Here is a 115,343-nt window from a genome sequence, read left to right as displayed (position 1 = left end):
GGAACGATCTTGTCGTTCAATCCGATCACATGTAAAACTGGCACTTTAAAAGAGGCCAGACCGGCCAGATCATTGAGCGGAATATCATCAAAGGTCTTTGCACTTTCGTCCGTAAGCTTATTTAATTCAAGCCAGCTTGTCCAGTCTTTTGGCGAACCTTGTCCTTTGCCTTTTCCTCCCGGCCAGCTTTTCGGATCACAAACCGGTGCTTCGGCATAGATACAGCTAACTTTATCAGGATTTCTTTTTGCCCAGCCATAGACATACAAACCTCCGCGACTAACGCCTTCCAACGCCACTTTTGGTGCAAATTGTTTTTCCTTCACCAGATAATCATAAAAAGCATCCCAAACCTGCATCGCTTTGGGATGTGCGAAAAGATCATTGGTATTAACATAGGCAACATGAAATCCCCTTGTCAGCAAAATACTGTCCATTTCTGTGTGCCAGGTTGGGAAATGTGCGCGCCAGACCCATGGATTTCCGGGTAATGCCTGCCTAGGTTTTACATACCAGGCTTTTGTATTTTGGAATGAAAATTCAATCTTTTCAAAACCTTTCCAAATGGACTTCTGCTCATCAGCTTGCGCCGATAAATTGCCGGAGAAGCTTAAAAGGATAACAATAAAAAGAACGCCGGAAAAATATTTTATCTGTTTCATAATGGTACAAAGACGGGAACGGCCTGTCTCTAACATATAAGCACACACCTTATTTAATTTTACAATCAACATTTATTATATTGTTCAATCATCTACCTAACTTCATTGTTGTCAATGTCCCGGACTTCTTCTATTCTCTATATCTTTCTATTGATTTTTCTCATTTCAAATACCACTTATTCCCAGTCTGTCCCGATAATTCTTACCGAAAGAGAACGCTCCATTGCCGTCGATGATATTCTGGAAGACAGGATTGAAAATTTGCTTCCAACATTAATGCGTCGTGAAGGAATTGATATGTGGGTCATTATTTCGAGAGAATACAATGAGGATCCGGTGATGAAAACGATGCTTCCGAGCACCTGGCTTTCGGCGCGGAGACGGACGGTTATGGTATTTTTCGATCCGGGAGCCGGGAAACCACTTGATAAACTGGCAATTGCCCGATATGATGTGGGAACATTATTGAAAGGAGAATGGGATATCAGTTCGAATCCGGATCAATGGGATGCGCTTGCAAAAGTGATTAAAGAAAAAAATCCGAAGAAAATCGGGCTCAATTTCTCCAAAAATTACGGACATGCGGATGGTCTGACTTATAACGAACACGAAGAATTCCTTCAAAAACTTCCAAAAGAATTTCAGTCAAAAATTGTTTCAGCAGAAAAATTGGCCGTTGGCTGGCTGGAAACCAGAACAGAGAAGGAAATGGTCATATACCCGATGATCTGCCGGATTTCTCATGAAATTATTGAAGAGGCATTTTCAGAAAAAGTGATTCAGCCTGGGATAACGACGATTGATGATGTTGTCTGGTTTTTGAGACAACGCGTTACAGACCTGGGATTGGAAACCTGGTTTCATCCGACCATCGATATTCAGCGCGCAGATGACCAGAAATTTGACCATTTAAGAACATTTTCAAAACGCCCGGGAAATCAGGTGATTTTGCCAGGAGATCTGCTGCACTGTGATTTTGGGATAACATACCTGCGCCTTAATACTGATCAGCAGCAACATGCTTATATCCTTAAACCAAACGAAACGACAGTTCCTGACTATTTAAGAAAGGCGTTTGCTACCGGAAATCGTCTTCAGGATATTCTGGTCTCACAGTTTAAATCCGGAAAAACGGGTAACCAGATTCTTCTGGATGCATTAACCCAGGCTGAAAAAGAAGGAATAAACGGATCCATTTATACACATCCCATAGGATCACACGGCCATGCTGCCGGACCGACGATCGGTTTGTGGGATCAGCAAAAAGGCGTGAAAGGTCCAGGTGACTATCCGTTATATGAGAACACTGCTTATTCAATTGAGTTAAATGCAGCAGTTAAAATTGACGAATGGAAAAAGTCCATACGCGTGATGCTTGAAGAAGATGGTTATTTTGATAAAACCGGTTTTAGATTTATCAATGGCAGGCAGAAAGAAATTTTTGTTATTCCAAGATTGACGACCAATGTGGGGAAATAACTATTTTCCCGATTTAGGTTTGGTACGATATTTTAACAATATCACTATCAAACAATAACTTGCGAATTATGGATAAGATTGAGAAGTATAAAGCAATGGAAAAAATTCTTCGCGAAATCGAAGATTTGAAAAATAGTGAAACGGCCGTTATCAAAAAAATTGGCCAGGTAGAAACCGAAAATATGAATGTCAACGCTGATGGCCTGGATGCCTCACTGACTGAAATTTATGACGGTGCCTACAAAAATCTGGAAAATATTGAAGCGTTACACGTTTCATTTACTGAGAAAGTTTCAGACTTTAAAGAAACTAATAAAATTACAGATGATATGCTTCTTGAAATCAGAGAACAATCATAGGTTAATTGAAGAAATAGCCGTTACGGCATAATGGTGAGGTCAGCTTTTAAATGAGCTGACCTCTCTTTTTGTCCTATAAAGTTATTTTTTTTAAACCTGAATAATCCCAACATTAAAAGTCTCTCTGATAGGCGCGTGATTGGCAGCTTCAATACCGATAGAAATTATTTTCCTGGTTTCGACCGGATCAATAATTCCATCAACCCAAAGTCTGGCTGCGGCGTAGTATGGCGATAATTCCTCATTATAACGATCCGTAATCTGACTCAATAATTCCTGTTCTGCTTCCGGTGTTATTTCTTTTCCTTGTGATTTTAAAGTTGCCGTTTGAATTTGAACCAGTGTTTTTGCAGCCGTAGCACCACTCATAACCGCCATTTGTGCCGTTGGCCATGAATAAATCAATCTTGGGTCATATGCTTTTCCACACATGGCATAATTGCCGGCTCCATACGAATTGCCGACGATAAATGTGAATTTTGGCACCACAGAATTCGCCACAGCATTGACCATTTTTGCCCCATCTTTAATTATTCCACCTTGTTCCGCCCGGCTTCCGACCATGAAACCGGTCACGTCATGAAAAAAAACCAATGGGATTTTTTTTTGATTACAATTCATAATAAATCTTGCAGCCTTATCCGCAGATTCTCCATAAATCACGCCGCCCATCTGCATTTCACCTTTTCCTGATTTCACCATTTTCCGCTGGTTTGCTACAATGCCAACGGCCCAACCTTCAATCCTAGCATAGGCGCAGATAATCGTTTTCCCATAATCAGGTTTATACTCGTCAAGCTCGGAAGCATCCACAATGCATTCTAGAATCTGTTTCATGTCATAAGGTTTGAGCCGGTCGACAGGGAGAATGTCATAAATGTCTTCGGGAGATCTGGCAGGTGAAATAGCCATTTTCTTGTCAAAACCTGCTATGGCTGACTGCCCGATTTTATCAATATGTCTTTTAATTGCGTCCAGGCAAGTTTTGTCATCCGGATATTTATTATCCGTAACACCCGAAATTTCACAATGCATAGCAGCTCCGCCCAAGGTTTCTGCATCCACATCTTCTCCAACAGATGATTTTACAAGATAAGGGCCGGCAAGAAATACGGATCCGGTTCCTTCCACAATCATAGCCTCGTCCGACATGATCGGCAAATAAGCCCCACCGGCAACACAACTCCCCATAATAGCGGAAATCTGCACAATTCCCATGGCGGACATTTTTGCATTATTTCTAAAAATACGGCCGAAATGTTCTTTGTCTGCAAATACTTCGGCTTGCATGGGAAGATATACGCCCGCACTGTCGACCAGATAAATAATCGGCAACAGATTTTCCATCGAGATTTCCTGTGCCCGTAAATTTTTCTTCGCCGTAATAGGAAACCAGGCTCCGGCTTTAACAGTGGCATCATTGGCCACAATCACACATTGTTTGCCAGCGACATATCCGATCCCGGCGACGACGCCACCTGATGGACAACCACCATCTTCTTCATACATTCCGTCACCTACAAAAGCACCGATTTCCAGAAAGTAAGAATCTTCATCAATTAAATAATCTATCCGCTCCCGCGCTGTCAGTTTTCCTTTTTTATGATGCGCCTCAATTTTTTTTAGTCCTCCGCCCAGTTTTACTTTTTCATACTGCTCATTAAGATTTTCGATAAGCTGTCGTGTGTTTTCCTGAATTGCCATAACCTGATGAAATGTATTTGAAACATCATTATTTCAATTTCAAGATAGAAATTTCTTGGAACCTTTGCTATCAAAAGCAAAAAAGTCGTCTGCTGACGCAAACGACTTTCTCTATATTTGAACCTTAACCTGTAACTTCTATTTAATTTTTGTTGTCGTGTCTAACAGCGATTCAGACGGACCCTTGTCTTTTTTACCAAAAACTGATAAATGGACGTAACGTTTTGGATGTTCGCGTAAATTAGTCATTAATTTATTCAGACTAACCATTGTACTGTTAAGATTATTATAAAGCGTTTCATCTTTGATAAGTTTCCCTGCGGTCCCTTTTCCAGATTCTACGCTGGCTAGCAGCTTGCGCAGTTCAGAGATAGTCCGATTTGCGTTTTGAACGGTTTCTCCCAGTCGTAATGCATTAAGTGAATCAGCAAGCGATCCGGTTTTGTCCAGAAGCGGTTTCAGACCTTTTTCTGTTTCAACCAAAGATGTTGATAATTTATTCAGATTGGAAGTTATCACCAAAAGATTTTTGCGGTTTTCAGTTACCAGTCCCTGAACTTCATTTCCTGTCTGATCATAATTACGTATCATCTGGTTAAGGATTTTTCCGGTTTCTTCAAAACCTTCGGCAACGGCTGAAAGATTCAGCACCAAGGAGTCCGCATGTGTAACAAGCGGCAAAGCTTTTTCTTGTAAAAGTGCAGAAATCCCAGCCTCACGTTTTCCGATCAGCGTATCATTATCTTGTAAATTAACGGAAGAACTGCCAATTGATAAGTGGATAACCTTGCCTCCCAATAACCCGCCATCAGCAAGCAGCGCAACAGTTCCTTTTGGAAGAACAATACCTTTTTGTACGTCGAGCGTTACCAACAAATAATTCTTCTGATCTTGTAATAATTTTATTTCCTGAACACGTCCTACGTTTAAACCATTCAATAAGACAGGGTTAGATGCCGTAAGTCCGTCGATATTATCATAAATCACGTAGTACTTATATGTTCTTGAAAATACGTCGGAGCCTTTTAGGATATGAAAACCAAAATATAACAACACCATTGCCAAAACAGCCATTAACCCGACTTTTGCTTCTTTAGATAGCTTCATGAAGTGAGTATTAAACAGCCCGCGACTTCCGTCCTAAGCTCAAAATAATATAAATGTTTACAAAAAATTGATTTTCAAAACGGTTATGAGACCGATGTCATAACGGATTTTAATTTTGAAATCTTAATTATCCATCTGTTTTTTATACACCTTAAATGCCTCCAGAATTGACTGCGCAACTTCATCCTGGCCCTCATCAGAATTCAAATACTCTTCTTCCTCCGGCGTTGATAAAAATCCTGTCTCTATCAGAACACTTGGCATTGTCGTTCTCCACAATACCAGAAATCCTGCCTGCTTTACCCCACGGCTGGAACGGTCGGAAACTGATTGAAACTTTCTTTCCACACTATCAGCAAAACGCAGACTGCTTGAAATAAATGCGCTCTGATAATTGGCAAGCATAATATGCGCCAACGGAGAGTCCGGATCAAAGCCTTTATATTTTTGCTTGTAATTCGTTTCCTTTAAAATTACTGAGTTCTCCCGTTTTGCAACTTCCAGGTTACCGTTTGTCTTGTGTAACCCCATCACGTACGTCTCAGTTCCTCTAACCGAGTGTGAATTTGGTGTAGAATTGCAATGGATTGAAATAAACAGGTCCGCATTATTCCTGTTTGCAAAAGCAGAACGCTCAGCTAATTCAATAAATTCGTCAGAATCCCGTGTGTAAAGAACCCTGACATCCGGTGTTTCCGCTTTTATTTTTTTTCCAAGCGCCAGGGCTATTCTTAATGCAACATTGGCTTCTTTCGCCTTCCGGCCGCGAGTTCCTATGTCGTGACCTCCGTGACCGGCATCAATGACGACTACATTAACCTTGCTTTGTACTTTGGCAGAAGCTGGTATTTCTTTAAAGGCAAAAGCGAGACTCAGGGTCATACAACTCGCTGCAATTAAGATTTTAAGAACTTTTAACATTATTTTTTAGTTACGGCGTTATTCTTTAGGAGTTTCTCTGCTAATTTTGACATTCGTTATGCAAAAATACTCTATTTGTTAGAACTGAAAAAAAAGGCGATTATTATATCGTTAGGACTTGTTGCGTTTTTAATATTTGGCACAATGGCATGTGTCCAGCAGCGCACAAAACGATCCGGTAAAGATCCTCTTAAGTCGAAAGCCAAATCTAAAAATTCTGCGCCTACGGCGGCAGAGAAACCTGCTTTGGTATTGAAGGCAGCCGGCGATATTGTTGCCGTAGCCGATACATTAATAAATAGCGATTCGACAGCCCTGGATTCACTAGGACTTAGAAACGGTATTGCCCTGGCTGATTCTGCCGCAACTGACACTACTTCTAATCCGGACGACCTTCAAAACGTTGTCAAATATACTGCCGAAGATTCTACAATCATGGATGTTGTGCTCAAACAGGTCCATCTTTATGGTAACGCGGAGGTAAATTATGGCACGATCAACCTAAAAGCAAATTATATCCGTCTGAATTGGGTAACAAATGAGGTGATGGCGCATGGAGATTACGATTCAACGAGCAAAAAAATGATCGGCGAACCTATTTTCCAGGACGGGCCAGAGATGTATAATACAAAGGAAATCCGCTACAATTTCAAATCTAAAAAAGCGATTATCCGTGGGATCGTCACGCAGCAGGGTGATGGAAATGTCAGGGGAGACCGTGTCAAAAAGGATACTGAAGGCAATTTTTACATTCAAAAATCTATTTACACAACTTGTAATCTTACACATCCGCACTTTTATATCAATGCACCAAAGATAAAAATGGTGGACAAAAAGTCGGTGGTTTCCGGGCCTTTCAATCTGGTTATAGCAGATGTGCCGCTTCCAATTGTCATACCTTTTGGTTTTTTCCCTTTTCCAAAAAAGAAAGAAGCAGGAACTTCGGGTATCATTTTCCCAACTTATGGACAAGAACCGAACGGCCGCGGATTTTATCTGCGTGACGGGGGATATTATTTTGCAATCAGTGAATATATAAACGCTGCGGTAACGGGTCAAATTTATTCAACAGGAAGTTGGGGATTGGGATTGGCTACTTCTTATTCAAGACGTTATCAGTATACAGGAAATTTTTCCTTCCGCTTCAACAAAAACAGATCAAGTGACGAAATTCAGAATCTTGTTGGTGTGGGGGGAACCAATGATTTTAGTTTGGTATGGTCACACGCGCCGAAGCCACGCGGCAACTCAACTTTTTCTGCAAACGTGAATGTTAGCAGCAATAGTTATAACCAGTTGCAGGAACAAAATACGTCCAGATATATTTCTAACGTCGCAAGTTCCTCGGTGCAATACAACAGAACTTTGGGACAATATATGCGTGCTGCTGCCAGTTTACGTGTGAATCAAAACTTCGGACAGATAAACCCCACAACGCAGCTGCGTGAAGGCGGAACTACCAATATTTCTTCCGATTTCAGTTTTGGGGTAAACCAGATTGCTCCTTTTGCATTAAACGGCGGTCGTGCCAGATGGTATGACAGTTTCCGTCTGGGGTTGGATTTTAGTGGAAACTATACATTAACAAACTCGCTTACTTCCATTGATACAACTTATTCGCGCCTCGGTTTCCGGGTGGGCAATCAGTTGAGAGCGACGATAGATACTGCCGGCAACGCATTGCCGACGGTGCTTCCTTTTAACCTGGACAATTTACCGCAGTTTGCAAAAGATGCTCAGTTCACAGGACGTTACAGTTTGCCGATCTCACTCCCAAACTTTAAAATATTAAATTTTATAAACCTTACACCAAGCTTATCACTAACTGGCCAGATCTATACCAAACAATACCAATATTCATATCGCGGAGGTAATACAGTTCGTATTGACACCATCAATAAAGTCGGCAATGAATATGCCTATTCCTTTGGTGCAGGCATGAATACGCGTTTTTATGGTACATTTTTTGTACGGGGAAAACGTCTTGAAGCAATTCGCCATACCGTAATCCCAACGCTTTCATATAGCTACACTCCCGATTTTACGGGCGACAACTACGGCTTTTATCAAACCGTGCAGATCAACGAACTTGGCGAAACCCAGAAATTATCCCGCTATCGTGGGGTTGGAAATGGTGTGAGCAATGGAAGAGCTTCCAGTGTCATTTCATTCAGTCTGAATAATTCTTTCGAGATGAAACTGAAATCAAAAAGTGATACGGCAGCGGCGCAGTTTGAGAAGGTTTCGCTATTGGATAACCTTAGTTTTGGCGGAAGTTATAACCTTTTGGCTGACTCTCTGAAACTTTCAAATATCACAGTCAACGCGAATGCAAGAATTGGTAAAAATCTAAATCTGAACTTTAACGCAAACCTGGACCCTTATGCTTATGTGCTGGATCCGACGGTACGATCGGCCAACCAAACAGGCTATAAAATAAATCAGTTTGCAATAACAAAAGGACAAGGACTGGCAAATCTTCAAAATTTAGGTTTTACGCTGGGGACGAGTTTTTCTCCAAAAGGCAAGGATAAGCAAAGAGTTACACCCGGACCAAATACTACGGCGACAGAAGATCAGAAGGAATTTATTCAGCGAAATGCTGACCTGTATGTTGATTTTAGCATTCCGTGGAATGTTTCTCTTAATTATAACTTTGGACTTACCAAACCTGGTTTGTCCAATGCACAGCTGATTCAGACTATTAACGCAACTGGTGATTTAAGTTTATCAACTAATTTTAAAATCAGTGTTACCACCGGTTTTGACTTCACAGCATTCAAACCTTCTATCACAACGCTGACACTTTACCGCGATTTACACTGCTGGGATATGAGCTTCAGCTGGACGCCTTTCGCCGGAAGCGCTTCACGTGTGAGCAATTACAACTTCCTGCTGAAAGTAAAATCAAGTATTCTTCAGGACTTGAAACTTACCAGAAGACGTTCATTCCAGGATCGCGCAGCATATTAATTGAGCTATTGGTGTTTAGCTGTTAGCTTTTAGCATAAGGTTGAAAATTGATCTCGGGCTTTTCGTTTTTTTAGTTTGAAAAAACAAAAAGCCGACCTTGCGGGCCGGCTTCATTATAATCTTTTAAAGAAATGTTACTTCGTTGAAGCTTTTGCGTCTTTGGCAACAACTTCTCCATTCAAATACAAAGTAATAGATCCGCCTTCTGTGTTACTGAAAACAGTTACAGGCTTGTTGAAAGAACCAGCAGCAGCAGCATTAAAAGTTGCTTTGATTATTCCAGTTTTCCCTGGCAATACAGGTGCTTTTGACCAAACCGGCGTAGTACATCCGCAAGATACCGTTACGTTAGAAATCACAACAGGATCAGTACCTGTATTTGTAAATACGAATTCGTTCGTTACAGGAACGCCTTGTGGTACTTTACCAAACTTGTGTGTTTCTTCTTTGAACTTCAAAACACCTTTCTGAGCAAAACTAACTGTGGTCAAACCAACAAGTAAAACCAGCGCTGAAAAGAATACTTTCATAGTTGTAGTGGTATTGTTAATTGTGTAAAATTAAATTAAATAACAAGATTAAATTATTAAAACGAAATTTAGTAAACATTAACCTATATTAACAATGCTTTCAAACTTATTATGATTCATTGTTATGATTATTATTTTCCTGCATAATTTTGGCGTGCATTATAAAAAAATGTAACTTAACTACGGTTTCAACCCGTAACGTTTGCTTATGCTTCTAAATGATAGTTTGACCGGTACCAGTGTTTTGAGTAAAGAAAATATAACAGACGACTACCGCCTGGCTTGTGAAAGTCGGCAGGTAAGCTTGTTGGGGAGAAAGGATACAATGGGTGGCCGGTCCAAATTCGGGATATTCGGAGATGGGAAAGAAGTGGCTCAGATTGCATTGGCAAGAGCTTTCAAATTAGGAGATTTTCGTTCAGGATATTATAGAGACCAGACCATTGAAGCCTATCTGGGAAATTTAACCTGGCGGCAGTTTTTTGCTCAAATGTATGCACATGCTGATTTGGAGCATGAACCGCATACGGGCGGCCGCTCGATGAACGGTCACTTTTCAACCCGCTGGCTGGATGAAAATGGCCATTGGCTTGACCAGACAAAACTTTTCAATTCTGTATGTGACATATCCCCGACGGCCGGGCAAATTCCTCGTGCATTAGGTTTGGCATATGCGTCGAAACTTTATCGTGCTAACAAAGACATTCAAAATTTAACAACATTTTCTAACAAAGGAAATGAGATCGTTTTTGCTACGATCGGTGACGCATCAACGTCTCAGGGTATGTTTTGGGAATCGATGAATGCGGCAGGAGTTTTACAAATTCCTTTGCTGATGTCTGTTTGGGATGATGGATATGGTATTTCTGTACCGATTGAATACCAAACTACAAAATCGAGCATTTCAAAAGCGTTGGGTGGTTTACAAAGAAATGAAGAGGAAGCCGGTCTTGAAATTATTACAGTGAAAGGCTGGGATTATCCGGTTTTAATTGAAACATATCAAAAGGCGGCGGAATTATGCAGAACGGAACAAGTGCCTGTTTTAATCCACGTGACCGAACTAACGCAGCCGCAAGGGCATTCTTCCTCCGGCTCGCATGAAAGATATAAATCCAAACAGCGACTCCACTGGGAAAATGAACGTGATTGCAACGCGCATTTCCGTAACTGGATTCTGAAGAATGGTTATGCAACGGACGAAGAGCTGGAACGCATTGAAAATGATGCGAAAGAAACAGCCAGAGAATCGCGCAACCTGGCCTGGAAAGCTTACCGGAAAGACCTCGACGCCGAACATCAGCAAACCATCGGACTCCTGGAAACTACGGCGAAAGAAAGTATTTTTTCAGAGGAATTATCCGGCATTGCTTCGGAATTAAGTAAGACATACTATCCGGTCCGCCGCGATAATGTTGTGAGTGTGAGAAAAGCACTTCGGACGGTTCGTAACGAAAATACGCCTTCCAGAGTTGTTTTACAGGAATGGCTTCAAAATGCACTTAAAGAAAATGCGCACCGATATAATTCGCAGCTATATAGCGAATCTGATTTATCTCCTCTGAATGTCCCTCCGGTCAATCCTGTTTTTTCAGACGAAAGTTTAACCGTTGACGGCCGTGAAGTGATCCGTTCTTATTTTAGTGCCTTATTTGCCCGCGACCCGCGCGTTCTCGCGATTGGAGAAGACGTCGGAATGATTGGTGACGTAAATCAGGGACTGGCAGGTTTACAGGAAAAATTCGGTGAATTGAGAATTACTGATACCGGAATTCGCGAAACAACGATTATTGGACAGGGAATTGGTATGGCCATGCGTGGTTTGCGCCCGATTGTTGAGATCCAGTATTTTGATTATATCTATTATGCTCTGGCAACGCTCACAGATGACCTTGCAAGTCTCCGTTATCGTACTGCGGGAGGGCAAAAAGCGCCCTTGATTATCCGAACAAGAGGTCATCGTCTGGAAGGAATCTGGCACTCGGGTTCTCCGATGGGCACGATGCTCAGCAGCGTTCGTGGTATGCACGTAATTGTCCCGAGAAACTTTACACAGGCAGCCGGATTTTACAATACTTTAATGAAAGGAGACGATCCGGCTTTGGTTGTTGAACCGCTTAACGCTTATCGTCAGAAGGAAATGCTGCCGGATAATATCGGGGAAATTTGTATTCCGCTTGGCGAGCCGGAGACTCTTCGCGAAGGAAAAGATGTTACTGTCGTTACTTATGGCTCCATGTGCCGTATAGTTATGGAGGCAGCAACGCAATTACATAATCTGGGAATTGAAATCGAAGTCATTGATGTGCAGACATTATTGCCATTCGATATTAACAGCCGGATTTTGGAATCGATTAAGAAAACAAACCGTGTTATTTTTGCCGATGAAGATGTTCCCGGAAGTGCTTCGGCGTATATGATGCAGCAAGTTTTGGAAAAGCAAAATGCTTACCGATGGCTTGATTCCGCTCCGGTTACGATTTCAGCAAAACCACACCGTCCTCCATATGGTTCGGATGGTGATTATTTCACAAAACCGAACATGGATGATATTGTTGAAGTAGCTTATGGCATGATGCACGAAACGGATCCATCCCATTTCCCGACTTTGTATTAATTGATTCATTGAAAATTGCTTGTCTGAAATTTATTAATTCATCTTAATAAATTCTGACATGTATAAAAATTTTGGTAAAAGGTTCATAGATGTGATTATGGCGGCGGCAGGACTAATCATCCTGTCTCCGCTTTTTCTTTTATTGATCCTGCTCATTTATCTTTTTAGTCAGACAAAACCTTTCTTTTGCCAATACAGGCCGGGCTTGAACGGAAAAATATTTCGAATCATCAAATTCCGAACGATGAGGGATTTGAATGACGAAAACCGTATCCCGCTCCCGGATTCGCAAAGATTAACCATACTTGGAAAATTTTTTCGTCAAACTTCTCTCGACGAGCTGCCGCAACTCTGGAATGTCCTGATTGGTGATATGAGTCTTGTTGGACCGCGGCCATTGCTTCCGGAATATTTACCCCTTTATACGAAAAATCAATCGCGAAGACATGCTGTAAAACCCGGAATCACAGGATGGGCACAGGTTAACGGAAGAAATTCAATCAGCTGGGATGAAAAATTTGCCTATGATTTGTGGTACGTGGAAAACATATCGCTAGGAACTGACCTGATTATTTTGTCTTTAACGATTCGAACAATTTTTTCTACGAGGCGGATTAATTCAAACGAAAATCAGGTATCTGGAAAATTCACCGGTTAAGCTGACAACCATAATCTTCTAATCTTTTTCAACAACTAAATTATGCTTGTATACGGCGCAGGTGGACATGCAAAAGTGATCATTTCGATTTTAAAAGCCTGTGGACACAAAATAGAGGCCATTTTTGATGATGATATTTTGAAAGATTATCTTTTTGAAACACCGGTAACAAACATATATAACCCAAATCTTTTCCGGGATGAAAAGCTAATAATTGCCATAGGTGATAATCTTAGCCGGAGGCGGTTAGCGACACAAATCCTGCATGAATTCGGGAAAATAATTCATCCATCTGCTGTTTTGGATGATACTGCGCAAATGGGAGCCGGCAGCTGCATGATGCAAAACTCCGTCGTGCAAGCAGATGCAGTGATTGGAAAACATGTTATTATTAACACATCTTCTTCTGTGGATCATGATTGCCATATCGGAGATTTCGTTCATATCGCCCCGGGTGTTGTGCTTGGTGGGAATGTTACTATTGGCGAAAATACATTGATCGGGATTGGAAGTATTGTAATTCCTGGTTTATCAATTGGGAAAAATTGCCTGATATCTGCCGGAAGTGTGGTTACCAAAAATATCGCGGACGGAACAATCGTACGCGGCAATCCGGCCAGAATTATTTCTTATACGTTATGAAGAAAATCTGGTTATCACCGCCACATCAAAGCGGGAATGAGTTAAAATACATCCAGGAAGCACTGGACAGCAACTATCTTGCTCCCGCCGGACCACATATTGATGCCTTTGAGCAATCTTTATGCGAATACGTGGGAATCGCGCATGCAGCCGCACTGTCGTCCGGTACAGCTGCCTTACATCTTGCTTTGAAAACTCTGGATGTTGGACCAGGTGACATTGTCATTTGCCCGACTTTTACATTCGCTGCGAGTGCAAACCCGATCATTTATTTGGGAGCAATACCAGTGTTTGTTGACAGTGAAATGTTAAGCTGGAATATGTGTCCGGACGTTTTGGAGAGCACCGTTAGACATTATATCCATCGTGGCAAAAAACCCAAAGCCATTATCGGCGTGCATATCTATGGTATGCCGGTTCAGCTGGATGAAATTTTATCGATCTGCCATAAATACGAAATCCCATTTGTTGAAGATGCCGCAGAAGCTTTGGGGGCAATGTACAAAGGCAGAAAATTAGGCTCATTTGGAACAATGAGCATTCTTTCGTTCAACGGAAACAAGATCATTACCACTTCCGGAGGCGGAGCGATTTTATCGGATAATAAATCCTTTATTTCAAAGGCAAAATTTCTTGCCACACAGGCGAAGGATGAAGCTCCGCATTACCAGCATTCAGAAATTGGATATAATTATCGGCTGAGCAATGTTTCTGCAGGAATAGGTAGGGCACAACTCGAAGTGATTGAGCAGAGAGTGAAACAACGCCGTTCGAATTTTGAATTTTATCAGCGGGAACTTAAAAACTTACCTGGAATATCTTTCCAAAATGAATCAAAGCACAGTTTCTCCAATCGATGGCTGAGCTGTATACTGATTGATCCTCAATTATCAAATGGTATGACCAGTGAAAGTGTTCGTTTGGCTTTATTAAAAGAAAATATTGAATCAAGGCCCTTATGGAAACCTCTTCATTTACAGCCTGTATTCAGAGGAGTACCTTATTTTGGAGGAAATATCTCCGAACGGCTTTTTGAGATGGGACTTTGTTTGCCTTCGGGGTCAGGTTTGAGCGACGAGGATTTGTCGAGAATACACAGATCTATAAATCCTAAAAATAAAAGTGCCTGGATTGAACACAATCCAGGCAACTGAAAACCCAATAGTATTACTGTACTTCAACATCAAACTGAAGAGGAGAATAAGGGTAAATGACGTAATTGCCATAACCATCTTTCGCCCCATTCTTTCCATAACCAAGAGTAGAAGGAAATATAATAGTGGCTTTCTCACCCTTTCTCATCTTGCGAATCGCTCTATCAAATCCAGGAATAACCTCATTTCTTCCGGTTGTAAAAGACAAAGGCTTTTCTCCTTTATCAAACACCTCGCCTGTTAAAAGTTTTCCTTTATAGGCAATTGAAACTACCTTTCCTGATCCAATTGTATCGCCTGTAACTGTATTTGTTCGAACTATAACCAAGTTATCAGTACTTCTTTCTGATACAGGAAATTGCTTTTGCTGAATAAAATCGTCAATCTGCTTTACTTCCGTGCGGCTACTTACGAACTCAACATTCATCTTAATTACCGAATAGGCAGGAATTTTATCATATGCAAACGATCCGAACGCCAGGTAAAATGGCATGTAAAAAGTTGCTGATTCTCCTGTCCGAATCAAGTTTAGACCTCGTTCAACGCCTCCCAAGAAAAAACCTAAACCATACGGCCTCATGAATGGATACTTATCTGCATTTTCTGACGACCATATTTTAGTCCCGTTCAATAGATAAGCATTGAAATTAATAGTAACGGCTTCTTGTGTTTTTGGTTTAGCACCCGTCGGATTTGACTTTTTTACCACGTAATACAAACCAGAGGAATCACGCGTTGCCGTAATTGAACTATCAGCTAAATATTTTTCAATTTGCTGCTCATTTTCAACGATTTTCGCTTCGTCATCATTTTCAACAGAATCATTACAGGACACCATACCCACGACCACAGCTGCCAACAGACCCAATTTTAGAAATGTACTCTTCATTTTGTTACCTGAGTTTTTAACGGTTATTCATCAATATTTTTCCAATCTATATGTAAAGACTTGGTAAGAGCGGAAAAGGTTGGAAGACTTCTTAAAAAAATTTAAATTTTCATTTTTTCAAAGTACAGACAAAAAGAAGTCAGAGGGCAAACATTACATTTTGGCGTTCGGGCAAGGCAAATATAACGGCCGTGTAAAATAAGCCAATGATGCGCTTTCGGCACCACATCTTTTGGGATATGGCGCATCAATCCTTTTTCGACTGCCAGGGGCGTTGTGGCGGTAGACGGCACTAATCCAAGACGACGCGACACACGATATACATGTGTGTCAACTGCCATCGCAGGCTGGTTGAAAATCACTGACGCAATTACATTGGCTGTCTTGCGGCCAACACCCGGCAGCTCCTGAAGCTCTGAAATTGAAGCAGGAATTTCCGAATTAAATTTCCCGGTCAGCAATCTTGCCATTCCGACCAGATGTTTGCTTTTGTTGTTAGGATAAGAAATTGACCTGATGTAAGTGAAAACTTCTTCTGCATTGGATGCGGCCAATGACTCCGGATCAGGAAAACGCTCGAATAATGCAGGCGTGACCATATTGATCCTTTTGTCCGTGCATTGTGCAGACAGTATCACTGCAACTAATAATTCGTAAGGATTAGTATAATGCAGCTCAGTTTCAGGTTCGGGAAAATTGGTTGTAAAATATTCTAAAAATAACCTGAAACGTTCTTTTCGGTTCATAAAATTAATGGAAGCTGGCAAACTGGACAATAAAGTATTCTGTGTCTTCAAAATTTTGAAGACACAGAATATCTGTTTCAGAAATGATCTGAAAGGACCGACTAAAAACGAAGAAACAATCTACCTAACGTTCCTAACAGGAAAGCGCAGTTGCAGATTGTTTCTGTGAATATTGTCGTGAAAAATGAAGTATTTTCTGGACAGAACGATCGGACGGAGTTCGTACAATCTTGTTCATCTGATCCTTGATTTCAAGGGAATCCAGATAAAAGTTCATTAAATCGTCATCGAGTGTCAGAGCCTCGGCGATGGAATCATTTTCATTTTGTGTAGTTTCGGCATACAGATACCTAACAACATCATCGTAAGTAAAAGTTTTTGTCATACTGCGGGGTACGTTGGCTGAATTGCTTGCGCAAATTTATCAACGCGTAACGCATACGACCCAATGCCGTATTAATACTCACACCTGTCGCATCAGCAATTTCCTGAAAACTCATGTCCTCATAATGGCGCATGATCAGAACCTGCTTCTGTACATCCGGTAGCCGTTGGATCATTTCCCTCAGCTGCTCGTGCGTCTCTTGCCGAATCTGGATTGACTCAACGGAATCCTCCGAGAAGTCCAGTGTATTGAATACACTGCTCCCATCTTCGAACACTACATTGGGGTAGCGTTTATCGCGTCTGAAATAATCAATGGCTAGGTTGTGTGCGATCCGTATAATCCAGGGCAAAAATTTACCTTCGTCGTTATATCTACCTGACTTTATAGTGTCAACTGCTTTAATGAATGTATCCTGCAACAAATCCTCGGCTACATATTGGTCCTTGACAATCAGATAAATAGTCGTGTAAATTCTTGACTTATGGCGCTGAACAAGCTTTTCAAAAGCCTTCTCATTACCACGAATATACAATGTTACCAACTCACTGTCGCTAACTTGGACTTTCTCCATTTTACTATTCGATTTAGTTAACGTAGAGCAGTTCGTCTATATTGTTTCTCCTTTCTGGTTAAGTGTGAAATAATGTGATTTAACAGTATTTTGAATTATATTAATCAAAGAAATGGATTTGACAATTGATTTGCAAATCTTTGCACTCCTTTTTTTTCTAATTTATTTCTAATTAACAACTGTTAACAAGTAATTGACAAAAAAGGGGATTTACAGATATGCCCTAAAAAGCCTAGACTTATTGATGCAAATAATTGAACTTATCAAATAATATACGATGACGTACATCCTTTCGGATCATTTAGTATAAAAATGAAATAAAAATTTTCAGAATAAATTTTGCGACTTTTGCAGGAGTAATGTGCGCATAAAATTTTATGAAATACAGACATCTTTTTTTTGATCTTGACCACACGCTTTGGGATTTTGAACGAAACAGTTCGGAATCTTTAACGGATATATTCCACAATTCCAATTTAACAAGTCACGGAATTACATCGCTTGACCATTTTGTTCAGTCTTTTTTAAGAATCAATACGGAACTTTGGGATAAATTTGATCGGGGCCTGATCCACCACACCTATATACGTGAGAATCGTTTTAAGATGGTTTTTGAAGAATTAGGTGTTTCATGCCCCAATAATCATGAAGAAATTGGTGAAGTCTATTTGCAAACACTTCCCCAGAAAAAGCATTTGCTGGAAGGCGCGCTGGAATTGCTTGATTATGTTTCCGGAAAAGGTTATAATCTTCATATCGTTACAAATGGCTTTAATGATATCCAGGCGAAGAAAATCGCAAGCTCCGGTATCAGCCATTTTTTCCAAAACATAGTAACTTTTGAAAACGCTAACGCCAAGAAGCCCGATCCTAAGATTTTTGCTTACGCGCTGGAAGTCTCAGGCGCAGTGCCGGAAGAAAGTATCATGATCGGCGATAACTGGATTGCGGATGTTCTGGGAGCAAAACAATTCGGTTTGGATACAGTTTATGTCAATCCCGCCGGACTTACATTCGAAGAAACTCCGACATACGATATCCGCCGATTGGAAGAATTGAAAGCAATTTTTTAATCACTTTCAAAATCCTGTTAGTAGGTAAAAAGTATAGGATTTAAAGGTCCGTCTGCCGGTCCGCCAACAGGTTGCGACGAAAGCCAGACTTCCCAGTCCGCCTGCTGATAGGTATTGCGCGGCTCTGTTATCTGCTGATCCTTATCCATATAAATCATCGTCATAACCTTTCGCGCCTTTCCGGAAGCATTCGCTCCGGCGCGGTGAAATAACCAGCCTGCATGAAAACTGACCTCACCCAGATCAAAAGGAGTTTCGTTCACAGCGAATTGCTTTAATTGTTCAGTCATTAACGCTTCGCTTTCATCACTGATTTCGAGATCGCGTCCAATTTCAACCGTATGGCTTTTTTCAGCGAATGCCAGCGGTCCCATTTCCATCAAAGTTTTTTGAAGCGGAATCCAGACAGTTACTGTTTTAGGTGACGATAATGGCCAGTAAAACTGATCAGCATGCCATGGCGTTATTCCTCCTGAAGATTCTTTGTAAAGTGCCTGGTCATGATAAAGCCTGACGCCTTGCACCTGCATTAAATCAGTGGCTATTTTTGCGAGGCGCTTCGAGAAAACAAATTCTTTAACTTCTTCATCTTCCCGCCACAAATTCATAATCTGTAAGAACGCACGTTCGTAGGTTGTCCTCTCTTCCATCGGCTTAGTAAGCTTGTTCAATTTAAAAACAAGGTCTGTAATGAGCTCGCTGTAATATTCCAGTGCTTCTGCGCTCAAAACATTTTTGAGTTTTACGTACCCAAATTCGTTATAAGACGCAATTGCGTTGACCGGTAACTCATATACCTCCGCGAGCTCCTTTCTGATATACTCTTTATCTAAAACCGCCATGTCTGATCGATGTTTTTTTTAAAAAGTACCCGACCATAAAAAACTACCGGTCAGTCAATTTCGTAAAAATCAATTTTCTTTTCCCGGAGATAACTTTTGATCACATCAACATGAACACATTGTCCGACATTCAAAAATGGATAATTCGAAACTCTTTTCCTATGTCCGTCTGTGATTACTTCGCGGTTAACCTGATCAAATCCAAGGTGAAGATGCCTGGTGGCACTTTGCAAGCCATAAATAATACCGTTGGTATCAAAAAGAGGTCCACCACTTTGTCCGCGAAGACCGGGTGTACTCATTTCAATTCCTGTCACACCATTATTTTCTCCTCCGATATGCCTCGTAATAATACCATCAATAGGAAAACTCGGTGTGTTTATACGTCCATCTTTTGTCCATTCAATATCATTGGTAGTTTTATTCAAATGATAATTGGTGAATTCCGGAAATGGATATCCCAGACGACATAAATACCGGCCTTGTTTCACGGCTCGTGTATCTTTCAAAAAATGTGCATAACCCTGATACAACTTAACGTCATAATCTTTAAACTGAATAATCGCAAGGTCCTGAGAGGGGTGAAGATGGATTGTCAGACTCTTATAAGCATCCACACAACTGATAAAATTGAAAAGGATACGGATCGGAGCGTCTCCGTTGATTTTATATTTTCCTTCCAGAAATTGTCGTTGCGTTTCATAGCTGGGGTCACGCTCGAAACGCCTTAATTCACTTTTAAATTTAAGGTAATTTTCGTAAATATGGTTGGCGTGCAGTATCTGTTGGGCGACATGTCTGCATGTGATTGCGTAACCGTTTTCATTTACAAAAAAGAGTGTTCCGGTGCCGGGGATAATATCACTGCCACCATAGTAACGGGCAATGAAATGAATAGGGCGGGTAAATTGATCTACCGCTTCAATAGCTTCAACAAACATAAAATTTAAACTAAGATTATTGAAGTTGGATTGGAATAATCGCTTCGGTCTGGTCCCAGCTTAGAATCATATTTACGCCATCGGGTTGTTCCTGAAAGTATATTCTGAAAAGTTCTTCAACCTTCCGGCTGACGCGAATTTTAACGTCGGCTTTAAGCAAATCCCGACCGTCATGATACTCTGTTCCCCACTGACCCGTCTCACTATTGAGAATAACCTTCCAGACCGATTGACCAGGGATTGTCCACAAAGAATACATTCCAGCTTTTACGACTTGTCCTGCAAATTTGACGTCCTTATCGAATTTAATAATCGTAGCCTCATTGGCACCCGTACGCCAGACTTTTCCATAAGGCACCAGCGCCTTATCTTCTTCTCTGCCAAAAATATATCTGCCTTTTTTTGCTGGCTGACTGTAATTTACTTCGACATCAATACCATCTTGGTGATACGCAGCAACCGAAGCAGGACTAAATGTTTTGGTGTATTTTTTAAGGATAAAAAAACCTGCAAGACCGGCTGTGATAACTAATAAAATGATCAGGAGAGTTTTCTTCATAGGAGTTAAGGGCAAACGATTCTGTAAAATGTGTAACTGATTGATAACCGAATATAGTAATAAGTATCCTTTCTGGAGGGATCGCCCTGATCGGTTGGAATAGTGGTTATCGGGTTTCCGCCCAGATCATCATAATAATCGCTGAATGTTTTACGCGTTCCATATTCCAGACCAATATTCCATGGTCTTTTAATCTGGTATTTTATCCCGACACCATAAGGAATAACGAGGCTGGTTGTTTTGTAATCAGCAGTTACCACGTCAGGCTTAAAATTTGAAATTCCCAAGCCACCAAAAACATAAGGAGTCCAGTTTACAGCAAATCTTTTTTCCTGATAGTCGAGAAAGTTATATTCCGCCACGGCACTGGCCTCGGTAATTCTGGTACGAAAAGATCTGTTACGCGCCAAGTGCACTGGATCTTCACTGTATTTATCATCGGCACCTATGAGGCCTGCAGCAACTTCTGCGCGAAGCGAAAGTGCCTGATTTGGATTGTACCTGAAAAATAAACTTCCTCCCGGTTTAAAAAAACGGAATTTGAATGATGGAGAAATATCACCCTTGTAATTAAAGACACCCAGGCCTCCGCCAACCTCTATTTTTTGAGCAAAAACCTTATCCGTTTGCCCACAAAAGCAAAGGATAAGCAGAATAAATAACCTGTAAAAAAACTTCGTTTGTATCTTTTTCAAAATATTTTCCTCAACAAAATTCAAATTATTTCAGCGGCGGGCATTTGATCTGAGACGGAATAATGTAGTGAACACTTATAGTTCCTGTCAGGTAATTATCATTTCCTTTTGCATTAAATCCACGTTCATTACCAACACTTCCATAATTTTGTGACTGCAGCGCCGCATACGGATCGTTTGTATCAATATTGTAGGCAGCTTTTACATATTCTATTAGGCCTGGTGTTCTATCCTTTCCTTTTCTGGTAGAAGTTGGCTCCAAAGATCTGTTTGAAAATTTCAGAGCGAGTGGATCAGCCGCAAAAATAGATGGATCCGCATAAGTACCAGCAACATCATCCAAATAATCTGTAAATGTAAATCTGAAACCTAGCTCTGCACCTATATCAAATCTGCTATTAATCTTATAACGCACGCCTATTCCAATTGGAATAGCCATCTGAATTAATGAGTATGCTTTTGCATATCCAGGCCTTCCTTGCCCTTCGGTGCCAAGAGCCTGTAACTTAACCCACTCGTCGGTTGTGTCATCCTTTGCCTTAGGATTATGTGCAACAGCTGCAATCCCGCCAAACAAATAGGCTCCGAACTGCGGACGACGGTCATAACTTCTGCTATCCGGGGTTAACTTATATATCCCGACAACAGCAAATTCTTTAAGATCATTTCTAAAACTCAAATTTCGTGGAAACCGAATATTCGTTGGATCTTTCTTGTTCATTTCATAATCATCCCCAACAATTCTTGCATAGGTAAAAGAAGCTCTTGCCGCCAGCCTTGGTGTGAAATGTCTGGTGTAATTTCCAGTTACACTCCAACGCATCATACCGAAAGTTGACCTTAAAGGTGTGGTATATGACGCCATATCACCATAATAACTTGAAGTTCCAATCCCGAATCCGGCAGAAGAATAAGGAATAAAAGTACCACGTCTTACCTGCGCCTCAGTCTTGTAATTTATCACCAATAACCCCAGTATTAAAAAAAATACAAGCTTTTTGCTTATCGGCCTCATTTGAAAATCTTTAATCATTTTGGATCAATTTTTTGCAAAAATAGAATAGTTGCTGGTTTTCTTCAGGATATATCTCCTTTTCAACGTATTTCTTCTTAATTTATTTGTGCAGCCTAATAATTTAAATCATCATATTTCTTGTTAGGTTATAATAATACTGGAAGCGCTGTAAAAAGTAACTTGTAGAAACCTTAAATAATATCTGCAATCCTTTTTAGCACGCAAAATTTAGTATTATTGTATAATAGAAAATCAGATCCCGGCATAATGATTACTACGAAAAACCTTCAATTTTCATATTCTCAGCAGAAGCAGTTTATTTTCCCTGATATAAATTGTGCGGATAAGGAAGCGCTTTTAATTCTTGGGCAATCTGGCCGGGGGAAGACCACATTCCTTCATTTACTAGCCTTGTTACTGAAACCTGATTCTGGAAATATTCATATTAACAGCAAAGAATTATCAGGTTTATCCCCGTCGGAACGCACTGATATCCGGGCAAAGAATTTGGGGATTATTTACCAACGCGCCCACTTTGTAGGGGCATTGTCTGTTTTGGATAACATTTTACTATCAAGCTATTTATCCGGAAACAAACAGGATAAAGAGAAGGCGACGTACCTGGCTGAACAATTGGGTTTTGCAGATCATTTACAAAAAAAAACAACACAATTAAGTCAGGGAGAGCAGCAGCGTGTGAGCATAGCCAGAGCGCTGATGAATAATCCAAACGTAATCCTGGCTGATGAGCCCACATCGAGTCTTGACGACAGCAACTGCCAAAAAGTTGTTGAACTTTTAAAAAATCAGGCATTCTCAATTGGAGCCAGCCTGGTGGTTGTCACGCACGACCAGCGTTTAAAAGATGAATTTCCGAATCAGGTCTTTTTGTAGTATCGTCTTTTATCCGGCTAAATTATTTCTACAAGGCAAGTCCAAATCCATACTTTTAAATTCTAATGAATCTTCTCAAAATCAGCTTAGCAAACCTAAAAGAGAAAAAGTTAAACAGCTTCCTCAGCGCGATGCTGCTGACGCTTGGCATCGGAATGATCTCTTTGTTGCTGCTTTTAAATAAACAGCTGGACGAACAATTCCGTAGGAATATTAGAGGCATTGATATGGTTGTGGGGGCGAAGGGAAGTCCGCTGCAGCTTATCCTTTCCAGCATTTATCAGATCGACGCACCCACAGGAAATGTTCCGCTTTCGGAAGTAAATTCTTTAAAACGGAATCCATTTGTTAAAACCGTTATCCCGCTTTCCATGGGTGATAATTATCATGGTTTCAGGATCGTAGGCACAACGCCGAAATATGTGGACCATTTTCAGGCCAAAATTGCTGAGGGCGCATTGTTCAGTCAGCCAATGGATGTGACGCTTGGGAGCAAAGTTGCCAAAAACTCAGGACTGAAAATAGGTGATACTTTTGCCAGTTCACATGGCCTTGGTTCGGATGGAGAAGCACATAATGATAAAAAATATAAAGTCGTAGGCATGTTTGAACCAACAGGTTCCGTCGTTGACCAGCTCGTGTTGACAAATCTTGAAAGTGTCTGGGAAATTCATGAACATTCGGAAGAAAAAGCTGCTGCTGCACCAGCTGACGATGTTAAAGAAAGCGATCCTGCACATGAAGAAGATATGGGCGAACAGCATCACGATGAAGAAAAACAAGTAACAAGCGCCCTAATTCAGTTCAGAAATCCGATGGGATTAATCACCATTCCCCGCCAGATTAATCAAAATACTTCTATGCAGGCCGCACTTCCGAGCATAGAAATTAATCGATTATTTTCACTTTTAGGCGTCGGAATCGATACCCTGCGCGCCTTGGCGCTTGTCATCATCATGATCGCCGGCGTAAGCGTTTTTATTTCACTTTATAATTCACTTAAAGAACGGAAGTACGAAATGGCGCTGATGCTCTCCATGGGCGCGACCAGAACGAAACTATTTTTAATGCTTCTTCTGGAAGGTTTAATTTTGGCAGTTACCGGATATCTATCGGGCGTACTATTAAGCCGTTTTGGATTATTTCTTTTCAGCCGGGCTGCTGAACAAGATTATAACTATTCAATTCGCGAATTCAGTTTGTTGCCGGAAGAAATTTTTCTATTGATCGGGGCATTGTTTCTCGGTTTGCTGGCGGCTGCATTGCCTTCGTTGGGCATTTACAGACTGAATATATCGCGAACACTGGCAGAGGAATGATATTAGTCGTATTTTTGTTTAACTACCTGAGTCCTTTTTGTATAAAAATATTTAAATAACATGAAATCCATACGTTTCATAGCGATCGCGCTGCTTTTCGCCACATTATTTTCTTTTACACCAAGTTCTGCTCCCATTAAATTAACCTGGGAAACTTTGCGTGATGTTACTTTTAAAAAGAAGTGGTATGCGGAAGAATCAATATATATGCTGCATCCGACTTTTGGACCAAGTATCCAGAAATTGAAAAACCAACCTGTAACAATTACAGGATACATACTGCCTGTCGACCTGGATGCCAATTTATATGTGTTATCGGCATTTCCATTCAGCGCATGCTTCTTCTGCGGCGGAGCTGGGCCGGAAACGGTCATGACTTTAAATTTCAAGAAAAACGGACGTAAATTTAAAACTGACGAACGCCTGACTTTTCAGGGAACTTTGAAGTTAAATGCTGACGACATTTATCAGATGAATTATATTCTGGATGGTGCAGAAATAGTTGACTAGTTATGGACACAAATACGCCATTGATACTCAATACTCGTTATAAGGCCTCCGATCTGCAAAAATTGCCGGACGGTCCTCCTTACTATGAACTTATCAGTGGAACTTTGTCTATGTCGCCTTCCCCAACTTATCAGCATCAGAGAATTCTGCGTGATTTATTTTTTTCGTTACACAGTTTTGTGAAACAAAATGATCTTGGCGAAGTTTTGTGCGCGCCTCTGGATGTCGAGTTCGATGAGACAAACGTATATCAACCTGACATTTTCTTCATTTCAAACACAAACGTTGCTGTCACCAAAGATCCAAAAATTATTGGGGCACCGGATTTGATAATAGAAATACTATCAGGGAACAAATACCATGATCTCAACACAAAAAAATATTTTTATGAAATATTTGGAGTTCGGGAGTTTTGGCTTGTAGATCCTAAAAAGAAATCAATTGAGGTTCTGGAAAGTAGTGATATGGAGTTCCTGAGATATTCTTACGCAAAACATCACGGCGAAGTTAAGTCAAAGATTTTAGACGGTTTTTCAATTAATTTATCCAATTTGATAGACTAAAATCAAATCCCCAGCAATCTCCAGACGCCGGAAACAAAAAATAAAACCAGTCCGACCGGAGTCAAAACTTTCCATCCGAGATACATCAGTTGGTCCACACGCAGACGTGGTAATGTCCAACGCGCCCACATTTGTATCAGAATACCCAGCATTGCTTTTCCCAGCAGCCAGAAGGCACCAGACAGGTAACCAAACCAGGTACCAGGCTCCCCGCTCGTCCAGTCAGCCAGACGCAGCGGACCGATATTTGGAAATGGCGTATTCCAGCTTCCCAAAAACAAAATTGCGCCCAGGAGTGACACAAGCAGCATCATGCCATATTCTGAAAGCATAAAAAGTGCCCACCGCATACCGGAATATTCTGTATGGAAACCAGCAACTAACTCCGATTCTCCTTCTGGTAAATCGAAAGGTGCCCGGTTACATTCAGCAAGTGATGCGATAAAATAAACAACGTAAGCGATGATCAGGAAGGGATTTCTGATAATATTCCAGGAAAGAAATCCTCCGACAGCCGTGACATCAATTCCAAACCTTCTCATACCAAAAAGATAAACGGTATCACCGGAATAAATTCCTTGCTGAAAACTGATCACCTGTAAATCAAGCGTTTGAGAAAGCATTACAACACAGAGAATGGATAATCCTAGCGGGACTTCGTAGGAAATAATCTGTGCTACGGCGCGCATGGCCCCATATAATGCAAATTTATTATTCGATCCCCAACCAGCCATTAACAAGCCGATCACGTCGACAGAAACAATTGTCATCAGAAAAAATACACCCACTGCGGCGCCGGAGCCGCCAAGATCAGGAGCCAGTGGAACGACTGCAAATCCGGTAAAAACAGAGGCAAAAATGACAATCGGAGCAATCAGGAAAAGCCTTCGGTCAGCCGCTTTTGGTACTATATCTTCCTTTTGAAGTAATTTCAGTAAATCCGCAAATAATTGCAACAAACCCCATTTCCCAACCTCCATAGGTCCCAGACGATCCTGAATAAAAGCCGATACTTTACGTTCAAGATAAACTCCGATCACAACGAAGCCAGGTACCAAAAGAAGGAAAATTATTAATGTTACAGGCATTATCTCAGTTTAAAACAGCCGCCGGGCGTCGTTAAATCATCTACTCTTGTGAGCTGTAAAATCTTGCTGACAAAATTTTACTCAATACGGACAAAAGTAAGCAAAAATCTACTCCTCATCATCCTTTTCGCCTTTGTAACCGGAAGCTTGCAAGATATTTCCGGCGTTATCATTTTTCATCAACTCGGGCAAAGTCACATTTTGATTTTCAGACATGAACTTACTGACAATTCGCCAGCCCAGCCATCGTCCGATTCCGCCAGGAACTTCATTTCCAATCTCAACCGTAAAAGGACGTTCACCAATAAATTTTTGCTTTTTTAGATCTGTCGTTTCATAAAGCAGTTTATTACTGACAAAAAATGCCCAGATATCGCCCTGGCTGTTGTAAGTTCTTCGCAAACTTTCTTCGGAATAACCTAAAATAAGACTGTCCGGCGTATTCGGCATAACTTGTTTTACAAATTCATAACCTTTTCCATAACCAATCATATCGGCCAGAAGTGTCCGGTCCGATGCGTTGACATGGTTATATTTGTTCGACATAAAAAAAATGATCGAAGGAACAATGTATTCTTTTTGGTAACGCTGCAACTGATAATCGTAAACATCAGGACGGTATTTTGCCTTCGGTCCACCAAAATAATCAAGGCCGATAACGATCAAAGTATCAGATATAAAAAGATCATTTCCTGTAAAACCAGTCACCATAAATTTAACCTGCGGTGCCTGAAACTCCGGATAGACTTTTGCAATACGTTGAAAAGATTCTTTCAAAGGATTGATAATTGCAATATTTCTGTCACCAATAATCGAGTCAAGCTGCGTTTTAAAAGATTGAAAATCCTTATTTTGTAAAATCTGGAAAAGATGTGCAGCTAACTGCGTTTTTTCGACGGGGGCATCTGTGAAATACCATTGGGATAAGTAGGAATGTTTATCCAAAAAACTTTGTACTTCCTCAACAGACTTGCAGGCAAAGAGCTGCTTGTCGAGATCTTCAACGGAAATATTTATCTGGATTGCTCCTGTGTCAGACTCTGCTTCCTGTTTGGAATCTGTTTTACAAGACAAAAATACCAAAGCAAGAATGCTGGCAAAAATAAAAGTGCGTATATAAAACATTCGGTAAAGACGAATAATCATGGTTGATAAAAATACAAAAATAGAAAAAAAAAGGATAAGCATTTTAGGCTGCGGATGGCTCGGCTTTCCGTTAGCTCAACGTTTGCTTGCAGACGATATTTCATCCGTTATCAAAGGCAGCACAACTTCCATCGACAAAATTGAGCAATTCAGACAAGCTGGCATCGAGCCATTTTTGTTCAATCTCGATCCTGAATTAAACGGTGAAGGATCTCAGATCAAATCATTTTTTGAAGCAGATACGCTAATAATTGCTATCCCGCCTAAACTGTCAAAAAACGAAGCAGACTTTCATCCCAGACAAATTAAGTCCGTTATCGAACAAATTGAGCGCTCGCCAATCACAGAAATTATTTATGTTAGTTCAACAAGCATTTATCCGGATTTAAATAGAATTGTGGTAGAAAATGATGTAACGAGCCCTGAGCAATCGGCTTCTCCTGCGTTGGTTGAAGCTGAAAGTTTACTACTGGCACTGCGTGGAGAGCGAAAAGTTTCAATACTGAGACATGGCGGATTGTTGGGCTACAACCGTATACCAGGAAAATATGTACGTGGACAAAAAGATATGACTACGGCTTCTATTCCGGTTAATTACATCCACCGGGACGATGCAGCTGGAATTATTTCAACCATTATCACAAAAGGAATTTTAAACGAAACGTTTAATATCGTCGCGGCTTTGCATCCGACACGAAGGGAAGTTTACGAAAAATCCTGCGCTCAATTTGGTTGGGAAGCACCAACATTTTCTGACCCGGAAATCAAGCCGGATTTCAAAATTATTTCTGCTGAAAAACTTACAAAATTCTATCCTTACACTTTTAAGTATCCGGATCCGCTCCTGTTTTATTACGAAGAGTAAGGGTTTGTAAATACAAAAACCGCGAGACTGATCCCGCGGCTTTTATATTTACAAACCAGTTCAATATTACGGTAAAAGCTCTGTCAATTTCGCTTCCAAAGCTGGCCCACGAAGATTTTTAGCGATTACTTTTCCTTCTTTATCCAGCAAATAAGTCTGCGGAATTGCACTTACTCCATAAGTCTGCGCTACAACAGAATTCCAGAATTTAAGATCGGATCCGTGAAGCCAGGTCAGATTATCTTTTTTAATGGCATTTTTCCAGGCATTTGCTTCTTTGTCCAAAGACACACCATATATATCAAAACCTTTGCTTTTAAACTTGTCGTACATGCGAACCACATTCGGGTTTTCCTGACGACAAGGGCCACACCACGAAGCCCAGAAATCAATTAAAACAAACTTTCCTCGCAATGACGAGAGTGTTATCGGCTTCCCATCAGGATCGTTCAAAGTAAAATCCGGCGCAACATCACCAATTGAAATTCCTTTGATGCGATTTACCTGACCAACAAATGCTTCTGCAAGTTTGGGCGTTGGTTTTACATTTTCAAATCTCTTTGCTACATCCTGCAAAAGCGCAAGGTCAGTATCAGGATTCAAAAAGTTATTTGCTGTAAAGATCGCAACCAGTGAAGTTCCCATTTCAGGGATCAGTGCTTTTATTTTGTCAAGATGTTCCTGTTCTGCCTTTTTATAAGCGACTTGAATTTCTCCAATTTTTTTAGAATCCTTCTTTGCCTCTGCAGTTGCATAAGCTTCATTCCAAACAGCGACTTTTGACGCCATATTCTGATTTAATTCAAGAAGTTTGGCATAATACTCCATGTTCTTGGAGCCGGTAATTTCCGCTTTGCCAGCATTTCCCTTGCTGTCTTTATCAAATCCATCGGCAACGATATTAAATGTCTCGCCGCCTTCCGAAAGTAGAACAAGTTTCTGCCTGTCAGCCAGGTTCAACATGTAAAAGCTACCGCCATCATTTTCTGTTGCCTTGATCGTAAAAGTTCCATCGGCCGCCAGTTTCGCGGAATCCAGTTTCAAAGCATTTCCAGTCATCAGCGATTGCGATAGTATTACTTTTTCGCCCGCGGAACCGTTTTTGACTTTACCATTAATGGTGAACGGTTTGGGAGAAATTTGTCCCTGAGCCATTACCGAAATTCCTGACAAGGCTAATCCTATAATCAAAAAGCCAGTTTTAATGCGTTTTTTCATAATTAACCTTCGCAATATCTTTTAGAATATTTTTCTTTACAATTTTTCCGCAAGAAGCTGGTTGACCATTTTTGGATCAGCGGCTCCGTTAGATTTTTTCATGATTTCACCCACGAATAATCCCAGCAAACCTTTTTTCCCTTTTCTGTAAGCAGCGACTTTATCAGGCATTGATGCAATAACCTCATCTACCAACGTTTCCAATTCGTTTGTATTGCTATTCTGAATCCAGTTATTTGTCGCGGCAATCTCTTTTGGAGAACGGCCTGGTTCATTGAGCAAAATCGGAAATATCTTTTGCGTTGCAACCGAATTACTGATCACATTTGTTTCTGTTAACTCAATCAGCTCAGCAAGTGTCTGCGCCGAAATCGGGAAAGATTCTATGTTACCGTCGTGCTCATTCACGTATGATTTTACTGACCCCATCAGCCAGTTGGAGGCAGATTTATAAGCCGAAGTTTTAGCACAAACATCCTCGAAATATTGAGCCATTTCTTTCGTGTCTGTCAAAACCAGCGCGTCATAAACAGGAATTCCATACTGTTTTGTAAACTTTTCCCGCAATGCCTGGGGTAAGGCTGGCATTGCCGCAGTAATTTCTCCAAGCCATTCTTCGGAAATCACGACCGGACTTAAATCAGGATCGGGAAAATAACGATAATCATTCATGGTTTCCTTCACACGCATGCCATAAGTTTGTCCGCTTTCGACGTCAAACATTCTGGTTTCCTGCTGAATTGTTTCACCCGATTCCAGCATCGCAATTTGACGACGCGTTTCAAACGTGATTGCCCGCATCATGTTACGGATGGAGTTCATGTTTTTCACTTCGACCTTCGTGCCCAGTTTGGTATCACCTTTTTTCCGAAGCGAAACGTTCACATCGCAGCGCAGCGATCCTTCTTCCATATTTCCATCGCTGATATCAAGATATCGAACCAAACGACGAATTTCAGTCACAAAAGCTCCTGTTTCCTCTGCCGATCTTAAATCAGGCTCCGATACCATTTCCACCAAAGGCGTTCCGGCACGGTTATAGTCCAGAAGCGTGTCAGTATCACTACCATCGTGAACCGATTTCCCTGCGTCTTCTTCTAAATGAATATGATGAAAACGAATAAACTTTTCATATAATTTCCCGTCGCTCCCTTTGACTGAAATCGTTATTCCACCGTTTTCACAGATCGGTTTTTTGTCCTGCGAAATCTGATAACCTTTCGGAAGATCCGGATAAAAATAATTTTTCCTGTCAAAAATTGTGCGTCGGCTTATTGAACAACCCAGGGCTAAACCCATTCGTACGGCATATTCAACAGCTTTTTTATTTAATTTCGGTAAAGTTCCGGGCAGCGCAAGTGTCAGCGGCCCTATGTTGGTATTAGGTTCTGCGCCGAAACGGTTCAGATCCTGAGCAAATAATTTAGACTCAGTTAATAATTGGCAATGTACTTCGAGGCCAATTACGGTTTCGTAAGAGGCAAGAAGTTCTTCACTCACTTCTGAGGGATTGATTATGCTTTCAGTCATATTGGTTACAAATTCTTTAGCAAAGATACAAAAACGGGCCGTCCAGCATATGAACGACCCGTTTTTTCTATGTTAAACTCCCTAATCTCAAACTTACAGCGTATTGATCCACGTCGCGATGATCGCAATATCTGCTTTTGGAACATGCGACATAGGTGCCATTGGCGGGTAACCAGGCCAGTGCTCAGGTTTTGGAGCATGAACCAGTTCTATAATCTGCTCCACTGAATAATTCTTTTTTGCTACCTCTGCATAAGCAGGTCCGATCACTTTATCATAAGGATTATGACAAGCTAAGCAGGCATGTTTATTAAGCAAAGCTGAAACCTCTGCTGGAACCGCTTTCCGTCCGGCAGGTTTTGCCGCCGCAACAGGGGCCGAAGATGCAGTATCCGCAGCAGGAGCAGCCTTTGAAGAGTCAGCGCTTGCAGCAGGTTTCGTTTCTTCGGTCGCCGGCTTTTCAAGAGCATTTTTTCTTTCAGCTTGAAGAGCGGTTAGAGCCGATTCTTCACGTGCTTTGCTACCTGAGCCATAAAAAGTATCATACTGGGCTTTATCTTCCTTCGAAGAACAGCCGATCCAAATTGATGTAGCTATGGCGATAACTGCCAGAGAAGTACATTTTTTAAGTGCCATTTTTTTAAACATATTTAAAGTAATTCCGCCCGATTATCGATTTTCACGCATAATCTCTACACGAAGAAAGCAAGTTTGCGGCAGATTTTCCTAGTTTATATTATAAATCGTGAAATGACCCAAATTTAATATACAATTCAACATTTTGTAAATCAACAAGTTAAATAATTTTCAAGATGAAGAAATTCTTTAAATTTATTATTTATCTAAATTTTATTTGAAATAAGTTTTTTAAATAATATGAAATCTTCTTACTTTTGCAGTCCTATTTGTAAAACGATGTAAAGTAATGGCTAAGAAAGGTAATAGAGTACAGGTTATATTGGAATGCACCGAGCAAAAGACTACGGGTGTACCAGGAATGTCACGTTACATAACGACAAAAAATCGGAAAAATACGCCTGGTCGTATGGAATTGAAAAAATTCAATTCTTTCCTAAGACGTTATACTCTTCATAAAGAGATTAAGTAATTACTTTATATTTTTGCTGGCTTAACGTTGGCAATATGTCGTAATTACAATAGCATTTAATATATACAATAACATATTAACTATATACAGACATGGCAAAGAAAGTAGTTGCTACCCTGAAAAAAGAAGGCGGTAAATCATTTGCCAAAGTGATTAAAGCCGTGAAGTCTCCAAAAACAGGAGCCTGGACCTTCAAAGAAGAAATGGTACCCGTAGAAGGTGTACAAGGTGCCCTTAAAAACTAAGGTTTCGTTCCTTATGTTTACGAAGGTTTTAATATAGATTGCCCGAAAAGTCCCACGAGGGACTTTTTTGTTTTATTTTTGGGTTCTAAAAACATTCATGCGGGAGTAATATGATACTTTTGGCATACTAAAAATATTAGATTTTAACCTATACATCTGATTATGAGTTTATTTGGGTTTTTTTCAAAAGAAAAAAAGGAGACGCTTGATAAGGGTCTTGAAAAAACCAAAGACAGTTTTTTCGGCAAACTTTCACGTGCAATCGTTGGAAAAACGACAATTGACGAAGATGTGCTTGATGAACTGGAAGATATTCTTGTAAGTTCTGATGTAGGTGTTGAAACGACAGTAAAAATTATCAAACGTATCGAGGAGCGCGTTGCGAGAGATAAGTATGCGACAACCGCTGAGCTGGATATTATTTTACGTGAAGAAATCGCTTCACTTCTGACAGAAAATAAATCGGTTGACGTAACTGATAGTTTTGAAACAGAACATTTGCCAAAACCTTATGTGATTATGGTGGTCGGTGTTAATGGCGTTGGAAAAACAACTACGATCGGAAAGCTGGCGCATCAGTTTCACTCGCGCGGGCATAAAGTTGTTTTGGGCGCTGCCGATACTTTTCGTGCTGCGGCTGTTGAACAATTAAAGCTTTGGGGTAAACGCGTTGACGTTCCGGTAATCGATCATGGAATGAATACGGATCCATCTGCTGTTGCATATGATGCACTGAAACGTGGTATGGAAATTAAGGCTGATGTTATTATTATTGACACAGCCGGAAGATTACACACGAAAGTCAATCTGATGAACGAGCTGTCGAAAATCAAGCGCGTGATGCAGAAAATTATTCCTGATTCTCCACATGAAGTTTTACTTGTATTGGATGGAAGTACAGGGCAAAATGCTGTAATTCAGGCTCGTGAGTTTACAAAAGTTGCTGAGATCTCTGCGCTGGCTATTACCAAACTAGATGGTACAGCGAAAGGTGGCGTAGTTATTGGAATTTCTGACGAATTCAAGATTCCAATCAAATATATCGGAGTTGGCGAAAAAATGGAAGATTTGCAGGTTTTTGACCGAAGTGAATTTGTTGATTCTTTGTTCAAGAAAATCTGATTTTAACCACCGATAGCGTTTAAAGTTACTCCATTCCTTTGAAGCTTTTTTCATAACAAGTAAAACGTTATTTTGGACGATCGTTCATCAGATAACGCTGTTGTTATGAACAAGACGGATTCATTGCTGCTTATCTCTATATTTTTCGGAATATTTGGCTGGGCGATCTGGCAACTTCTGAGATATTCCGAGAATACTGTTGGGAAATACTCCCCCTTAAAAATTTCCCGGTCTTACGAGATAAGTGCTTTTCAGTATTTTACCAAGTTTGACAATCTCTTTTTCTACTACATTGGTCTTGGAGGGCTATACCTACTTAGTAAAGTCCCGGATACTTTCACTACTTCGGTTTATCTATTTGACTGGAGAAATTCCGCTTCAATTATTTTTATTTCCTTGCTCTTTCTAAGTCTTCCGTCATTTTATCTCTATCTGGATATAAATTACTGGTATCGCACTAAAAATATTAAACTCATTTATTACCCTGAGAGTAAAATTGTCGAAATCGATTTTCCTGAGAAAATTTATACCCTCGGTGAGGGCGATATTAAACACATTGAGGTCATCAGTAGCGGTGGTAAAATACAATTTGGATATTCTATTTATTCCCTAAAAAATGGAGAATCATTTATTCTCACCGATCGGGTACCAGGCACTTGGGCAATACGAGAATACTTTAAGAAAATTCTTGTCAAGTTTACTGAAAAGCGATTTCCATTAATAAAATCTGGATCATTTGTTTAATTATATCACCCGGCAAAAAATTTGTTTCAAACAGACTTAATTTCTACATTTGATTATGGGAAAATTAAAAACTTCAAAAAATAGTCTTGTAATTCCAGGTGCTCCAATGAGTGATCAGGAAATAAAAACTATGATTAAAGAGTCTGAAAATGGTCCTTTTCACACTTCACAAGAAGTCAATCAGAAAATTGAAAGGTGGAAGACGAAATACTCGAAGTAGTAATGAGTAAGCAGTCATTGCTAAGCTTAGAAGAAATATTCGTCTACGGTATTGAAACATTTTCTTTTGCTTCCGCCAGTGTCTTTCTAGATGAATTTAATTTTCAAATTCAGGATCTCTCCAGAAATTACCTACATCATCCAGAATGCAGATATTTAACAACTAAGTCAAAAAAATATAGAAATATACGACGCGGCAGTTATTTGGTTATATATAAAATTACACTTATCAGAGTTGAAGTGTTAAATATTATCCATTCCAGCAGAAGCATTTCCGCAATAAAGGCAACTCGAAAAATCAAATTATAGCATCTCTGGAATTAATAATTCTCAAATTAAAACTATTCTATCGCCCGATAGAAATTGCTATTCAATTTTTCACGAACTTTGCACCCCGTTTGACCGTTCATTATCAACTACTTCACAGGAAACTTTTCTGACTTCCGGTGGTTTGATGAATATCTATTCAATAAAAATTAATAGCTAAAAGCTAACCGCCGATGGCTACATCCTATGAAAACCAAAGGAATACGTACAAATAAAGTAAATATCGTCACGCTGGGTTGTTCAAAAAACCTGGTTGATTCGGAAGTCTTATATACTCAGTTAAAGGGAAATGGATTTGATGTAACGCACGAATCAAAAAAGGATAATTCCCAGATTGTAGTGATCAATACCTGCGGTTTTATTGATAATGCCAAGGAAGAATCCATTAATACAATCCTTCGTTACGCAGACGCAAAAGCAGCCGGAATTGTAGATAAAGTATATGTTACAGGTTGTTTATCTCACCGTTATAAAGATGAACTTTCAGTAGAAATTCCTACCGTAGACGCCTGGTTTGGAACAAATGAACTTCCTCGCCTGCTTAAAACCTTAAAGGCTGATTACAAACACGAGCTGGTTGGCGAACGTTTGCTTACAACGCCTACACATTACGCTTACATGAAAATTGCAGAAGGCTGTGACCGCCCGTGCAGTTTTTGTGCTATTCCAATTATGCGTGGCGGGCACGTTTCCCGTCCCATTGAGGAATTGGTAAAAGAAGCAAAATCATTGGCCAAACGTGGTACGAAAGAATTAATCCTGATCGCTCAGGATCTTACCTATTATGGTCTGGATATTTACAGAAAGAGAAATTTATCTGATCTGATGGCTCAGCTTTCTGATGTGGAAGGCATTGAGTGGATTAGATTGCAATATGCATATCCTGCCGGTTTCCCGATGGACGTTCTTGACGTTATGAACGAACGCAGCAACATTTGCAAATATCTGGATATGCCTTTGCAGGCAGGCTCTTCGGAGATTTTGAAATCCATGCGCAGAGGTATCACGCGTGAAAAAACGGAAGATCTGATCAATATTATCCGCGATAAGGTGCCTGGAATTGCTTTACGTACAACTTTAATTGTCGGCCATCCCGGAGAAACAGAAGCCCATTTTGACGAAACTTATGAGTTTGTTGAAAAAATGCGTTTCGACCGCCTGGGTGCATTCCAGTATTCACACGAAGACAATACGCATTCTTACACAATGCCTGATGATATACCGACAGAAATCAAACAGGAACGTGCGGACACGATCATGGAGCTTCAGCAGGGAATTTCTCAGGAATTGAACCAGCAGAAGATTGGAAATACCTACAAAGTTCTTTTTGACCGCAAAGAAGGGGGACATTTCATTGGCCGGACAGAATTTGACTCTCCGGAAGTTGACAATGAAGTTCTCGTTTCAGCCAGTCAGTATGTTCGTTTGGGTGATTTTGCCCATGTAAAAATCAATGCTGCGGAGGAGTTTGATTTGTATGGAGATGTGGTTGTATAATTATTCTTTTTTCAAAATTTTTCAAAATCTGCGTCTTTACTAATTTTGTCCAGTACAACCGCAAAACAATAATAATTTCAAATCATGTTGCAACGTATTCAATCTATTTTTTTGGCCATTACAATAATCGGAATGGGCGTTTTTGTATCATTTCCGGTCTGGACTAAAATAGCGGTCGGCGGAGAACAACAGGCTTCCCTTACCGCACTTAAACTTACGCACCAGCTTAATCCGGTTCAGTCTAATATTGACTCTGCGCTCTATTTACTTATTCTTGCCATCGTTATCGCGGGAGTAGCGGCCTTCGCCCTGATCAAATTTCGCAACCGTGTATTGCAATCTGCTTTATGCGCAGTTAATTCAATTCTGATGAGCACTTTGCTGGGTTTAGTCGTTTATCTTACTTTTTACAAAGCAGCGAAATTATTTGATCCGCAAATCCCGGGCGACTATACCATTGGCTTTTACGGACTTGTGGCAGCAATGTTGGCCAACGTAATGGCTAACCGTTATATCCGTAAAGACGAAAAGACAGTTCAGCAGTCGAACAGATTGAGATAATTCTGCATTTAGCAATAAATAAAAGGGTTTGAAATGAAAGTTAAACTTTCAGTCTCAAACCCTTTTTTGCATAATCATATTCTTCAATCAAACTAATCCTTCTCTCAACAAATCGTGTAAGTGAACAAAACCTTTTACGATATTTGCTTCAACAACAACGACATGCGTGATACTCCTTGACTGCATAATTTCCAAAGCTGTGACCGCGAAATCTTCCGGATCAACACAAATAGGAGAAGCCGTCATGATATCGCAAGCCCGCAGATGCAGTAATTCCTCTCCTGCATGTTGATTTAACATTCGACGTAAATCTCCATCGGTAATAATTCCCGCCATTTTCCCTTCGGCATTATTTACGGCAGTCACTCCAAGTCTTTTTGAAGTAATTTCCATAATAACCTGTTTCAGAGAAGCATTTTCATCCACAATCGGAAGCGTATTGTTGGGATAGATGTCACAAACTTTCAGATAAAGCCTTTTCCCCAAAGCTCCTCCCGGATGATATCGGGCGAAATCCTGGCGTGTGAAACCTCTCGCTTCCAGCAGGCAGATCGCGAGCGCATCACCCAGTGCCATAGAAACGGTCGTACTCGTTGTCGGTGCCAGGTTATGGGAATCGGCCTCAACTGGCGCGTGAGCGTTCAACACAAACTGTGAATGCTGGGCAAGATATGAATCTTTGTTACTTACCATCGCGATAATCGGCACTCCTGTTCTTTTAAGTAACGGAACCAGAACTTTTATTTCAGGCGTATCTCCGCTTTTTGACAAAACCATCACCACATCATTATCCTGAATCATGCCTAAATCGCCATGAATTGCGTCTGCCGCATGCATAAATAATGCAGGAGTTCCCGTCGAATTCAAGGTTGCCACGATCTTCTGGCCCACAATTGCACTCTTCCCGATTCCGGAAACTACGACCCTGCCTCCCGAATTTAAAATGGCATATACGCACTTTTCAAATTCTTCATCAATCCTTTCAACAAGATTCTGTAAAGCAATAGCTTCCTGCAGTATCACATTCTTTGCGATGGACTGAATATTTTTTATTAATTTCAAATCTGAATTACAGTTTTATTGAGAACGAATTCCAATTATTAAGATCAAAGGCAAAGATAGAGAACTTTGGGATATCCATTTTGTTGACAAAGTATGGTAAAGCAGGTTGATAATGTCGTTTTAGACACGTTAAAAGAAAGACTCAAAGAAATATTTGGTTACAGTCAGTTCCGGGGAGAGCAAGAAGTAATAATTCAAAACATCCTGTTAGGCAAAAATACATTTGTTATTATGCCAACCGGAGCAGGAAAATCGCTTTGCTACCAGTTGCCTGCACTGGTTACGGATGGTATGACCATTGTTATATCACCACTTATTGCGCTGATGAAAAATCAGGTCGATCAATTGACTGCGTTTGGTATTAACGCGCAATTCTTAAATTCGACGCTGACGAAGGCGGAAATGACCCGCGTAAAAAATGACGCATTAGACGGTAGTCTGAAGTTGCTTTACATAGCGCCCGAATCTTTGACGAAAGAAGAGAATCTGGAATTTCTGAAAAGAGTAAAAATATCTTTTGTCGCAATTGATGAAGCGCACTGTATTTCCGAATGGGGGCATGATTTCCGGCCGGAATACCGCCGCATTTACGGTATTATTGAGAATATCGGTAATCTTCCAATTATCGCTTTGACGGCTACCGCTACGCCCAAAGTTCAGCAGGATATCCGCAAAAACCTGCAAATGGAGGAAGCTGAAACCTTTAAATCCTCTTTTAACCGTAAAAATCTTTATTACGAAATACGCGCAAAAAAAGATACCAAGAAACAACTTATCCGATATGTCCGCAACAACAAGGGTAAGTCTGGTATCGTATATTGTTTGAGCCGCAAAACAGTTGAGGAAATTGCCGAACTGCTCTCTGTTAATGACGTAAAAGCACTTCCATACCACGCCGGACTGGACAGCAACACGCGTATGGCTAATCAGGATGCGTTTTTGAATGAAGAAGTAGACGTAATCGTTGCCACAATTGCCTTTGGAATGGGGATTGATAAGCCGGATGTTCGTTTTGTGATTCACTATGATGTGCCAAAATCGCTGGAAGGATACTATCAGGAAACGGGCCGCGCCGGACGTGATGGTCTGGAAGGTAACTGTCTGATGTTTTACAGCTACGACGATATTCAAAAGCTGGAAAAATTCAATAAAGACAAAACGGTTACCGAACGAGACAACGCACGCCATTTGTTAAATGAAATGGTAGCTTATTCGACTTTGGGTGTTTGCCGCAGAAGACAGCTTTTAAGTTATTTTGGAGAGTATCTTGATAAGGATTGCGGCTTCTGTGACAATTGTCTGAAACCGACGGAGAAAAGAAAAGTTCAGGAGGAGGTCGTACTGGTTCTTCGTGCAGTTCAATTGACTGAGCAGCGTTTTGACGGAGATCATATTACTGATCTGATCACGGCGACAGATAATCAGTATGTCCGCAGTTATGAGCATGACAAGCTGGATGTTTTTGGCAAAGGGCTGGAAATGAATGAGTCGCGTGAATACTGGCTCTCGACAATCCGTCAACTGGTAATTTTGAATTATCTTGAAAAAGATCTTGAAAATTACGGTATTATCAAGATTGGTGAAAAAGGGCTTAATTACATCAATGATCCTTATCCTGTAACGCTTCACAAAGACCATAACTTCGAAGAAGAAGAGGTAAAAGTTGAAGATGACAGTGCAGATTCCGTAGCCGGCGGTAGTGCGCATGCATACGATGAGGCGCTTTTAGGTATGCTGAAAGCACTTCGTAAAAAAGTTGCAAAAGAAAAGGATTTGCCTCCTTATGTTATTTTCCAGGATCCGTCTATGGAAGAAATGGCGACTACCTATCCAACCACGCAACAGGAAATGGCCCAGATTAACGGGGTCGGGATGGGTAAAGTGCAGAAGTTCGGTCGTCAATTTATTGATCTGATCACGCGGTATGTAGAAGAGAATGATATTGAAACGGCGAAGGATGTCGTAATTAAATCGACCGTCAACAAATCCAAGATCAAGATTTTTATCATTTCGCAGGTTGACAGAAAAGTTAGTCTGGACGAGATCGCTGATGTAAAAGATATGGCCCTGAGCGATATCATTGAAGAAGTTGAACATATTTGTTATTCTGGAACAAAATTAAATCTTGACTACTATATTAATCAGGTCATTGATAAAGAAAGACAGCAGGATATTTATGATTATTTCATGAATGCTGAAACAGATAACATTGCAGCCGCATTAGATGAATTTTCGAACGACGACGTTAGCGAAGAGGAATTAAGGTTGATGCGTATTAAGTTTTTATCGGAATTGGCAAACTAGTTCACATACAGGCAAGGAATTTGCCTGTTACCCTAACAGTCTGTCAGAATTATTTTTATCAAAGTTATGAATATACTTATATTGGGCTCAGGAGGCCGAGAGCACGCTTTTGCCTGGAAAATAGCCCAAAGCCCTCTTTGTGACAATTTGTTTGTAGCACCGGGAAACGCCGGTACTGCGGAAATAGCAACAAACCTGCCGATTTCGTACAATGATTTTGATTCGGTTGCAGCAGCTGTTATTGAAAATGAAATCGAATTGGTGATTGTAGGGCCGGAAGAACCTTTGGTAAATGGCGTTGTTGATTATTTTGAAAGCCGCCCTGATCTTAGTAAAATAAAAATAATCGGGCCTAATAAGGCCGGTGCACAACTGGAAGGGAGCAAGGATTTTTCCAAACAGTTTATGCAGAAATACGGAATCCCGACTGCTTCATCCCGAACTTTTACGGCTGAAACTCTGGAAACCGGACTTGAATATCTTGAAAGCCATCCGTTGCCAATTGTGTTGAAAGCGGACGGTCTTGCGGCCGGAAAAGGTGTGATCATTGCCGAGAAACATAAGGATGCGCAAGATGCATTCACGGAGATGCTTGTTGATGGTAAATTTGGATCGGCAGGAAATAAAGTTGTTATTGAGCAATTCCTCAAAGGAATAGAATTGTCAGTGTTTGTGCTTTGTGATGGAGAGAACTATAAAATCTTGCCGGAAGCAAAGGATTATAAGAGAATTGGAGAAAACGATACCGGACTTAATACCGGAGGAATGGGTGCCGTTTCACCTGTTGCTTTCGCGGATGCTAATTTTTTAAGAAAAGTTGAAGAAAAAGTTGTTAAGCCAACACTTCACGGTTTAAAAAGTGAAGGAATTAAATATGTAGGATTCATATTTATCGGTTTAATGAATATCAAAGGTGAACCTTACGTTATTGAATACAATGTGCGTATGGGCGATCCTGAAACAGAAGTAGTTTTGCCACGTATTCAGTCTGATTTCCTTATACTTCTGGCAGCAACCGCTAAAGGTACTTTACAGGATATCGAAATGAATATCTCCCCTCAGGTCGCAGTGACGACTGTTCTGGTATCTGGTGGATACCCGGGAGATTATGAAACAGGCAAAGTAATTTCCGGAAAGGAAAAGGTTGAAGATGTATTTCTGTTTCATGCAGGAACTACATTTAATGCAAATACCGAAGTCGTGACGAATGGCGGCAGGGTTATGGTTTTGACCGGCGTTGCCAATTCGCTTGAAAATGCGGTTCATAAGTCGCAGCGTGCTGCGCAAGCTATACAGTTTGAGGGAAAATATTTCAGACACGACATCGGTATGGATTTAATTCGTTATAACTCTTGATGAAGACGATGAACTATGGGATGTGGATCATGTGCATCCGGCGGGTGCGGTACTAAAGAAGGATCGGCCGTCTCAGGATGTGGAAGTAATGGAACCTGTGGTACAGGTGGATGTAATAAAATGAACGTTTTCGACTGGCTCAGCCACATGGATGTGCCTGCAAGTCAGAAGTTTGACGTTGTTGAAGTAAAATTTAAAGGCGGACGAAAAGAATATTTCCGTAATATAAATCAGGTAGACTTTGTCACAGGTGACTACGTTGTTTGTGAAATGGCCTCCGGCCAGCATATAGGGACTGTGTCTCTGCAAGGTGAACTTGTACGCCTTCAGATGAAGCGTAAAAACGTTGCGATCAGTGATGACATTCATGTTATTTACAGAGTCGCCAACGAGAAAGATTTGGATAAACATACGCAGGCGATGGCAAGAGAAATGCCGACGCTATATCGTACACGGGAAATTATCCGTGAGATGAAACTGAACATGAAGTTATCTGACGTTGAATTTCAGTCGGATAATACCAAAACTACGTTTTACTATTCGTCTGAGGAACGTGTAGATTTCCGGGAACTGATCAAATCTCTTGCGTCTGAATTTAAGGTCAGGATCGAGATGAGACAGATCAGCCTTCGTCAGGAAGCGAGCCGCCTGGGTGGTTTAGGTTCTTGCGGACGTGAACTTTGCTGTTCAACCTGGCTTACGGATTTTAAGAATATCTCGACGTCAGCAGCGCGTTATCAAAACCTTTCGCTGAATCCTGCAAAACTTTCAGGACAATGTGGTCGGTTGAAGTGTTGTCTGAACTATGAGCTCGAAACTTATATCGATGCATTAAGAGATATCCCGACAATCGACGCGCCTTTGAAAACGAAAAAAGGGGTCGCAACGCTTCAAAAGACTGATATTTTCAGGAAGATCATGTGGTTTGGTTTTGAAAAAGACACAAACTGGTATCCGGTTGCGATTGATAAAGTACTTGAAATCATCGATTTGAACAAAAAGGATATTATCCCTGAATCGCTTGAAATTCTGACCCCGGAACCGGAAAAGAAAATCGAAAAAGGAGCGCAGTCGTTGAACAGCGATCTGGCCAACCTTGACCGCAAATATAGCGAGGAACAGAAAAAGAAGAAAAAGAAGAAAAACAGGAGTGGTAATAAAAACCGGGGTGCCAAACCACCACAGGCAACTACGCCTTCTACACCTCAATAAAAACAAGAAAATAAGCTGCAAAAATGATATTTTGCAGCTTATTTTCTTTTACAGCCAGCCTAAAATTCTAAACTCTTGAAAAATCACGTAATTCGTCTGGCAGACATTGCCAGTAAGCCTTCCAGGCGCATCATAGGATTAATGTCCGGTACTTCACTGGACGGACTTGATGTTGCGCTTTGTAACGTTCAGGGAAGCGGAATTGATACCATTCTCAAAATAGAACATTTTACAACTGTTCCTTTTACCGAATCATTTAGAAATAGTATCAGAGAAATATTTGCCAAACGCGAAATTGATTTCCAGCATTTATGCGTGCTTAATCCGCTGATCGGTATCGCGCATGGCGATATGATTCTTGATTGTTTGAAAAAATGGAACGTATCGGCAGAAGAAATTGACCTGATTGCAAGCCACGGGCAGACGGTTTTTCACGCACCTAAAAAACAGCATAACCTTCCGGATTTCCCTAATTCCACTTTACAGATTGGAGATGGCGATCATATTGCGGTTACCACGAATATTATAACACTGAGTGATTTTCGGCAAAAACATATTGCTGCCGGCGGTGAAGGTGCTCCTTTGGCTGTTTACGGAGATTATTTTTTATTTTCTGAAAAGGGAGAAAACAGGATTTTGCTCAATATGGGCGGCATCGCAAACTTCACATTTTTACCCGGTTCCTTGGATCCATCCGCTATTTTCACAACTGATACCGGTCCGGGAAATACTTTGATTGATGCTTTCACCAGAAAATATTTTGGTAAACCTTATGACGAGGATGGACTTATCGCAGCCAGTGGAAATATTAATAACGATCTGTTGGAAGCATTGAAGTCACTCGCATTTTTTGAAGCTCCGTTTCCAAAAACAACCGGTCCGGAAGTATTTAATATTGATTTTATCAGCAGTATGATTGACCAGAATAATTTACAGGAAATTTCACCGGAAGATATTCTTGCAACACTCACCCGATTTAGTGCCGATACTATTTCCAGTGCGATCCAGCGTGTAATGAAACCTGGCGAAATTTACAAAATTTATGCAAGTGGCGGCGGAGCTCATAATCCTGTGCTCATGGCCTCCATTCGGGAACAATTACCGAATTGCCAGCTTAGCTTGATTGATGAATTGGGCGTGTCAGGAGATGCCAAAGAAGCAGTATTATTTGCAGTGTTGGCGAATGAGACGATAGCTGGTTCCGGAATGAATTTTGGTGATCGGGAAGGGGTACCGAGTGTTTCCATGGGAAAGATTTCATTTCCGGGATAAGGGCTTTTACCGGAATTAAATAAAAATTTATGATTCCTGTTTTAATACAGCATTATTGATCTCCAAGCTGTTTCTTTGCAAAAAAGAATTCATGTCGCATGTATGATATCATCGTTGTAGGCGGTGGGATTGTAGGCCTGGCCACAGCCCTTCGTATCAAAGAACAAAAACCTTCCTTAAAATTGCTGCTTCTTGAAAAGGAAAGTGGCGTTGCAAAACATCAGACTGGACATAATAGCGGCGTAATTCACTCCGGACTTTATTACAAGCCAGGAAGTCTAAAGGCAACGAATTGTATTCGCGGTTATGAAATGCTTCTGGATTTTTGTGATCAGGAAAGTGTTCCTTATGATCTTTGCGGAAAAATTGTGGTTGCTACCAAACCTGAGCAAGTTCCGCTGTTAAAGAATCTTTATGATCGTGGAATGCAAAACGGTTTAACCCAAAACCGGATGATTTCGAAAGAAGAGATTCGTGAAAGAGAGCCGCATGTAAATAGCTTGGAGGGCATTTGGGTGCCTTATACCGGTATCATTGATTATACAGCTGTCAGCCAAAAATATGCTGAAAAGTTTCAACGACTTGGCGGTGAAATTCGGTTTCAGGAAAAAGTTGTAAATATAAAAAACCAGAATGCTTCAAGTGAAGTGATCACTGCCTCAGGTAATGCCTACACTACTCGGCTTATTGTTAATTGTGCCGGCTTGTATTCTGATAAAGTAGCGCAGTTGACACAACCCGAAGAGATCAAAGTAAGGATCATTCCTTTCAGAGGAGAATATTATAAAATCCGCCCGGAAAAACATCATTTGGTCAAAAATCTTATATACCCAGTTCCTGATCCAAATTTTCCATTTTTAGGCGTTCACTTTACAAGAATGATCGAAGGCGGCGTGGAAGCGGGACCAAATGCTGTCTTTGCATTTAAACGAGAAGGCTACAAAAAAACCGATATCAACGTGCCGGAAATGCTCGAATCACTGGCCTGGCCAGGTTTCAGAAAAGTGGCAATCAAGTACTGGAAAACGGGAATGGGAGAATATTACCGCTCTTTTTCCAAAGCGGCATTTACAAAAGCATTGCAGGAAATGATTCCGGAAATACAAAGCGATGACTTGATTCCGGGCGGTGCAGGCGTTCGGGCGCAGGCCTGTGATTATGACGGTGGTTTGTTGGACGACTTCTCAATCATTGAAAACAAGGGCGCTATCAATGTTTGCAACGCACCTTCACCTGCTGCCACTTCCTCGCTGTCGATCGGGCAAACTGTATCAGAAAGAGTTTTGGCGAGAATTTAAGCGGCTTTCGGCTTTCGGCTTTCGGCTTTCGGCTTTCGGCTTTCGGCTTTCGGCTTTCGGCTTTCGGAAAATAAAAAAGTCCTTACAATTCCGGTTCCGGATGTAAGGACTTTTTTTATTATTTCGAGGTAATAGATCTGATTGCTGATAGCCTATAGCCGACGTTATTCATTCGAAAGCTTACTGTTTTTCCTTCCATATCCGAAATATACAGCCAAGCCAAGTGCCAGCCAGATTGCAAGACGATACCAGCTTTCGATCGGCAAAGAATACATCAGATATAAACAAACCACGATTCCCATAATTGGTACAAAAGGAACCAACGGCGTACGGAATGAACGTTTAAGATCTGGACGTTTAACGCGAAGCATCCAAACACCTACGCAAACCAGACAGAATGCGAATAACGTACCAATACTAACCATATGCCCTAAGTCACTAACAGGTACAAGTCCTGAAAAAAGACTTACGAAAATCATAAAGAAAAGGTTGGTTTTCCACGGTGTGCTGAACTTTGGGTGAACCGCGCTGAAGAATTTTGGAAGCAGACCATCTCTGCTCATAGAATAAAACACACGACTTTGTCCTAAAAGCATCACAAGCATTACCGATGTGTAACCTGCAAGAATTGCAATAATCAAACCAGTCTGAAGTGTATCATAACCTGTTTTTGCAAAGGCAGTAGCAGCAGGTTTTGCATCATTCGCGAATTCAGTATATTTCACTAAACCAGTCATCACGTGAGCGAAAAGAACGTAAAGCAAAGTACAGATAACAAGTGAACCAAGGATACCGATTGGCATACCCTTCTGTGGGTTTTTAGCTTCCTGCGCAGCAGTAGAAACGGCATCGAAACCGATAAACGCAAAGAATACAACCGCAGCACCCGTAGCGATACCAGACCAGCCAAAGTTTTCATAGTTCCCCGTATTTTCCGGAATGTAGGGTACATAATTTTGTGGATCGATATGGCTCCATCCCAATGCAATGAAAACCAAAACCACGGCAACTTTTACACAAACAAGAATATTATTAAGGAAAGCAGATCCTTGTGTACCTCTGATCAAAAGCAATGATAATACCCAAATAATAAGGATCGCAGGCAAGTTTACGATACCGTTATCGATAATAGTGCCATCGCTTAATTTTACAACTTCGTATGGAGAACAAACCAGTTGCGAAGGAAGATGAATGCCAAAAGAGCTTAAAAATTCCAGCAAATAACGCGACCAGCTCACCGAAACTGTGGCTGCACCCAGGGCATATTCCAGAACAAGGTCCCATCCGATAATCCAGGCAACAAATTCGCCCATGGTTGCATAAGAATAGGTGTAGGCACTTCCCGCGATCGGGATCATTGAAGCAAATTCAGCATAACACAAACCTGCAAACCCACAACCAACGGCAGCAAGAATAAATGAAATTGTTACAGCAGGCCCGGCATGTTCTGCGGCTGCAATTCCTGTAAGGGAAAAAAGACCAGCGCCGATAATCGCACCAATACCCAGTGCTATCAGACTTGTCGAACTCAGAGATCGTTTTAACTCGTTACCTTCCCCACTCGACTCGAGCATTAATTTTTCAATTGGCTTTTTTACCCAAAGTTGATTTGCCATATAGTATTTCTGATTGTAGTTGTTATTTCAATATCGTATAAAACTAAAATAAAATTTGCTAAGTCCATCTTAGCTTAAAAATAAAAGGGGGAAAGTAAAATACTTTCCCCCTTTTATTATCTAAATCACTTATGCTTTAACGCCTTTCGCATTAGCAGCTGCGGCTGCAGTGTCCACTGTTACCAAAGAAGCGTTTTTGATTTTTTCACGTTGTAAAATATCTACAACGATCGGTGCAGCAACGAATAGGGAAGAATATGTACCTACAATTACACCAAGTAACATACAAAATGTAAATCCACGAATTACTTCACCACCAAATACCATCAATACGATCAATACAAGCATTACAGAGATACCCGTAACTGCTGTACGGCTTAAAGTACTGTTCAAGGCGTTGTTGATAATCGTTGGCAAGGTTTCAGTCGTTGCCTTATCGTCTTTCAGATAATCACGGATTCTGTCATAAATTACAACCGTGTCATTCATAGAATAACCGATCATGGTCAGGATAGCTCCGATAAATGCCTGATCAATATCCAATGAGAATGGCAACCATCCGTTGAACAATGAATAAACTGCAAGCAGGATAATCACATCATGAGCAAGAGACACAACTGCTCCATAACTAAATGCAAGTCGTTTGAATCGCAGGAAGATGTAAACAAAGTTGGCTGCCAAAGCCAAAAGAATCGCATACAACGCATTGATCATTGTGTCATAGGCAATCGTAGGGCCTACCTTATTTGAACTAACGATTTTTCCACTATTGCCCTTCACTTTGGAAATACCTTCGATGATTTTCGCTTCTGCTTTCTGATCAGCATCAGGCGCAGTGTCTTCAATCAGATAATCCGTCGTAATTTTTACCTGATCAAATCCACCAAAAGTTTTTACTTCCGGCGATCCATCAAGTTCTTTTCCCATTACTTCACGTACTTCGTCAGTCTCAACATTTTTATCAAAACGAACAACATAAGAACGTCCACCTTTAAAATCGATACCTAAACCAAACCCTTTGAAGATGAAAGAACCAACGCCAATAACCATAATGGCCGAGGAAATGATATAGAAACGGCGGCGTTGGGAAACGAAGTCGAAATTATTATCCTTGAACCAGTTTTTACTCAATCCTGAATAGAATTTATAAACCTTACCATGACTGATCTGATATTCAAGGAACAATCTTGTAATAAATATTGCAGTAAATAAAGAAGTAAGCAAACCGATTACAAGCGTAGTTGCAAAACCAAGAACAAGTCCTGAACCGAATGTATAAAGGATGATACCAGTTAAAAGTGTCGTTACGTTCGAGTCAATGATGGCTGTCATAGAATGTTTGAAACCATCCTGAACCGCTAGTTTGAACGGCTTTCCATCTGCAATCTCAATCTTGATCCCCTCATAAATCAGTACGTTAGCATCTACGGCCATACCAATTGTCAATACGATACCGGCAATACCTGAAAGCGTAAGAACCGCTCCAAGCGAAGCCATTATTCCCAAAAGAAGGAAAAGGTTTAAAAGTAACGTCAAATCAGCTACAAAACCTGCGCCGCTATAATAAGCTACCATGAACACAAGGATCACGACAAGACCAATTACTGACGACAAAACACCCGCAGTGATCGCTTCTGAACCTAACGTAGAACCAACAATTGCTTCTTCAACAATGTGCGTAGGAGCTGGTAACTTACCCGCTTTAAGCACATTTGACATATCTTTTGTTTCTTCAACTGTGAAGTTACCAGTGATGCTTGAATTACCATTTGGGATTTCACCCTGTACCGTTGGCGCAGTATAAACAAGATTATCGATAATAATAGCAACCGGACGGCCAATGCTGTTGGCTGTCAATGTACGCCATTTACGAGCACCTTCACCATTCATACGCATGGTTACTTCCGGACGGCCACGATCATCATAGTCATGCGTTGCATCAACGATCACGTCACCTTCCATAGCTGCCTGACCATTTTGTTTTTTGATAAAATACAATGGCAGGATCAATTGATTGTTTGTACCAGCAGTTCCTTTACGATCCCACATAAACACAAGGTCAGCAGGGAACATAGAACGAACTTCCGGACGAGAAAGAATTTCACTTGCACGCGCAGTATCTTTCAAATATACCCCTAAACCTTGCGGCATTGGTACAAAAAGACTTGTCAGAGCAGCGCTTTGCGCAGCAATAGCAGATGAATCTGTTTTAGAAGAATCTCCTTTCTGTTCAAGCTGGGCAGCAAGTCCGCTAAGACCTGATTTTGATGTTGTATCCGTTGATGCAGCAGCAGATGCAGGTTTTCCAGCAGATTTAACTCTGGCATCTTCACGAGCCAGGTAGCTTCCCAACTGGTCAATTGCAGGAGCCAGTTCATTTGTAAGATATACCTGAGCAAATTCCAATTTCGCAGCCCCGGACAAAAGACGACGAACACGTTCCGGGTTGTCAACACCAGGAAGTTCAACCAAAACGCGGTTTGTACCTGGCAAACGCTGAATGTTCGGGTTAGTTACACCAAATTTATCTATACGAGCCTGAGTGATCTGGAATGCTCTGTCAATCGCACCGTCGATTTCGGTATTCAGCATTTTAACTACATCGCCATCAGAAGAATTGCTATTGATTTTTGTACGGTTTGCACTTGTAGCAAATACGCTTGCAAGACTTGTATTTGGTGCAGCGTCTTTAAATGCAGAAACGAAAATCTTAACGAAGGCATTGTTATCCGCTTTTTTATCTGCCTGTGCAGCTGCCAAAGCTTTTTGGAATGCAGCACTACGCGCATTTCCGCCAGCCATTCCTTTTAAAATTTCAGCAGGAGAAACTTCCAAAACCACGTGCATACCACCTTGAAGATCAAGACCAAGGCTGAGCTCACGTTCTGTAACTTCCTGCAAAGTCTGGCCCAGGTATACCTCCTCACGCCAAAGTGAATCAATGTAACGCTGCTTTTTCTTGTCGTCCACTTTGCCCGATGCATCCGTTGCAAAGGTCTCAGCCTTTCCTTTAATGCTGCGGGAAACGAACGTAAAAGAAAGGTAATAGGCGCAAATAAGAACCAACACAACGGTTAGCCCAATTATTCCATTCTTGTTAGTCATTGTTTTGTAAAAATTGTGAAATTTTCAAATAGATATGATTCCGGACGGGTTGTCCAATGCAAAAAATTATAGACCTGAGGATGAAAAAGTATTAGTCGCATACGTTTGCGGCATATTAACTTCAATCTACATGATCAACGAAGTATTGTCACGGGGCGTTGGTGACTATATATCTGGCAAAAACCCTGCTGAAACAGGAGAACAGGAAATACGATTCCCGGACAGATGTTTCAACAATCTGCTGGCTTTCAATAAATTGCCAAACGGGTTGCGGAGCAAAATAAAAATAATGAGAGAAATCAAATGATATCGCAGGCGTAATAACCGCATCCAGTGCAAGCGCACTTACGGTTGCCTGGTTTTCGTCAGGTGTGCCAGTCGCTACATCATTAGAAACGCCTTTTATCGCCTTGACACTTTTTGAAAACTGCTGAACCGTATCACTGCTATTAGTCCATGACTTAGCTCCGGCTACCATCAGAAGCATGGTGGCTAGCAGTAAGCTAATTGTCTGGTTAATAACTTTTTTTGTCTTCACGATTCGGGTCTTCAATTAAACCGCAAATTTTAAACCAAAATATTACAATCGCAAGTGGTTTGTCATAATTATCTGAATTAAGATTTTGACAAATAGAAAATAACGAGAAGGATAAGCAGGTTTTACTTCAATCTGCCATATTTTCGCATGATTTCCAGGACTTTTTCTTTCGGTAATTCTTCAACGGCATGACCTTGCGTACCATCAGAAGTTTTTGCCATAAACAGAGAATTAATTATCGCCTCGTTAGTCGCCTCGATTGTCGCCATGAAAAGTGGAGAGATATAATCGTTATGCAAAAGCCTGACATTCGAAGTTCCTTCTTTTGTTTCATGCGGAATTTGGTAGGCCGTTGAAAAGGCTATAACATAATCGCCACTGCCATTGGAAGCGATGCCGCCGGTTTCTGCCATACCCATGATTGCACGTTTCGCCAATCGTTTCAAATTCCTCGCATCTAATGGCGCATCCGTCGCGATGATCATCATACAAGATCCATCCGAAGATTTGTCAAGCGATTCCTTGAAAGCATATTTTCCAAGTTCTTCGCCAACCGGAACTCCATTGACTTTTAAGACACCGCCAAAATTGGTCTGTGTTAAAACCCCAACGGTATATCCACCAAGTTTTTCAGGCAATTTCCTGGAAGATGTTCCGATACCTCCTTTAAAATTGAAACAAACCGTTCCGGTTCCGGCACCAACATTTCCCTCTTCCACCTTTCCGGTTTGCGCGTTTGACAAAGCCTGTAACACATGTTCCTTTTTAACATGTCTTCCGCGTATATCATTCAAAAAACCATCATTCGTTTCTCCGACCACAGGGTTTACCGAACGAACATTTTCATTTCCTTTTTGATTAATCGTCCAGTCGATTAAAGCATCGGCGGCTGTGGGAACACTTAATGTATTTGTTAAAATTATGGGTGTTTCCATCGTCCCTAACTCCTCAACCTGAGAATAACCAGCAAGTTTCCCGAAACCGTTTCCGATATAAATCGCCGCCGGGACTTTCTGTTGAAAAAGATTTCCTTCCCGGGGCAAAATCGCTGTAACACCGGTCCTCACATCTTTTCCATTGATCAAAGTCACCTGACCAACCTTCACACCGGCGACATCCGTAATAGCATTAAAAGTCCCGGTTGGCAAAACACCGATTTTAATTCCAAGATCGCGCGGACGCTTTTGCGCATTGGCGTGAATTGTGGTTAAGAGCAGAAGAGCAAGGAGTGAATTTTTCATCAGTCAGATTTATTGAGTTTCCAAGATACAAAAAGAACGCATAATCAAGCACAGGAATCACTGACGACGTTTTTATAAAAATAAAAACCGCCAGAAATAATCTCTGACGGCTTTAAAAAGAAGGCTTACAAAATCGTTTGAATATATTAAAGATCATTCAACGGATCAATCTTCCGGGCGTGCTTTTTTTGGATCAATAACAGTTTCCATTCTGCTCACGGCCGAAGCGCCGAAATACCCAAGTGCTTTCCTTCCATTCGGATCTGCGTTTACTACATTCGATTTGATGTTGGCGATCGGCGTGGCAAATAGGCCTCCGTTTGCACTTTGCTCTACTATTTGCTGCAAAAAGTAAAATGCTTCATTGGTAATGCTATGCAACTCGACACCCACGTGGCTGCCAGCCTGATACAAGGAATCATAAGTTATGGATGTTCTCAGCGGCTGAATAAAAATCAAACCATCGGAAGGAGCACCTGCACCAAAAGCTGCATCATAAGCAATAGATATCTTCTCCGCTTTATCAACATTTGTTTTTCCGTTCAGTACTTCTTTAATCCAGTAGGTATCGCCCGTCCCAACAAAATCCCGTGCATAGAATTCAGCTATGTAACCCGTTTTTTGCCCGTCTTCCGGCGTAAATGGAAGTGTTTCATTTGTATAAACCAAAGAATCAACTTTCGGCACTCTTTTAATCTCGTTTTTCGCGGTGTAAACTTCTTGTTCGTGTTCAATTTTGAGCGTGTACTTACCGCCAACATGTCCCAAAGTATCTGAAATTAATTTGCCCCAGGTATATTTTCCGGTCCCGGTGCTGTCTTTGAATTCGTATACTTTCCCAAGATTATCCGTCACTGTAACTTTTGCACCCAAAACCGGCTTAATAGGGTCCTTGTCAAAATAAGCCGACGACCATGTCAGGGTAATGGTTTGCGTTCCTGGCTGATTAGTTATCCAGCCATCTACGACCAATTGAGTCGGACCGGCTTCCGTTTGCAGATCAATAACATCTTCACAGCCCGACAATCCTGCGATCGTAAGCATCAACATTAAAGATTTGAAGATATTGGTTGTTAAGAATTTATATTTTTTCATGGCTGATTAAAACTTAAAGTTATAGGTCACAGAAGGAATCAGGCTTCCAATCACAGAATAGCGAACAGCTTCTGTTCTTAACATATTTTGAGCTCTGTCACTAATGCTTGGCTTATCGTCATTCTGGCGTGTATATACCGAGAAAGCATTCCGACGATTGTAGACATTATAGATTGAAAAAACCCATTCACCTTCTCCAATACCAAATAATTTCTTACGGGCTTTGAGCGTCGCCGCCAGATCCAGTCTGTGGTAAGCAGGGATACGGTTATTGTTTCTTGAATTATTGTAATTGTTACCCAAAGAAAATCCACCCCATGAATATCCGTTTGTAGGAAAAGTTGCCGGCGTTCCGGATGTAATTGTAAAGTTCGATGACAAGGTCAATCGCTTATTCAACTCATAAATTGCCACCGAAGTGAAATTATGAGGCTTATCAAAACGTGCCGGAAACCAGTTATCGTTGTTGATACTCATAACCTGTCTTTCGGTCTTTGATAACGTGTAACTAATCCATCCCGTTAAACGGCCTTTGTTTTTCTTTAAATAAAATTCAGCTCCGTAGGCACGGCCTTTACCCGTTAATAAATCACCTTCAACAAATTGATTAAGCAGCAAATCTGATCCAGTTACATAGTCAATCTGGTTGTGCAGTTTTTTGTAATAAACCTCCACGGAAGCTTCGAACATATTATCCTTAAAATTTTGGAACCATCCCGCCGCAACCTGGTCAGCAAGCTCAGGTTTTATATTTGAAGAGCTCAGCGTCCAAACATCCAAAGGAGAACTTGCGGCTGTGTTAGACAACAGGTGAAGATATTGCGACATACGGTTATAGCTCAATTTCAAAGAGGCGGTTGAAGTAATACCCACATTGACTGCAAAACGAGGCTCCCAATTTCCATATGTTTTGATCACATCACCCTTGCCATATTCTGTTCCTGGAAAAATCGGCTGTTTTCTTATTCCCGCCGTGGTATCTCCATATAAATATTCAGTTCCCGGCCCCAGGCTGCGGTAGTACGAATAACGGATACCATATTGTAAGGAAATCCTGTCTGTTAGTTTTTGCTCATTAGCAATGTATAAAGCTGATTCATCCGCATGACGCGACGGCAGATCCAGATTAAGTCCTTCACCCTCTGAAACAGCCGTAGCTTTTCCTGGACGGGAATCATAATTGATATACTGCCCTCCGAAAGTCAGCTGGTTGTTAGGTGTGATGTAGTACGTAAAGTCAGGTTTTACACTTTTGCTGATGATCTTGGATTTCCAGACAAAACGATCTTTTGCCTGGTCATCATTTTCATTCTGACCAAGATTATAATCATAGTTGCTGTAATAACCTGTCAGGTTCATGAACAATTTATTTGAAAAAATGTGATTCCAGCGAGCTGTGGCAGTGGCGTTTCCCCAACCAAAACCAAAATCTCCGCCACCAAAAACATCTTTACCAAAATAACCGGAGGCAAAAAATGTATCCTTATTTCCCAAACGGTAATTCACTTTTGCCGTCAGGTCATAAAAATTAAATTTGGAATCCTTTAAATCATCATTCAGGAAAGGTTTTGCAAGAATATCAATATAAGAACGGCGACCTGCTACAATAAATGACCCTTTTCCGGCAGCGAAAGGCTGTTCATAAGTGAGTCGTGAAAATATCGAACCGATACCACCGTTAATTTCACGTTTCTTCGCATTTCCTTCTTTCATCCTTACATCAAGAATTGAAGAAATACGGCCGCCATATTGCGCAGGAATACCGCCTTTGATCAGTTTTACATCTTTTACAACATCAGGATTAAACACGGAGAAAAATCCAAAAAGGTGAGAGGAGTTGTAAACCGGAGCCTCATCAAGCAAAACCAGGTTTTGGGAAATATCACCGCCACGAACGTTAAATCCGGAAGCTCCTTCACCAACCGTTGTAACACCAGGTAGTAACTGAATACTTCTGATCAAATCGACTTCTCCCAAAAGTGCCGGCATTTTTCTGATGGTTTTCATTTCCACCTTATTCACCGACATTTCAATGCTCCGAACATTGTCGTCTTCTTTTTTCGTTGAAATCGTTACCTCTTTCAAATTTTCACTTTCATCCGACATCTCAATGTCGACGCGCTGATCTGTATTCAAATCAACCGTTTTGGAAATTTTCTGATAACCGATGTAGGAGAAAACGACATTATAAGTGCCGTTAGGAAGTGTAAGCGAGTAAAATCCATACGGATTTGTCACAACGCCGGTTTCAACTTCCTTCACATACACGGAAACGCCGATCAGCCCTTCTCCGTTTGCAAGATCTTTTACATACCCGCTTACAGTATGTTTATTCTGCGCAGCTGCTGGCAAACTGATTACAAACAGTAACAGCACAATCCATTTTTTGTGTAGTTTAATTTTCATGCTAACATTTTGGTATATAATTAAAGGCAGGTCAAGCAAGTTTACAACCGGTTCCATAAAATTGAACTTTTCCCATCCCGATGACAACCGATTCTGCGTTCACCCCCATTTATTTTAAAAAATAAATTTAAGCCACACTTCAATTGTTATGCAAAACAAGTGATAATCAGTTGAGAATAATATTAAAAAATGATAAACTGCGTAAAATGGAGAGTGAATGGAATATTATTCTATTTGCAGTGTAGAATGCGAAGTAGTACTTTTTTATGAAATTTTTATAACAGCACCCGGATCGTCGCAATCGGCCAGCAGTTCCAGGGAAGTTTTTTGCAAAAGAGGATGAAGAAAATCAGGAGCGATTTCAGTAAGAGGAATGAGCGTAAACCTGCGCTCATGGAGGCGGGGATGTGGTAGGGTAAGGCGCGCGCTATCCTGTACCAGATCGTTAAAATAAAGTATATCAATATCAATCACCCGGGCGCCCCATCGTTCATAACGGATGCGTCCAAGTTCATGCTCAATTTCCAGAATAATCCTGAGCACTTCCTCAGGCATCAGTTCTGTTTGAACTTCCAGTATCTGATTAAGAAAAACAGGCTGATCTAATACACCCCAGGGTGCGGTTTCATAGATTGACGAGGCAGCTCGGATAGTCCCGACGCGCTCTTCAACCATACCTGCGGCAGACTGCAAAATTTGCAGCCGCTCTCCAAGATTGGAGCCGAGAAGCAGAAATACTTTCTGATATACGGAAAGGTTATGCATAGTCAACCTGGCAAAACAGTTACCGGATTTGTAATTCTTTACCTGATAAGACTAAACGAACAATTCCTGAAATCTGGAGAATCGACGAAAAAAAGGACTCCCCGAATAAGAGAAGTCCCTTTCCAATAAATTCGCAAATTTCTTAGAACGTAAGTGTTCCTTTATCGTATGCTTTTTGGATCGTAGCTTCGATACCGTTCTTGTTGATTGTACGAAGAGCAGAAGTAGCTACTTTCAACGTAACCCATTCTCCTGACGAAGGAAGGAAGAAACGTTTCTTCTGTAAATTCGGGAAGAATTTACGTTTTGTTTTATTGTTAGCGTGAGAAACATTATTTCCAACGCGTGTTCTTTTACCAGTAATTTGACAAACCTTAGCCATGACGATCAATTTTTCCAAATGAGGGTGCAAATATAGGAACTTATTTTTTTTGTGCAAATAAAAATGAAAGATATTTGAAAAAGGATATGTTAATAGGTCATTCTGAATCCTACGCCGTGCACGTTATCAATGCGGATTACGGGATCTGAGGACAGATATTTACGTAATCTCGAAATAAAAACATCCAGACTTCTTCCCATAAAATAATCATCATCTCCCCAAATGGCTTTCAGTAATTCGTCCCGCCGGATAACCTGGTCCGGGCGCTCAGAAAGATATTTCAGCACCTCAGCTTCCCGGAAAGTAAGGTTTTGCAAAGTACCATTTATCGACAAAGTAAGTTTCTGAAAATCAAAACTGTAATTACCGATCGAATTGATTTTTGGTTGTGCCGCAACAGGTTTTCCTGAGTTATTTCGCCTCAAAATAACGCCTATCCGCAGCATCAATTCCTGTATACTGAAAGGTTTCGTCACATAATCTTCCGCGCCGAGTTCAAGCCCTTTGATCTTGTCTTCCTGTAAAGATCTTGCTGTCAGAAATAAGATCGGAACCTGCTTATCTGATTTCCGGATATTTTCAGCCAGCGTAAATCCATCCATTTTTGGAAGCATTACATCGAGCACACAAATATCAAAATGCTCTTTGTTAATAATTTCAAGTGCTTTCGCGCCATCTTCGGCGTGTACCACTTCGTAGTCGTAAGCTTCGAGATTATCCTTGGTTGCAAAGGCAAGATTCGGATCGTCCTCGACGTATAAAATTTTCTTTTTCAACTTGTTCGATTTTAGGTTTTAACGCTTAATATGATCTATTTCTGTGGGATCGAAATTGTAAATATGCTTCCTTTCCCCAAGGCACTATCCAATTCCAGATGCCAGTGATGGGAACGGACAATTTGTTTTACATAACTCAGCCCTATGCCAGAGCCTTTAACATTATGCACATCACCCGAGGTAATCCGGAAAAATTTGTTAAAAATCTTCTTCTGAAACTCCGGCGCGATTCCGACACCCTTATCTTCAACACAAATAAAGAGACAGCTTTTTTTATTAAATGTCCTTAAAACAACTTCCGGCTTATCGACGGAATATTTAATGGCATTATCGATGAGGTTTGTGATCATGTTCCTCAAATGAAATGGATCCGCTTCGACGCAAGGTTGCGAGGCCTCAAATCTCAGCTGTACTTTCCCCTCAAAAGGCAGTAAAATAGATTCTATAACCTGATGAACATCTACGATTTCCTTTTTTAATGTCAGGGCATTTCTTTCAGCCTTGGCCATGGAAAGCACCATTTCCACCTGATTTTGCAATCTTAAAATCTCTTCCTGAACGATGTGGACATAGCGCTTATGCCTTTCCGGCTGCGTTGTGATAATATCTGAATTAAGTACATCAGCAGCAATACGGATGGTGGAAATAGGCGTCTGCAGCTCATGTGTCATGTTATTAACAAAATTCCGCTGAACTTCCGACAAATGTTTTTGCCGTAAAATAATAAACAAAGCATAAGCAAAGAACCCAACCGCCAGTAAAACCAGCACCGAGGACCATATCCAGCCATTCAAATTCCCGACGATGTATGCCGATTGCTGGGGAAACCGCACGCCGAAATAGTAAGGATATTTGTCGGTCTTAACCCAGTTATTGATTTTTACTGTGGTTTTGTCATTCGTTTTTGTGCTCAAAGACATTCCATACCGCATCCTGTCGGTGGTACAATCATAAATCCCTACCTCAAAATCTGTGATAAGATTGTGTTTTTGAAAACTGTCTTTGATAAAATGTTCCAAAAGATCAGGCTGCGTAGTTGCATTTGTATTCACCAGAAAATATTCAGGCGATAACTGCTCAACGGGATTTGAAGTCTGCATTACGCCATTGACCGTCGCAAGCTCCTGAGCAACATCCTGCAACGCTACATGCGCGTTCTGATTAAATTGCCGGTGACGCAGGTCAAGTGCCTGTTTAACCCAATAAATCTGGGTAACCACAACGCCAATAATCAGAAGCGCAGAAAATAAAGTAAGCCAGCGAATGGAGCGTCTCGGCATTGATCAAATAATTTCTAAATAAAATGAATGGTTATCAAAGTATATGCCAGCCAGGGATTTTTACATATCTCTTTTCAAATGATAATCAAAAAGCGTTTCCATTGGCGATTTAAGAATTTTTCCTGGCGTCAGTCCCTTGTTTTCCAAAACTGATTTCAGAATATCCTGGTAATAAAACGCGATCGACCCAGTAAAGTGAACCGGATACTTTTCTGCATCCTTATGTTTAAGAATATACTTCTCTGTAAAAAGAGTAAACGCATCAGTAACCATTTTATGGATAAACGGATGTTTTATATTTTTTGAAATGAAATGGGAAAAAGTTGCGAAATAACGATTTGGGAAAGGTTGGCGGTAAACTTTTTCCAAAACAGCAAGCCGGTTTGTTCCCGGATAACTTTCCTCAAACTGCTTATGAAGATCTTCCGGCAGCTCATTCTGAAGAAAGTGAACCAACAGCGTTTTTCCAAGATAAGAACCGCTGCCTTCGTCACCCAGCCAAAAACCAAGCGATCCTATGGAATGGACCATCGTGTCACCGTCGTAAAAAGTATTATTAGCCCCCGTGCCCAAAATACAAGCAATTCCTGGCTCATTCTGGCATAATCCTCTTGCGGCCGCAAGCATATCCGAGGCAACCTCAATAATTTCGGCAGACGGAATAATATCTACCAAAGCGTCATAAATGGGCCGGCTGGTCGCCTTGTCTGCACATCCGGCGCCATAAAAAAAGACCTGGTCAATTGTGTTATAAAGATACGGTACAACTTCTTTTTCTAATATTTCAGAAACCTCATCCTTTGTCTGATAAAATGGATTTAAGCCACTTGAATGAAAACGAACCGGCGACTTTCCGGAATATGCTATCAGCCAATCGGTTTTTGTAGAACCGCTATCGGCGATTAGGGAAGTATTTTGTTTCAAATCCTGATAATTAAAATGGTTCTGTTAATTTACCGATTACTTTAAACCGCTCAAAAACGCGCTCGGTATGCGGCGCATCTCCAAGCTCTTTGGTCAGATCCTGGCCCGCCCAATGTTCATAATGGTGACCGTTTCGCCAAAGTCGTGAAGTGGTAACATCGTAGATAAGCCCCTGATAAGCACACCATATTTCTTCCCGATCCTGCCCGTTTCTTAATGCAAGCTGCGATTTTGTATACTCTTTCATGCACTTCGTTTTACCGCTGCGGCGGATAAGCTCAATAATTATGCCCGGAATTTAAGCCGACATTTCAGAATATTTTGATAATAAGACTAAAAAATCTGAACTTGGCGTTTAATTAAGAAAATCATTCGTGAAAAATAAAATGAAAAGAAAATATACTTTGCTTTGGAGTATCATGCTGGCGCTAACCCTTGTGGCAGCAGGTTGTAAAAAAGATTCAAAAAAGCCGGTTTCTGAACGCATTGCAAAAACATGGACGGCTGAGACTGTAAAGCACGGAACTACAACTGTTTATACCCGTGGAGGCGCAGGTAATGTTCAGGAAGGATATTCCAATTTCAGACTTGCGTTGTCAAGCACAGGAACAGCCGCTTACACCGAATTTGATAAAAATACATTCAACGGAACATGGGCTTTGGAAGGCGAAAATACATTGGTACTTTCTGGCCTGAATCCGGCTCCGAGCGGTACCAATGGAACCATTAAATTTACAATAAGCTCATTGGAGGATACTAAGGTAGTTTTAACGCGAATAGACGCCAGTGTAAAAACCGGAAATACGATCAATCAATACACGCTTTCAAATCCTTAAATCAGTTTGCGGCACGTGAGTCGCATTGAACTTTTAAGAAAAAAAATATTATTGAAACAGACGAAGCCATTTCTTCCGGGAGATGGCTTCGTCTATTTTAGCTAACTTTGTAACATGGCAGAATCAAGAACAGAAATCAGCAACTTAGGCGAATTTGGTCTTATCAAAAGACTTAATGAGGGACTTAAAAATAATTTACCTGAAAGCATCAAAGGCATCGGCGACGACTCGGCCGTTATTGATCTTGGAACGGAATTTGGATTATTGTCAACCGATATTCTTTTAGAAGGAGTCCATTTTGACCTTTCTTTTTTCCCGTTAAAACATTTAGGATATAAGGCGATTGCAATAAATGTATCAGACATAGCGGCTATGAACGGCGTTCCGCGCCAGGTTACAGTTGGTATTGCGCTGAGCAACCGTTTCTCAGTTGAAGCTGTGGAGGAATTGTACGAAGGCATGAAAGCGGCCTGCAAAGATTTTAATGTAGATCTTGTCGGCGGTGATACTTCTTCTTCGTTATCAGGATTATTTATCTCTGTAAGTGTTTTCGGGCGCGTTGCAAAAGACAGGATTACCTATCGGAACACGGCTAAAGCAGGGGATCTTTTATGCGTTTCCGGCGATTTAGGTGGCGCTTATATTGGCCTGCAATTATTGGTAAGAGAAAAGCAGGTTTTCCTTGCCGACCCGAATATGCAGCCGCAGCTTGACGGAAAAGAATATGTTATTCAAAGACAACTCCGCCCGGAAGCGCGGATGGATGTGGTTTATGAGCTTGCCGGTGCTGGTTGTATCCCAACTTCCATGATTGATGTTTCGGATGGTCTGGCTTCTGATCTTTTACATCTTTGTTCGCAATCAGGTGTTGGCGCTCTGGTTTTTGAAGATAAACTTCCTATCGACGAGCAGACTTATATGGGCGCGGTGGAACTTAACATCGGGCCGATAACGGCAGCTTTGAATGGCGGAGAAGATTATGAATTACTTTTCACGGTTCCTCAAAGTGATTATGACAAAATCAAAAATAACCCGAAAATCAGTGTTATCGGATACATGACCGACAAAAAAGATGAAGTTTTACTTCATACCAAAGGAGATAACAGAGTGCCGATCACAGCGCAAGGCTGGAACTAATCCATTAGTATTCAATTAATTAAAATAATACCAGAGGCTTTTTACGAGCAACCGGTCCGACGGCTTTTTCCGCCGTCGGACCGGTAAGAAAACATCTACACTATCGACTGACTTATGAAAACTTATTTCAATAATTTTTCATAAGTAAAAAATATCAACTGTTTTTTATCTGTCCGACGGTAAAAAAACCGTCGGACGGAAGAAAATTATTTTCCCCATTCCAAAACCACTTTCTTAAATAAGTCCTGCAACGAAAGTGTACGTTTTCCTGCTTTTCCATCGCCAACAGGATTGTCTCCGATTTGTACGATAGGCATCACCCACTTTGTTGAACTTGTTGTAAATGCTTCGTCAGCGGTTTCCAGTTCAGAATACAATAACGGGCGAACCTCTACTTTAAAATGAGTCTTAGCTAATTCCAAAACTACTTTTCTGGTAATTCCTCTTAAAATATTGGTATCAGAAGTAATCAGTGTATCGCCTTTGAAAATAAAAAAATTGCTTCTTGTCAGTTCACTTATTTCCCCATCCTTATGGAAGAGCAGATCCGATGCGCCTTGCTTTTTCATTTCATCCGCCATCAAAACCATATGCACATAATTGGTGGTTTTAATTTCAGGAAGGTCACGTACATATTGGTAAGGCAAAACTTTAATCCCCTTCAATAAACCAGCCGGATTATCCTGCGGCAAAGGTTCGGTCCTGATCAGAAAATTTGGTTTCACCACACTGACACTGTCCGGCGCATAACCGCCCGTCAGAACAAACCGAAAAGCAACTTCCTTTTCTCCCGAAAGCGAATGCAGGTCGGCAAGAATTTCAGTTGCTTCTTCCTGGTTCAATGGAAGCGGAAGTTTTAATAACTTCGCGGAATTCTCGAATCGCTGCCAGTAGTCATCCCAGCGGAAGGGCATGCCATTGTATGTCCGGAAATAATCAAACATGCCATAACCACGTAAAATGCCCAGGTCATTTGATTTAAAAAGCGTCGTATCAAGTGGAGATATCTCTCCGTTGAAATAAAGATGAAAAGGCATTTTTTGAATTTATTAGCGCCACGAATACACGAATTTACACTAATGACCACGAATTATTTTTCCCGGCGGGCACATTTAATTTCGTCAGTCAACCATTCATCCTGTTACCTTTGAGTTTCTCAACAGGATTTAGGTACTTTGCGTAGTGCTTCAAAAAGTACCTGATAGTAGAAATAATTCGTTTCCAATAGAATTGATAAGCGTAGTAATCAGCCACGAATGACAACAACAGAAAATCTGCTGCAAACCCTGCAAACTGAAATAGAACAAAACGCTTACGGAGAATCTCCCGCGGAACTTTATGAACCGATACGTTATATCATGGCTTTGGGCGGGAAACGTTTCCGTCCGCTGTTAACACTACTTGCCGCGTCAATTTATACAGACGATTTCAGAAATGCCCTAAAACCAGCCATCGCTGTCGAGGTTTTTCACAATTTCACTTTGATGCATGATGATATCATGGACAAAGCACCTTTGCGACGCGGAAAGCCAACGGTACACGAAAAATGGAATGCGAACACCGCAATTCTTTCGGGCGACGTCATGCTGATCAGAGCTTACGATCTTTTGATTGATATAAGAAGAGAAGATTTGAGAAATGTTCTGATTCGTTTTAATAAAACCGCTTCCGAGGTTTGTGAAGGGCAACAGCTGGATATGAATTTTGAAACCCGCTGGAATGTTACCGAAGAAGAATACATTGACATGATTCGCCTTAAAACGTCCGTTCTGCTGGGTTTTGCACTGGAACTTGGCGGAATCATAGGTGGAGCTGATGCCGAAGCCACTCAATTGCTTTATGAAGCGGGGGAAAGTATGGGAATCGGTTTTCAACTGAAAGATGATCTGCTGGATGTTTACGGAGATCCGGCAAAGTTTGGGAAACAGGTCGGCGGCGATATTATTGCCAACAAAAAAACGTTTTTACTTATCGAAGCACTTGCCAAAGCGGAAGGCGATTTAGCAACGGAATTAAATAAATGGCTCTCCGTTGAAACTTTTGATAAGGAGAAAAAAGTAAATGCAGTTCGGGAAATTTACGACAAGCTGGGTATCCGGGCATTGACAGAAGAAAAAATCAGCAGCTACTTTTCAAAGGGAATCGATTGTCTGGAAAGATTGCCTGCACCCTCTGAACGTAAAAAGAACTTACTGGAATTTGTTCATCAGCTGGTTGAGCGGGAAAAATAATTCACTAAAAAAATTATAAGTAGCTTTCAAATTAAATCATCGATTCGAATCTTATGTCTATCACCCTCATAATAATTATCATAACGGCTGGTATCAGTTATTATGCCCTCCAGAATTCGCTTTTTATGGATAAGCTGATCATGAATCCTTACCGGGTCAGCAAGCGAAATGAATATTACAGATTTATTACCTCAGGATTTATTCATGCCGATTTCGGGCATTTAATTTTTAATATGCTGACGCTTTGGTTCGTTGGCGAAGGAATCGAGAGGCTTTTCAATATGCTTTTCGGAACAAGCGGACCTGCTTATTATCTGTTTTTATATCTGGTCGGCATTGTAGTTTCAGATATCCCAACATTTTTGAAACACCGTACCAATTCGAATTATAATTCATTAGGCGCTTCTGGTGGAGTTTCTGCCATTCTTTTTGCAGCAATCCTGATTAATCCATTAATGGATATCTATTTGTATTTCTTCATTAAGCTGAAAGCATTCATCTTCGGAATCCTGTTTCTTGCTTATTCGATATACGAAGGGCGCCGCGGCAGAAGTTATGTCAACCACAGCGCCCATATTTATGGTGCAGTATTCGGGATGGTATTTATGGCAATAGTTTATCCTGATGCAGTACCTAATTTCTTCCAGCAGATTTTATCCTGGCGGTTATTTTAATTCAGCCAAAACGGTAACACTACCGACTGTTTTATCCTGAAGATTTACTTTGATTTCTGCGTCAAGCGGAACATAAATATCAACGCGGGAGCCAAATTTGATAAAGCCCATTTCGGTGCTTTGTTCAACTTTGTCTCCCTCTTTTACGTACCAACGGATGCGGCGCGCAGCAGCTCCTGCAATCTGACGGAATAAAATATCCACGCCTGACGCAGTACGGGTGACAATGGTAGTACGCTCATTCTCCGTACTGGATTTCGGATGCCATGCCACAAGATATAAACCTGGATGATATTTAAAATATTGAATGACACCACTCACCGGGTTCCAGTTAACGTGCACATTAATGGGCGACATGAAAATACTGATCTGGCGTCTTGGACCTTTAAAGTACTCATTTTCGACCACTTCTTCAATTACCACTACTTTCCCATCACAAGGCGCAATGATCTGCGTTTCGCTTGTTTTCACAACACGTGAGGGCACGCGGAAGAATTGTACGATCAGAAAGAAAATAAATATGCTGACAACTAAGGTTATTCTAGGTATCCAGTATCCATCAGGCAACAACATATAGATGCCTAAATTTATCAGAATCAATATTATGGCGGCGATCGCCATGATGGTGTAACCTTCTTTATGAAGTTTCATGAAAGGGGAATTTCGTTCGCTTTTAGTCTTTACAAATACAAATATCGTATAAATCTTGATTTTACGTTCATCAAAAAGCCTTGCCGATCTAATTTAGAAAGGCAAGGCTTCTGATTTTCAACTCAAAATTATATTAATCGCAAAACAGAATGGAGCTGTTATTCAATTACAACACAGTCTCCGTTTTTAACTTCCTGTTCTACTTTTTTGTATTTAACGTCACGCAAAACACGTCCGTCGCGATACTGTACTGAAACTTTCTGATTACGGTCAGCAATCCTGTCCACCCTGATCGGCTGAGCCTTGGTCGTAGACTCCATCTGACGTGCATACTCATTTGGTCCGTCAAGATCTGCATCGAAATCTTCCTCACGGTTTGTGTGAAGCTCCGGCGCCGGGGCAGGACGTTTTACAGTTTGCTGAACAGCCGTAGCTGGCGCAGCTTCCTCTTGTGGAATATCAGCCTTCATCAGGAACGAGATCATGTCAAAGTTAACTTTGCTCAGGAAGCGTTTGAAAAGCTCAACAGACTCAAATTTATAGATCAGCAACGGATCTTTTTGTTCAAACACCGCATTCTGAACAGATTGTTTCAGATCATCCATTTCACGAAGGTGCTCTTTCCACTCCTGATCGATCAGCGAAAGCACAATCGCTTTTTCCATTTCGTGTGTAATCTCATGACCGTTGTTAGCCAACGCCTTTTTAAGATTTACAACAATACCTGTCTGGCGAATTCCGTCACTGAACGGAATCATGATTTCAGTAATCGTAGCACCGCGCTCTGCATGAATAGATTGCAAGATTGGCAATGCTTTTTCTGAAATCTGATGATTTTTATCCTGATAATGTTTTTCAGCCGCTTCGTATAAGCGCTGTGTTTTTTCCTGAGGCTTCAGGGAAACGTTATCATTTTCACTGAACGGAAGTTCAATACCAAGCGTTGTGATTGTTGCAAGATCAAGTTCAGAATAAGTTCCAGCGTTCCCAACAATTTCCTCACAAACATCATAAAGCGTATTAGCAATATCCACAGCCAGACGGTCTCCGAACAATGCGTTACGGCGACGCGTGTAAATGGCATCACGCTGATAGTTCATCACGTCATCATATTCCAGAAGACGCTTACGCATACCAAAGTTGTTTTCCTCAACTTTTTTCTGAGCACGCTCGATTGATTTTGTGATCATGCTGCTCTGGATTACTTCGCCTTCTTCCAAACCCATTTTATCCATAACCTTCGCCATACGGTCGGAACCAAAAAGACGCATCAGGTTATCTTCCAATGAAACAAAGAATTGAGAAGAACCGGTATCACCCTGACGACCCGCACGACCACGAAGCTGTCTGTCAACACGGCGACTTTCGTGACGTTCTGTACCAACAATAGCCAAACCACCTGCTGCTTTTGCTTCCGGGGTTAGTTTAATATCCGTACCACGACCAGCCATGTTTGTTGCAATGGTTACAGTACCTGGCTTACCAGCTTCTGCCACAACTTCCGCTTCCTTCTGGTGTTGTTTTGCATTCAATACCTGATGTGGTATTTTTCGCAGGGTTAGCATCCGGCTGATAATTTCAGAGTTTTCAACCGAAGTAGTACCAACCAGTACCGGACGGCCAGCTTCAACCAACTCTACAATCTCATCCGTAACTGCATTATATTTTTCACGAACCGAACGGTAAACTTTATCTTCCTGATCCTTACGAACCGCAGGAACATTGGTAGGAATTGATACTACGTCCAGTTTATAGATTTCCCAGAATTCTCCCGCTTCTGTTTCAGCCGTACCGGTCATACCGGCAAGCTTGTGATACATACGGAAATAATTCTGAAGCGTTACGGTTGCGTAAGTTTGTGTTGCATCTTCAACACGAACATTTTCTTTTGCTTCAATCGCCTGGTGAAGTCCGTCAGAATAACGGCGACCGTCCATGATACGACCTGTCTGCTCATCAACAATTTTAACTTTTCCATCCATAAGAACGTATTCCACATCTTTTTCAAAAAGTGTATACGCTTTTAAAAGCTGGTTGACTGTGTGAATACGAGCTGTTTTAATAGAATAATCGCGGATCAATGCTTCTTTCTGCATCACGCGATCCTGCTCGCTAAGTGACTGATCTTTTTCAATCTTATCAAGATCAACTGCGATATCAGGAAGAATGAAGAAATTGGTTTGCTCAGACTCTCCGGTAAGGAAATCGATCCCTTTTTCGGTAAGCTCTATACTGTTATGTCTTTCGTCAATTGTAAAATAAAGCGGAGCATCAGCTTGTGGCATCAGCTTCTGGTTTTCTGCAAGATAAATTGATTCAGATTCCTGCATCAACTGCTTAATACCAGATTCACTTAAATATTTAATCAACGGCTTGTATTTCGGCATACCGCGGTGTGCACGGAACAGGGCTAGAGAACCTTCTTTTTTGTCACCCGCAGCAATTTTTTTCTTTGCTTCATTCAGCAGATCCATTGCCAGTTTTTTCTGTGCTTCAACAATTTTCGAAACACGAGGTTTTAGCTCTAGATATTCCTGCTCATCTCCGCGGGGTACCGGACCACTGATAATCAAAGGTGTACGGGCATCATCGATCAAAACTGAATCGACCTCATCCACCATCGCGAAATGATGTTTGCGTTGAACCAGCTCATCGGTTGTACGTGACATATTGTCACGCAGATAGTCAAAACCAAATTCGTTATTTGTTCCGTATGTAAGATTGGCTTTATATGCATCGCGGCGCGCCTGTGTATTTGGCTGATGACGGTCGATACAATCAACGCTCATGCCATGGAATTCAAATAAAGGTGCATTCCATTCCGCATCACGTTTTGCCAGGTAATCATTGACAGTTACAATATGAACACCCAGACCTGCCAGTGCATTTAAAAACGCTGGCAAAGTGGCTACAAGCGTCTTTCCTTCACCGGTTGCCATCTCGGATATTTTTCCTTGATGAAGTACCAAACCACCGATCAGCTGCACATCGTAGTGCTGCATGTTCCATTTAATAGGCTGGCCGATTACATCCCAGGTACTATTCCAGACCGCTTTATCACCATCAATAACAACATTTCTTTTCTTCGTTGCTATTTCACGGTCGAAGTAGGAAGCAGTTACTTCCAGACTTTCATTTTCTTTAAAACGACGGGCCGTATCCTTCACGATTGCAAAAGCCTTCGGCAGGATGTCCAATAATATTACTTCAAGTTCTTTATTCCGGTCGAGCTCCAACGCATCAATTTTCTTGAAAATAGCTTCCTTGCTATCCACATTCGGCTCGTCGTTAGCTTGGTCCCGAAGCGCGCCTATCTGGTCATCAATTGATTTCAAACCTGCGGCAATATGTGCTTTCAGACCCTCTGACTGCGCTCTGAGTTCATCATTGGACAAAGAAGTCAGTTTCGCGTATTCCGCGTTTACCAAAGCAACGTAAGGAGTTAAATCCTTTAAATCGCGCTCAGATTTTGTGCCGAATAGCTTCGAAAATATTTTAAACATGATGGTATATGTATTGTGAATCGTTCATTTTGTTTGAAAAATATTACGCCTGATTGCCTCAAAATGCCAGATTGTCAGCTATTCAGTTGAATGTTCAAGTACAAATGTAATTTATTGCGCATTCTATTTACCAACAAATACAATAATCCTAAGGGTATTTTAATCTTAATTTTCTATTATCTGGCCTCTTCTCTGCGATTCAGCTTTGATATCATCGTCATTTATTACAAAATCTTGAAACGTCAAAGCATTATGTTTTTATGTGAACTATATCATAAACGTTAATTTATAAACGAAAAGTTTGTCGTTTCAGCTTATGGTTTATGTCTGTTTAACAAAAATAATTCTGACGCATTAAATGTGTTTTGTTATCTGGTACTCTTCATCAAAAACAACCACCTTTCACCGGCCTAAACCATTCATGTAGATAATTAACAACTACTGTGTATCACCTAGTACCTTTGATTCAACAATAACAAAGAAAACGAACATAGCCATGAACAACAATAGATTATTCCGCGACGTAAATAACAAAGTAATAGGTGGTGTAGCTGCCGGTATAGCTAATTATTTACAAATTGACGTAGTCATTATCAGAGTACTTTTAGTGATGGGATTTTTTATTCCGGTTCACTTCCCGGTTTTCATATTCTACATCGTTATGTGGATTGCAATGCCAAAAGGAGTGAAAACTACCAACCACATCGAAAGCTCTGCTATGCACTAACGTGCTTCATCAATAAACTGTATTACAAGACCGCCAGGATAAAACTATTCCGGCGGTTTTTTGTTTTAGTTATAATTATTAATTTTACGATAGTATGCCTGCATACTATTTTTTACTGTGACTATAAGCAAAGCGTCAGAATTCAATCATTGACTTACAAAAAACCATATAATCTATGAATGCATACATTGTTGCCGGTTATCGCACTGCGGTAGGTAAGGCATCTCGTGGTGGTTTTCGCTTCACACGTCCGGATAATTTAGGTGCTGACGTGATTAAATATATTCTTGAAAAAATTCCTCAGTTAGATCCAGCGCGTGTGGATGATGTGATTGTAGGAAATGCGGTACCGGAAGCCGAACAAGGTATGCAAATGGGACGATATGTAGCCTTGTTGTCCTTACCAAAAAACGTTTCCGGAATAACCATTAACCGTTACTGTGGTTCAGGGGTTGAAGCAATTGCGATGGCGTCGGCAAAAATTCATGCGGGTATGGCGGATTGTATCATTGCAGGCGGCACTGAGTCGATGTCGCTGGTACCGACAATGGGTTGGAAAACGGCTTTGAATTATGAAATTGCGCAAAATCATCCTGACTATTATTTAAGTATGGGATTAACTGCGGAACAGGTGTCGAAAGATTTCAATATCAGTCGGGAGAAACAGGATGAGTTTTCATTTTTTTCTCACCAAAAAGCATTACGTGCGCAAAAAGAAGGTTGGTTCGACAGCGGTATTGTTCCTATAAAAGTGCAGGAAACTTTTTTTGATCCTGTTTCCAGTAAGAAAAAAATTAAGGAAACGATTGTGGATAAGGATGAAGGCCCACGGGCAGATACCACGCTGGATGCTTTGAATAAACTGAAACCGGTTTTTGCAGCTGGCGGATCGGTAACAGCCGGAAATTCTTCACAGACTTCTGACGGTGCTGCTTTTGTTGCCGTAATGTCTGAAAAACTTGTGAACGAACTTGGCTTAAAACCTATTGCGCGTATGGTTTCTTATGCAACGGCAGGCGTTGATCCAAGAATTATGGGTATTGGCCCGGTAGCCGCTGTACCTAAGGCACTAAAACAGGCAGGACTTAAACTGTCTGATATTCAACAAATTGAGCTGAACGAGGCTTTTGCAGCACAGGCGCTTGCAGTCATTCAGGAGCTTGGTATAGATCCTGAAATCGTCAATCCAAACGGCGGCGCAATTGCTTTGGGCCACGCGCTGGGTTCAACAGGAGCCAGACTTTCCGTTCAGCTTTTTAACGAAATGGAACGCAGAAATCAGAAGTATGGTATGGTAACCGCCTGCGTTGGTGGCGGACAAGGTGTTGCAGGAATTTTTGAGCGCTTGAATTAGAAATACAATGTATTAATTACAAAAATTTGAAATATCCGCAGAAGATTACGATTATCTTCTCCGGATATTTTTTTGTGACAAAACTCTGGAATGCAAACCGATCCATTCCAGCTAACTGACCCAGACATTCATTCCGGACTCCAAAGTCGGTTATAAATGCCTACTTTTGCAAAAATTTTTAATACCCATTACATTTTCTTTTCCGCGTATTTATGTGGTAACACACATAAAGTCCTGACACGCACTTATGAATAATCATTTACCTGCAAAGTCGGAATTTTCAAATATTCCAAACAGAATTGAAATAATACAAGTACTGCGTGGTGTCGCTGTGATTATGGTCATGATTTTTCATCTCAAAGAAATGATGAAACCCAATGATCATTTTAAAAAAGAACTTGATTTTCTTTTTGCCTCCGGACCGGCAGGTGTTGATCTTTTCTTCATCATCAGCGGTTTTATCATGGTATACATAACCAGGAAATCAGCAGGAGGCCTGGCGCACAGCATGGATTTTCTTGTCAAAAGAATTATCAGAGTCTGGCCGCTTTACATCATTGCTACTTTAAGTTATACATTAATACTTTTCCGATACACCATTCCTTCCGAGGTGATCCCACAGGTCATGAAAAGTATGTTTTTTATTCCTCTATCGCATACAAATCCGCCATTTTTCGGTTATGCCTTTCTGCCGGTTGGGTGGAGCCTGGTTTATGAAATGTATTTCTATCTGATTATAGCCATTTCAATTTTGTCTGGCCGGTACCGTTGGATTTCGTTTACATGTTTGATTATTCTGACACTGATTCTTGTACCTTTTGCCAATGGCGTATTAAATACGGACTCTATTCGCTCATTCGACTATGGGTTTGTCATCCTGAATCTCATTACCAATCCCATAATCTGGGATTTTGTTTATGGTGTGATCATTGGAATTTTATACATATCCCCTTCGTTCTCGCCCATTTTCTATTTTATTTTTAGCAAGAATATTGTTGTTGCAGTGGTTGTCACTCTATCGGTCTGGCAGTATCTATCAGGATTTTATGGTGGTCACGGGCCTCTCAACTGGGGATTTGGCATGGGCCTGCTTTGTCTGGCTTTGATATTTCATACACCAAAAGAATCTGTCCAGTATCCGGAGTGGCTGATTCATTTGGGTAATATGTCTTATTCAATTTATCTGTGGCATATTCCCGTTGCCGGTCTGATCACATACTTGTTTAATAAAATATCTCTGCCTGCCTTTTATGTTGGCACTCCGGCGTTCTTCCTTGCCGCCTCCATGACACTGATTATATCCCACATTTCTTACAAAACACTGGAAGTAAAACTCCACGCATTTTTAGTGGAAAAGATAAAACCAGTCCGAGCCCTTTGAGGTCCATTCAATAATTAAAATGTAATTTTCAATCGGCTCCATAGGAGATTTGGCTTTCTTCCGGGGAGATTCTTTATTTTTGCTCATCAACTATATGCCGCTATTTCATGGATGTATCCATCATCATCATCAATTACCGAACACCGCAGCTAATTATCAATTGTTTACAATCAATTTACAAACATACATCCGGCGTTAAATTTGAAATAATTGTTGTTGATAATGATCCTGAAAATGGTGGGGGAGATTTAGTCCGGCAGGCATTTCCGGAAATTAAATGGATTGATATGACCTACAATTCAGGATTCGGGCGTGCGAACAACGAGGGAATGAAGGCTGCTGCGGGACGTTATTTTTTGATATTAAATGCAGACACGCTTGTGACAGATAACGTGATCGGGCGTTGTGTTGACAGAATGAATTTGCGGAATGATATTGCGGCGGCTGGGGCTCTTCAATATTATGCGGATGGCAAACCGATGCCGTTTTACAAAAGTTTTAATGAATTCCGGAAAACATTTTTCATACTGCCTCCAAGCGGATTTGTTGACCGTATGCTCACTAAACTGTATCCCGAACCAACATATTCTGACCCTGATCAGTATGACTGGCTTGTTGGGGCTTTTGTTTTTGTAAGAAAAGAAGCTGTCGAACGGGCGGGAGGTTTTGACGAAGATTTTTTTATGTATGGAGAAGACGTCGAGTGGTCGGCGCGTTTAGGAAAGCAAGGGAAGTTGTGTTATTTCCAGGACTGTACTTTTATACATCTTGAAAATGACAATCCATTTCGTCGTTCCAACATTTCCTGGATCAACCGTTTCAGTGCCCAAATGCAGGTTTCCAATATGTTGTGGGTTCGAAAACAATATGGCGTTGGGGCATACCTGTTCATGATCCTGCATTATCTGGTCATGATTCCTGTGATTTTTATCTGGAAAATGCTTTTTAATATTAAAAACGATGGCAATCCATTTTCGCAGTTGAAAACGCAGTCCATTTTCACAAAAAAGACAGGCGTTTTATTACACTATTTCTGGCCGACACTTTTTGGCAGCAAACAGTTATTCAAAATAAAACCGTCTGAGAATATAGATTTAATTAGCCAATCATGAATGTTAATAGTACCCGCCGAAAAATTCTGTTCTTCACGCCTTATGCCACACGCACAGGCTCGGAAATGCTGATTTATTACATCCTTAAATATCTGGACAGAAGTAAATTTGAAGCGGGACTGGTAGCTTTTGCCCAGGGCGAATTATTAAACGATTTGCCGTCGGATATTCCTGTTTTTCTTGCGCCGGGAAAATTTTCCATAAAAGATAAAATCGCGTTTCATCTCGGTTTTCACCCGACACATCGCGCTATAAAAAAGATTTCTCAGACATTCAAGGCGGATCTGTGGTATGTCAATACAGTAATGCTGACCGATGTGATCAGAATTGCAAAGGAAATTCAGATGCCGGTAATCTCGCATATTCATGAATTATCCGCGATGTTTTCCCAGGTAAGCAGCACTGATTTTGAGACGGCCATAAACGATTCGACCATGCATATCGGTTGTTCTGACGCCGTATGTAAATGCCTGGCAGAATCAGGGAGTAAAAAAGTAAAAAGACTTTATCCTTTTGTCGACCTGAATGAATTCAAGCCGGAACCTGAAAAAGTCACGAAAATAAGAAAAGAATGGGGAGTCGGACCGGATGATTTTGTCTGGATAATGTCCGGAACATCTTCTGACAGAAAAGGTTTTGATCTGTTGCCGGATATTGCCCTTCAAATTCCTGAAAATGCAAAAATACATCTTGTCTGGGTGGGAAATCTGGGCAACGACGGACTTGTTTACTGGACAAGAAAAAGATGTGAGCAAATCACAAACGTTAAAATCCACCTTATTGGTGCGAAAAAGGAAGATTATGCCTCATATCTGGACGCTGCCGACGGATTTATGTTAACATCCCGACAGGAACCTTTTGGAATGGTTCTGGTGGAGGCTGCCTGGCTGGGAAAACCAATTGTCTCCTTCGCCAGCGGTGGCCCGACCGAGTTTATTACGCCGGAATTAGGTACCGTAATTCCAAATCTTGACCTTACGCTGTTTGTGCAAAGTATTCTTGATTGGAATAAAAAACTTTCCACTTTCGACAAAGAAAAATCCCGGAAAAAAGCACTGGAATTTAGCGTAGAAAAGGGAGTGGTACAATGGCAAAAAATCATTGACGAGTTCTGATATTCAGAACTGAATTTTCACTTGTTTTTGGCTTCCAGGAAGACAAATTAATTTCTTATTAGTATGCTTGCATAATAATAAGAAAGGAAATATATTTGCTATCATAGAAATAGTATGCAAGCATACCATTTCCTTACAAAATGTTAAATCACTCAAATATTCATATTATATGGCTGTTGCAGAAGATAAAAAAACGTCGATTAAAGGAGGAGAATTTTTAATTAAGGAAACTCTGGCATCACAGATTTTTATTCCTGAAGAATTTAATGAGGAGCAGCAAATGATCGCTGATACCTGCCGTGATTTTCTGCGCACCGAGATCTGGCCGCGTCTGGACGAAATTGATCAGGCCAAAAGCCCTGAATTGATGTCTTCATTAATGGATAAGGCAGGTGAACTAGGATTGATGGGAACGGTTGTTCCGGAAGAATATGGTGGGTTTGGGATGAATTTTAATACATCCATGCTGGTTGCGGAAGCGACAGGTGCGGGAAATTCATTTTCTGTCGCGCTTTCGGCGCATACCGGGATCGGAACTTTACCGATCGTTTATTACGGAAATGAATCACAAAAGAAACAATATCTGCCTAAGCTGGCTTCCGGTGAATGGAAAGCTGCTTATTGCCTGACTGAACCGGATTCTGGATCGGATGCCAACTCGGGAAAAACAAAAGCGAGACTAAGCGAAGATGGCAAGAATTATATCATCACCGGACAGAAAATGTGGATCACAAACGGAGGTTTTGCAGACCTGCTGATTGTATTTGCCAAAGTCGTTGAACCCAACGGCGAAACGGATAAAAACCTGACCGCTTTTATCATTGAAAAAACCTTCGGAGGCATTACTATGAATGAGCCGGAGCATAAGATGGGGATCAAAGGCTCTGATACACGCCAGATTTTCTTTAATGACTGCACAGTTCCGGTAGAAAATATGCTTTCTGAGCGTGGAAATGGCTTTAAAATTGCTGTGAACATACTTAATATTGGCAGAATAAAATTAGCTGCGGCAGCGCTTGGAGGAGCAAAACAGGTGGCAAAACAGGTAATAAATTATGCAAACGAACGCAAACAATTCGGTATTTCCATTGCCAATTTTGGAGCAATAAAACACAAGCTTGCTGAAATGGCGATTCGTATGTTCGTGACGGAATCCGCTGCATATCGTGTTGGACAGAATATCGATGATCTGATCGTTGCTTTGAAAGAAAAAGGATTGACAGATGGAGATGCAAAACTGAAAGCGCTCGAAGAACTGGCGATCGAATGCGCAATCATGAAAGTCCACGGCTCGGAAGTTCTTGATTATGTGGTTGATGAAGGCGTCCAGGTATATGGTGGCATGGGCTATTCCGCTGATGCTCCGATGGACCGAGCGTATCGTGACAGCCGTATCAACAGAATTTTCGAAGGCACAAATGAGATTAACCGCCTGCTGGTTGTCGACATGCTTTTAAAACGTGCGATGAAAGGACAACTGGATTTGATAGGGCCTGCCATGGCTGTCGGGAAAGAAATTATGTCAATTCCGGATTTTAGAATCGATGAAGATGAAACACCATTTGCAGCTGAAAAGAAAGTTATAAAAAACTTGAAAAAGTCTGTTTTAATGGTTGCAGGCGCTGCTGTTCAAAAATTCATGACCAAACTTTCGGAAGAGCAGGAGATCATTATGAACCTTGCTGACATGGTTATTGAAACCTATGTGGCAGAATCTGTTCTGCTTCGTGTTGAGAAAAGAATCGATTTACTCGGCAATGACGTAAATACATTACACACTGATATTGCAATGGTTTATTTGCATGAAGCCGTCGAACGTGTGAACAATGCAGGAAAATCTGCTATTACGAGTTTTGCGGAAAGTGATGAGTTACGCGTGATGCTGATGGGTTTGAAAAGGTTTACTAAAATTGAACCGATTAACCTCAAAGATGCGCGTCGTCGTATTGCAGATGCGCTTATAGCAAAAAATGATTATATTTTTTAAGACATAATAATCTGTTGCCCTTATTACAATGAATTTTACTAACCTAGCTAATGACTTATTTTGAACACGTCAGACGAACAGTCTGAACAACTAAAAACCAAATCAAATAATTTGAAAGGCCGGTACTGTTTCAGTTCCGGCCTTTTTGTTTGAATTTCTGGGTCGTACCTATCCCGGTTGCATAACAAGTGTTAAGGAAGTAGTTTAACTCAATTTTTTTCATGAACTTTCAGTCCCCATGCAGGGTTTATTTTGATAATGCATGTTACCCTAAACACTGAATCCTTTGCATTCTTTAATTGAGACTGAAAAACCACCTTTCATGACAGTTCATTCCGTTGATTTACGTACTACGGGTCAGTTCCCTACATTACTTCTCGATTATCTTGACCAAAAACCTTCACTTAAAGCGTTTTATGGAACATTTCCGACGGTCGAAAATGCAAAGGAAATAATCAGCCAGCGGGCGAATTTCAGTCATGAAAAACGGCAGACTTTGGTCAAAGTTTTAGAAGAACAATATGAGGGACAGCCTTATATGCCGGATTTCTCTACGCTACTTGACGAGAAAACTTTCACGGTTACGACAGGACATCAGCTCAATATTTTTACAGGGCCGCTTTACGTTATTTATAAAATTGTAACGATCATAAAGCTTGCGAGGAAATTAAAGGAAACGTATCCCGAATATAATTTTATACCTGTTTACTGGATGGCATCCGAAGATCATGATTTTGCAGAAATTGCATCATTTAATCTTTTTGGAAAAACACACAAGTGGGAAGGCGAGCACAGCGGAGCCGTAGGAAGACTCGATCCCAAAGAATTACACAGCATCTTGAAAATGCTGCCCGACAAACCGTTATTGTTTGCAAAAGCATATCTTGAAAATGAAACATTAGCTGACGCTGTTCGATGTTATATGCACGAACTGTTCGGACGGGAAGGGTTGATTTGTATAGATGCTGACAACGCCGACCTTAAAAGCCATTTTCTTCCTGTTATCAAAGAAGAACTCACAACTTCCAAATCTGCGGAAATTGTTAATGAAACTACTGCAAAACTTTCATCGCTGGGTTATCATACGCCACTTCACGCCCGGGAAATCAATTTATTCTATCTGATTGATAACTTGCGGGAACGCATTATTAAGGAAGATAATCTTTTCCAGGTAGTCAATACAGACCTGATATTTACTGAGGACGAAATTCTTACGCTCGCCGAAGAACATCCTGAACAATTCAGTCCGAATGTTGTTCTGCGTCCCTTGTATGAAGAAATTATTTTACCAAATCTTGCGTATATCGGCGGACCATCAGAAGTGCCGTATTGGATGCAGCTGAAAGGTATTTTTGATCATTACAACGTCACTTTTCCGATGCTGATTCCCCGGAATTTTGCTATGTATATCACAGATCAGCAACGGCTGCGCGTCAATAAGCTGAAAGTGCGTTATGAAGATTTATTTCTTGATGAGGTATCGTTGCGTAAGAAATTTGTCGAGACCCATTCAACAAATGTCCTTGATTTGAACGAAGAGAAGGAATCGTTTTATGCTCTTTTCGAAACAATTCTCGACAAGGCAATGGCAATCGATAAATCAATGGAAGGCGCTGTAAAAGCAGAAGAAACCCGGATACGCCATTCTTTTGAAAATCTTGAAAAGCGTTTGAGAAAAGCAGAAGAAAGAAATCACGAAAGTGAAATTGACCAGCTTCTTGCGTTAAAATACAAATTATTTCCAGGCAAATCTTCCCAGGAACGTTATGACAATTTCCTGAATTTTTACCTGAACGACCCGACTTTTATTTCCAAACTGATGACCGCATTCGATCCGCTGGATTTCCGTTACAATGTTCTCGTTGAGGAGCAGCGCAAATAACAAGCCGTCTAGTTTTTCAATTTCACGTCTCCAAAATTGGAGAAAACAGTAATTTTCGCACCAGATCCCGAGCCAATTTTGCCTTGATATTGCTTGGAATGGCTTGACGATTTACTTTCACTCGCCGGCTGTTTGGAAAAGTTTACATTGGTTGGAAAGCTGAAATCTCCATTGGTTACCGTCACATTAAAGCTATTAGATTCAGCCGGGAGTGTTACCGATGAAAACTCCGCATGTATATTCAGGTTTTCCTCCGACGAAGGAAGCTCCTCCATTCTGAAATTATTGGAATAATTCAGTCTGATTTTTCCACTGCCACGCAATTTCCCGATTATTGCTTTTGAATAGTTGATATTCGTCGTCAGATCGTCGACGTCACCAATTGAAAGTTCTCCGCTTTTAATGTTCAGCGTTAGCGTTCTAACCTTATCTACTTTCAAATCTGAATTTTCAAATACCAGATTTCCGCCTTCCATTTTACCAATTGTAACCTGCCCAAACTGTGAGTTGATAACATTTTGCGCATTACCCAGAACATTCGCATTAAAATTTCCATGCCTTGAATCAATTGTCAGCGGTGCTTCGAAAGATGGAATATTGGTATTACCAAACTGATTTTTAACAACGAGCTCATTTTCCTTCGGCATAAAGATCGTATAGTCGATCTGAATAAAATTCTTCTCGCCGGCTTTCCACTTCATATTGCTCCAACCCGTTCTCGCAAAACTATTTTTGTCGATCGTTGTCCGAAGACTGATCAGATTTTTCAACCTGCTTTCACCAATCCGAATTGAGCTCAAATATTCAGAAACCTGAGATTCGCTGGGCGCAGTCGCTGTGATAATCACTTCAACTTTTATTTCGTTTTTACCCCACAAATTAATCTTAACCTCTCCGTACTGATTATCCACCATCAGCTGATCTCGTTCAGTGACTTCGTAAACTTTTACAATATGCCTTCGTTTTTCGATGAGCATAAAGGGATCAGAATCGGCAGAGAATCCGAGTGTTGGCCCTAATAATGTGATACTAAACAGTAGGTGAATTATCTTTTTCATGGCTTTGGGTTGCCTTATTGATACGTTGTAAAATACTTAACTGTCGATTGAGCAAATCTACCTGATACTGAAGATTTTCAATCATCGCACGAATCAATGCCTCCTGGTTAGGAGCATTGCCCAAATCTGATTTAAGATTTTGATAACTCACTTCCAAACTTTCGAGATCAGCAGAAAAATCCTTGTAGAGTTCCGGATTATTACTGGCAAGTTTCAGAATCTCGCTCCGTTTTTCGTCAATCAACGTGTTATACTGATTAAACTCACGGGCATAAGCAGGCACTTTCAGCGCTACTCCAGGATCTCGGGTAACACCATATTCATTATTGAGGTAGAAGAGATAACCAACTCCCAAAGCAAGCAAGACACCAGCTGCGACCCGCCAATCGAAATAAGGATTGTTTAAACGCTTTACTTTTTGCTGCGGTTCTGCGGGCGCCTGGGGAATACTGCTTTCGATGCGGTCCCACAAAGAATCCTGAGGTAAGAAAGCGTCAAATCCATCCCTATTATCCCGCACAAACCTCTCTAGACGATCTTTTTTATCAGAAGACTTTTTCATTGATCATTAACATATAAAGTGTAAAGTTTTGATTCAAATGATACTATTTTTTAGTTTGATACTGTCTCTGTTTACTCCTCTTTTATAGCCAGCGTTGCGCGACTTTATATTAAACATTTCCAAGCAACTCTGTCAGTTTACGTTTTCCGCGCATGTATTGCGTCCTAGACGTCGTTTCACTGATTCCTAAAACCTCACCGATTTCCTCATGATCATAACCTTCGAATAAATAAAGACTTACGACAACCCGATATCCATCCGGCAATCTCAGCACTGCATTCCGGATTCGCTCCACTTCTAACGTTGTATCATTTTCATACCAGCCGAAACTCTTTTCAATATCTTCACTTTCCTCAAACGTTTCATTAAATTCATCCATTTCAACCCATTTAACCTTTCTGCTTCTCAGGTGATTGATGGATTTGTTGACGACGATTTGTTTAAACCATGCACCAAAAGTGGATTGCTGCCGAAATTGGTGAAGGTTGGTAAAAGCGTCCACAAAAGCCTCCTGCAAGACATCCTCCGCTTCTCCCATATGATTTATGATCCGCATGCATATGTTGAACATAGCCTTAGAGTAACATTTGTATAACTCATACTGCGCTTTGCGCTCTCCGAGTTTACAACGCTCTACCAGTTCGACATGCTGGTCGGTGTACAATTTCGTTTTCAAGCAGAAGGTTTAGATTTGAACGTCTAAATCAAAGAGGCAAAAAAGAATACAGATGTTGCATCAAGGTACAAAATATTTTGGCGGCCGTCGGCGATCGGCTGTCTGCAATCGGCTTACAACCATTAAAATTCTGTTTTTAGCAACATTTAGGAAGCTTTCTGCCGAAAGACGACAGCCTTTTGAACAAAGCCAATTTCACATTTGTTACTAAAAAGAAAACGTCCGGTTTTGACTATTGCTTAAAAATGGTCTATTTTGTTCATTGTAATCTACTGAAACTGTAAATGAAGACGTTTAATATACCCGATTTTTACCGGAGCCAAATCATCACACCGATCAAGGAATTCCGTCGTAAAAACGATAAACTGAAACGTGATTTCACGCCAACTGTGCTCGATTTCGGGCCGGTACAGTTTCTCATCGCACGCCATTTTGGGTTTTGTTATGGTGTAGAAAACGCCATTGATATCGCTTATAAAGCCATTTCAGAAAATCCTGACAAGAGAATTTTCCTGTTAAGCGAGATGATCCATAATCCGGATGTGAACCGCGACCTGACAGATCGTGGTGTCAAATTCATCATGGATACAAAAGGAAAACAACTCATTCCCTGGGAAGAACTTACGCCGGCTGATATTGTGATCGTTCCGGCGTTTGGTACAACGGTCGAAAACCAGCAAAAGCTGAATGAGCTTGGAATCAATTCATATATCTACGATACGACTTGTCCGTTCGTTGAAAAAGTTTGGAATCGCGCTGCGCAGATTGGTGAAAAAGATTATTCGATCGTTGTTCATGGAAAACCATTTCACGAAGAAACGCGCGCAACTTTCTCGCATAGCAAAGAAAATGCGCCGACGATTGTGGTTGAAGATATGGCGCAAACCATTCGCCTGGCGTCCTACATTACCGGCGAATTACCAACACAGCAATTTTTTGAAGATTTTAAAGGTCAGTTTTCAGAAGGATTTAACCCTGAAAAAGATTTGCAACGCATTGGTGTTGTGAACCAAACGACGATGCTGGCATCTGATACACAAGGCATTGCAGATTATTTAAAGGTTGTAATGACGAAACATTACAACCTTCGGCCGGAAGAAGTGGAAACGCGTTTTGCTAATACGCGGGACACGCTTTGTTATGCGACTAATGATAATCAGGATGCAACCTATGCTTTGCTGACACATCCGGCGGATCTTGTGATTGTTGCTGGCGGTTACAACAGTTCAAATACCTCCCACCTGGTAGAACTTTGTGAAGCGAAACTTCCAACTTATTTTATTGAATCAGTTAACAAAATTCTGAATAAACAACTGATCAGACATTTTAACCTGCATACCAAAGAGGAAGTGGTTTCTGAAAATTATCTTCCTGCAAAATCTCCTGTGAAAATTATGCTAACCTGCGGCGCTTCCTGTCCTGACGCAGTGGTTGAAGGTATTTTGATGCGTCTCTTATCTTATTTTGATGGTGCAAAACCAATCGAAGAAGTGATGCAGGCTTTCTGAAAATTTTCAAAAATTCAATCTGCCGTTTATTCATTGTTGAACGGATCAGAAGCATATTCCCTACCAATACAATTAAATTAGACGGATGGTTTTTTGTTATAAAAAATCATCCGTTTTTTATATCCTGATTTGGGATAAAAAAACGTTATTGCCGGTAGCAAATCCTGTTAGTCTGAAAATTCGTTATCATCCTCATGAGAAAAATCTCGCTTGTTTTTCTATCGTCTATTCTCGTTCTCTCTTATTTTTTCAACAGCTGCTCATCCCTTAATGAAGTCAGACTTGCCGGGACAAACTTTAATGAAGAGATCGGTCAGTCGCAAAATTTAGTCTTTACTTTTAACAAAGATCTTGTTCCCGAAAATCAGCTTAATGACTGGGATTCCACGCAGTATATCCGTTTTGAACCTGCTGTGCGGGGAAAATTCAAATGGTCAGCGCCGAACGAACTGGTATTTTCGCCGGTCGCAGGTTTTGCCTCTGCGACAGATTACAAAGCCAAACTCACGGACGCCTTATTAAAACAATCAAAAACGGACAAAAAGTATGACGTTTCTGGCGAAGCGATCAGCTTTCACACGCCTTATCTTCAACTGATTGATACGGAAAGCTGGTGGACACTTTCCAAAGAAACCGGAAGACAGGAAGCCCGTGTGAAATTAATTTTTAATTATTCTGTCAATACCCAGCAGGTTGCTGAACGATTGAAATTGTTGATTGAGGACAAGTCTGTTTCGTATAAAATTTTACCCTCGGCTGAAAGTAAAAATGTAGTACTCGCTTTGTCAAATAGCGGAGCCGCCGATAACAACTCAGTTCCCCTTATTATTCAACTGGAAAAAGGTCTTAAAGCACAAAATACGACGTATACAACCAAGGAGGTACTTGAAAGAACGACAAGTTTGCCTTCCCCGCTTCATCTGGAAGTGTCAGATATCAAAACCGGTTTTGAAAATAATGCTGCTTTTGTCAGAGTTATTACTACCCAGGAAATTGTCCAAGAAAGTATTGAAAATGGTTTTTCAATAAACCCGGCAGCGGCAGTTACAAGTGAGCTAACCGAGAATGGATTTATTCTGCGAGGAGATTTTAATGAAACCGATACGTATGCGCTTTTAATCAATAAAAACCTGAAAGGGGTCCTTGGTAAAAGTCTGGAAGAGGAAACTTCGCGTGATTTATTCTTTGGAAAAATGCCCGCTGGTATATCCTTCGCCAACAAAAAGGCGCTTTATATGACACCGAAAGGTTCAAAAAACATGGGTGTCCAGATTGTGAACGTACCGAAAGTACAGGTTAAAATTTCAAAACTTTACGCCAATAACATTCTCAATTATGTCCGATCCAACCGGTGGGAAGAATATGGATATGTTGGCGAAGAGTGGAAAGCCACCGGGATTTTCAACTACAACGGCGACGATGAAGTAAATTTCAGCGATGTGATTGTTAATAAGGTTGTTGAAACAGAAAATTTACCAAAAACGAAAGGAATCTCTGCGCTGAATATTGCGCTACCGGATGATAATGGCCGTCGTGGAATCTATCTGGTTTCAGTAAATTCGAAAGAAGAAGCTTACCTCGGCGCGACTAAACTGGTTTCTATATCCGATATCGGCCTGATTGCGAAACAGGGAAAAGATGAGTTATGGGTTTTTGCTAATTCAATCAAAACCAATGAACCGCTTTCAAATCTTGAAATTACATTGATCAGCAGCAATAATCAGTCCGTCTATACTGCGACGACAGACGGAGATGGCGTTGCTCACGTCGATAAATTAAGTGAAAAAGCGCCCGGATTCAAACTGGCAATGCTTACCGCAGGCAATAAAGATGATTTCAATTATTTACTTTTAGAAGATACGCGCGTTGAAACCTCCCGCTTCGAAGTGGAAGGGCTTCGGGATAATACTCCTGGTTTACAGGCCTTTATATACAGGCAGCGCGATATGTACCGGCCCGGCGAGACACTCCATTTTAATACAGTAGTACGAAATCAAAACTGGCATACTGCGGCGGAAATTCCGTTAAAATTACGGTTGGTGACACCCAATGGAAGAGAATATCGAACGTGGCGAAAAAGTACAAACAAGCAGGGCGCAGTTGAAACAGAAGTTGCGATGGAAACCTCGGCGCTGACGGGAACTTACGTGCTGGAAGTTTATAATGCCAACGACGTATTATTGGCCTCACAATCTGTAAATATTGAAGAATTTATGCCCGACCGGATCAAAGTCGATCTGAGCGGTGCGGAAAAAGAATATGTATCCGGAGCTACGATCTCACTGACTGCTACGGCTTTGAATTTATTCGGTCCGCCAGCCAGTAACCGGACCTACGAAATGGAATCGCAGCTGAAAAGAAAATCATTTTTTGCACCAGCTTATCCTGAATTTACTTTCGATATTCCTGCTGAAACAACTTTTGAAAAAGAGCTCAGGCAAGGCATAACCAACGAACAGGGGCAGGCGACGGAGAGATTCCCGTTGACTACCGCGCTGAAAGATATAGGGGTTTTGGAAGGAAAAATTTATGTGACCGTTTTTGATGAAAATGGCCGGGCCGTAAATCGTCTTCATCATTTTGAAGTTTTCACACAAAATACTTTTTATGGCATTCATCTGCCTGATTCTTATGTTGGTGTAAATGCGCCGATTCCAATTGAAGTTGTGGGTGTTAACAGTAAAGGAACATTGCAAAACGGTAGCAAAGCAAAAGTGGAAGTTGTTCGTCTGGAATATCAGACGGTGGTGGAAAAGAAAAATGAGCAGCTAACCTATACCTCAAGAAAAAGTGAAAAAATTGTTTATTCAAACTTATTGAATTTGGCCAACGGACGGAATACATTTCGTTATGTTCCGACCGTTTCCGGAGAATATGAAGTGAGAATTCGCAGGCCAGATGCAGCCCATTATAGTGTCGCCAATTTTTACGCTTATGGCTCCGGATTTACGCAATACTCCTCATTCGAGGTTAGTAATGAAGGGAGAGTTTTGATGGAAACAGATAAGCCAAAGTACAAAATCGGCGAAACGGCGAAAGTTTTATTCAAAACTCCGTTTGACGGAAGATTATTGGTTACTGTCGAGCGAAATCATGTTTTGGAGCACCATGTTCTGACGACAGAAAAAAAAGCAGCGGAATTGAAATTAGGTTTGAAAGAGGAGCATTTGCCCAACGTATTTGTCACTGCAACGTTGATACGCCCGCTTGATAATTCGGATCTTCCGCTAACCGTAGCCAATGGTTTCATCCCCGTTCTGGTGGAAGATGCAAAACGAAATCTGGCAGTTTCGATAACGTCTGTGGATAAATCACGATCAAAAATTAAACAGCAAATCCGTGTAAAAACGCAACCCAATACGCAGGTGACCATAGCGGTTGTGGACGAGGGAATTTTACAGATCAAGAATTTTAAGACGCCGGATATTCACGGATATTTTTATCAAAAACGTGCCCTGGAAGTTTCCAGTCATAACTTGTATGCCTTATTATTTCCGGAATTAAACATTTCCGGCACATCCAGTTTTGGTGGTGATGGTTATGATCTCGAAAAACGTATTAATCCGTTAAGCAATGGAAGAACGGAGCTGGTATCATTTTGGAGCGGTCAATTAATGACAAACGGGAGCGGAGAAGCCACCTTTGATATCAACATCCCACAATTTAGTGGAGATTTAAGAATAATGGCTGTTGCTTACAAGGATAACGCTTTTGGGTCGGCCACAAAAAATATGAAAGTGGCTGATCCAGTTGTGATCAGCGCAGGATTACCCCGCTTTTTAAGTCCGGGCGACGAGCTTGTTTTACCTGTAAATATCAGTAATACAGAACAAAAATCAACGAATGCAACGGTTACTTTGCAGGTGAGCGGTCCGCTGAATACCGGAATCGCGCCGATTGTTCAGAAAATCGTCATTCCTGCCGGAAAGGAATCAAGGGCAGTATTTTCTTTAAAAGCCGCACAAGCAATTGGCATCGGAAAAGTGACGGTAAAAGTGAATGCGTTTGGAGAAACATTCACGCAGCAAACGGATATCAGCGTTCGTCCGGCTTCTCCTTTATTAAAAACAAGCAGCTCAGGATTGATCGCTGGCGGACAGCAAGGGATAATAAATCTTGCCAATAACTTTATTCCAGCGACCAGCAGCAGCCAGGTTATATTGAGCCGCTCACCTTTGGTTGCCGGCGGAGGAAAGGCTTTATCGACATTATTGGGATACCCATATGGCTGTCTGGAACAAACTATTTCAAAAGCTTTCCCGCAACTCTACTTTGCCGACTTGACCAAAGCCATGGCAACACCGGTTTATCTGGTCAAAACAGGAGAAAGTGATTTTAATCCGGTTACCAATGTTCAGCAGGCTCTTCGTAAAATTGAGTCCCAGCAATTATTCAACGGGGGAGCGGTTATGTGGCCAGGCTCCTTAACCGACGACTGGTGGACAACCGCTTATGCCGTTCATTTTATGGAAGAAGCACGCAGGGCGGGATTTGAAATAAATCCTAAAACGCTCAGTAAATCAATCGATTATCTCACGTCTAAAACCGGCACGACAGCAACAAGAGAAATTGCGATTGTCAGTACGAATAACAGTTTGCCAAAAGAATCTGTAACGCAGGTCCGAAAAACAGTCGCCCGAAGGGAAGCTATTTATTCTTTATATGTACTTTCTCTGGCCGGATCTCCTAACCGGGCTGCAATGAATTATTACAAACAAAACCTTCAATTGCTGACCCTGGACGCACGTTATTTACTGGCAGGCGCGTTTCAATTAATTGGCGATACACGAAGTTTCGGAGCCATTTTACCGAAAAATTATGCTTATCAAAACGGAAGTATAGTTTCCGATGATAGTTATTCTTCTCCGCTGAGAAATCTGGGACTGGTTTTGAATACTTTACTGGAAACGGATGGTGACAATCTGCAAATAACATCACTCGGGCGGCAACTTTCCACAGCAATTAAATCCACTCCATACATTAATACACAGGAGGCAAGTTTTGCAGTTTTGGCACTAGGGAAAATTGCGAAGAAAACTTCCGCTTCCACAGTTACCGGCGCAGTTAGCGTCAATGGTAAAAAAATTGCAGGTTTTGATGGTAAGGAGTTGAAGCTTGCCAAAGGTATCAATAACCAGAAATTGACTGTATCGACACAAGGGAAAGGTGATTTGTATTGGTTTGCACAGTCAGAGGGGATGTCTCCTACGGGAGCATTTACGCAGGAAGATCTGGGAATGAGTATCCGCAGACAATATTTGACCAGGGATGGAAAACCGGTAACAACCTTACATCAGAATGATCTGGTTGTAGTAAAATTGTCACTTTTGAGTACCAATGGTTTACCAATTGAAAATGTTGTTATTACCGATTTATTGCCGGCTGGTTTTGAAATTGAGAATCCCCGCCTCACTGATCCTCGTGATATGCCCTGGATCAAAAATGCAGCCGTACCAACTTATTTCGATATCCGTGATGACAGGATCCACTTTTTTACAACGGCTGAAAAAAGGGAAAAATCATTTTATTACCAGGTCAGGGTTGTTTCAAAAGGAACGTTTACTGCTGGCCCTGCAGCGGCCGATGCGATGTATCAAGGAGAATTTAGAAGTTATTCGGGTGGAGGGAAGGTGAAGGTTGAGTAGCGGCTTTCGTCAACCGCTCCGGCGGCCCGGCGCAATGGATGCAATAGGTTTCGCAATGGACGCAAAAATTAGTCGTTCCATCCATTATTACCCGTCCGACGGTAGAAAAAACCGTCGGACGGGCCTCCGGTCGGACGGCTTTTTCGCCGTCCGACCGGTAAAAACCATCCCAGAATCGATATAAAAAAAGGACTGTCCCGAAACGAGACAGCCCATTTAAATCACTATGGCGAAATTATATATTGTCTTCAAAACAGCGTTTTAATCACTTTAACCCCTGAACAGGCGACTCCTACGGAGTCCATAGAAGATTTTCATATTTGCATGTTTCTATAAACAGGATATCCCGCTGGGATTTTATTAAAACGTATTTGAGAATTTAGTGAAATAAGTCTATTTCCTTACCACGGCTTCCTCAATCAATTCTGACCACGCCGTCAATTCTGGTGAACCTGGTTTACGTTTTCCAAAAAACTGATTAAACATAACACCTTCTTTATCAATTAGTTCAATCCCCGTAACAATCCCGTCTTCTGTTGGTTTTTTAACAACCCATGCTTCATCGATTGCATCTTCACGCAAATGCAGGTTGAAGGCCGGATCCATAATATTTAACCAGGGGCCCATAACAAATATCTTATTGATCGGTCCGGTGTGGATTTGAATACAGTTTGGGTTTGATACAAAAACCATAATCGGCAATTCCGTTTCCGAAGCTGCATCAAAAACAGCTTTCATACTTTCGGGTTTGATCTGATAAGCATATCCCACCGGCGCGTGGCGAAGTGCTTCTTTTCTTGATAATTTGTATTTACGTAAAAGTCCGAAAAACTCATGCGTATCTTTCAAATTCAACCATTCTGACTGGAATGCCACTGTGTCAATGTCACCGGCCGGCTCCTCCGCTTTTTTATCTGGCTTTGCGGCAGTTAATGCCATTCCGTCCTGATCTGCTGCGCGGTACTTTTCTACCAAAGCGTCATAGGCTTCTTTGTTGCTTTGCTCAGTCAGGTAAATTTTATGTGCCGCATCACCGAAACTATTGAAAAACTGCAAGCTGTAACGATCTCCCTCATGAACGGCAAAACCAAACTTCCAGTCGCCAAGAAACAATCTCAGGTCAATATCCGGGCCTAAAACCAAACCGACATGATTATTGAAAGACACATTTTCATAAACACCTTTGCGCTCATGCACTACATGGTCATTACGCGTAAGTGCCATTACATAACCCAGGGTTTGAATTTCTTTTAGTAATTCGCGAAAATCTCCTTCGAGCAAAATTATATTTTCACCAAGCCCAGTGGCCAGTAAATCTGCCTCCGTGGTATCCAATTCCCTTGCCGCGTCACGAATGCGTGTCTTAGGATTTTGGACTTTAAATTCTGCCCAGCTTTCTTTCAGGGCAGCACGGTTAGACGCTACTAATGTCTTCATAGTGAATGGTTATTTGATACGGAGATATTTATTTTATTCGAATTTATTTAAACCATAATAGGACTAACCTTAGGAATGATCACCGGGAACGGCGTATCATCCGGCTGGATTATTCTGACCGAAACACCAAAAGCATCCCGGATATGGTCACCCGTAAGAACTTCGGCCGGTGTTCCAATCGCAAACATTTTGCCATTTTTCAACATCAAAATACGGTCTGCATATTGCAGGGCAAAGTTGAGATCATGAACCACTGCAATGACCCCATAACCTTTTTGCGTCATTTCTCTGGCTAGCTGGAAGGTTTCATACTGATGCAGTAAATCCATTCCGGAAGTAGGCTCATCCAGTAAAATAAGCCCTTCTTTCACTTCCCAGATCTGTGCCAAAGTTCTGGCTAACTGAACCCTTTGTTGTTCACCTCCCGAAAGCGTCGGGTATAACCTGTCTTTAAAATGGACGATTCCCACTTTTTGCAGACAATGATCAACGATAGACAAATCCCGCTGCGACGGCTTGGAATCATAAAAAGGATAACGGCCCATCAGAACGATTTCATGCACAGTAAAGGAAAGCGTGATGACATTTTGCTGCGCCAGTACTGCTCTTTTTTTCGCCAGTTCTTTTAAACTTAATCTTTTTAAATCTTTCCCACGGAGAGAAATCTTACCGGACGTTGGCGACAATTCTTTTGCCAAAAGTTTCATCAATGTCGATTTCCCGGCACCGTTGGCACCAACAATCGCCCAGAACTCCCCCGGCTTTGCCTCGAAACTAATATCCTGCAAAAGGGATCTATTCTTAACAGCAAACTGAATATTTTCAACCTTCATCATACACGGCTACGTTTTTGATTCCACAGAAGATAAATGAAAAACGGAGTGCCCAAAATGGCTGTCAGAATACCAATCGGGAGTTCTGCCGGAGCGACAATCGTTCTTGAAATTGTATCGGCGAGCGTCAGCACGATCGCCCCGCCAAAGGCAGAACCTACAAGAAGATATCTATTATCTGGTCCAAAAACACTTCGGATAATATGCGGGACTACCAGTCCGACAAATCCTATTGTTCCAGCTACTGCCACCGAAGAACCAACCGCCAATGTCGCCAGTATGATAACCGACCGTTTTAAAATTTTCATGTTAACCCCCAAATGAGCGGCCTGGCTTTCGCCTAAAACCAGAAGATTCAGTGATTTTGCGAGGTAAGGCATAAATAAGATGCTGATCCCTACAAACGGAGCAACAGCAATAACAGTGGTCCAGTTTGCTCCTCCCAGGCTTCCCAGCGTCCAGAAAGTTATTGTTCTCAATTGTTCATCCGTTGCCAGGTAGGTCATAAGGCCTGTAAGCGCGCCGACAAAAGCGTTTATCGCAATGCCACATAAGAGCATCGTCGTTACGCCACCATCGCCTGTCATTTTGGAAAGCTGATAAACTATCAGAGTCGTCAGAGCCGCACCGACAAAAGCTGCAAAAGAAAGTGTATAGGCACCAGCAAATTCATTAATAATTCCGAAAAATTTTATGTTGATCATGATCACAATCACCGCAAAAAGCGAGGCACCGGAAGTAACCCCAATCAATGTGGCATCTGCAATCGGATTTCGAAACAAACCTTGCAAAGCGGCTCCGGCGATACCTAAACCTGCCCCTACCAATATTCCCAGACAAACTCTCGGCAAACGGATCACCCAGAAAACGATTGATTTTTGCTCTTCCAAAACCGGCGTTTCAACAAGGCCAATTTTATGGGCTACAATTTCTGCTATCTCAGCATAAGAGATTTTCAATGCGCCGGTACTTACTGAAAATAATGTGCAAAGCAGTAACGCAACACCCAAAATCAGGATAACCCAGCCCGGTGAGAGTGGCTTTTTGAAATGCTGACCAGCTTTTTGAGATACTTTGGTCTCTTCTTTCGTTATGGTTTCTTCTTCAAACATTACTTAACCTTTTGAGCTAATTCCAAAGCTGCCTTTCCCAAACGCGGACCAAATCCGGTAAGATACTGGCCATCCATCGATACAATTTTTCTATTTTTACCTGCATTGGTATACGCAATACCTGGCACTTTCAATAATCCATCGATTCCATCGACACTTTCCAAACCGCTTGAAAATAAAACAAGCACATCAGGATTTGCAGCTAACAGTGATTCAGAAGTTAGAGGCTTGAAATCTGTAAAATCTGTTACAGCATTTTTATGGCCGATCAAAGAGAACATTTTGTCCAGCGATGTGTTTTTTCCAGAAACCATCAAGGTTCCTGTTCCCCTGGCGTAAATGAAAAGCAGTTTTTTGGGTGCGGCTGTTTTTGGGAGTTTTGCCATATCCGCTTTTAAAGATTTAATCATTTTTTCCGCCTGCGGTTTTGCATTAAAATAGGCTCCTACCTCCCGGATCAGACTAATTGTGCCTTCCTCAGAAAATTCCTGTTTAAATGTGACAACCTTTTTTCCGGTACTATTCAGCTGTTTTAGCACACTTGCAGACATCATGCTCTGGTCACTGGTAACAATCACATCCGGGTTTAATGCCAAAATGCCTTCTGCTGAAATGCTTCTGTTATGTCCTACTTTCGGCAACTTTTCCATAGAGGCTGGATAAGTACTCGTAACATCTACCCCGACGATTTGTGATTCCAAACCTAAACCAACGAGAATTTCGCTCAAAGTACCGCTAACAGAAACGATACGTTGAGATTTCGCCGCAATAATAAGGTTAGGATTTAGTAGCAGGAAAAAACTGAAAATTAACACAGAACTCACTCTGGATAAAATCGTTATACGCATGATTGTTAACATTATTTTTTACGTGAAAATATCTGGTCGATCTCTAGTGCAAGTAACGTTTCCTGAAAAAGTCCTTTTATCTCTTCGACTTCCTCATCGTTGAAAGAGAGCATAAAATTTGAGATGGGCGATGGCAAAAGATGGTTTCTTCCATGCGGTAGAGCAGTTTTCATCGTATGCAATTGATGCTCATCATAAAGGACTGAATGAAACCCGTTCAGGCCATCTTCGGAAAAAATGAAAAGCACATTCCCAAATACGAAATTGTAATGGTCACAGCAGCAGCACTGACCAATATAACCGTTTTGCGACTGACTTAAAATCCGTAATGACGAATAATCGTGCGTGGAATTATGCATAAGTACCTTGTATTAAGTGCCCTGAGATGGATTAAATATTCCGGAAACTATTTCATCAAAAGTTTATGCTGACAAATATACAATTTTATTTAGACCAAGTATAAACAATAACAAAAAAATAGTTTTCTGTACTTTGTGTTTATTGAAAAGTGCTTTTATATCGTATCTTGACTATCAACCGCAACCTTTTTGAATCGCCGCAGCAAATTTTTTCCTGTAACTTTATTCCTTAACACTCGTAAACTTGAAGAAGCTATTTACCAACCTGACATTTTGGGTTCTTACCGCCATTACAGCTGGTGCCTTGCTGGGTCATTATGATCCTGAAACCGCAGTAAAAATGGATGTTCTGGGCAAAGGTTTTATTTCAATCGTTAAATTATTCATCAATCCCATCATTTTCCTGACCATCACTTTGGGGATTATTGGCATGGGTGATTTGAAAAAAGTTGGTAAGGTTGGTGCAAAAGCGCTTCTTTATTTCGAAGTAGTAACAACCATGGCGCTTATCGTAGGCGTCATCGTTGCCAATATCCTTCGACCAGGCGATGGCGTGGTTACCACAAATCTTCAAAAAGGTGATATTTCAGTTTATGCCTCCAAGGTGAATGATTTCAGTTGGCTTCAATTTTTTCTGGATAATATTACTTTGCAGGTCCTGGTTGCTTCGCTGGTTCTGGGAACTGTTTTGAGCAAATATTCTGGCAAGGAAGTAATTATAAAATGGCTCAGTTTTGCTTCCAAATATGTTTTTAAAGCTTTACATATTGTGATGATCTTCGCTCCGATCGGTGCGTTCGGAGGAATGGCGTTTACAATTGGGAAATACGGTATTCATACTTTATTACCCCTGGCAAAACTGATGGGAACAGTTTATCTGACCATGGCCATTTTCATTTTCGGTGTTTTAGGATTAATTCTCCGCTCGTACAAAATCAGTATGTGGGGTTATCTGAAATATATTCGTGAAGAGTTGCTGATCGTTTTAGGAACTTCTTCGTCTGAGGCGGCTCTTCCATCTGTCATGGAAAAACTGGAACGTATGGGATGTTCAAAACCTGTTGTTGGATTGGTTATTCCGGCCGGATATTCGTTCAATCTGGACGGAACAACCATATATCTTTCCATGGCCACGATTTTTTTGGCGCAGGTATTTAATGTGCATTTGACAGCCGGACAAATCCTTTCTATAATTGGTATTTTAATGGTTACTTCAAAAGGGGCAGCCGGCGTTACGGGTAGTGGATTTGTCGTGCTTGCCTCTACGTTAACAGCCATAAAAGTTATCCCACTGGAAGGTTTGGCATTATTACTAGGAGTTGATCGCTTCATGTCAGAAGCGCGTGCGATTACTAACATTATAGGGAACGGTGTTGCGACGATCTGGCTTGCTAACAACGAAAACGAGTTCAATCGGGACAAGATGAATTATGCTTTTGCCAATGTTAGGGAAACGGAGAATATTGTGACGGATAATTTGACGGATGCCACGCAGGAGGCTGGTAAGTAGTTAAAAGTGTCAGGCTGTACAAAGTATTTGCTTCGCTATTTTAATTATATTTGTATTTAAGCACTTTGAGATATGAACTACCAAAATTATATCATATCAGATCATCGGATCATGCTCGGAAAACCAATTATTAAGGGAACTCGGCTGACCGTTGAATTGATATTACGAAAACTGGGAGAAGGCGCATCTGAAAATGATTTGCTTTCGGCATATCCGCAATTGACCAAACAGGCTATTCAAGCCATAATGCAATACGCGGTTGTTAATTGGTAAATGAGCCAGTTACATTGTTACTTCCAGACCTTTGTCGCCTCTTACGTAACATAAAAAGAATTAATACCGCCACTGCAGTACCAAAAATATAAATACCAACCCGTCCCATCCCCGTTTCAACAGGCTCAGTATTGCCAACCAGTACCATTCCTGCCCAGGAATATGGCAACTGATCGCTTTTTGAAGCAGTATCAAGCCACTCAATCTGAGCTTTCTGTAATGCCAGATCCAAAGGAAGTCCTTTATCCAACTGCTTATAGAACAATTCTGTCAGCTCGTAAATAGCTTTATTTTCAACGCTCCACAATGTTGTAAGCGTTGAAGGAATACCGATACCAGCAAAACCTCTTGCAAGACTAAAAACGCCCTCGCCTTTCTGGTTTTTTCCAACACCGGTCCGACAGGCTGACAGAACCATCAACTGCGTTTTGGATAAACCAGACGACGGAAGTTCCGACAGTTTTATAGCTGCATCGGCAAAATACAAGGTCGGCTCTTTTTCAGTACTATCTGCGCTGGCGTGGGTTAAAAGCTGGATAATTTTATAATCTGACAACTCCTCCAAAAATGCTTTTCGGGATGCATTTGCTTCGGTAAGCATTTTTGGAAAATAAAAATGTTCGCTGATCGTCTTCAATGAAATTTCTGATCCCGGCAAGGATGCCTGTTTAAGTTTTGGCGAAAAGGTAACCGGAGCAATACCTAAAAATGTATTGGTCGAAGGTAATGTACTTTTCTGCCGTGTCGTTTTGGTAAGAAATCCCGCAGAATATGTGTAACTGAACGCATATTTCCGAACTAAAAACTCAGGTTTGGAAGGTGAAAAACTCAAACTCTCGAACGGCAAAAAATTACCATCAGGAGAGATAATGACGCGGTCAGATTTAATCCCGAAAGGTTTAAGCAACAATTCGTAAAGGCGGTTGGCGGCAGTCAGATAATTACCGAATTCCTTGTTCTGATTTTCTCTGCTGCTCAGTAACCGCTGAAATTCATGCGTGTGACGCTTATACTCGTCAATATTTATTTTTTTCAGACTGATTTCTTTTGCCGTAATACTTAGCCCATACATCGCGCTGTCACCAACAAAATAAGAAATTAACACTTGCCCATCCGGAATAACTTTACTTCGAATTTCTTTTAATGTCGGAACACGGTTATCATACTTATAAGCATAATATTGCGGATTGGCCTTTTCCAGCTGTTTTATAAAAGTTTGCTGTTGCTCCTGAACGTGAAACAAATCGTTCCGAAGACTTATGTACTGCTTTGATTCCGGTTTACTTTCACCAAGCCTATTTTGCAAATCACTGATTCGCTGCCGCAGTGACTTTTCACGTTCCGCATCCTTCTGACTTAATTGCCGGTTTGCTCCAAGTTCATTCAACTGATCGTTGAGCATAACTGCCCGGCTTTTTTCAAAGAAATAAAATGCTGTTACCGGGTCGTTCAGCAGATTACAGGTTTCAATAGCGTGCTCGTACATGGCCCGGGTTTTATCCCGCCAGAAAAGTTTTGTTACATTACCCGTATGCTCCCAACGCATGAAATCGATCATCGTATCGGCAAGCATGTAGGTTTTGAGAGCATTTTTTAGTGTGGGAATATTATTTGAATTATGTTTAGCATAATCAAGCAAGGTGTTAGCTTTATCACGAATAAGAGTCAATAAGTATAACTTATTTGGCGATATTCTAATGAGTTTTGCCGGCGGATTATTATCCTCCTTCCCTAAAACATTATTCTGCGCAACCCTTGAAAGTGCTTCTTCATAAATTTTGACTGCGAGCTCATAATTTCCTTGTTTGCTGTATGACTCTGCGATGTTTCCAAGGATTCGAGAACGGGCTAGGTCTTGGTTCACATATTTCAAAGATTCACTAAAAAAAACCAAAGCCTTAGAATAATCCTGTAATTCTTCAAGATAAATATTCCCGATATTATTTGTAACAGCAGCACAGTTAAATAGAGCATAACTATCCGTTTTAACATTTTTGAGGTGCTCTTTAAACTCTGTCAACGCTTGGCCGTATACTTCGATTGCTTTTGTAAAACTATTCTTGGAAGCATACAGATCTGCCACTTGCGTCAGCACAAATCCTCTGGTTTTATGATCGCTCAATTGTCCAACCATTTCGTTGGTCCCCTTCAGCAATTCAAATGCCCCTCTTACATTATTTAGCGCGTTGAGTGCCTGAATTCTTTCAACTCTATTGTTAACCTGTTGAACTACCGACCCTTGCTTTCTGGCAATACTTTCTCCGATTTCTGCATATGAGAGACATTTTTGGTAATTACCTGAATCATAATACAAGTTTGCGAGCCGTTGATATATCATCGGCAGCAAATAAATCTTATCTGGATAGTTTTGTGCAATTTGAATTCCATTCTGGAATGCCTGGACCGATTTATCCGAATTATTGAGCGACCGTTCTATATTGCCTAGATTTAAATAACTATTTGCGGTATTTTTGGGACTTGCAGTATTACTTTTCGAAAGATTAATTTTGATTGCCTGTAAAGTGTATTTTTCTCCGAGAGCAAGACTGTCAAGCTGCCAATAAGAACGGCCAATAAGATGCAATATCTTTGCCCGAATTGAATCGTTTTTATAGCTGCATTTCAAAAATCTTTTTTGTAAATCAATACAAAAAAACAGCAATTCCCTATCTCCTAAGTCGTCATTAGCTTTTTCAAGATTGTCGTATAAAACATTTATTGGTACGCATTGGGCTTTTGCTTCAATGCATACCAATAAATTGAATATGAATACTAACAGTAGACGAGATTTCATTCCATGTTTTTATTTTACGGAATAATGGTATTATTACCATCTACTTGTGCGGGAGAAATCCAATTATGAGGCGATGCAATCTGAGATAATAAATTGGGGTTCACAGCAGCGCCGCCCGCGATTTTTGCTGCGGCTTTTCCTGCCGCGACCGGTGTGGCGAATGAGGTTCCCATGCCGGTCCCGTTCACCAAAGATCCGGATAATGAAAATCCACAAGAAGTATCTGCCTTAACCGCTACTTTTACAAACTGAGGCGAATAATTTTGATTATCACATACTTCCAATGAACCGAGAGATGTTCTGGATTCAACAGAAGAAGTTACCGAAATCAAATTTGGTATGTTTTTTAAACAAGCAGGAAAAAACCTAAGATTTCTTAAAGACAAATCTCGGCTATTAGTTCCATCCAATGTATCCATTTCGTAACTTTCGTTTCCGGCCGCTGCAAAAAACAATGCGCCAGTTTCTTTGATACAAGTTCCGATAAATTTGTTTGTTACTTCGTCTTCTTTCGGTGCATAATATCCTAAACTGGCATTAATAATATCAACTTTTTTACCTTTTAATGACGACAAAGCACATATCAAATCAAAGATACTCCCATTACCCGCTGAGTTTAAGACCTTAACAGGTATAATACCTACACGGACATCAACTGGCAATTGCTTTAAAATTAGTCCGGTGACAAAAGTACCATGCTTGGTGTCATCGTCATCTATGGGATTGTTAAAGTATTTTGAAGACAGGATACATGTGTCTTGCAAAGAAAAATTGGGAAATACCGTTCCATCACCATAACCAGTATCCAAGACCGCAATTTTTACAAATTTATCTTCCTCGTCTATAGCAATGCCGGGAAATTTCGAAGCATATTTTGAAGTCTCACCACGATATGTTTTTAGAGTTCCAAAGCCGGATGGTCCTTTTTGCAATCTATAATTAGGTGCGAAACCAACTACCTTTGAAAATTCTACATCTCCCTCTTTCGTAGATCCGTTTCCAACAGTCAGTTTTTCACCGCTTTTACTAATTACGCCAATTGGGAAATTGTAATATCTCCTCAAACGTGGGCTACAATCACAGACCTCCACATGCAGATCAGGATATTTCGTCCTGATTTCGTTCTCAATTTTCTCAATCTCTGAAATGTCGAAACTGTCGTGATATTTAAATATAAAATCAATTGGGACTTCACCATTGCCCGCGACAAGTCCGAACGTAAGAGACTTATCATATTCGAAATCTTTATCTAATTTTTTTACAGGTTTACCATCTTTTAATGTTTGGTAATAACCTCTATTACAATCTGCTTTCCAAGCCAGAGTTTTCTTTTTTTTCGAACGGCAGGCAAATACAAAAAATGCGGCTAAGGCGGCGGTTAGTGAAAATAGGTATTTCATTTGGGGACGTGGTTAGGTTTAAATATAAATGCATCATTTCACCCACTTTTCAGCCTCCTCCTTTCCGTCCAAGTTACTATCAATTACCTCCTCCAACAAGCTGTCCGCCAATTTCTTATCTAACGGCAAACCTCGCTGAATGTGTGCAATGGCTTCATAAAACTTTCCCGGATTTGAGAACAGATTTTCTTGTTCTCCAAGCTGATGAAAGTAGGTAATCGCTTTGTCGTAATTTTTAAGTTTCAGGGAAACAATCCCTGCAAGTTTTTGTGCCTCGGCGTTTTCAGGATCCCGTTTCAAGATAGCTTCCACCTGATTTTCGGCAGTACTAAATTCTCCCATATTATACGCACCGACGGCCTGTTGTAAACTGTCAGCATCTCCATCCATCTGAACACTCAGCGTTGAAAAGTTTTTTTCGACGTACGCGTTCGCCAGCAATTCCCGGTCTTGAGTTCCTGATTTCAGGAAAAACCAGCCAAGTCCCAAAGCGATCAGGATGACTGCCGCAGAAGTATAATAAATCAATTGTCTGTTAATTGTCTTCGATTCAGCAGGACCTAATTTCTGCCATTCTGCATGTCTCTTGATAAGCTCCTTTTCTCGGGCATTTTGTTTTGCCGCATCGTGTGTAACTAAATAAAACGCCACAGATTCGGCCAGTTCAGGACTCGATTTCAAGTCTTCCTCGAACTTTTTTCTCTCCAATTCAGGGAGCTGCTTTTTAAAATAATCGTCTATTCGCTCTTCCATAATCTGATTTGTTCGCCTCTAATCATTTTTACCCCCTTTATACAAATCCCTCAACTTTTCAAGACATCTTAAACGGCTTGTCTTCACTACGGCTGCCGACTGATAACCCATCTCAACAGCAATCTCCTGATCCATATATCCTTCGCCCCAGGCTTTGATCATTTGCTGGCACTTCTCGCCGATTTCTCGTAACCGGGTATGTAAAAGTTCAATATCATACTGATCGATAAGTCGCTGCACAATGCCACGTGATTCGTCAGGAAGCATATTGACATAGTCGTCCAATGTTTCGCCATGATGAACCTGTTGGCGATTAGTCGCATTTTTACGCAGCAGGTCAACACATTTGTTAGAAAAGATCTGATTTAAATACGTTTTTAATGAAGAATGCCCCTTAAAGCTCCCATTTTGAATGTTTTCTATAATTGTCAGGATCGTATCGGAATAAACCATCGAGCATTCATCGTGAGAAAGCTTATGCTTCCACTCGCCTCCGCGGATCAAATACATATATTTTTCGTAAAGGCGATTTTCACAAAAGCGGCGTTGGCCGTTGTCGGATAAAATCCCTTCAATCAGATCATCATCAGAGAACTTTTTTTGAAAGAATGGCATAGTGCTAGGCGGATACTTGACGGTAATATACGTAAAATCAAATGTTTTTAACAACTATGTATCAGTAGTTTAAGGATGATAAAAATGTTTCTATTCAACGGATAAAAAAATTCGCAAATCATGTTACCAAAATAGCTTTCGCCGACGACTAAGCCTCTACATTATCGCTTTCCAGCCTTTCGCAAGCGTGCAATAATGTTGGGGTAAGGCAATTCCCTTTTAAACATTGCCAGATTTTATCTATTAAACTCTTACGATTATGGTAGATCAAGCAATTACCAGCAAACTGACAGCCGGTAAAACAACATTGGCAATTAAGGTTCGTCCGTCCGTGACCAAAGATCAGATCAACGAAATTTTGGAAAGAATTTACAAAGAAAGTGGTTGTACAGCCTGTGGGCTTGGTGGACGGGACCTGTTCATAGGTATCGATGATATCCTGATCGATCGTGAACGATTCGGAAGAGCTTTGAAACTGGAATCTGTTGTCGAATTTAAAATTCTGAATGATATCGAGTTCAAACAACAATTCTGATGAAACCGATCAAGATTGGAACTACTTATGAAGGAGGCCGTCCTGATTTTCTGGAAAAACTTCTTTCTGTTGTAGACTACCTCGAATTCAGTCCCGACTCTCTGGCCACTTCCCGAAAAGGAGTGGCCAGTATTAATCCTGAGAAGCTTGAAGAACTAAAAAAGGTTGATGACAAAATTGACCTTCTGGTTCATGGAGTCGGTTTATCAATCGGCTCTTACGATGGTGTTTCCAAAAACTACCTGAATCTTCTGGACGAACTTCTAGAAAATCTTTGCTTAAAATGGCATAGCGAGCACCTGGCTTACATATTTGTTGACGGCGTAAATCTGGGTACCATGGTGACGCTACCCCGCACTATTGAAACACTTGCTATGGTCTGCGATCGCATCAATAAAATTCAGGATCGTTACAACATTCCCTTTTTGCTGGAAAATGTGGTCAGCCTTATTCCGGAATATCATAGCAATTATTCTCATGCAGATTTTCTGAATAAAATCTGTGAAAGAACAGGATGTGGTCTGATACTTGACATTTACAACCTGGAATGTGATGCCTTTAATCATGGATTGAATATCGAATTATTCCTTAATGAGCTGAATTGCAATCATATCAAAGAATTTCATATTGCCAGCGGTTTTATGGACAGCGGCTTCATGACAGACATACATGCCGGGCTTACGAGCGATACAACCCTTGAATTAACCCAACACGTTATAGAACGCTACCAACCTGAAAACCTGGAAGCGATCACCTATGAATTACTTGACGAGTTTGTTGACCGCGTTGGTCAGGAAGCCATTTTAAATGAACTTGAAAAATTAAAAGTTCTGTTTTATGAAAAATCACCTGCCACTTGCTGATCTTCAAAAGAAGATACTTGGTCTTGTAAAGGACAACTATCTGCCGGAATACGGGGATGAAAATTATTTTCATTCTGTCGCGAAATCATCAAATCTACAACTCGTCCGCGCAATTGCACTATGGTGGCGCCAAAACCATTTGGAGCGATACTGCTTTTTCACTTCCCGCTTTCTAAAAGCTACCGGGCAAATGGAAACGACTACTGCGCGCTACTTTCAGGCCAACAACCACTCCTCGTTTATCGAAGAAATCGGCCCCCACTTTTTGTCCTGGCTTTCGAAAAACACAATCGGCCTCACCTCAATTATTGCGCGTTTTGAGCTTGGAATGATTGCCATCAACCGAAATGAAGCTTATGAAGACGAAATCGTATGGCCTTGCGATCCTTTTCCAATTATATACGGATTAGTTCAAAATGACTTATCCAATGAATCGATTCAGTCCGGCTCATTTTCTATGACACTTTCTGATAAAATAATCGGATCATTTGAAGTAGAAGAAATTACGTCCATTTCACTTTCAGCCAATTCCACCTTACCTTTGAAAATATAATTATCACAATCAAAGGAAAGATGATAAATCAGGAAACTAGCACGTTGGCCCGATCTGAACGGGTTTTTATAGGAGAAGAATTTGATCTGAAAAGCTGGGAAGATCTTCAGCCATTTTATGATAATTTAAAAGCCAGGGAAATAAATTCTGCTTCGGACCTCCGTCAATGGTTTTTAGACCGGAGTGAACTTGAATCATATTTATCAGAAAATTTCGCATGGAGATATATACGCCAGACTTGTGATACTGCAAATACAGGCTTGATCAACGCATTGCAGTTTTTCATTACAGAAATTCAGCCAAAACTTGCAGAATATGGAAATGAGCTGGATAAAAAGGCAGTGGAAAGTAAGTACCTGAACGAGCTGACAGATCAGGGTTTTTCGATTACGATTCGTGGTATGAAAAAAGCCATTGAATTATTCCGCGAAGAAAATATTCCGCTGCAAACGGAAATGCAAACCGAAGAACGCCGTTACGGTGCCATTGCAGGTGCTATGACTGTCACGCTCGATGGAGAAGAAATGACTTTGCAAAAAGCATCGGACCGACTGCAGTCTACGGATAGAGCTGTTCGCGAAGAGGCATGGCGTGCGGTAGCGGAAAGACGTTACCAAGATCATGACACGCTGGATGAGTTGTTGAATAAATTGGTAACCCTGCGGGATCAGGTTGGGAAAAACGCTGGATTTGACAATTATCGTGATTATATGTTCGCGGCAATGGGCCGTTTTGATTACACGCCACAAGATTGCTTTAACTTTCACGCCTCAGTGAAAGAAGCTGTTGTACCGTTGTTAAACGATATGGCGAATAACAGGAAAAGTGCTTTACAAGTTGACCAACTTCGTCCATGGGATACGAAAGTTGATCCGAAAGTACTTGCTCCACTGAAACCATTTAACAGCGGTGAAGAATTGCTTGACAAAACAATCCGTTGTTTCAGCCGTCTTGATCCGTTTCTTGGAAATTGCCTCCAGATCATGAAAAACATGAAACATTTGGATCTGGAATCAAGAAAAGGAAAGGCACCGGGTGGTTATAATTATCCATTAGAAGAAATCGGAGTTCCGTTTATTTTTATGAACGCGACCTCGAACCTTCGCGATATGATCACTTTGCTGCATGAAGGCGGCCATGCTGTTCACTCGCTTGTCACGCGGGATCTTGCGCTAAATTCATTCAAACATACCCCATCAGAAGTTGCTGAACTGGCTTCGATGTCCATGGAGCTCATTACCATGGATTTCTGGGATGAGTTTTTTGATAACGAAAATGACCTTCGCCGGGCAAAAATTCAGCATCTAGAATCTATCATAGAAACCCTTCCCTGGGTTGCAACTGTCGATAAATTCCAGCATTGGATGTATGAAAACCCGATGCATACTGCTGACGAACGAACAGATGCGTGGGTTAGAATTTACAAAGAATTTACGGATGAAGTATTAGACTGGTCTGGGCTTGAATCATTCCGGAAATATTTATGGCAACGTCAGCTTCATATTTATGAGGTTCCTTTTTATTATATTGAATACGGTATTGCACAATTAGGTGCTATCGGTGTTTGGAAAAACTACCGCGAAAATCCGGAAGAAGGCCTGAAAGGATATCTTGATGCGCTCAAACTAGGTTACACTGCGCCAATCACTGAAATATATGCGGCTGCAAATATTCCATTTGATTTTTCCAGGGAATACATCACTGACCTCATGCAATTTGTGCATAATGAGTTAGAACGATTAAAAATTTGACAATTCATTTCCTAACCATTTGGTGGTTATGGAAAAGGCGGTTATTTTTGTGCGTATTACTATGAACAGCAGAGAGATGAAATTCAGTAAAATAGCCGCTTTTGTGGCATGTGTAGCATTATTATCTTCTTGTGATTATCAAAAATATAACCACAAAGAACAAAAAGACCTAAATGCAGACAATCAGTATGTTTACGGAGTAAGCCCGGATTCTTTGCCACGTCAGATGGCTAACAAATACGAAGCAAATCCTGAACTTGAACCACGTGTAGAAGCAATTCGTGCTAAATTATTCAGTGGGTCTGGTAGTGCGGTAGTAAAACAATAGTACTGTCTCTTAACAGGTTAAGATTTCATAAACAGGATATCCTCATTTTTTGAGGATATCTTTTTTTGTGCCCGGCTATTTCAGTTTCAGATTATGTAAGCAGGATATGGACGCCTTCGGTGAAGTAATAAACAATATACAGAAGTGATATTGTCAGCATTGAAAAGGCACTTAAATTAAATGCCAGCTTCGATTTTTCTTTCACAAATTTCAATCCTGCATACAGAATCCAGATGATCGGGAAGAATGCCTGAAGAAATAATCTCGACTGAAAGCAGACCCAGACATTGTATTTCAGGCCAGCAACAATTACCAGTAAAATGCTCATGAACAGAATACTTAGCCAGGCGGCCTGCTCCAATCCCTTGTCAAAACTTTCGCTATTGCTTGATTTTAATTTACCTAAAAAACTAAAAACAGTTATTGATTTCAAGAACGCACCTAACAGGATTAAAACGGATGGGATAAGTCCGACGATGTAAATAACGCTTCCTATATACTTAAAAGAAGTTCTTGAACCCAGTTCGAATCCATTTAGCGGTTCGCAAAATTTGTACCAAAATGTAGCGTAAAAGATAATTGGATATACATGTTCCAGCATCGGATCTCCCTGAAAATAGGTTGGATATTTTACCAGCTGTTTCAGGTTAAAATACAAAATACTTTTAATACCAATAAAAGTGTTCGCGGGCATGTAATAGAAGAAATCAATATTGTGCGCGATCAGGCGGTGTTCCGCATAATAATTTTCAAGGTACTTATAGGACCCAATGACAAGTGTTATAATGCCAAAAAGCAAAATCCGACCGATAATCGTTTTAACCGGCAGATTCTTTTTCCAAAGTGATAGAATTACTACTAGTCCAAGTGATGGGCCGAAAGCCAGGAAAGTTCCTTTCGTAAGCAATCCTAAACCTAGTAAAACAGCAATCAATATCTCATTCCGTAGCGTAGGTTTTTGGATATATTGGTGAAGTACGTAAAAGATACAAGTCCCGAGAAAATAAGCCAGCGTATCATTTGAAACATATAAAGAAAAGGTAACAAACGAATGTAAAAATACGGCAAGCAGAAAAGCCACATTTCTGACAACAACGTCCGGCAACAGATTTTTACATAAAAGATACAGCAGATATAAATTCCCACATGCGAGTAAGAGCGAAAATATCTGGGTTATTTTCTGGCTGTGAATATTGTCAAAATAAAAAAATGGCAGAGAGAGTATATAAAAAAGAGGAGGGTGCATAGCGCAAAAAACCTCTCTCGTTAACGGAAGCCTGCCTTTTTCAAGAATAAAATTAATTACTTCGCCGTGAGCATCGACGCCAAAACCAGGTAACGTGATATATAGAAAAACCCGAAGTACAATACCGGCAATCAATAAATAACTTAAAAAGCTATCTTTACCAAAAGCGGTGGTCATTTGTCCAAACATACACTAGTTAAAATCACCAATAAAATTTCCACGGCACAATGCCTTTTCCAGAAGTCGGGTAACTGCTTCCGGATATGATAGGTGTGTTATAATAATTCTTATGACGGAGCTCTGCTACTTCTTTATAAAATAATGAAATGACAGACTTTTGATGAGGAGGGAGAATATTTCGTAAAACTATGCAAGTAGTAAATAGAATAGAAATTTTTCTGCCAAATAGGTTAATTTTTTTGTAATCGGTCAGTTTTTTCCGTCCAACAATCAACCTAAGGTTACTTTTTTGATAAAATGAACTGTAATTTCGCAGCCACTTAAGAAACCAGTTGGGATAATTGTCTGTTTTTATTTTACTTTACATCTTATATTATACACATCTGAATATAGTATTATTTTAATACCACATTTTAAAACAGAATTTAATACTTAATATGAATATAGCATTAGTTACCGGCTCAGCCGGATTGATCGGAAGCGAGTCTGTTGCTTTCCTAGCTGATAAGTTTGACCTGGTTATTGGAGTTGATAATAATCTACGTGAATATTTCTTCGGAGCAGACGGAAACACTGCCTGGAATAAAAGCCGTATTGAATCTGCTTACGCCAATTACAAACATTACTCTGCTGATATTCGTGAAGTTAGCCAACTGGAACCGATCTTTAAAGAATACGGAAACGATATCAAATTGATTATCCATGCTGCTGCACAACCTAGTCATGACTGGGCTGCGCGTGAACCGTTTACAGATTTTGGTGTAAATGCAGTTGGAACGCTGAATATGCTGGAAATGACCCGACTTCATACACCTGAAGCTGTGTTTATTTTCACTTCAACAAATAAAGTATACGGAGATAACCCGAACTATCTGCCTCTTGTTGAGCTGGAAACCCGTTGGGAAATTGACGAAAGTCATCCATATTTCGAAAATGGTATTGACGAAAAACATAGCATTGACCATACGAAACACTCGATCTTTGGTGCTTCGAAAGTAGCAGCAGATATTATGGTGCAGGAATATGGCCGCTATTTTGGGATGAAAACAGCTGTTTTCCGTGGCGGATGTCTTACAGGTCCTAACCATTCAGGCGCTCAGTTGCACGGATTCCTTGCGTACCTGATGAAATGTGCGATCACTGGAAATCACTACACGATTTTTGGATATAAAGGAAAACAGGTTCGTGACAATATTCACAGCCATGACCTTGTAAATATGTTCTGGCATTTCTATCAAAACCCTCGTCCGGGCGAAGTTTATAACGCAGGAGGTGGCCGTTTCGCCAACTGTTCAATGATCGAGGCTATTGCCTTATGCGAAAAAATTACCGGAAATAAACTTTCACATTCATATTCTGAAACAAACCGTATCGGTGACCATATCTGGTATGTAAGTGATCTTTCGAAATTTAAAGAACACTATCCGGGTTGGAATTGGGAATATGGTCTTGTTGAGACGCTAACTCAGATCCACGACGGAATTTCGTCTCGTTTGGCTAGTGTAAAATAATATGTTAATCCTTATAACCTCCGGACCAGTAAAATTCTTTATACTTGTCCGGAGGTTATTTCCTTCACCACTATGCCGGAAAATTTTGTAATTATTATACCTCAGTACAACGACTGGGAGGCGCTTAATCTGCTGATCACGAAAATAAACACAGATTTAAACCCTTCCGTGCTGAAAAATGCGTCAATACTTGTGGTTGATGATTGTTCTGCAAAAGACCGGACAGAGCCATTTGTTCCTTTTGGAGGAAAAGCCATTCAGGTATTACGTCTGTACCGCAATCTTGGTCATCAAAAAGCAATTGCGATCGGACTTTCTTATGCAGCTGAAAATATTGCCTGCGACAAAGTGATCGTGATGGACGCTGATGGAGAAGATGCTCCTTCTGATATTAATAAGCTGGTCGCCAGATCGCTCGAAGTGCCCGGTAAAATCATTTTTGCCCAAAGAAATAAACGCACTGAAAATTTCCTTTTCAGGTTTTTTTATGTAATCTATAAGTCTGTATTTAAGTTACTTACAGGAAAAGTGATCACATTTGGCAATTTTAGCATCATTCCTCAAAACAGACTTCAAAATTTGGTTCGAGTTTCTGAAATCTGGAATAATTATCCCGGAGGAATCATCAAATCCCGTATCCCTTATGATTCGGTTCTGACAGACCGCGCTACGCGTCTGGCGGGAGAAAGCAAAATGAATTTTGTTTCGCTTGTTTTGCATGGACTTAGTGCCATTTCAGTTTTGGTTGATACCACGGCCGTTCGGATTCTGATCTTTTCGATGTTCATGTCCGGCCTCGCTGTTGCTTTTATTGTCATTATTCTTTTTCTGAAACTAATTGGAAATGCAACACCGGGATGGGCTTCCACATTGGGTAGCACTTTGATCATTTTGATGCTTCAATCCTTCCTGATTTCCTTATTTCTGGTCTTTATGGTATTGCAGTATCGTTCGCAGCAGCACTTTATTCCAGCGATTCATTACCGCGATTTTGTTGAAAAGGTAGATACAATCAACTAGTATCTTATGCTTACATTCGACAATTCCCCGACAGTTTATTGGTTTCTTGGATATCTGCTTGGCGGGATTGTTATTCTGGCAAGTATTTACAAAAAAGTACCTGGCTGGGCTTTTCTGATCCTTTGCGTAGGTTTATTGTCATTTATGAGAATGCCGGCTATTGTATTTAACCGGGAACTCAATGCAGACGAAAGTCAGATGCTCAGTCATGCGATAACACTTTACCAGGATCCTGTGTACTGGCGTTCTGTCGATGGAACAACGATTGGACCCTTGGACAATTATCTTCTGGTTATTCCAAAAGTATTCGGATTTCAAATCAATTACACTTCCGGCAGGGTGATGGGCTTGATATGCTGTATAGGAGCTTTGCTTTTCATTTTTTCAGCGATGAAAAAATGGTTTGGGGAATCGACTGCGCGCGTGGCATTTACAGCCCCGATTATTTTTCTTGCATTCACTCAGGAAAATGATTTTGTCCATTATTCCTCCGAACAACTTCCTGTTTTTCTTCTGGCCTTCACCATCTGGCTGCTTTCCAGAATTTCAGATAACAGACAGATTTCCTCATGGGTTACCTTTTTTCTGGGTCTTGCAGCCGGAATGATGCCTTTTGCAAAACTCCAGTCCGTTCCCCAGGCTATGGTTGTAGTACTCGCTGCTTTGTGGCTTTGTGATCAATTTTATCAAAGATCCAGTGAAATCAAACCCCTGCTTTTTCTCCTTGTCGGCGGGCTGACATTTCCAATATTATTATTTCTCTGGATTCTAACGAACAATGTTTTCCAGGACTTTATCGATTTTTATATTCTTGGAAATGCGATTTATGCCGGAGGAAGCAGTTTTATAGAAATTCCTGCACAGTTTTTAAAACTGATATCTTTAAGCGCTGATTTTAGTGTTTATTCGCTGGTTCTGCTTATTTCAATCATTTTAGGGCTATTTGTCGCGTTTCGTCACTCCGCAGAAAATAGAAAGACAGCCGGTTTTATAATTCCCGCTACGATTATATTACTCATTTTAACAGGCATATACTCCTCAACTAAATCCGGAAACAGCTTTATCCATTATTTAAATTTTTGTATTTATCCATGGATTTTACTGGCTGCTTATAGTATAAAAACACGGAATAACTGGTTTGTTGCAGCGCCAATTATTTTGCTTTTTTGGTTTGCAGGGAATGACGCGATATCTTACCGCCGAGAGCATCGTCTGAACGCTTTTGAATCTGTAAATGGGTTAACTAAGCTCGATAAAAGTCCGGTCGTTACTACTCTGATGAAATTTACAAAACCCGGAGATTACATGGTCGTTTGGGGCTGGCAATGTAAATATTATGTGGAAGCGCAACTTGCTCAGGGAACAGCTGAAAACCATTCAGAGCGATCGATTTTTAAACATCCCATGCAGGAAAAGTATCTGGCTCGTTATGTGAGCGATTTAAAAAGGACAAAACCAGCAGTGATTCTTGATGCTGTGGGCATATACAGCCTATGGGTGCAGGATAAAAAAACGCAGGGAATCAATAATTTCCCTGCGGTGGCTGACTTTGTTCGCCAGCATTATACTTTGGTGTCAACGATTGACGATGTCACGCTTTATGTACGAAAAGACAGGCTCGTTACTCAGCAAGCAAATGCTCTCCCGCTCCTTGCAGCAATAAATCGTTGAGCGTTGTCTGATCTAAAACAGCAAGGTTTGCATCTCTCCATCTTTCCAAAACAGTACGCAGGCTGCATGTTTCCTCATCTTTGCAGTCATCACATTTCCCGTAGAAAAACATTGAAACGCAAAGCGCGGGCGCAATAGGTCCGTCAATAATTCTGAGAACTTTTGAAAAACTTACTTCGCCTGGGGGTATTCTTAAAAGGTAACCGCCTCCTTTTCCTTTCTGACTTTGAAGTACTCCATTATTTCGTAAATCAAGCAAAATCGCTTCAAGAAACTTCTTCGGAATTCTTTCTTTTTCTGCAATATACGAAATCAGCACCGGGCCTTTTCCGAACTGTTCCGCCAAAACTTTAAGCGCTTTAAGGGCGTATTTTGCTTTTTTTGATATCATTGTTGATAAGTATACTGAAATTCACCAATACTATTACATGGGCCTGATAATGCTATATCATCCATATAATTCATCTGCTAAACTGAACCATTCATCTTTTGTAACAAAAATTATTCAGTTTTTATTCACTTATTGAATTGTATATCAGAACGTCTGATTTCAATGAAGCTGTTTGTTGGGTACAATTTTATAAAATAATCTGCTTACTCTACTAATTTATAGACTTTTCAAACTAATTTGTAATAAATACAAATATTAAATTCAGATTCTCATCATACACACACATTATGGCCGCTATCGCAACTTTACAAATCGAAAAACGTCAGATTGAAATTGCTTCAAAATTGTACTTGTATGGCTCAGAAGCCACGGACGATATTGGAATCGCTGTTATTGAAGAAATCAACCGGATGTATAATGAACCGGAAGCATTTGTTAATCTTAGCGGCGACCAAGTAATGGTTGTATTCAATATTACCTATAAAATTATTTCAACTGGTGAAGCAATGCTCAGAGCTGCCGTAAACCTGAATTTTAGAAATAATTATATCCGGATTGAAAATGAAAATCATATCACCCGGTCTTTTATGGGGTATGGTTTGGGTGATAATGTCGGACATTGGCTCACGACAGACAATCTTGGGACTTCGACAACCGCCGCACATGAATTTGGTCATAGCCTCGGCCTCGATCACCCTGCCGTTCTGGATTTTCGTGGAAGCGCCACGCCTCCACCCATTATGGCTCCCAGAGGAAGCCTTGTAGATCCACATTTTCAGTGGAATCCACAAGCAATTCCGGGTGAGTTTGGCGGGACGATGAATCCCAAATATAGGAAAGTTACAAAAGACGAGGTCCTGCTGATCCTGAATGATCTTTCATTCGAAAACGACACAAATATTCGCCTCGGCCAGATTTCGAATACGCTTTTCGATAAAACCGGCAGTCCAACCCGTTGGTTATCCTGATTTAATTTCTTGGAGGTTTTCCTCCGTTCAATAATCCCTGCATTCTTTCGAGCGTTTTCTTTTCTCCACAAAGAGACAGGAAAGCTTCTCTTTCCAGGTCAAGCAGGTATTGTTCTGTGACAAGTTGTGGATAACTCAGGTCTCCACCGTTGATAACGTATGCCAGCTTGTTTGCAATTTTCGCATCGTGCTCGCTGATATAATTAGCGATTTTCATCTGCGCAATTCCAGTCATGAATAGAGCCATACCGGCTTTCCCCTGCACTTTTATATCATTCCGCTGTTTTGGCTGGGTATATCCGTTATCAGCAAGATCAATCGCAGCCTGTTTTGCCTCAGCAATCAGACGGCTTCGGTTGAGGACAATCTGGTCTTTTTCCTGCAAATAATTCATAGCTCTGGCATCATGCGCAGAAGTCGAAACCTTCGCCTGCGCGATGTTCATAAAGGCAGTCTGAAGAATATTCAATTCTGTATCTCCCGCCTGATACATATCAGAACAACGAAGAGCCATCTCTTTTGTACCACCGCCGGCCGGGATAATTCCTACGCCAAATTCTACCAATCCCATATAAGTTTCAGCATGCGCAACGACTTTATCCGCGTGAAGATTAAGTTCACATCCTCCACCCAAAGCAAGCGAATGAGGCGCCGTAACAACCGGGATTGATGAATAACGCGCTCGCATCATTGTTTGCTGGAACTGCGCGATAACCATATTGATCTCATCGAATTCCTGCTCGATGGCGAACATAAACAACATGGCAAGATTTGCTCCGGCCGAAAATGCCTCGCTCGACTCATTACCGATCACAAGTCCGCGGTATTCCTTTTCCGCAAGACTGATACTTTTCTGGATTCCTTCGATCACTTCTGAACCCATGGTATTCATTTTGGATTTAAATTCCAGATTCAGAATTCCATCCCCAATGTCATACAAGTTCGCGCCGGCGTTTTTCCAGACAATGTTATTTGTCAGGTTGCTTAAAATAATAAAACTATCCTGACCAGGAATTACTTTGTATGATTTCGAAGTAATATCATAATAAAATTTTTTCCCATTTTCAACCTTATAAAACGAGCTGTTTCCCGCTTCGAGCATTTCATAAACCCACGGTGCCGGTTTTGCATTCAGCGCTTCCATGATGCCAAGCATTTCTTTCACACCAACAGCGTCCCAGGTTTCAAACAAACCCAGCTGCCATCCAAAACCAGCACAGATTGCCTGATCGATTCTGAAAATTTCGTCCGAAATTTCAGGAATGCGGAAAGTCGCATACTTAAAACAATCCGAAAAAGTCTTTCTATAAAATTCGCCTGCCTTATCCGTTCCAGCCAGAAGCACACTAAAACGTTTCGCAACATCACCAATCGCCTTTGTTCCTTCCAGCGTTGCGAATTTTACTTTTTCAGAAGGCTTATAATCCAGCGTTTCAAAATCGAGTGCTAGAATTACTGACTTACCCTTATCGTCTTTGATTTTCTTGTAAAATCCTTGTCCGGTTTTATCTCCCAGCCATTTGTTATCATATAATTTTTGCATGATAACCGGCAGTTTGAAAGCGTCACGAGATTCATCCGTGCCTTCTCCGGAAGCATATAAATTATTGGCTACATGAACAGTAGTATCCAGCCCAACGACATCCGACAAACGATAGGTCCCCGACTTTGGCCGCCCTACAACCGGACCTGTTAACTTATCAACTTCATCCACAGACAAACCCATTTCCTCAGCCACACGAATCGTCTGTATTAAAGCAAAAATCCCCAGTCTGTTTGCGATAAAACCCGGGGTATCCTTACAAAGCACAGTGGTTTTACCCAAAAACAAATCGCCATAGTGCATCAAAAAGTCATTGACAGACAAGTCTGTCTCTGGTGTTGGAATAATTTCCAGTAACCGCAAATAGCGCGGAGGATTAAAAAAGTGTGTTCCGCAGAAATGTTTTTTAAAATCTTCACTACGCCCTTCTGCCATCAGATGGATTGGTATTCCGGAAGTATTGGAAGTGATCAGCGTTCCGGGTTTCCGAAGCGCATCTACTTTTTCATATAAACTCTTTTTAATATCAAGCCGCTCAACAACCACTTCAATAACCCAGTCGTAATCTTTAATATCTTTCAGGTTATCATCGAAGTTCCCCAGTTTTATGCGCGAGGCAAAGGCAGGGTTATATAGGGCGGCTGGCGTTGCTTTTAATGTTTGTTGAAAAGAATCATTCACAATCCTGTTACGGACGGCGGGATGATCGGTGGTTAAACCTTTTCCTTTTTCTGCATCGCTGGCTTCTTTTGGAACAATGTCCAGAAGCAACACTTCTACACCAATATTGGCAAAATGGCACGCAATCCGCGATCCCATAATACCGGAGCCTAAAACGGCAACTTTACGAATAGAACGATTCATTATTTTATCAAGGTTTTAGCTGTTGGCTATTAGCTTTTGGCAGATTGCCCAAACGAATAGTCAGGGATTTAAAATTCTTCTGTTATTTCTCCGGCTTTGAGTTTTTGATTTTCTTCCTCAACCAACCGGTTTATATCTTTAATCACATCAAAAAAAACAACTAGCTTTTCCAGAGGTATTTTATCGCGGATCATCGTGTTGAAAGACAGTACACCTTCTCTCGAAAGCTCTCTTTTTTCCTTTCCAAGATCAGTCAGCACAATTCTTACAAATCGCTTGTCGCTGTCGTCAACCTCGCGGCGGATCAGTCCTTTCTCTTCCAGATTTTTAAGCATACGAACCAGACTTCTGGGTTCCATACCCAGCAGCGGTGCTATTTTTGTAGCCGGTGTACCATGCTCCAAATCAATATTCAATAGTACATAACCAACTGCCATTGTCGTATCGAAACGGGCAGCATAGGCATTGTACATTCGCGAAATAGAATGCCACGCCCACTTGATCTGAAAATCTATCGTCTTTTCCTTGCGCATCTTTTCTCTTGGTAGGGTGTCAGTGATGTCTGTACACAAATGTAAGAAATGAAATTAATATTATGCAAGCATACTAATTTTGTTCCAAAAAAAACGCACCGGACACATTTTGTATCCGGTGCGCAGATTTTATTTATTTTTCGCTGATCAGTTTGTCCATAAGCTGGTTGAAATCCGCAACGAATTCATCATAATATTTACCCGTTCCCGGACCCGAAAATCCGGTGTGAATTTCCCGAACTTTTCCTTTTTTATCGATGAAAATTGTTGTTGGATAAGACATAACCTTATTCAGCATCGGCAATGCTTTCGCCGTAGCTTCATTGGTATTTGTCCCGGCCAGCAAAACCGGGTATTCAATTCCAAACCGGCTTTCCATTCTTTTCAGCTTCGGAGCAGATACTGCCAGATCATCCGAATGCTCAAAAGCAAGTCCGACAATTTCCACACCTCTCGATTTATTTTTCGTATACCAGGGAGCCAGGAAATTTGTCTCGTCCATACAGTTCGGACACCAGGAACCCATGATCTGGATAATAACCGGTTTGCCTTTAAAACGTGGATCTTTCAGCGATAATGGTTTTCCGTCTGCATCAGGAAATGTAAAGTCCACCGTTTCAGAGCCAGGTTTCAGATATGTCAATTTTGTAGCGTCAGGAAGTTTTGCGTTTTCATTCAGGATAGAAGTGAACGTTTTATATCCTTTAATACCGGACCACATCGAGCCTTTTAAAACGCCATCTTTCAAAATTGCTGCTTTAATCAGATAAGCGTTGGATCCATCAAAAGTTGATAAATACAAACTATCGCCTTTTACGTTTCCTGACAAATAACGGTAGTCTCCGGTGGGCGTTAAAAACGAACCCTCAACAATACTTCCTTTTTGAGTGAAACTTCCGACTGCTTCCGTAGAGTCTTTGGTCACCTCGTTTTTGAAGATGGTTGCATATTTACCCGTCACATTTTTCACACCTTCAACCGCTTCCTCTTTGAAAAAACGATAATCAGCGCCAAATGTAGCGTTGAACGGAAGTGAGCCCGTCACCTTATCTCCATCCAGTCTTTTATATACTCCAGTTAATTTTTCTCCATCAACAGCCGCTGTTATTTCAGAATCAAAAAGCTGCATCGGAATATGTAGTGAATCTTTTTCAAAGTAAGCAGTATCCATTTTGAGGCGCTCACCTGCATTTACAGAATAAACCGTATAAGTCTTACCATCAGGATTTTCAGCTATATCCAGAATTACCGGAAGAGTCTGTCCATCTCTCGTCAGCGTGGCTCGCCAGGTTCCTGGTTT

At 40.9% G+C, this 115,343-nt stretch carries 101 protein-coding genes (2 of these 101 only partly in view); 49 read left to right on the top strand and 52 right to left on the bottom strand.

The annotated features are described in order from the left end of the window. On the bottom strand, positions 1–662 hold the start of the coding sequence (locus L0657_RS15055; protein WP_235151624.1) for an SGNH/GDSL hydrolase family protein. It extends 1,288 nt beyond the left edge of the window; the window shows 662 of its 1,950 coding nt (coding positions 1–662); it begins with the start codon at positions 660–662; the stop codon falls past the left edge of the window. Positions 663–776: 114 nt separating this feature from the next. Here L0657_RS15055 and L0657_RS15050 point away from each other — a divergent pair, with 114 nt between their 5' ends. Continuing rightward, positions 777–2,141 carry a M24 family metallopeptidase gene (locus tag L0657_RS15050; RefSeq protein ID WP_235151623.1) on the top strand — a complete coding sequence of 455 codons (1,365 nt, stop codon included), beginning with the start codon at positions 777–779 and terminating at the stop codon, positions 2,139–2,141. Between the two features lie 68 nt (positions 2,142–2,209). Next, on the top strand, positions 2,210–2,500 hold the full coding sequence (locus L0657_RS15045; RefSeq protein WP_234648251.1) for a hypothetical protein: 291 nt from the start codon (positions 2,210–2,212) through the stop codon (positions 2,498–2,500). Positions 2,501–2,590: 90 nt separating this feature from the next. On the opposite strand, the gene L0657_RS15040 is transcribed toward L0657_RS15045, so the two are convergent. The 3 genes from L0657_RS15040 to L0657_RS15030 form a co-directional block, all read right to left on the bottom strand. After that, positions 2,591–4,204: an acyl-CoA carboxylase subunit beta gene (locus tag L0657_RS15040; RefSeq protein WP_235151622.1), complete on the bottom strand. Its 1,614-nt coding sequence runs from the start codon at positions 4,202–4,204 to the stop codon at positions 2,591–2,593. Positions 4,205–4,342: 138 nt separating this feature from the next. Further along, positions 4,343–5,311, bottom strand: coding sequence for an MlaD family protein (locus L0657_RS15035; protein WP_235151621.1), 969 nt, complete (start codon positions 5,309–5,311; stop codon positions 4,343–4,345). 123 nt (positions 5,312–5,434) lie between these two features. Next, positions 5,435–6,232, bottom strand: coding sequence for an N-acetylmuramoyl-L-alanine amidase (locus L0657_RS15030; RefSeq protein ID WP_235151620.1), 798 nt, complete (start codon positions 6,230–6,232; stop codon positions 5,435–5,437). Positions 6,233–6,376: 144 nt separating this feature from the next. On the opposite strand from L0657_RS15030, the gene L0657_RS15025 reads away from it, so the two are divergent. After that, positions 6,377–9,205, top strand: a complete 2,829-nt coding sequence (locus L0657_RS15025; RefSeq protein WP_235151619.1) for a putative LPS assembly protein LptD — start codon at positions 6,377–6,379, stop codon at positions 9,203–9,205. A gap of 134 nt (positions 9,206–9,339) precedes the next feature. Here the strand turns inward: L0657_RS15025 and L0657_RS15020 are convergent, their stop codons facing one another. Continuing rightward, entirely contained in the window at positions 9,340–9,735 is a 396-nt protein-coding gene (locus L0657_RS15020; RefSeq protein ID WP_090340212.1) for a DUF1573 domain-containing protein, read from the bottom strand. A 208-nt stretch (positions 9,736–9,943) separates the two neighbouring features. On the opposite strand from L0657_RS15020, the gene L0657_RS15015 reads away from it, so the two are divergent. The 4 genes from L0657_RS15015 to L0657_RS15000 are packed head-to-tail and all read left to right on the top strand — an operon-like array spanning position 9,944 to position 14,806. Continuing rightward, the gene (locus L0657_RS15015; protein WP_235151618.1) at positions 9,944–12,352 is read left to right on the top strand and encodes a thiamine pyrophosphate-dependent enzyme; all 2,409 of its coding nucleotides are present in this window, start codon (positions 9,944–9,946) and stop codon (positions 12,350–12,352) included. A 58-nt stretch (positions 12,353–12,410) separates the two neighbouring features. Continuing rightward, positions 12,411–13,010: a sugar transferase gene (locus L0657_RS15010; RefSeq protein ID WP_235151617.1), complete on the top strand. Its 600-nt coding sequence runs from the start codon at positions 12,411–12,413 to the stop codon at positions 13,008–13,010. Between the two features lie 42 nt (positions 13,011–13,052). After that, a complete protein-coding gene (locus L0657_RS15005; protein WP_235151616.1) occupies positions 13,053–13,652 on the top strand; it encodes an acetyltransferase in 600 nt (199 codons plus the stop codon). Further along, entirely contained in the window at positions 13,649–14,806 is a 1,158-nt protein-coding gene (locus L0657_RS15000; RefSeq protein ID WP_235151615.1) for a DegT/DnrJ/EryC1/StrS aminotransferase family protein, read from the top strand. Before L0657_RS15005 ends, L0657_RS15000 begins: the two co-directional genes overlap by 4 nt. Positions 14,807–14,819: 13 nt before the next feature. Here the strand turns inward: L0657_RS15000 and L0657_RS14995 are convergent, their stop codons facing one another. The 4 genes from L0657_RS14995 to L0657_RS14980 all read right to left on the bottom strand — a co-directional run bounded on the left by L0657_RS14995 (position 14,820) and on the right by L0657_RS14980 (position 17,400). Then, entirely contained in the window at positions 14,820–15,695 is an 876-nt protein-coding gene (locus L0657_RS14995) for an FKBP-type peptidyl-prolyl cis-trans isomerase (protein WP_235151614.1), read from the bottom strand. Between the two features lie 101 nt (positions 15,696–15,796). Further along, positions 15,797–16,441: an endonuclease III gene (nth, locus tag L0657_RS14990; protein WP_235151613.1), complete on the bottom strand. Its 645-nt coding sequence runs from the start codon at positions 16,439–16,441 to the stop codon at positions 15,797–15,799. A 133-nt stretch (positions 16,442–16,574) separates the two neighbouring features. Further along, a complete protein-coding gene (locus L0657_RS14985; RefSeq protein ID WP_235151612.1) occupies positions 16,575–16,826 on the bottom strand; it encodes a hypothetical protein in 252 nt (83 codons plus the stop codon). Next, on the bottom strand, positions 16,801–17,400 hold the full coding sequence (locus L0657_RS14980) for an RNA polymerase sigma factor (RefSeq protein ID WP_090340234.1): 600 nt from the start codon (positions 17,398–17,400) through the stop codon (positions 16,801–16,803). The genes L0657_RS14985 and L0657_RS14980 overlap by 26 nt, the downstream gene beginning before the upstream one ends. Positions 17,401–17,777: 377 nt before the next feature. On the opposite strand from L0657_RS14980, the gene L0657_RS14975 reads away from it, so the two are divergent. Continuing rightward, positions 17,778–18,473, top strand: coding sequence for a YjjG family noncanonical pyrimidine nucleotidase (locus tag L0657_RS14975; RefSeq protein ID WP_235151611.1), 696 nt, complete (start codon positions 17,778–17,780; stop codon positions 18,471–18,473). 17 nt (positions 18,474–18,490) lie between these two features. Here the strand turns inward: L0657_RS14975 and L0657_RS14970 are convergent, their stop codons facing one another. Genes L0657_RS14970 through L0657_RS14950 form a run of 5 tightly spaced genes read right to left on the bottom strand, consistent with a single transcriptional unit; the run spans position 18,491 to position 22,543 of the window. After that, a complete protein-coding gene (locus tag L0657_RS14970; RefSeq protein ID WP_235151610.1) occupies positions 18,491–19,315 on the bottom strand; it encodes a phytanoyl-CoA dioxygenase family protein in 825 nt (274 codons plus the stop codon). 50 nt (positions 19,316–19,365) lie between these two features. Beyond that, positions 19,366–20,256, bottom strand: coding sequence for a trypsin-like peptidase domain-containing protein (locus L0657_RS14965; RefSeq protein WP_235151609.1), 891 nt, complete (start codon positions 20,254–20,256; stop codon positions 19,366–19,368). Between the two features lie 16 nt (positions 20,257–20,272). Then, positions 20,273–20,815: a DUF2911 domain-containing protein gene (locus L0657_RS14960; protein ID WP_235151608.1), complete on the bottom strand. Its 543-nt coding sequence runs from the start codon at positions 20,813–20,815 to the stop codon at positions 20,273–20,275. Positions 20,816–20,820: 5 nt separating this feature from the next. Beyond that, positions 20,821–21,510, bottom strand: coding sequence for a DUF6089 family protein (locus tag L0657_RS14955; RefSeq protein ID WP_235151607.1), 690 nt, complete (start codon positions 21,508–21,510; stop codon positions 20,821–20,823). A 25-nt stretch (positions 21,511–21,535) separates the two neighbouring features. After that, positions 21,536–22,543, bottom strand: a complete 1,008-nt coding sequence (locus L0657_RS14950) for a DUF6089 family protein (RefSeq protein WP_235151606.1) — start codon at positions 22,541–22,543, stop codon at positions 21,536–21,538. 249 nt (positions 22,544–22,792) lie between these two features. Here L0657_RS14950 and L0657_RS14945 point away from each other — a divergent pair, with 249 nt between their 5' ends. The 4 genes from L0657_RS14945 (at position 22,793) to L0657_RS14930 (ending at position 25,811) form a co-directional block, all read left to right on the top strand. Then, complete coding sequence (locus L0657_RS14945) at positions 22,793–23,419, top strand: ABC transporter ATP-binding protein (RefSeq protein ID WP_235151605.1); 627 nt, start codon at positions 22,793–22,795, stop codon at positions 23,417–23,419. A gap of 65 nt (positions 23,420–23,484) precedes the next feature. Further along, complete coding sequence (locus tag L0657_RS14940) at positions 23,485–24,738, top strand: FtsX-like permease family protein (RefSeq protein WP_235151604.1); 1,254 nt, start codon at positions 23,485–23,487, stop codon at positions 24,736–24,738. 60 nt (positions 24,739–24,798) lie between these two features. After that, a complete protein-coding gene (locus tag L0657_RS14935) occupies positions 24,799–25,248 on the top strand; it encodes a DUF3299 domain-containing protein (RefSeq protein WP_235151603.1) in 450 nt (149 codons plus the stop codon). Between the two features lie 2 nt (positions 25,249–25,250). Continuing rightward, complete coding sequence (locus tag L0657_RS14930; protein ID WP_235151602.1) at positions 25,251–25,811, top strand: Uma2 family endonuclease; 561 nt, start codon at positions 25,251–25,253, stop codon at positions 25,809–25,811. A gap of 2 nt (positions 25,812–25,813) precedes the next feature. Here L0657_RS14930 and L0657_RS14925 read toward each other — a convergent pair whose 3' ends face one another. Continuing rightward, a complete protein-coding gene (locus tag L0657_RS14925; RefSeq protein WP_235151601.1) occupies positions 25,814–26,899 on the bottom strand; it encodes a complex I subunit 1 family protein in 1,086 nt (361 codons plus the stop codon). Positions 26,900–27,007: 108 nt separating this feature from the next. Next, entirely contained in the window at positions 27,008–28,045 is a 1,038-nt protein-coding gene (locus L0657_RS14920) for a gliding motility protein (protein WP_235151600.1), read from the bottom strand. Between L0657_RS14920 and L0657_RS14915 the strand changes: the two genes are divergently transcribed. Continuing rightward, complete coding sequence (locus tag L0657_RS14915) at positions 28,044–28,910, top strand: NAD-dependent dehydratase (RefSeq protein WP_235151599.1); 867 nt, start codon at positions 28,044–28,046, stop codon at positions 28,908–28,910. The genes L0657_RS14920 and L0657_RS14915 overlap by 2 nt on opposite strands. A 66-nt stretch (positions 28,911–28,976) precedes the next feature. Here L0657_RS14915 and L0657_RS14910 read toward each other — a convergent pair whose 3' ends face one another. From L0657_RS14910 to L0657_RS14900, 3 genes are all read right to left on the bottom strand, one after another. Then, complete coding sequence (locus L0657_RS14910; protein WP_235151598.1) at positions 28,977–30,128, bottom strand: TlpA disulfide reductase family protein; 1,152 nt, start codon at positions 30,126–30,128, stop codon at positions 28,977–28,979. Between the two features lie 36 nt (positions 30,129–30,164). Next, complete coding sequence (gene gatB, locus L0657_RS14905) at positions 30,165–31,658, bottom strand: Asp-tRNA(Asn)/Glu-tRNA(Gln) amidotransferase subunit GatB (RefSeq protein WP_235151597.1); 1,494 nt, start codon at positions 31,656–31,658, stop codon at positions 30,165–30,167. Between the two features lie 93 nt (positions 31,659–31,751). Then, complete coding sequence (locus L0657_RS14900) at positions 31,752–32,294, bottom strand: hypothetical protein (protein WP_235151596.1); 543 nt, start codon at positions 32,292–32,294, stop codon at positions 31,752–31,754. A gap of 289 nt (positions 32,295–32,583) precedes the next feature. On the opposite strand from L0657_RS14900, the gene rpmG reads away from it, so the two are divergent. From rpmG to L0657_RS14870, 7 genes are all read left to right on the top strand, one after another. Further along, positions 32,584–32,766 carry a 50S ribosomal protein L33 gene (gene rpmG / locus L0657_RS14895; RefSeq protein ID WP_137341032.1) on the top strand — a complete coding sequence of 61 codons (183 nt, stop codon included), beginning with the start codon at positions 32,584–32,586 and terminating at the stop codon, positions 32,764–32,766. Between the two features lie 92 nt (positions 32,767–32,858). After that, positions 32,859–33,011, top strand: coding sequence for a DUF4295 domain-containing protein (locus L0657_RS14890; protein ID WP_090340287.1), 153 nt, complete (start codon positions 32,859–32,861; stop codon positions 33,009–33,011). A gap of 162 nt (positions 33,012–33,173) precedes the next feature. Next, positions 33,174–34,133, top strand: a complete 960-nt coding sequence (gene ftsY / locus L0657_RS14885) for a signal recognition particle-docking protein FtsY (RefSeq protein WP_235151595.1) — start codon at positions 33,174–33,176, stop codon at positions 34,131–34,133. Between the two features lie 105 nt (positions 34,134–34,238). Beyond that, positions 34,239–34,877: a hypothetical protein gene (locus L0657_RS14880; protein WP_235151594.1), complete on the top strand. Its 639-nt coding sequence runs from the start codon at positions 34,239–34,241 to the stop codon at positions 34,875–34,877. A gap of 222 nt (positions 34,878–35,099) precedes the next feature. Next, complete coding sequence (locus tag L0657_RS28170) at positions 35,100–35,405, top strand: type II toxin-antitoxin system RelE/ParE family toxin (RefSeq protein WP_409015074.1); 306 nt, start codon at positions 35,100–35,102, stop codon at positions 35,403–35,405. Between the two features lie 204 nt (positions 35,406–35,609). Next, entirely contained in the window at positions 35,610–36,920 is a 1,311-nt protein-coding gene (gene rimO / locus L0657_RS14875; protein ID WP_235151593.1) for a 30S ribosomal protein S12 methylthiotransferase RimO, read from the top strand. An 84-nt stretch (positions 36,921–37,004) separates the two neighbouring features. Continuing rightward, on the top strand, positions 37,005–37,481 hold the full coding sequence (locus L0657_RS14870; RefSeq protein ID WP_235151592.1) for a DUF4293 domain-containing protein: 477 nt from the start codon (positions 37,005–37,007) through the stop codon (positions 37,479–37,481). Between the two features lie 87 nt (positions 37,482–37,568). Here the strand turns inward: L0657_RS14870 and L0657_RS14865 are convergent, their stop codons facing one another. After that, positions 37,569–38,543: an SIS domain-containing protein gene (locus L0657_RS14865; RefSeq protein ID WP_235151591.1), complete on the bottom strand. Its 975-nt coding sequence runs from the start codon at positions 38,541–38,543 to the stop codon at positions 37,569–37,571. Positions 38,544–38,636: 93 nt separating this feature from the next. On the opposite strand from L0657_RS14865, the gene recQ reads away from it, so the two are divergent. From recQ to lhgO, 5 genes are all read left to right on the top strand, one after another. Then, positions 38,637–40,847 (top strand): DNA helicase RecQ, encoded by a 2,211-nt coding sequence (gene recQ / locus L0657_RS14860; RefSeq protein WP_235151590.1) that lies wholly within the window; start codon positions 38,637–38,639, stop codon positions 40,845–40,847. 66 nt (positions 40,848–40,913) lie between these two features. Next, positions 40,914–42,203 (top strand): phosphoribosylamine--glycine ligase, encoded by a 1,290-nt coding sequence (gene purD, locus L0657_RS14855; protein WP_235151589.1) that lies wholly within the window; start codon positions 40,914–40,916, stop codon positions 42,201–42,203. Positions 42,204–42,218: 15 nt separating this feature from the next. Then, positions 42,219–43,415: a regulatory iron-sulfur-containing complex subunit RicT gene (locus L0657_RS14850; protein ID WP_235151588.1), complete on the top strand. Its 1,197-nt coding sequence runs from the start codon at positions 42,219–42,221 to the stop codon at positions 43,413–43,415. A 75-nt stretch (positions 43,416–43,490) separates the two neighbouring features. Then, positions 43,491–44,687, top strand: coding sequence for an anhydro-N-acetylmuramic acid kinase (locus L0657_RS14845; protein ID WP_235151587.1), 1,197 nt, complete (start codon positions 43,491–43,493; stop codon positions 44,685–44,687). Positions 44,688–44,785: 98 nt separating this feature from the next. After that, positions 44,786–45,985 (top strand): L-2-hydroxyglutarate oxidase, encoded by a 1,200-nt coding sequence (gene lhgO / locus L0657_RS14840; RefSeq protein ID WP_235151586.1) that lies wholly within the window; start codon positions 44,786–44,788, stop codon positions 45,983–45,985. 164 nt (positions 45,986–46,149) lie between these two features. Here lhgO and L0657_RS14835 read toward each other — a convergent pair whose 3' ends face one another. The 12 genes from L0657_RS14835 to L0657_RS14780 all read right to left on the bottom strand — a co-directional run bounded on the left by L0657_RS14835 (position 46,150) and on the right by L0657_RS14780 (position 60,360). Next, the gene (locus L0657_RS14835; RefSeq protein WP_235151585.1) at positions 46,150–47,601 is read right to left on the bottom strand and encodes an amino acid permease; all 1,452 of its coding nucleotides are present in this window, start codon (positions 47,599–47,601) and stop codon (positions 46,150–46,152) included. A 129-nt stretch (positions 47,602–47,730) separates the two neighbouring features. Next, positions 47,731–50,706, bottom strand: coding sequence for a protein translocase subunit SecDF (gene secDF, locus L0657_RS14830; protein WP_235151584.1), 2,976 nt, complete (start codon positions 50,704–50,706; stop codon positions 47,731–47,733). 148 nt (positions 50,707–50,854) lie between these two features. Continuing rightward, positions 50,855–51,244, bottom strand: coding sequence for a hypothetical protein (locus L0657_RS14825; protein ID WP_235151583.1), 390 nt, complete (start codon positions 51,242–51,244; stop codon positions 50,855–50,857). 122 nt (positions 51,245–51,366) lie between these two features. Beyond that, on the bottom strand, positions 51,367–52,485 hold the full coding sequence (locus L0657_RS14820; RefSeq protein WP_235151582.1) for a P1 family peptidase: 1,119 nt from the start codon (positions 52,483–52,485) through the stop codon (positions 51,367–51,369). Positions 52,486–52,650: 165 nt separating this feature from the next. Further along, entirely contained in the window at positions 52,651–53,580 is a 930-nt protein-coding gene (locus L0657_RS14815; RefSeq protein WP_235151581.1) for a DUF4249 domain-containing protein, read from the bottom strand. 6 nt (positions 53,581–53,586) lie between these two features. Next, positions 53,587–55,986 (bottom strand): TonB-dependent receptor, encoded by a 2,400-nt coding sequence (locus tag L0657_RS14810; RefSeq protein WP_235151580.1) that lies wholly within the window; start codon positions 55,984–55,986, stop codon positions 53,587–53,589. Between the two features lie 264 nt (positions 55,987–56,250). Next, positions 56,251–56,751 (bottom strand): 2-amino-4-hydroxy-6-hydroxymethyldihydropteridine diphosphokinase, encoded by a 501-nt coding sequence (gene folK, locus L0657_RS14805; protein WP_235151579.1) that lies wholly within the window; start codon positions 56,749–56,751, stop codon positions 56,251–56,253. 142 nt (positions 56,752–56,893) lie between these two features. Next, entirely contained in the window at positions 56,894–57,133 is a 240-nt protein-coding gene (gene rpmB / locus L0657_RS14800; RefSeq protein WP_031528537.1) for a 50S ribosomal protein L28, read from the bottom strand. Between the two features lie 89 nt (positions 57,134–57,222). Continuing rightward, positions 57,223–57,909: a response regulator transcription factor gene (locus L0657_RS14795; RefSeq protein WP_235151578.1), complete on the bottom strand. Its 687-nt coding sequence runs from the start codon at positions 57,907–57,909 to the stop codon at positions 57,223–57,225. A 35-nt stretch (positions 57,910–57,944) separates the two neighbouring features. Continuing rightward, positions 57,945–59,189, bottom strand: a complete 1,245-nt coding sequence (locus tag L0657_RS14790; protein WP_235151577.1) for a sensor histidine kinase KdpD — start codon at positions 59,187–59,189, stop codon at positions 57,945–57,947. Positions 59,190–59,249: 60 nt separating this feature from the next. After that, positions 59,250–60,113 (bottom strand): N-acetylglucosamine kinase, encoded by an 864-nt coding sequence (locus L0657_RS14785; RefSeq protein ID WP_235151576.1) that lies wholly within the window; start codon positions 60,111–60,113, stop codon positions 59,250–59,252. Positions 60,114–60,123: 10 nt separating this feature from the next. After that, on the bottom strand, positions 60,124–60,360 hold the full coding sequence (locus L0657_RS14780; protein WP_235151575.1) for a cytochrome b5 domain-containing protein: 237 nt from the start codon (positions 60,358–60,360) through the stop codon (positions 60,124–60,126). A gap of 139 nt (positions 60,361–60,499) precedes the next feature. Here L0657_RS14780 and L0657_RS14775 point away from each other — a divergent pair, with 139 nt between their 5' ends. Together L0657_RS14775 and thiL are read left to right on the top strand one after the other, a co-directional pair. Then, entirely contained in the window at positions 60,500–60,949 is a 450-nt protein-coding gene (locus tag L0657_RS14775; protein ID WP_235151574.1) for a hypothetical protein, read from the top strand. A gap of 114 nt (positions 60,950–61,063) precedes the next feature. Then, positions 61,064–62,086: a thiamine-phosphate kinase gene (gene thiL / locus L0657_RS14770; RefSeq protein ID WP_235151573.1), complete on the top strand. Its 1,023-nt coding sequence runs from the start codon at positions 61,064–61,066 to the stop codon at positions 62,084–62,086. A gap of 206 nt (positions 62,087–62,292) precedes the next feature. On the opposite strand, the gene L0657_RS14765 is transcribed toward thiL, so the two are convergent. Next, positions 62,293–63,123: an aminotransferase class IV gene (locus tag L0657_RS14765; RefSeq protein ID WP_235151572.1), complete on the bottom strand. Its 831-nt coding sequence runs from the start codon at positions 63,121–63,123 to the stop codon at positions 62,293–62,295. A 219-nt stretch (positions 63,124–63,342) separates the two neighbouring features. Here L0657_RS14765 and L0657_RS14760 point away from each other — a divergent pair, with 219 nt between their 5' ends. Together L0657_RS14760 and L0657_RS14755 are read left to right on the top strand one after the other, a co-directional pair. Then, the gene (locus L0657_RS14760) at positions 63,343–64,317 is read left to right on the top strand and encodes a polyprenyl synthetase family protein (RefSeq protein WP_235151571.1); all 975 of its coding nucleotides are present in this window, start codon (positions 63,343–63,345) and stop codon (positions 64,315–64,317) included. 53 nt (positions 64,318–64,370) lie between these two features. Then, positions 64,371–64,991: a rhomboid family intramembrane serine protease gene (locus L0657_RS14755; RefSeq protein WP_235151570.1), complete on the top strand. Its 621-nt coding sequence runs from the start codon at positions 64,371–64,373 to the stop codon at positions 64,989–64,991. On the opposite strand, the gene L0657_RS14750 is transcribed toward L0657_RS14755, so the two are convergent. Further along, complete coding sequence (locus L0657_RS14750) at positions 64,983–65,642, bottom strand: phosphatidylserine decarboxylase family protein (RefSeq protein WP_235151569.1); 660 nt, start codon at positions 65,640–65,642, stop codon at positions 64,983–64,985. The two genes, L0657_RS14755 and L0657_RS14750, sit on opposite strands and share 9 nt — an antisense overlap. 158 nt (positions 65,643–65,800) lie before the next feature. After that, positions 65,801–69,145 (bottom strand): preprotein translocase subunit SecA, encoded by a 3,345-nt coding sequence (gene secA / locus L0657_RS14745; protein WP_235151568.1) that lies wholly within the window; start codon positions 69,143–69,145, stop codon positions 65,801–65,803. Positions 69,146–69,641: 496 nt separating this feature from the next. On the opposite strand from secA, the gene L0657_RS14740 reads away from it, so the two are divergent. The 7 genes from L0657_RS14740 to bshC all read left to right on the top strand — a co-directional run bounded on the left by L0657_RS14740 (position 69,642) and on the right by bshC (position 78,703). Continuing rightward, positions 69,642–69,872 carry a PspC domain-containing protein gene (locus tag L0657_RS14740; protein ID WP_090340359.1) on the top strand — a complete coding sequence of 77 codons (231 nt, stop codon included), beginning with the start codon at positions 69,642–69,644 and terminating at the stop codon, positions 69,870–69,872. A gap of 175 nt (positions 69,873–70,047) precedes the next feature. Further along, positions 70,048–71,226, top strand: a complete 1,179-nt coding sequence (locus tag L0657_RS14735) for an acetyl-CoA C-acyltransferase (RefSeq protein ID WP_235151567.1) — start codon at positions 70,048–70,050, stop codon at positions 71,224–71,226. 247 nt (positions 71,227–71,473) lie between these two features. After that, on the top strand, positions 71,474–72,607 hold the full coding sequence (locus L0657_RS14730) for an acyltransferase (RefSeq protein WP_235151566.1): 1,134 nt from the start codon (positions 71,474–71,476) through the stop codon (positions 72,605–72,607). A gap of 107 nt (positions 72,608–72,714) precedes the next feature. Then, positions 72,715–73,719: a glycosyltransferase family 2 protein gene (locus L0657_RS14725; protein ID WP_235151565.1), complete on the top strand. Its 1,005-nt coding sequence runs from the start codon at positions 72,715–72,717 to the stop codon at positions 73,717–73,719. Further along, the gene (locus tag L0657_RS14720) at positions 73,716–74,834 is read left to right on the top strand and encodes a glycosyltransferase (protein WP_235151564.1); all 1,119 of its coding nucleotides are present in this window, start codon (positions 73,716–73,718) and stop codon (positions 74,832–74,834) included. The genes L0657_RS14725 and L0657_RS14720 overlap by 4 nt, the downstream gene beginning before the upstream one ends. 169 nt (positions 74,835–75,003) lie before the next feature. Then, positions 75,004–76,821 (top strand): acyl-CoA dehydrogenase family protein, encoded by a 1,818-nt coding sequence (locus L0657_RS14715; RefSeq protein ID WP_235151563.1) that lies wholly within the window; start codon positions 75,004–75,006, stop codon positions 76,819–76,821. A 322-nt stretch (positions 76,822–77,143) separates the two neighbouring features. Then, positions 77,144–78,703: a bacillithiol biosynthesis cysteine-adding enzyme BshC gene (bshC, locus tag L0657_RS14710; RefSeq protein WP_235151562.1), complete on the top strand. Its 1,560-nt coding sequence runs from the start codon at positions 77,144–77,146 to the stop codon at positions 78,701–78,703. Between the two features lie 8 nt (positions 78,704–78,711). Here bshC and L0657_RS14705 read toward each other — a convergent pair whose 3' ends face one another. From L0657_RS14705 to L0657_RS14695, 3 genes are all read right to left on the bottom strand, one after another. After that, on the bottom strand, positions 78,712–79,761 hold the full coding sequence (locus L0657_RS14705) for a hypothetical protein (RefSeq protein WP_235151561.1): 1,050 nt from the start codon (positions 79,759–79,761) through the stop codon (positions 78,712–78,714). Continuing rightward, positions 79,733–80,323, bottom strand: coding sequence for a hypothetical protein (locus tag L0657_RS14700; RefSeq protein ID WP_235151560.1), 591 nt, complete (start codon positions 80,321–80,323; stop codon positions 79,733–79,735). Before L0657_RS14700 ends, L0657_RS14705 begins: the two co-directional genes overlap by 29 nt. 109 nt (positions 80,324–80,432) lie before the next feature. Further along, positions 80,433–80,999: an RNA polymerase sigma factor gene (locus L0657_RS14695; RefSeq protein ID WP_235151559.1), complete on the bottom strand. Its 567-nt coding sequence runs from the start codon at positions 80,997–80,999 to the stop codon at positions 80,433–80,435. Between the two features lie 284 nt (positions 81,000–81,283). Here L0657_RS14695 and L0657_RS14690 point away from each other — a divergent pair, with 284 nt between their 5' ends. Both L0657_RS14690 and L0657_RS14685 read left to right on the top strand, forming a co-directional pair. Further along, positions 81,284–82,507, top strand: a complete 1,224-nt coding sequence (locus tag L0657_RS14690; RefSeq protein ID WP_235151558.1) for a 4-hydroxy-3-methylbut-2-enyl diphosphate reductase — start codon at positions 81,284–81,286, stop codon at positions 82,505–82,507. Positions 82,508–82,701: 194 nt separating this feature from the next. Next, positions 82,702–88,152, top strand: coding sequence for an alpha-2-macroglobulin (locus tag L0657_RS14685; protein WP_235151557.1), 5,451 nt, complete (start codon positions 82,702–82,704; stop codon positions 88,150–88,152). 393 nt (positions 88,153–88,545) lie between these two features. On the opposite strand, the gene L0657_RS14680 is transcribed toward L0657_RS14685, so the two are convergent. From L0657_RS14680 to L0657_RS14660, 5 genes are read right to left on the bottom strand one after another with little or no spacing between them, the layout of a single operon-like run. Further along, positions 88,546–89,589, bottom strand: a complete 1,044-nt coding sequence (locus L0657_RS14680; RefSeq protein WP_235151556.1) for a hemin-degrading factor — start codon at positions 89,587–89,589, stop codon at positions 88,546–88,548. Positions 89,590–89,636: 47 nt separating this feature from the next. Then, entirely contained in the window at positions 89,637–90,425 is a 789-nt protein-coding gene (locus tag L0657_RS14675) for a heme ABC transporter ATP-binding protein (protein ID WP_235151555.1), read from the bottom strand. Next, a complete protein-coding gene (locus tag L0657_RS14670; protein ID WP_235151554.1) occupies positions 90,422–91,534 on the bottom strand; it encodes an iron ABC transporter permease in 1,113 nt (370 codons plus the stop codon). The genes L0657_RS14675 and L0657_RS14670 overlap by 4 nt, the downstream gene beginning before the upstream one ends. Further along, positions 91,534–92,382, bottom strand: coding sequence for a hemin ABC transporter substrate-binding protein (locus L0657_RS14665; RefSeq protein ID WP_235151553.1), 849 nt, complete (start codon positions 92,380–92,382; stop codon positions 91,534–91,536). The genes L0657_RS14670 and L0657_RS14665 overlap by 1 nt, the downstream gene beginning before the upstream one ends. An 11-nt stretch (positions 92,383–92,393) precedes the next feature. Then, the gene (locus tag L0657_RS14660; RefSeq protein WP_235151552.1) at positions 92,394–92,741 is read right to left on the bottom strand and encodes a DUF6686 family protein; all 348 of its coding nucleotides are present in this window, start codon (positions 92,739–92,741) and stop codon (positions 92,394–92,396) included. Positions 92,742–92,985: 244 nt separating this feature from the next. On the opposite strand from L0657_RS14660, the gene L0657_RS14655 reads away from it, so the two are divergent. Together L0657_RS14655 and L0657_RS14650 are read left to right on the top strand one after the other, a co-directional pair. Continuing rightward, positions 92,986–94,251, top strand: a complete 1,266-nt coding sequence (locus L0657_RS14655) for a cation:dicarboxylate symporter family transporter (protein ID WP_235151551.1) — start codon at positions 92,986–92,988, stop codon at positions 94,249–94,251. A gap of 72 nt (positions 94,252–94,323) precedes the next feature. After that, a complete protein-coding gene (locus L0657_RS14650) occupies positions 94,324–94,524 on the top strand; it encodes a DUF433 domain-containing protein (RefSeq protein ID WP_235151550.1) in 201 nt (66 codons plus the stop codon). On the opposite strand, the gene L0657_RS14645 is transcribed toward L0657_RS14650, so the two are convergent. The 4 genes from L0657_RS14645 to L0657_RS14630 are packed head-to-tail and all read right to left on the bottom strand — an operon-like array spanning position 94,514 to position 100,086. Beyond that, on the bottom strand, positions 94,514–97,318 hold the full coding sequence (locus L0657_RS14645) for a CHAT domain-containing protein (RefSeq protein ID WP_235151549.1): 2,805 nt from the start codon (positions 97,316–97,318) through the stop codon (positions 94,514–94,516). The two genes, L0657_RS14650 and L0657_RS14645, sit on opposite strands and share 11 nt — an antisense overlap. A 14-nt stretch (positions 97,319–97,332) precedes the next feature. Beyond that, on the bottom strand, positions 97,333–98,718 hold the full coding sequence (locus tag L0657_RS14640) for a S8/S53 family peptidase (protein ID WP_235151548.1): 1,386 nt from the start codon (positions 98,716–98,718) through the stop codon (positions 97,333–97,335). Between the two features lie 33 nt (positions 98,719–98,751). Further along, positions 98,752–99,471 (bottom strand): M48 family metallopeptidase, encoded by a 720-nt coding sequence (locus tag L0657_RS14635; RefSeq protein ID WP_235151547.1) that lies wholly within the window; start codon positions 99,469–99,471, stop codon positions 98,752–98,754. A gap of 18 nt (positions 99,472–99,489) precedes the next feature. After that, entirely contained in the window at positions 99,490–100,086 is a 597-nt protein-coding gene (locus L0657_RS14630) for an RNA polymerase sigma factor (RefSeq protein ID WP_235151546.1), read from the bottom strand. 259 nt (positions 100,087–100,345) lie between these two features. Here L0657_RS14630 and L0657_RS14625 point away from each other — a divergent pair, with 259 nt between their 5' ends. Genes L0657_RS14625 through L0657_RS14605 form a run of 5 tightly spaced genes read left to right on the top strand, consistent with a single transcriptional unit; the run spans position 100,346 to position 104,116 of the window. Beyond that, positions 100,346–100,621 carry a hypothetical protein gene (locus tag L0657_RS14625; RefSeq protein WP_235151545.1) on the top strand — a complete coding sequence of 92 codons (276 nt, stop codon included), beginning with the start codon at positions 100,346–100,348 and terminating at the stop codon, positions 100,619–100,621. Then, positions 100,621–101,484: a DUF692 family multinuclear iron-containing protein gene (locus L0657_RS14620; RefSeq protein ID WP_235151544.1), complete on the top strand. Its 864-nt coding sequence runs from the start codon at positions 100,621–100,623 to the stop codon at positions 101,482–101,484. The genes L0657_RS14625 and L0657_RS14620 overlap by 1 nt, the downstream gene beginning before the upstream one ends. After that, a complete protein-coding gene (locus L0657_RS14615; protein WP_235151543.1) occupies positions 101,459–102,037 on the top strand; it encodes a hypothetical protein in 579 nt (192 codons plus the stop codon). The genes L0657_RS14620 and L0657_RS14615 overlap by 26 nt, the downstream gene beginning before the upstream one ends. Before the next feature lie 20 nt (positions 102,038–102,057). Further along, positions 102,058–103,788 (top strand): M3 family oligoendopeptidase, encoded by a 1,731-nt coding sequence (locus L0657_RS14610; protein WP_235151542.1) that lies wholly within the window; start codon positions 102,058–102,060, stop codon positions 103,786–103,788. 28 nt (positions 103,789–103,816) lie between these two features. Beyond that, a complete protein-coding gene (locus L0657_RS14605) occupies positions 103,817–104,116 on the top strand; it encodes a hypothetical protein (RefSeq protein WP_235151541.1) in 300 nt (99 codons plus the stop codon). Positions 104,117–104,207: 91 nt separating this feature from the next. On the opposite strand, the gene L0657_RS14600 is transcribed toward L0657_RS14605, so the two are convergent. Continuing rightward, positions 104,208–105,551, bottom strand: a complete 1,344-nt coding sequence (locus L0657_RS14600; protein ID WP_235151540.1) for a phospholipid carrier-dependent glycosyltransferase — start codon at positions 105,549–105,551, stop codon at positions 104,208–104,210. Positions 105,552–105,979: 428 nt separating this feature from the next. Here L0657_RS14600 and L0657_RS14595 point away from each other — a divergent pair, with 428 nt between their 5' ends. From L0657_RS14595 to L0657_RS14585, 3 genes are all read left to right on the top strand, one after another. Then, entirely contained in the window at positions 105,980–107,053 is a 1,074-nt protein-coding gene (locus L0657_RS14595) for an NAD-dependent epimerase/dehydratase family protein (protein ID WP_235151539.1), read from the top strand. A 72-nt stretch (positions 107,054–107,125) separates the two neighbouring features. Next, entirely contained in the window at positions 107,126–108,073 is a 948-nt protein-coding gene (locus tag L0657_RS14590; protein ID WP_235151538.1) for a glycosyltransferase, read from the top strand. A gap of 6 nt (positions 108,074–108,079) precedes the next feature. Continuing rightward, a complete protein-coding gene (locus L0657_RS14585; protein WP_235151537.1) occupies positions 108,080–109,744 on the top strand; it encodes a glycosyltransferase family 39 protein in 1,665 nt (554 codons plus the stop codon). Here L0657_RS14585 and L0657_RS14580 read toward each other — a convergent pair. Continuing rightward, positions 109,695–110,135 carry an Rrf2 family transcriptional regulator gene (locus tag L0657_RS14580; RefSeq protein ID WP_235151536.1) on the bottom strand — a complete coding sequence of 147 codons (441 nt, stop codon included), beginning with the start codon at positions 110,133–110,135 and terminating at the stop codon, positions 109,695–109,697. The two genes, L0657_RS14585 and L0657_RS14580, sit on opposite strands and share 50 nt — an antisense overlap. Before the next feature lie 287 nt (positions 110,136–110,422). Here L0657_RS14580 and L0657_RS14575 point away from each other — a divergent pair, with 287 nt between their 5' ends. Further along, the gene (locus L0657_RS14575; RefSeq protein ID WP_235151535.1) at positions 110,423–111,103 is read left to right on the top strand and encodes a hypothetical protein; all 681 of its coding nucleotides are present in this window, start codon (positions 110,423–110,425) and stop codon (positions 111,101–111,103) included. Position 111,104: 1 nt separating this feature from the next. On the opposite strand, the gene L0657_RS14570 is transcribed toward L0657_RS14575, so the two are convergent. The 3 genes from L0657_RS14570 to L0657_RS14560 form a co-directional block, all read right to left on the bottom strand. Beyond that, on the bottom strand, positions 111,105–113,510 hold the full coding sequence (locus tag L0657_RS14570) for a 3-hydroxyacyl-CoA dehydrogenase/enoyl-CoA hydratase family protein (RefSeq protein WP_235151534.1): 2,406 nt from the start codon (positions 113,508–113,510) through the stop codon (positions 111,105–111,107). Between the two features lie 68 nt (positions 113,511–113,578). Continuing rightward, complete coding sequence (locus L0657_RS14565) at positions 113,579–114,043, bottom strand: MarR family winged helix-turn-helix transcriptional regulator (RefSeq protein ID WP_235151533.1); 465 nt, start codon at positions 114,041–114,043, stop codon at positions 113,579–113,581. A gap of 133 nt (positions 114,044–114,176) precedes the next feature. After that, positions 114,177–115,343, bottom strand: partial view of a peroxiredoxin gene (locus L0657_RS14560; protein WP_235151532.1) — the 3' portion only. It continues 81 nt past the right edge of the window; the window shows 1,167 of its 1,248 coding nt (coding positions 82–1,248); its start codon lies beyond the right edge, outside the window; it ends in the stop codon at positions 114,177–114,179.

The organism is Dyadobacter sp. CY345, from assembly GCF_021502725.1.
Classification (GTDB): Bacteria; Bacteroidota; Bacteroidia; order Cytophagales; family Spirosomataceae; genus Dyadobacter.
This window is presented reverse-complemented; position numbering and strand designations above follow the sequence as displayed.

Bases quoted from the DNA above. Each gene is read 5' to 3' on its own strand.
- L0657_RS15050 (WP_235151623.1), top strand. From the start codon at position 777: ATGTCCCGGACTTCTTCTATTCTCTATATCTTTCTATTGATTTTTCTC.
- L0657_RS15045 (WP_234648251.1), top strand. From the start codon at position 2,210: ATGGATAAGATTGAGAAGTATAAAGCAATGGAAAAAATTCTTCGCGAA.
- L0657_RS15040 (WP_235151622.1), bottom strand. From the start codon at position 4,204: ATGGCAATTCAGGAAAACACACGACAGCTTATCGAAAATCTTAATGAG.
- L0657_RS15035 (WP_235151621.1), bottom strand. From the start codon at position 5,311: ATGAAGCTATCTAAAGAAGCAAAAGTCGGGTTAATGGCTGTTTTGGCA.
- L0657_RS15030 (WP_235151620.1), bottom strand. From the start codon at position 6,232: ATGTTAAAAGTTCTTAAAATCTTAATTGCAGCGAGTTGTATGACCCTG.
- L0657_RS15025 (WP_235151619.1), top strand. From the start codon at position 6,377: ATGGCATGTGTCCAGCAGCGCACAAAACGATCCGGTAAAGATCCTCTT.
- L0657_RS15020 (WP_090340212.1), bottom strand. From the start codon at position 9,735: ATGAAAGTATTCTTTTCAGCGCTGGTTTTACTTGTTGGTTTGACCACA.
- L0657_RS15015 (WP_235151618.1), top strand. From the start codon at position 9,944: ATGCTTCTAAATGATAGTTTGACCGGTACCAGTGTTTTGAGTAAAGAA.
- L0657_RS15010 (WP_235151617.1), top strand. From the start codon at position 12,411: ATGTATAAAAATTTTGGTAAAAGGTTCATAGATGTGATTATGGCGGCG.
- L0657_RS15005 (WP_235151616.1), top strand. From the start codon at position 13,053: ATGCTTGTATACGGCGCAGGTGGACATGCAAAAGTGATCATTTCGATT.
- L0657_RS15000 (WP_235151615.1), top strand. From the start codon at position 13,649: ATGAAGAAAATCTGGTTATCACCGCCACATCAAAGCGGGAATGAGTTA.
- L0657_RS14995 (WP_235151614.1), bottom strand. From the start codon at position 15,695: ATGAAGAGTACATTTCTAAAATTGGGTCTGTTGGCAGCTGTGGTCGTG.
- nth (WP_235151613.1), bottom strand. From the start codon at position 16,441: ATGAACCGAAAAGAACGTTTCAGGTTATTTTTAGAATATTTTACAACC.
- L0657_RS14985 (WP_235151612.1), bottom strand. From the start codon at position 16,826: ATGACAAAAACTTTTACTTACGATGATGTTGTTAGGTATCTGTATGCC.
- L0657_RS14980 (WP_090340234.1), bottom strand. From the start codon at position 17,400: ATGGAGAAAGTCCAAGTTAGCGACAGTGAGTTGGTAACATTGTATATT.
- L0657_RS14975 (WP_235151611.1), top strand. From the start codon at position 17,778: ATGAAATACAGACATCTTTTTTTTGATCTTGACCACACGCTTTGGGAT.
- L0657_RS14970 (WP_235151610.1), bottom strand. From the start codon at position 19,315: ATGGCGGTTTTAGATAAAGAGTATATCAGAAAGGAGCTCGCGGAGGTA.
- L0657_RS14965 (WP_235151609.1), bottom strand. From the start codon at position 20,256: ATGTTTGTTGAAGCTATTGAAGCGGTAGATCAATTTACCCGCCCTATT.
- L0657_RS14960 (WP_235151608.1), bottom strand. From the start codon at position 20,815: ATGAAGAAAACTCTCCTGATCATTTTATTAGTTATCACAGCCGGTCTT.
- L0657_RS14950 (WP_235151606.1), bottom strand. From the start codon at position 22,543: ATGATTAAAGATTTTCAAATGAGGCCGATAAGCAAAAAGCTTGTATTT.
- L0657_RS14945 (WP_235151605.1), top strand. From the start codon at position 22,793: ATGATTACTACGAAAAACCTTCAATTTTCATATTCTCAGCAGAAGCAG.
- L0657_RS14940 (WP_235151604.1), top strand. From the start codon at position 23,485: ATGAATCTTCTCAAAATCAGCTTAGCAAACCTAAAAGAGAAAAAGTTA.
- L0657_RS14935 (WP_235151603.1), top strand. From the start codon at position 24,799: ATGAAATCCATACGTTTCATAGCGATCGCGCTGCTTTTCGCCACATTA.
- L0657_RS14930 (WP_235151602.1), top strand. From the start codon at position 25,251: ATGGACACAAATACGCCATTGATACTCAATACTCGTTATAAGGCCTCC.
- L0657_RS14925 (WP_235151601.1), bottom strand. From the start codon at position 26,899: ATGCCTGTAACATTAATAATTTTCCTTCTTTTGGTACCTGGCTTCGTT.
- L0657_RS14915 (WP_235151599.1), top strand. From the start codon at position 28,044: ATGGTTGATAAAAATACAAAAATAGAAAAAAAAAGGATAAGCATTTTA.
- L0657_RS14920 (WP_235151600.1), bottom strand. From the start codon at position 28,045: ATGATTATTCGTCTTTACCGAATGTTTTATATACGCACTTTTATTTTT.
- L0657_RS14910 (WP_235151598.1), bottom strand. From the start codon at position 30,128: ATGAAAAAACGCATTAAAACTGGCTTTTTGATTATAGGATTAGCCTTG.
- gatB (WP_235151597.1), bottom strand. From the start codon at position 31,658: ATGACTGAAAGCATAATCAATCCCTCAGAAGTGAGTGAAGAACTTCTT.
- L0657_RS14900 (WP_235151596.1), bottom strand. From the start codon at position 32,294: ATGGCACTTAAAAAATGTACTTCTCTGGCAGTTATCGCCATAGCTACA.
- rpmG (WP_137341032.1), top strand. From the start codon at position 32,584: ATGGCTAAGAAAGGTAATAGAGTACAGGTTATATTGGAATGCACCGAG.
- L0657_RS14890 (WP_090340287.1), top strand. From the start codon at position 32,859: ATGGCAAAGAAAGTAGTTGCTACCCTGAAAAAAGAAGGCGGTAAATCA.
- ftsY (WP_235151595.1), top strand. From the start codon at position 33,174: ATGAGTTTATTTGGGTTTTTTTCAAAAGAAAAAAAGGAGACGCTTGAT.
- L0657_RS14880 (WP_235151594.1), top strand. From the start codon at position 34,239: ATGAACAAGACGGATTCATTGCTGCTTATCTCTATATTTTTCGGAATA.
- L0657_RS28170 (WP_409015074.1), top strand. From the start codon at position 35,100: ATGAGTAAGCAGTCATTGCTAAGCTTAGAAGAAATATTCGTCTACGGT.
- rimO (WP_235151593.1), top strand. From the start codon at position 35,610: ATGAAAACCAAAGGAATACGTACAAATAAAGTAAATATCGTCACGCTG.
- L0657_RS14870 (WP_235151592.1), top strand. From the start codon at position 37,005: ATGTTGCAACGTATTCAATCTATTTTTTTGGCCATTACAATAATCGGA.
- recQ (WP_235151590.1), top strand. From the start codon at position 38,637: ATGGTAAAGCAGGTTGATAATGTCGTTTTAGACACGTTAAAAGAAAGA.
- purD (WP_235151589.1), top strand. From the start codon at position 40,914: ATGAATATACTTATATTGGGCTCAGGAGGCCGAGAGCACGCTTTTGCC.
- L0657_RS14850 (WP_235151588.1), top strand. From the start codon at position 42,219: ATGGGATGTGGATCATGTGCATCCGGCGGGTGCGGTACTAAAGAAGGA.
- lhgO (WP_235151586.1), top strand. From the start codon at position 44,786: ATGTATGATATCATCGTTGTAGGCGGTGGGATTGTAGGCCTGGCCACA.
- L0657_RS14835 (WP_235151585.1), bottom strand. From the start codon at position 47,601: ATGGCAAATCAACTTTGGGTAAAAAAGCCAATTGAAAAATTAATGCTC.
- secDF (WP_235151584.1), bottom strand. From the start codon at position 50,706: ATGACTAACAAGAATGGAATAATTGGGCTAACCGTTGTGTTGGTTCTT.
- L0657_RS14820 (WP_235151582.1), bottom strand. From the start codon at position 52,485: ATGAAAAATTCACTCCTTGCTCTTCTGCTCTTAACCACAATTCACGCC.
- L0657_RS14815 (WP_235151581.1), bottom strand. From the start codon at position 53,580: ATGAAAAAATATAAATTCTTAACAACCAATATCTTCAAATCTTTAATG.
- L0657_RS14810 (WP_235151580.1), bottom strand. From the start codon at position 55,986: ATGAAAATTAAACTACACAAAAAATGGATTGTGCTGTTACTGTTTGTA.
- folK (WP_235151579.1), bottom strand. From the start codon at position 56,751: ATGCATAACCTTTCCGTATATCAGAAAGTATTTCTGCTTCTCGGCTCC.
- rpmB (WP_031528537.1), bottom strand. From the start codon at position 57,133: ATGGCTAAGGTTTGTCAAATTACTGGTAAAAGAACACGCGTTGGAAAT.
- L0657_RS14790 (WP_235151577.1), bottom strand. From the start codon at position 59,189: ATGCCGAGACGCTCCATTCGCTGGCTTACTTTATTTTCTGCGCTTCTG.
- L0657_RS14780 (WP_235151575.1), bottom strand. From the start codon at position 60,360: ATGAAAGAGTATACAAAATCGCAGCTTGCATTAAGAAACGGGCAGGAT.
- L0657_RS14775 (WP_235151574.1), top strand. From the start codon at position 60,500: ATGAAAAGAAAATATACTTTGCTTTGGAGTATCATGCTGGCGCTAACC.
- thiL (WP_235151573.1), top strand. From the start codon at position 61,064: ATGGCAGAATCAAGAACAGAAATCAGCAACTTAGGCGAATTTGGTCTT.
- L0657_RS14765 (WP_235151572.1), bottom strand. From the start codon at position 63,123: ATGCCTTTTCATCTTTATTTCAACGGAGAGATATCTCCACTTGATACG.
- L0657_RS14760 (WP_235151571.1), top strand. From the start codon at position 63,343: ATGACAACAACAGAAAATCTGCTGCAAACCCTGCAAACTGAAATAGAA.
- L0657_RS14755 (WP_235151570.1), top strand. From the start codon at position 64,371: ATGTCTATCACCCTCATAATAATTATCATAACGGCTGGTATCAGTTAT.
- L0657_RS14750 (WP_235151569.1), bottom strand. From the start codon at position 65,642: ATGAAACTTCATAAAGAAGGTTACACCATCATGGCGATCGCCGCCATA.
- secA (WP_235151568.1), bottom strand. From the start codon at position 69,145: ATGTTTAAAATATTTTCGAAGCTATTCGGCACAAAATCTGAGCGCGAT.
- L0657_RS14740 (WP_090340359.1), top strand. From the start codon at position 69,642: ATGAACAACAATAGATTATTCCGCGACGTAAATAACAAAGTAATAGGT.
- L0657_RS14735 (WP_235151567.1), top strand. From the start codon at position 70,048: ATGAATGCATACATTGTTGCCGGTTATCGCACTGCGGTAGGTAAGGCA.
- L0657_RS14730 (WP_235151566.1), top strand. From the start codon at position 71,474: ATGAATAATCATTTACCTGCAAAGTCGGAATTTTCAAATATTCCAAAC.
- L0657_RS14725 (WP_235151565.1), top strand. From the start codon at position 72,715: ATGGATGTATCCATCATCATCATCAATTACCGAACACCGCAGCTAATT.
- L0657_RS14720 (WP_235151564.1), top strand. From the start codon at position 73,716: ATGAATGTTAATAGTACCCGCCGAAAAATTCTGTTCTTCACGCCTTAT.
- L0657_RS14715 (WP_235151563.1), top strand. From the start codon at position 75,004: ATGGCTGTTGCAGAAGATAAAAAAACGTCGATTAAAGGAGGAGAATTT.
- bshC (WP_235151562.1), top strand. From the start codon at position 77,144: ATGACAGTTCATTCCGTTGATTTACGTACTACGGGTCAGTTCCCTACA.
- L0657_RS14705 (WP_235151561.1), bottom strand. From the start codon at position 79,761: ATGAAAAAGATAATTCACCTACTGTTTAGTATCACATTATTAGGGCCA.
- L0657_RS14700 (WP_235151560.1), bottom strand. From the start codon at position 80,323: ATGAAAAAGTCTTCTGATAAAAAAGATCGTCTAGAGAGGTTTGTGCGG.
- L0657_RS14690 (WP_235151558.1), top strand. From the start codon at position 81,284: ATGAAGACGTTTAATATACCCGATTTTTACCGGAGCCAAATCATCACA.
- L0657_RS14685 (WP_235151557.1), top strand. From the start codon at position 82,702: ATGAGAAAAATCTCGCTTGTTTTTCTATCGTCTATTCTCGTTCTCTCT.
- L0657_RS14680 (WP_235151556.1), bottom strand. From the start codon at position 89,589: ATGAAGACATTAGTAGCGTCTAACCGTGCTGCCCTGAAAGAAAGCTGG.
- L0657_RS14675 (WP_235151555.1), bottom strand. From the start codon at position 90,425: ATGATGAAGGTTGAAAATATTCAGTTTGCTGTTAAGAATAGATCCCTT.
- L0657_RS14670 (WP_235151554.1), bottom strand. From the start codon at position 91,534: ATGTTTGAAGAAGAAACCATAACGAAAGAAGAGACCAAAGTATCTCAA.
- L0657_RS14665 (WP_235151553.1), bottom strand. From the start codon at position 92,382: ATGCGTATAACGATTTTATCCAGAGTGAGTTCTGTGTTAATTTTCAGT.
- L0657_RS14660 (WP_235151552.1), bottom strand. From the start codon at position 92,741: ATGCATAATTCCACGCACGATTATTCGTCATTACGGATTTTAAGTCAG.
- L0657_RS14650 (WP_235151550.1), top strand. From the start codon at position 94,324: ATGAACTACCAAAATTATATCATATCAGATCATCGGATCATGCTCGGA.
- L0657_RS14645 (WP_235151549.1), bottom strand. From the start codon at position 97,318: ATGAAATCTCGTCTACTGTTAGTATTCATATTCAATTTATTGGTATGC.
- L0657_RS14640 (WP_235151548.1), bottom strand. From the start codon at position 98,718: ATGAAATACCTATTTTCACTAACCGCCGCCTTAGCCGCATTTTTTGTA.
- L0657_RS14635 (WP_235151547.1), bottom strand. From the start codon at position 99,471: ATGGAAGAGCGAATAGACGATTATTTTAAAAAGCAGCTCCCTGAATTG.
- L0657_RS14630 (WP_235151546.1), bottom strand. From the start codon at position 100,086: ATGCCATTCTTTCAAAAAAAGTTCTCTGATGATGATCTGATTGAAGGG.
- L0657_RS14625 (WP_235151545.1), top strand. From the start codon at position 100,346: ATGGTAGATCAAGCAATTACCAGCAAACTGACAGCCGGTAAAACAACA.
- L0657_RS14620 (WP_235151544.1), top strand. From the start codon at position 100,621: ATGAAACCGATCAAGATTGGAACTACTTATGAAGGAGGCCGTCCTGAT.
- L0657_RS14615 (WP_235151543.1), top strand. From the start codon at position 101,459: ATGAAAAATCACCTGCCACTTGCTGATCTTCAAAAGAAGATACTTGGT.
- L0657_RS14610 (WP_235151542.1), top strand. From the start codon at position 102,058: ATGATAAATCAGGAAACTAGCACGTTGGCCCGATCTGAACGGGTTTTT.
- L0657_RS14605 (WP_235151541.1), top strand. From the start codon at position 103,817: ATGGAAAAGGCGGTTATTTTTGTGCGTATTACTATGAACAGCAGAGAG.
- L0657_RS14600 (WP_235151540.1), bottom strand. From the start codon at position 105,551: ATGTTTGGACAAATGACCACCGCTTTTGGTAAAGATAGCTTTTTAAGT.
- L0657_RS14595 (WP_235151539.1), top strand. From the start codon at position 105,980: ATGAATATAGCATTAGTTACCGGCTCAGCCGGATTGATCGGAAGCGAG.
- L0657_RS14590 (WP_235151538.1), top strand. From the start codon at position 107,126: ATGCCGGAAAATTTTGTAATTATTATACCTCAGTACAACGACTGGGAG.
- L0657_RS14585 (WP_235151537.1), top strand. From the start codon at position 108,080: ATGCTTACATTCGACAATTCCCCGACAGTTTATTGGTTTCTTGGATAT.
- L0657_RS14580 (WP_235151536.1), bottom strand. From the start codon at position 110,135: ATGATATCAAAAAAAGCAAAATACGCCCTTAAAGCGCTTAAAGTTTTG.
- L0657_RS14575 (WP_235151535.1), top strand. From the start codon at position 110,423: ATGGCCGCTATCGCAACTTTACAAATCGAAAAACGTCAGATTGAAATT.
- L0657_RS14570 (WP_235151534.1), bottom strand. From the start codon at position 113,510: ATGAATCGTTCTATTCGTAAAGTTGCCGTTTTAGGCTCCGGTATTATG.
- L0657_RS14565 (WP_235151533.1), bottom strand. From the start codon at position 114,043: ATGCGCAAGGAAAAGACGATAGATTTTCAGATCAAGTGGGCGTGGCAT.